This is a genomic window from Arthrobacter humicola, assembly GCF_022803015.1.
Taxonomy (GTDB): Bacteria; Actinomycetota; Actinomycetes; order Actinomycetales; family Micrococcaceae; genus Arthrobacter; species Arthrobacter humicola_A.
In genome coordinates, this window is record NZ_JAFKON010000004.1 from 227899 (window position 1) to 343241 (window position 115343).

Sequence of the window (115343 nt, forward strand, 5' to 3'; positions counted from 1 at the left end):
CCGGCGACACATTCCGCGCCAACTACGCCCGTTGGGAGTCCGGCGCCGGCAGCGGCGTCCCCGCCTGGGAAGTCGGCTACCTGACGCCCAAGGAATCCTTCATCGCCCTCGTGCAGACCCGCACGGCCAACCCCACCTGGCTCCTGCAGCAGACCAAGAACGCTCCCGTGACCGGCACCCGCAACGCCGGCGGCCGCGACTGGGAACTGCGCGACACCGGCAAGGGCGAGAAATCCATGGTGCTGACTGATCGCGGCACCACCGTCATCCTCTCCGGATCCGCGACGCTGGAGGAGTTCTCCGCCCTGGCCACCGCCGTGGTGAAGTCACTCGAAAGCAATCCGCCCGCCGGGGCATCGTCCAGCACGCCGGGCGCAACAGTTTCACCTTCAGCCAGCCCTTCACCGTAAAGTGGCCACGTGGCTACTTATCTGACTCCCGCACTCGCCTGGCAGCGTCTCCGTGAAGGCAACAAGCGTTTTGTCGCCGGCACGTCATCACACCCCAACCAGGACGCGTCGCGACGCTCGTCGCTGGTTGAAAACCAGCACCCCTTCGCGGTGATCTTCGGTTGCGCCGACTCCAGGCTTGCCGCCGAAATCATCTTCGACCTCGGCCTCGGGGACGCCTTTGTGGTCCGCACCGCCGGCCAGGTGATCGACGACGCCGTGCTTGGCTCGCTGGAATACAGCGTCAGCGAACTGGACGTCCCTCTGATCGTCGTCCTGGGGCACGACAGTTGTGGTGCTGTCACCGCAACCAAGAACGCCGTGGAAACCGGCCAGATGCCGGTCGGTTTCATCCGCAGCCTGGTGGAGCGGATCACCCCGTCCGTGTTGACCTCGCTGCGTAACAATCAGACCGACGTCAACGACATGGTGGTTGAGAACGTCAAGCAGACCTCGCAGCGGCTGGTGGACAGTTCCCGGGTGATTTCGGGCGCAGTCGACAGCGGCCGCACCGCCGTGATCGGCCTCGCCTACAGCTTGGCTGACGGCCGGGCCGATCTCGTTTCCAGCATCGGCAGGCTGTAAACCCCGGCGCCCGGCCGTCGCAGCCTGCTCACGGTTTTCGGTGGGACTCCTACTCCCAATAAGCTAGCCCCATGACTTCCACAGATGAGTTGAACACCGAAGAGTTCCGCATTGAACACGACACGATGGGCGAAGTCCGCGTTCCCGTGAACGCCCTGTACCGCGCACAGACGCAGCGGGCAGTCGAGAACTTCCCGATCTCCGGCAAGACGCTGGAGCGCGCCCACATCGAAGCCCTGGCACGGGTGAAGAAGGCCGCCGCCCAGGCAAACGCAGAACTGGGGGTGCTCGACGGCGAGCTCGCCCAGGCGATTGCCGACGCAGCCGACCAGGTTGCGGCCGGCAAGTACGACGGCGACTTCCCGATTGACGTCTTCCAGACCGGGTCCGGGACGTCCTCGAACATGAACACCAACGAGGTCCTCGCCGAGCTCGCCTCGCGGGCCCTGAAGTCCGCCGGTAGCGAGAAGGTTGTCCACCCGAACGACCACGTCAACGCCTCGCAGTCCTCCAATGACGTCTTCCCCACGTCCGTCCACGTCGCCGCCACGTCCGCCCTGATCAATGACCTGATCCCGGCCCTCGGCTACCTGGCGGAGTCGCTGGAACGCAAGGCCACCGAATTCAAGGACGTCGTGAAGTCCGGCCGCACGCACCTCATGGACGCCACCCCCGTCACGCTGGGCCAGGAGTTCGGCGGCTACGCCGCTCAGGTCCGCTACGGCATCGAGCGCATCAACGCCGCCCTCCCCCGCGTCGCCGAGGTCCCACTCGGCGGAACCGCCGTGGGCACCGGCATCAATACGCCGGCCGGATTCCCGGAGCGAGTGATCGAACTGCTGGCGGCCGACACCGGACTGCCCCTGACCGAGGCCCGCGACCACTTCGAGGCCCAGGCCAACCGCGACGGCCTCATCGAAGCGTCCAGCCAGCTGCGCAACATCGCGATTTCCTTCATGAAGATCAACAACGACCTGCGCTGGATGGGCTCCGGCCCCAACACCGGCCTCGGCGAAATCGCCATCCCGGACCTGCAGCCGGGCTCGTCGATCATGCCGGGCAAGGTCAACCCCGTCATCTGCGAAGCCTCCATCATGGTCTGCGCCCAGGTGATCGGCAATGACACCGCCATCGCGTGGTCCGGCACCAACGGCGCCTTCGAACTCAACGTCGGCATCCCGGTCATGGCCGCCAACCTCCTTGAATCCGTGCGCCTGCTGGCCAACACCAGCCGCGTCATGGCCGACAAGATGATCGACGGCATCACCGCCAACGTCGAGCGCGCCCGCTTCCTCGCCGAGGCCTCGCCGTCGATTGTGACCCCGCTGAACAAGTTCATCGGCTACGAGAACGCCGCCAAGATCGCCAAAAAGGCCGTGGCCGAGGGCCTGACCATCCGTGAGACCGTCGTCTCCATGGGCTTCCTCGAACGCGGCGAACTGACCGAAGAGCAGCTGGACACCGCCCTGGACGTCATGTCCATGACGCGCCCGCCGCACAAGGCCTAACGGCTCCGGGCGGCGCCGCCCCCGAAGAGTAGAACCGCCGACGGCCGGCATCCTTTCTGGAAGGGTGCCGGCCGTCTGCATGTCTGCACCGCAAGTCAGAACTTAGACCCTGGGCGGTTCCCCGCCGGCGGCCTCCCGCTCCTGCGCCGTGTACGCCGCCGCGGCCGCGGCATCCGCCATGCTGGCACCGCCGATCCGCGCCTCCCGCAACCGCCGCGTCTTGGCGGACTGGACGGAGAAGGCAGCATCGACGTTCCCGGCGGCATAGGTCAGGGCGTCTTCGGCGCGGATGCCGAGGCCGCCGGCGGTCAATACGGCGTCCTGGTTGGCGCCCAAATACGTGAACTGCCAACCCCACTGGCTCTGCTGCCGCTGGACCAGGGCCTTGACCAGCTCGCTTGCGGCCTCGCGCGAGGAGTTCTCGTGGCCGTCCGTCAGCACGGCCACCAGCACAGTGCCGGGGCGCTCGTCCTCCGGAAGGGCCGCCAGTTCCTCACCCGCTTCGCCGATCATCCGGACCATGGCGTCGTGCAGGGCGGTGCTGCCCCGCGGCTGCAGGTCCAGGGCCGGCACGTCCTGGATGTCCACCGAGGCGTAGACGCGCTCATAGGTGTCATCGAACTGCGCCAGCGACAGCCGGCACCGGCCCGCCACTGCCCGCTGTTCGCGGATGAACGCCGCAAACCCGCCCACAGTGTCATCGGCGATGGCGCTCATCGACCCGGAACGGTCCAGGAGGACGTAAACGTGCGTCAGGGCTGAATCTGTCATGCTTCCCCATTTCCGGCCCCGACGGCGCTTCTGCCTCGTCGCGGGCCATCTGTTGCCAGCGGTATGGCTGGACAGGAGCAGGCTACGGCCGGGCAGCGACATTATTGCCGGCCACAGCCCAAACAACCCAAACAGTTCAAAGTATTTTTTGCACTATTTATGATTAAGTGCAAAAATACACTCCATGGGAAACAGTGCAATTACTTCGGGGGGCCTCCGCGAGCGCAAGCGGGCCGCAACACGGGCGGCGATCACCGCCGTCGCGCGTTCCCTGACCGCCGAACGCGGCCTCAGCGGCTACACCGTGGAGGAAGTCTGCGAGCGCGCGGGCATCTCCCGCCGGACCTTCTTCAACTACTTCCCTGCCAAGGAAGACGCGATCCTGGGCCACGTCGACGACGACCTTCCCGAAGAGGTGGTGGCCCGGTTCATGGCGGGCGGCGCGGGTTCGCCCGCTGGGGAAATCTCGGCCTCACTCCTCGCCGACCTCGTACGCCTGTCCCTTGATCTGTCGGAGCGGATGAGCGGCTCCGAGGAAGAGACCCGCCAGCTGATCGGGGTGATCAAGAAGGAGCCCCAGCTGATGCTGAAGATCATCGGCGCCACCGAGGAACGCGAGGCCGACTTCGCCCGGCTGCTCGCGGCCAGGGAAGGCGTACCTGCCGATCATCCCGTAGTCCGCATGGCCGTGGTCCTCCTGGGAAACATCGCCAGGAAAACCAGCGCCGACTACTTCTCCGAGGGCAACGCCCGCCCCTACAAGGACTTGCTGCTGGAAAACATTGCAGCAGCCCGCATGCTCTTCTCCCTGCCGTTCACCATGTCCCAGTTCGACACAGTCCACTTCGACGGAGTCGAGTCAAATACTGTCCAGCCCAACCCTTCCGAAGGAGCGCAATGAGCGCCGCCGTCAGCACCAAGCCAGCAGCCGAGCCGCTGCTGCTGACCCAGAAACGCATCTGGATCATCTTCTCCGCCCTCATCGCGGGCATGCTGCTCTCCAGCCTTGACCAGACCATCGTCTCCACCGCCATGCCCACGATCGTCGGCAAGCTCGGCGGCGTGGAACACCAGGCCTGGATCACCACGGCCTACCTGCTCGCCACCACCATCGTCATGCCCATCTATGGAAAGTTCGGCGACATCCTGGGCCGCCGGAACCTGTTTCTCATCGCCATCGGCCTCTTCACCCTCGCCTCCGTCGGATGCGCCCTCGCCACGGACTTCTGGGGCTTCGTGGTCTTCCGCGCCATCCAGGGCCTCGGCGGCGGCGGCCTGATGATCCTGTCCCAGGCCATCATCGCCGACATCGTTCCGGCCAAGGAGCGCGGCAAGTACATGGGCCCGCTGGGCGCAATCTTCGGCCTCTCCGCCGTCGCCGGCCCGCTGCTGGGTGGTTTCTTCGTGGACCACCTGACCTGGGAATGGGCCTTCTACATCAACATCCCGATCGGCATCGCCGCGTTCACCATCGCCTGGTTCACCCTGACGCTGCCGAACAAGAAGGCAGAGAAGCGGATCGACGTCCTGGGCGTGCTGCTGCTCTCCGCAGCCACCACGTGCCTGATTTTCTTCACCGACTTCGGCGGCAAGAAGGACGAGGGCTGGGATTCGCCGCTGACGTGGGCGTTCGGCGCCGGGCTGGTGCTCGCCGCTACGGCCTTCATCCTGGTGGAGCGCCGGGCCGAGGACCCCATCATTCCGTTGAGCCTGTTCAAGAACCGCATCTTCGTGAACTCCACTGCCATCGGCTTCACCCTCGGGCTGGGCATGTTCGCGGCGATCGCTTTCGTCCCGACCTTCCTGCAGATGTCCTCCGGGACCTCCGCCGCCGAATCCGGCCTGCTGATGCTGCCCATGATGGTGGGACTCATGGGCATGGCCATCGTCTCCGGCATCCGCATTTCCAAGACCGGCAAGTACAAGATGTTCCCGATCCTCGGGGCCATCCTGACCATCGCGGCAATGCTGTGGTTGACCACGCTCACGGCCGCCACGCCCATCTGGGTCATCTGCGTGCAGCTGTTCGTCTTCGGCGCCGGCCTGGGCTCGATCATGCAGGTGATTGTCCTGGTGGTCCAGAACTCGGTGCCGGCGGACCAGATCGGCACGGCCACGAGCACCAACAACTACTTCCGCGAGGTGGGCGCGTCCCTGGGCGTCGCGGTGTTCGGTTCCATCTTCACCACCCGGCTCTCCGAGTCCCTGACCAATGCCTTTACCGGCGCCGGGGCCTCAGCTGAGCAGGCGTCGCAGTCCACCCGGACGATGGACCCCCAGGTCCTCAGCCAGCTCCCGGCGCAGCTCAAGGACGCGATTGTCAACGCCTACGCTGATTCGCTCGCCCCCGTCTTCTGGTACCTGCTGCCGTTCCTGGTCATCGCCCTGATCCTGGCTCTGACCCTCAAGCAGATCCCCCTGTCGGACACCGCCGGCATGGTGGCCCGCGGCGAAGCAGTCGGCGGCGAGGAAGCCGAGCGGCTCGAGGCGGAACGGGCGGCAGCCCGCCACGCCGCCGACGCCGCGGAGCCCACGGGACCGGAAGGGCTTTCAGCCCACGGCAACACCGGTGGGTCCGGCCACGACGACGAGCTCACCCGCCTGCGCGGCTGACGGTCCGGAAACGGCCCGGCAGCAGCCGGTGAGTGCCGGCAGGGGCGCCGCAACCTTTGGGGGTGCGGCGCCCCTGCCGCGTGCCGGGCCGGTCAGCGCCGGCAGGCCGGGATGGCCGTGCCGTCAGCCTATCCGGCCGTGGGCAGCATCATGGCGGCGGTCGTGCCGGCCAGCATGAAGGGCCCGAAGGGAATGGCCGACTGCAGCGTCCCGCGCCGCGCGGCGAGCAATCCGAGACTCCACAGCCCGCCGAGGACGAACGCCGCAAAGGTCCCCGCCATGACGTGCCCCCAGCCCAGGAATCCCAGGTACATTCCCAGGACGCCCGCGAGCTTCACGTCGCCGAATCCCATTCCCGGCGGATAGACCGCGTGCAGGAGAAAGTAGAAGAGCCAGAGGGCTGCCCCGCCGGCCAGGACACGGAGACCCGGAATGCCGAATGCCCCGGCGTCCGCTGTGCCGGCCACGTCCTGCCCGCCGGGAAGCAACTGGCTGGCCGCCGCCCCCAGCAGAAGGACTCCGGCGATCCCATAGGAGGGAAAGACGATCCTGTCCGGGAGCAGGTGGTGCCGGACGTCAATGACCGTGAGCCGAACGGCCATCACGAAGAAATACGCACACGCAGCCAGGGCAAGCCAGAAAGCCAGCGGGTTGGCGGCGCCCAGGATGCCGAGTCGTTCGATCACCCTCGGATGCTACTTGATATTCGTCCGGCCCGGCGGTCCCCGCGCGTAAACTGTGGATATGGCCGCATGGGACAGCACGAACCGGCGCGGGCCGGACGCGCCCCGCGGCCCGGCGGAGAAGGCCGCGGCCTTCCGGAACCTGTGCCGGTCATCGCCCTGGAAGTGGCAGTCGCTGAGGTTCGAGTACCTGGACCGGCCGCTCACGGGTTCCTCGGGGTCCCCGGCGGCCCCCTCCCCCGGCGACCTCGTCAGGGGGTGGCTGCGCCGGCCCGGTGCCTTGCGGCTGGAGACTGCCGACGGCCTGGTCATCGGCAGCACCACCGGCATCAATGATTCCCGCGGCGGCTTCTATATCAGCTCCACGAGGAAGACCTGGCTCCTGCCCCCGCACTTGGTTACGCCGGTGTACGACGACGACGGGCTGGTGCGCCGCCGCCCGGAGGCAGCTTATGGCGAGCCGTCGTTCGGCAACGGCAGGTTCGCCGCCGTCCTGGACCCGGTCGAGCTTGCGGGGAACGCCCCCGTCCCGTTGGAGTTCCCCAACTCCAACGCAGTGGAGCTTGGCCCCATCACGGAGGTAGACCACGAGGGCCGGCCGGCCCTGGAATCGACGGTCAGCCCGAACCCCTCCTACCGTCCCGCCGATCCCGGAGCCCCGCTGTGCCGTCCGGGACGCACGCTGCTGAGGATTGACGCCGGCACGGGCGTCTGCGTTGCGAGCCGCTGGCTGGACGCGCCCGGGACCGGCTCGGAGCAGGACGGCTACGGGCACTGGCTCCGCATCCTGGGCGTCGACGAATACATGCTCGATGACCTGTTCCTGGCCGAATCGATGAACCTCACGGACGTCCGGCGCCACATCAGCTGGGACGTCCCCGCGGAGTAGCCCGGCCGTGACTCGCATCCGCCCGCCGGCCCCGCTAAGCTTCCTGCGATGACTGAACCCGCCGACTACTGGCCCCCTTTCGGCCTGAGCCTGACCACGCCGCGCCTTCAGCTGCGCCCCATCCGCGACGCGGACATTCCGGCCGCGGTCTCAGCCGCCCTGAGCGGCGTGCACGAGCCTGGCCGCAGCCCCTTCAGCAGGCCCTGGGCCGAATCCCCCGCTGAGGAGCTCGGCCCGAACATGGCGCAGTGGTACTGGCGGTGCCGCGGGAACATGACACCGCAGGACTGGACACTCCTGCTCGGCATCTGGCACGAGGGCGAGTTCATCGGATGCCAGGACATCGCGGCCAAAGACTTCGCCACGCTGAAGACGGTCACCACGGGCTCCTGGCTGCGGCAAAGCGTGCACGGCCAGGGCTTCGGCAAGGAGATGCGGGCCGCCGTCGCCCTCTATGCCTTCGACTGGCTCGGCGCCGAAGTGGCGGAATCCGAGGCCGCCGCCTGGAACCAGCAGTCCCTGGGCGTCTCACGCTCCCTCGGCTACGAGCTCAACGGCGTCACCCGCGCTGCCTGGGGCGGCAAGGCCCAGGAGGTCCAAAACGTCCGCCTCACCCCCGCCACCTTCAAACGCCCCGACTGGGATCTCGGCGTCGAAGGCCACGAAGCCTTCGCGAAGTACCTGGGCATCCACCCGTAGCAGCCCCCAAGCGGGGCCGCGGCGCCCGCCGTCGCTGAGACGCCTCCTGTCGCTTCCGTCGCTGGGTTGCCGTGGTTGTGGGTGCCGTGGTTGTGGGTGCCGTGGTTGGGTTCGCCGGACCGCCACCTTTCGCCGTCGCTTAGACACGACGCATGGGACCCGCTGCGGTCGCTGGGCGACCTCCGGGGATCCGATGCGCCGCGATGCGCTCCTCTACGAAAGACGGCGACCCGGCTGGTGGGCGTCTCAGCATCGCGGGGCAGCGGTGTCCCGCTAAGGAGCGCATCGCCGACCAAAGCGAAGCGAAGGTCGCCCAGCGACCGCAGCGCAGCGACGGGAGGTGTCTAAGCGACGGCGGGACGCCGCTGCCCGGCGAACCCAACCACGGCAAACCCAACCACGGCGAAGAGCCGTGGCCCGGCGAACCGGACCACGGCCCTTCGGCAGGAGGGTGATGGCCTAAATCTCCGCCCCCTCCAGCAGTTCCGTCACGAGGGCTGCGATCGGCGAGCGCTCCGAGCGGGTGAGGGTGATGTGGCCGAACAGCGGGTGTCCCTTCAGGGTCTCGACGACGGCCGCCACGCCGTCGTGCCGTCCGACCCGCAGGTTGTCCCGCTGGGCGACGTCGTGCGTCAGGACGATCTTGGAGTTCTGGCCGATCCGGCTCATCACTGTCAGCAGCACATTCTTCTCCAGGGACTGCGCCTCGTCGACGATCACGAATGCGTCGTGCAGGGAGCGTCCGCGGATGTGCGTCAGCGGCATGACCTCAAGCATGCCCCGGTCCATCACTTCCTCCACCACTTCCTGGCTGACCAGCGCGCCCAGGGTGTCAAAGACCGCCTGCGCCCACGGGTTCATCTTTTCCGCTTCGGACCCGGGCAGGTAGCCGAGTTCCTGGCCGCCCACCGCGTACAGGGGCCGGAAGACGATCACCTTGCGGTGCTCCCGGCGCTCCAGGACGGCTTCGAGCCCGGCGCACAGGGCCAGTGCGGACTTGCCGGTGCCGGCCCGGCCGCCGAGGGACACGATGCCGACCGACGGGTCCATCAGGAGGTCGATCGCCAACCGTTGCTCGGCCGAGCGGCCGTGGAGTCCGAAGACGTCGCGGTCGCCCTTCACGAGCCGGACCTGTTTGTCCGCCCCTACCCGTCCGAGGGCCGAGCCGCGGCTGGACAGCAGGACCAGCCCGGTGTTGGTCGGCATCTCGGCCGCCGCCGGGATGAATACCGGCTCGTGCCCGTACAAGGTGGCAACCTCGTCCTCGCCCGCGTCGAGCTCGGCGACGCCGGTCCAGCCGGAGTCCTTGACGAGTTCATTGCGGTACTCGTCGGCCAGCAGCCCCATGGCCGAGGCCTTGACGCGCATCGGCAGGTCCTTGGACACCACCGTCACGTCGCGGCCCTCGTTGGCCATGTTCTTGGCCACCGCGAGGATGCGGCTGTCGTTGTCCACCCCGCGGAACCCGGCGGGCAGCACCTCGGCGGAGATATGGTTCAGCTCCACCATGAGCGTGCCGCCGTCGCCCAGCGGGATGGGACGGTCCAGGCCGCCGTGCTCGAGCCGCAGGTCATCGAGCAGCCGGAGGGCTTTGCGCGCAAAGTATCCCAGCTCCGGGTCGTGGCGCTTTCCTTCGAGCTCGGTGATGACAACGATCGGCAGGATGACCTCGTGCTCGGCGAAGCGCAGGAGGGCCCGCGGATCGGAGAGCAGGACGGAGGTATCGATCACGAAACTGCGGGCCGTGCCCCGGCTCCCTGTTCCTTCCCCGGAAACAGCAAGACCGGCCGCCGCGGAATCCGCTGCACCGGTCTTTGAGGTGGCTCGCTTGGCGCGAGAGGTAGCTTTCTGTCCCTGATCGGAAATGACGTCGGGCAGTTGCTCAGAAATAGCCACATCGACTCCAGCCCCGGGGCAATGCCCGGAATTGTTATTGGTGAGGCGGCTCGGCCTGGAGGCCGGACGCGGCCTCCCATACACCCGGTGCGAAAATCCGCTCCATGTACTGGCCTCCCCGATCGGCCGGCGAATTGCCTGCCGATGGGATTAACGTACGTCTCCGGGGGCCGGTTTGTCCGATAATTTTTCGGCGATTCTTGTTGCCGTCTTGTGAATTCCGCGTGAACCGCTCAGGCGCCGAAGCGGCGCTGCCTGCCGGCGTAGTCGCGCAGGGCGCGCAGGAAATCCACCTTGCGGAACGCCGGCCACAGGGCCTCGCAGAAGTAGAACTCACTGTACGCGCTCTGCCACATGAGGAATCCGGACAGCCGCTGCTCCCCGGAGGTCCGGATCACCAGGTCCGGATCCGGCTGGCCCCGGGTGTAGAGGAAGCGCGAGATGTCATCCACGGTGAGTTCATCGGCCAGTTGTCCGATGTCCGCTCCCCGGGCGACGGCGTCGTGCAGCAGTTCCCGGACGGCGTCGACAATCTCCCGCCGTCCGCCGTAGCCGACGGCGACATTGACATGCAGCCTCTCCTGCGCGGGCGTCCGGGCCGTCAGGTTGTTCAGCCGCTCGGCGAGGTAGTCCGGCAGCAGTTCGGGGGCGCCCATGGCGTGCACCGAGATGTTGGCGTCCTCGTCCAGCCGGTCCAGGGTGTTGGCGATGATGCCCATCAGGAGGTCGAGTTCCTCGCCGGAGCGGTTCATGTTGTCCGTAGAGAGCATGTACAAGGTGACCACCTTGATGCCCAGCTCCTGGCACCAGCCGAGGAATTCGTGGATCTTGTCCGCACCGGCCTGATGGCCCTGGCTCGTGGGGGCGTTGAACTGGCGGGCCCAGCGCCGGTTGCCGTCGACCATGACGCCGACGTGGCGCGGGATCCGTTCAGGATCGAGGGAGCGTTGGAGCTTGCGCTCGTAAAAGCCGTAGAGGAATCCGGGCATTTCCATCCGGAGATTCACCTGGCTTCCTTGAGGTACTTGTTCAGTGCACATCCTAGGCTACCTGCCGGAGGGCCGTGCCGGGTGCAGCTCCGTCACAGGACAACCCCGGATGGCTTGTTACTCACCGGTAACTTACTATGGCGTAGGTTATTATTACGGCATGGAAAGCAACAGTTCGGAGCCCCGGCCGGAGCCTCCGGCGAAGCGGGCAACCCCGGTGGACGACGCCGCGGTGCGCCTGGCTGAACTGCTGATGATCAAGCCCAAATGGCGGGGCTGGATCCACACCGTCACCGCCCCGCTGGCGCTGGCCGCCGGGCTGGTGCTGGTGATCCTGGCGCCGCCGGACCTCAAGGTGGCCTGCGCCGTATATGCCGTTACCGGGGTCCTGCTGTTCGGCGTCAGTGCCGTCTATCACCGCGGGAACTGGTCACCGCGCGTGAAGATCGTCCTGAAGCGGCTGGATCATACGAACATCATGCTGGTGATCGCCGGCAGCTACACGCCGCTCGCCTGGGCCCTACTGGACCGGCAGCAAGCCGAAGTGCTGCTCTGGGTGATCTGGTCCGGGGCCATCCTCGGCGTGCTGTTCCGCCTGCTGTGGACCAATGCCCCGCGGTGGCTCTACGTGCCGATCTATATCGCCCTCGGCTGCGGCTCGCTGTTCTATCTGCCGGACTTTTTCGCCGCCAACGCTGCCTCGGCGGTGCTGATCTGCGTCGGCGGGGTGCTGTACATCACGGGAGCCGTGTTCTATGCGCTGAAGAAGCCGAACTTCAGCTACGAACACTTCGGCTTCCATGAACTGTTCCATGCGCTGACGGTCTTTGCCTTCGCCGCGCACTACATCGCCATTGCCATCGCGGTCCTGGGCTGACGCCGGCTGCGCTGATTCTCCCCACCTTTGAAACTGCGACGCCGGGACTCGCCGGCAGTCCGGCCCGACACGCCGGGCGCCGGCTTCAATGGTGGGGAATTCCGGCGTCAGGGGTTGGCCCCCTGCTCAGCCGGGATGCCCTGCCGCAATGAGCTCGGGCAGCAGCCGCATGTCGGAAAAGACGGTGGTTCCGGGACCGGCCAATCGGGAAGCCGGGGTGACACCGCCGGCATACGCGAAGACGTGTATTCCCGCCGCCCGGGCGGCCCGGACGCCGTAGGCGCTGTCCTCGACGACGGCGCACCGCCCGGGAGCGGCGCCCTGGTCCGCCGCGGTGTGGAGGAACAGGTCCGGCGCGGGTTTGCCGTTGGCCACCTCTGTGGCGCTGTAGATGCGGCCCTGAAAACGGCTTAGCAGCCCGGTCTTGCCCAGGGTCCGGTGCATCTTTTCGTGGCTGCCGCTGGAGGCGACGCAGTGCGGCAGAGACAGCCGGTCCAGGGCGTCCTCGATCCCGTCAACGGCCTCGAGATCACGTTCAAACGCCTCCTGGTACCAGCGACCGTAGTCGCGGTCCCAGCCGTCGGCCAGCCGGATCCCGAGCTGCTGTTCGACGGCGGCCACAAAGTGCGCCTCGGACTTTCCGACGAACCGTTCCACGATGTCATCGAGTTCCAGCTCCCAGCCGAGATCGGCCAGCACGCGCTGGTCCACCCGGATGGCGATCACCTCGGAATCCACCAGCACACCGTCACAATCGAACACCACCAGCTCGAAGCCGTCCTGACCAGTCATGAGGACATCCTAGCCAGCTGCCCGCGCATTTCTTCGACGGAAGTCGCAGGGAGGCCGCAGACCATGCCGCGGCACAGGAACACCTGCGGGGCGCCGTCCGGGCCCGCGCCGCGGCCCTGCAGCAGGGGTACTGGCCGGGCGGCGCCGTCGTCCTGGACCGCGACCACCAGCCCGGGGCTGGCCGAGAGCAGCAGCTCCCGGTGCAGCACGGCCCGTTCCGGGGTGTCCGGTCCGGCGACGGCGGCCTCGATGGGACCGGCGAGGGCGGCCTGGGCGGTCGCGAGCAGCCAGCCGGCGGCGCGGGGTGCCTGGCCCGCAAGCGGAGGAAGCAGCAGGGCGAGGATGCTGGCCGCCAGGGTGCGGTGTTCGGACGAGCCGGAGAGGGCCGAGTGGGTCAGCAGGGCACCGGCCAGCGCGGCGGCGCCGCTGGGGGTGGCGCCGTCGAACGGTTCCAGGCCGTCGCGGCCGCCCTGGGCGGCCGTGACCTGCGCGGACTCCCCCGCAGCGTCCCTCAGGCCGCCGTCGGCCGCGAACCGCCTGCAGGCGGCGTCCAGAATGGCCTCGGCCAGCCCGTACCAGCGGGTGTGCCCGGTAACCGCATGGAGCGCGAACAGCCCTTCGGCGCACAAGGCGTAGTCCTCCAGTAAACCGCCGATTCCCCGCGCCACTCCGTCGTGGGAGACGCGCATGAGCCTGCCGGGGCCATCCGCCGCGGGCCGCCAGTGCACGCGCTCAAGATAGTCCGCGATCCGCTCCGCCGCGGCCACCAGCTCCGGGCGTGCCAGGACGGCGCCGGCGTCGGCGAGGGCGGCGACGGCCAGTCCGTTCCAGCCCGCCACCACTTTGTCATCCCGGCCGGGCTGGGGCCGGTTGCTGCGTGCCTGCGCCAGCAGCGGGCGCACCCGCTGCCACAGCGCGGCGTCCCCGCCGGACATCTCCCGGCCCGGATGCAGCGGCGAACCGCCGGCGCTCACGCTTCCGGGCATTCGGACGTTCATGAGGGCAGCCACGGCGGCGCCGTCGGCCGGGCCCAGGAGCGACTCAAGGCCGCCGGGAGTCCACAGGTAGCTGGCCCCTTCGGCGTGCACGCCGTCGACGACCGTGTCGGCGTCCAGCGACGATGCCAGGGCCACGACCCCGGTGTCCGGTTCCGCCGCAGGGCCCGCCACAGGGGCTGGAGCCGGTCCTGGCGCCGGGCGCGTCGCAGGTGCCAGCCCGAGGCGGGCCAGGAGCCAGTCGGCGGTAAGTCCGGCAATTCCGGCGGCCTCGGCCGCCGGGTACTCCGGCGTGCCGCCCAGCCGGACCCAGTGGACATAGACGCGCAGCAACTGGGCGTTGTCGTAGAGCATTTTCTCGAAGTGCGGAACGGACCAGTCCGCCGTCACCGAATAGCGGGCGAAGCCGCCGTCGAGCTGGTCGAACAACGCCGAGCGGGACATTGCTGCCAGGCACCGACCGGCCATGTCCCGGGCCGCCGTGGCGGTCTCCAGGCCCGCGGAGTCCTGGCCCCCTGCGTCCAGGTCCGCGGAGTCCTGGCCCCCTGCGTCCAGGTCCGCGGTCTCCTGGCCCGCGGTGTCCGGAGCGGCTGCCGGAGCGGCTGCCGGCGGCATGCTGTCCGAGGGCACTGCGGCGTGACGGACCAGGAATTCGAGCACGGCCGCGGGCGGGAACTTCGGCGCGCCGCCGAAGCCGCCGTGAGCCCGGTCCTCGGCGCCGGAGAGGGCGGTGACGGCTTCGGCAAGGAGCGCCGCGTCCAGGGCCCCGGGCGGCCCGTGCAGATGCAGGGCGGCTGCCGGCTGGGACGCCGCGATGCCGCGCGCCAGGGTGTCGGCGTTGGCCTCGACGGCGCCGCGGCGTTCCGTCCAGGCCTCGTTCACGGCTTCAAGGACCTGCCGGAAGGACGGCCGGCCCGGCATGGGCCGGGGCGGGTAGTACGTGCCGGCATGGAAGGCCCGGCCATCGGGCAGGAGGAAGACGGACATCGGCCAGCCGCCCTCGCCGCTGATCGCCTGCGTCGCTGTCATGTAGACGGCATCGACGTCAGGGCGCTCTTCGCGGTCCACTTTGATGGAGACAAAGTGGGCGTTCAGGTAGTCGGCGGTGTCCCGGTCCTCAAAGGATTCATGGGCCATGACGTGGCACCAGTGGCAGGCCGCGTAGCCGATTGAGAGGAACACCGGCACGTCCCGGGCGGCAGCTGCGGCGAAGGCCGCGTCACCGAACGGCTGCCAGTGCACGGGGTTGCCGGCGTGCTGGCGCAGGTACGCAGAGGGTTCCGCCGCCAGGGCATTCGAGGCCCCGGACGGCGGGTTGGGGAATCCGCGGTCAGCGGGTTCCGGGTCCCGCATCGCCGTTGACTTCCGGCCGGTTAACCGCGCCGTCGGACCGGGAAACCCCGCCGTCGGCGGGGAAGGCGGTGCCGTCGGCAGGGAATCCGGCGTCCCCGGCGGCCTCACGTTCGGCCTCCACCTGGGCACGGTAGCGGACCCGGCGGATGCGCCGCACCATGTCCACGATCAGCAGCGCGGTCAACACCACGATGAAGGCTGTCAGCAGGAAGCCCAGCAGACCCGGGGTGACCTGGTCCTCGGACAGGCCCGGGCGCAGCGACGGCGTAGGGGTCGGCGCCGGGGCTGTTGCGAGGGCGATGAGCAAGGAATGCACGGTGGGGAACCTTCTGTGGAACTGGGTGTCTTTACTGCGGTGACTCTTCTACAGTGCTTTGTCTACAGCATCTTTTCTACACTGGATAGAAGAGCCCTTTCGTCTCTATCTTAGCCCGGCGAAGAGGTCCGTTTCGGGCAGATCTACGGGGATCCGGGATTCGATCAGGGAGTAGTCCTCCCACGGCCAGACCTTGCGCTGCATGGCCGAGGAGACCGCGAAGAAGAATCCTTCCGGGTCCACCTGGGTCCGGTGTGAGCGGAGTGCGTCGTCGCGGGCTTCGAAGAAATCGCCGCACTCGACCTGGGTTGTGGTGGCGTGTGTCGGCGGCGGCGGGGTATGCCCCTCGGCGTCCGCTTCCAGCCACGCAGCGAGCCGCTCGGCATACGGGGACTGCAGGCCGGCCTCCTCCAGCGCGGAGTGGAGGGCACGGAAACGGTCCGGGCTGAAAGCGCGGTCGTAGTAGAGCTTGCTGGGCTCCCAGGGCTCCCCGGCGTCCGGATACCGGGCAGGATCGCCGGCCGCCGCGAAGGCCTCGACGGCCACCCGGTGCGCCATGATGTGGTCCGGGTGCGGGTAGCCGCCGTTCTCGTCATAGCTGAGGATCACGTGGGGCTTGAAGTCCCGGACCAGCCGGACCAGCGGCGCGGCCGCCCGCTCCAGCGGCTGCAGGGCGAAGCACCCGGGCGGCAGGGCCGGCAGGGGGTCGCCCTCCGGCAGCCCGGAATCGACGAAGCCGAGCCAGCGCTGCCGGATGCCGAGGACGTTCGCGGCGGCGTCCATCTCCAGCCGGCGTGCCCCGGCCATGTCGCGTTTGGGGTGCGGTTGCCCCTCCATCGCGGGGTTCTGGATGTCGCCGCGGGAGCCGTCGGTGCACGTGGCCACCAGGACTTCCACGCCTGCGGCGGCATACATCGCCATCGTGGCGGCACCCTTGCTGGATTCGTCGTCGGGATGAGCATGGACCGCCAGCAGACGAAGCGGTGCTGACGGGCGGGGGGATGCTGTCATCGTGGGACGGCTCCTCTTTCTGCTGTGCTGCCCTGTTGGGTGCGTCTGTTGGTGTGCGGCTTGGTCTGTGCGGCCAGCCGGAAATATCCCGGTCCGATCCACACTAAACTGGACTGGTGACTTCCGAGGACCAGCCTGCCGCGCCGGCACCTAACAGCCTATCCAATCGTTACGGCGGCCAAAAGCGCGCGCTGTCCCGCAAGGTCAAACGCAACATCCTGATCGCCGCCCTCGCCGTGGGCATTGCCTTTCTGGCCTGGGTCTCGACGTCGGCGGCCATCGGCGGCGTCAGCTACAAGGATGTCGGCTACAGCACCCCCGACGCCACGGTCACGGAAATCGACTTCCAGGTCACGAAGGACCCGGCAGCGGAGGCGAAATGCGCTGTGAAGGCCATGGACTCGAAGTTCGCGATTGTCGGCTGGAAGGTTGTGGACATCGGGCCGAACGCGGCCGATGCCGGCACGGACGGCGGACGCACCACAGCCCACCGCGCCCAGCTGCGCACGGAATCCCAGGCGGTCTCCGCCGTCGTGGACAGCTGCTGGATTACCGACGCCGGACAATAACGGGACCACAGGCCGCGGCAAGTGCCGGGCGGGCACACAGTGAAGCCGTCCGAGGCCGCCTGGGACACCGCCTGTAACACCGTGTGATCCACGCCGCAGTCCTCTTTGGTTTATCCACAGGATTGACTACAATGGATCAATACCTTTCCCCGCTGAGCTGGTTACTGCGTCATAAAAGTGGCCACCGTGGCGGGGTCTTTGCTTGTATGACCACCCAAAGGAGAAGTCCGTGTCTACCACCAACAGCGCAACTGCGGCTTGGCTTACCCAGGAAGCTTTTGACCGCCTGAAGGCAGAGCTGGACAACCTTTCCGGCCCCGGCCGGGCAGAAATCGTCCAGAAGATCGAAGCGGCGCGCCAGGAGGGCGACCTCAAGGAGAACGGTGGCTACCACGCTGCCAAGGAGGAGCAGGGCAAGATCGAGGCCCGCATCCGCCAGCTCACGGCGCTCCTCCGGGACGCCCACGTCGGGGAGGCCCCGGCCGACGACGGCATCGTGGAGCCCGGCATGATCGTCGTGGCCAGGATTGCCGGCGACGAGGAGAGCTTCCTGCTCGGCTCCCGCGAAATTGCCGGCGACTCGGACCTGGATGTCTTCAGCGAGAAGTCCCCCCTCGGCGCGGCCATCGTCGGCCACAAGGAGGGCGACAAGCTCAGCTACACCGCCCCGAACGGCAAGGACATCACGGTGGAGATCATCTCCGCCAAGCCGTACGCCGGCTGACACCAGCGACATAACAGCGACGCCGGTCTCCCCTCGCGGGGAGGCCGGCGTCGTGTTTTCCGCCCGTTGGCGGGGGCTGCTGGGGCCGGCCGGTTTGGCCGGAGTCCCCGGAGGTGTCCTCTACCCGGGTAGTCAGCGTCCCGCGGGCAGCGCCCCGGGACGCCTGGTGCTCAGCAGCAGCGCGGCTGTGATGCCGCCGATAGCCCCACCCAGGTGGGCCTGCCACGAGACGAAACTGGCCACGGTGGGCAGGATTCCGAACAGGATGCCGCCGTAGGCCATGAACAACACCACGGACAGGGCGATCTGCCACCAGTTCCGGTTGATGAAGCCGCGGACCAGGAGGAACGCGAAGAGCCCGAACACCAGCCCGGAGGCGCCCACGGTGACGCTGGCGCCGCCGATGAGCCACACCACGAGCCCGGATGCCAGCCAGCTGGCGGCCAGTGCGGTGATGAACACCCGGTGCCCGGAGAGGAACACGAGGAAGCCGAAGATGATCAACGGAAGCGTGTTGGACATCAGGTGGGCCAGGCTGGAGTGCAGCAGCGGAAAGGTCAGGATGTCCAGGATCCCGTCCAGGCTGCGCGGCCGCAGCCCGAAAGTGCGGTTCAGGGAGTGGAACAGTGCGGTGTTGAGGATCTCGATCAGGTAGAGCAGCACCACGAAGGAGCCGACCACCAGCAGTCCCCGGCGGGCCCGCACCGCGGTGGTCTCCCCCTCCTGCGGCTCCCCGCCCCCAAACGAGTCCATCACCATGGCCCCTAGTGCACCACGATCGGCTGGAAACCCTCGGCGCGCAGCGCCGCCAGGACCTGGCTGCAGTGCTCGTGGCCCTTGGTTTCCAGGTTGACGGTGATGGAGACGTCGCCCATGCTGATGGAGCCGCCCACCCGGGTGTGGTCCAGGCCCGTGACGTTGGCGTCGTTCTCGGCGATGATGCGGGCGATCGTGGCCAGCGAGCCCGGACGGTCGTCCAGCATCATCCGCACGGTCATGTATCGGCCGGCGGCGGAGAGGCCGCGCTGGATGACCTTGAGCATCAGCATGGGGTCGATGTTGCCGCCGGAGAGGACCACGGCAACGGTTCCGGGATTTTCGATCTTGCCTTCCATGAGCGCCGCGACGCCGACGGCACCGGCAGGTTCCACCACCATCTTGGCGCGCTCCAGCAGGAAGATCAGCGCCCGGGCCAGGGCGTCCTCGCTGACGGTGACGACGTCGTCGACGAGCTCGCGGATGATGCTGAACGGCAGCTGGCCCGGCCGGCCGACGGCGATGCCGTCGGCCATGGTGGAGACCTTTTTGAGCGGGACGAGGGCGTCGGCTGCGAGCGAGGGTGGATAGGCGGCGGCGTTTTCAGCCTGGACGCCGATGATGCGGATCTCGCGGCCGAGTTCCTTGGCGCGCGCCTTCACCGCGACGGCAACGCCCGCGAGGAGTCCGCCGCCACCGACACCCATCAGGATGGTGTCGACGTCGGGGACCTGTTCAAGGATCTCCAGCCCGACCGTCCCCTGGCCGGCGACGACGTCGACGTCATCGAAGGGGTGGACAAAGACGGCACCGCTTTCATCGGCATAGCGCTTGGCTTCCGCCAGCGCCTCGTCCACGTTGTGGCCGTGCAGCACCACCTCGGCGCCGTGGCTGCGGGTGGCGGCGAGCTTGGGCAATGCGACGCCGAGCGGCATGTAGATCCGGGCCTTGATGCCCAGGCTCTTGGCTGCGACAGCCACGCCCTGGGCGTGGTTTCCGGCAGAGGCCGCCACGACGCCGCGCTTCTTTTCGGCGTCGGAGAGCTTGGCCATTCGCACGTAGGCGCCGCGGACCTTGAAGGAGCCGGCGCGCTGCAGGTTTTCGCACTTGAGGAAGACCTCGCCGCCGACCGTGCTGCCGAGGGCCCGCGATGATTCCACGGGCGTCCGCGTAATAATCCCGTCGAGCAGCTTCTGCGCCTCCAGGACATCGTCCAGCGTGACGGGCAGGCTCTCAAGGGTATTCACGAACTGTTCTCCTTCTTTGGATCAGGCGTCGGTGCCCCGTCCGGCATCGCTGCCCGGAGCACCGCTGTTGGGTGCGGCGCCCTCGCCGCCGGGGTTTGCGCCCGGCAGGTGGACGTCTGTGAAGGTGGTGTCTGCGCCGGGTTCGGGGGCAGAACCGCCCCCGGCTCCCGCGGTTGCCAACACTTCATCATGTTCCCACGTTCTGCCCGCAATGTAGCGAATCGACGAGTTTGCTACGGCAAGGATCGGAACGGAGAACAAGGCGCCGGGGATCCCGGCGAGGTAGGAGCCGGCCGCGACGGACAGGATCACGGCGACGGGGTGGAGGGAGACGGCCTTGCCCATGACGAGGGGCTGCAGGATGTGGCTTTCGAGCTGCTGGACGCCGAGCACGATCGCCAGCATGATGAGGGCGTTGACGGGACCGTTGGCGACCAGCGCCAGCAACACGGCGATCGCGCCGGTGAACAGCGCGCCGACCACCGGGATGAACGAGCCGAGGAAGACCAGCACGCCCAGCGGCAGCGCGAGCGGCACGCCGATGATGGCGGCGCCGACGCCGATTCCCACGGCGTCCACGAAGGCGACGAACATTTGGATGCGTGCGTAGCTGACCATGGATGTCCAGCCGCGGCGGCCCGCGCCGTCCGTGGCCCGGCGCGCCTTCCGGGGCATGAGCCTGACGAGGAAGGCCCAGATCCTGTCGCCTTCGAGCAGGAAGAAGATCAGGATGAACAGCGCCAGGACCAGGCCGGCGGCGAAGTGCCCGGCGGTGCTCCCGAACGTCAGAGCCCCGCTGAGGATGCTGCTGCTGTTGTTCTGCAGGGCAGCGGTGGCGTCCTCGATGTACTTATCGATCTGGGCGGCCGTCAGGTGCAGCGGGCCTTCCGACAGCCAGGTCTGTACCTGCTGCACGCCCGTGAGCGCCTGGGACCACAGTTCGCCGAAGCCCTGCATGAGCTGGCGCCCGACCAGGGTCAGGGCACCGACGATGAGGCCGATGAAGCCGAGCACCGTGATGGCGACGGCGAGCCCCTTGGGCACGCGCCGGTTGGCCATCCAGCGCACTGCGGGGCTGAGGAGCCCCGAGAGGAGGGCGGCCACCATCACGGGGATGATGAGGAAGCTGACGTGGCTGAGCAGCCAGACCAGCAGCCCGATTACGAGCAGGATCAGCCCGCCGCGCCACGCCCAGGCGGCGGCGATCCGCACGCCGTAGGGAATGTCCTGGTCGATCTCCCGGTCGGTCCGTGCCCGGGCCCCGGCGCGTGACCCGGTCCCGGCCGCGGAATAGGAGGGGCTTGTGGCAGGTGCGGCGTCCTCAGCTGGCGTCATAGCCCCATGATTCCGTAGGCGACGCCCAATAGGAAACCAGAAACCAGCAACCGGCAACCAGCACCGGGCTACGGTCCAGGCACGGGCGACGGCCGAGGCACCGGCCCGGGGGCCGTTCATGGGGTCAGGCCGCCCGGTCAGCCCACAGCGTCAGCCGGCAGCGGCCGTCAGCGAGGCGGAGATGCCCCAGGTCATGGAGAACTGCTCCCCCGGCGCAAGCCAGCGCAGGCCCTCGCCGCTGTTGAACGCGTTGGCGGGACCGGTCATCGGCTCGATCGCGACCGCCTTCGACCGGCCCGGAAATTCCGTCGTCACGAAGACATGGACATACCCGCAGCTCGCGTCCTGCCACAGGCTCACCGTCCGCCCGTCGGGTGAGCGCAGCGTGTGCCGGGCGACGCCGCCGTCGAACTCCAGGTCCGTGTAGGCCGAATCGAGGTCCAGGGTCCCCACCGGCCGCCCGCCGCGCAGATCGAAGTCGCCGCTGACCGGTTCACTGCTGCGCGGGATGAGGCGGTCGTCGGCGACCAGCCTGGTCCGGGCGTCCACACTCACGGTGAGGTCCTCGCTGGGCACATCGCCCAGCCGCAGGTACGGGTGCGCGCCGAGCACGAACGGCGCACGGTCCTGGGAGTCGTTGATCAGGGTTTGGCGCACCACCAGCCCCAGGTCCTCGGCCAGTTCGTAGCGGACCCGGTGCCGCAGAAGAAACGGGTAGCCGTGCTGCGGAAAAACCGCCGCCTCCAGGGTTACGGAGAACTCGTCCTCGTCCACGAGATCGTAGGAGGAGTTCCGCAGCAAACCGTGGCTGGCGTTATTGCGGGAGACCTCGGTGATGTCCAGCTGCAGCTTCTTGCCGTTGAGGTGCCAGACGCCGTCCTCCACCCGGTTGGCCCAGGGTGCCAGCGTGATTCCGGTGGCGCCGGGCGCGATGTCGGCATCCCCGTAGGTTTCCGTCAGGGCGGTGTCTCCACGGCTGTAGAGCCGCAGGCCGGCGGCGAGTTCGGTGACGACTGCCAGGGCGTCGCCGCGCCGGAGCTCGTACTGCCGGCCGGACGCGTACCTGCGCATCGTGTCATTGGCGGCGGATACAGTGCCGGATGCCGGGGGTGTCGCTGAGAGATCCATGGTGACCACCGTACAGCCCGCACCACACAAACAACCCCGCGAACCCGTATACCTTGGACCCATGACTTCCAGCAGCGCAGGAGCCAGGCCATGAATCAACCCCTGGACGGCCGCGGGCTCGCCGCCCGGTTTGAGACGGTCTTCGGCGCCCGGCCCGACGGCGTGTGGCAGGCACCGGGGCGGGTCAACCTCATCGGCGAGCACACCGATTACAACGAGGGCTTCGTCCTGCCGTTCGCCATCGACCGGGCGGCCCGGGTTGCCGTCCGGGTCCGGCCGGATTCCACGGTGCGGATGCTCTCCACGTTCGGCAACCAGGGGCTGACCACCGCGGAGACCGGCTCGCTGGCCCGCGCCAGTGCCAGGGGCTGGACAAAGTACCCGCTCGGGGTCATCTGGGCGCTGCAGCAGCGGGGCCTTCAGGTTCCCGGCGTGGACCTGCTCCTGGATTCCGAGGTTCCGCGAGGGGCCGGCCTGTCGTCCTCCCACGCCATCGAATGCGCCGTGATTTCGGCGCTGAACGGGCTCATGGACGCCGGCCTCTCCGTGCAGGACATGGTCCTGGCCACCCAGCGGGCGGAGAATGACTTCGTCGGCGCGCCGACCGGCATCATGGACCAATCCGCCTCGCTCCGGGCCACGGCCGGCCACGCCGTCTTCCTCGACTGCCGGGACCAGAGTGTCCGGCTGGTGCCGTTCGACGCCGATGCCGCGGGACTGGTGCTGCTGGTTGTCGACACCCGGGTTTCCCATTCCCACGCCGACGGCGGGTATGCGGCCCGCCGGGAATCGTGCGAACTCGCCGCCGAGGTCCTTGGCGTGCGGGCGCTGCGCGACGTCGGGCTCGAGGACCTCGAGGAGGCCAGCGGGCTTCTGGACCGGGAGACCTTCCGCCGGCTCCGGCATGTTGTCACCGAGAACCAGCGCGTGCTGCAGACGGTGGAGCTGCTGGACACCCGGGGCCCGGCCGCCATCGGCCCCTTGCTCGACGCGTCCCATGCCTCGATGCGCGATGACTTCGAGATCTCCTGCGCGGAGCTGGATCTTGCCGTGGACACGGCGCGGTCGGCCGGCGCGGTCGGCGCCCGCATGACCGGCGGCGGCTTCGGCGGCTCCGCGATCGCCCTGACCCCGGCGGGATCGGCGCAGCAGGTGCGCTCCGCCGTCGAACGTGCCTTCGCCCGGGCCGGGTATGCCGCGCCGGAGATCTTCAGCGTCAGCCCCGCGGCCGGAGCCATGCGGCTGGCCTAGGCGGGGCGTAGTCTGGGCGCATGCCAGAAGCTGTCATCGTTTCTACTGCCCGGAGCCCGATCGGCCGTGCGTTCAAGGGGTCCCTGAAAGACGAACGGCCGGACGATCTCGCCGCGGCCATGATCACGGCGGCCCTCGCCGGGATTCCGGAGTTCGACGCCGCCGCCGGGGCCGGCCACGGCCTGGACGACATCTATCTGGGGTGCGCCGAGCCAAGCGGCGAGGCCGGCTCCAACATGGCCCGTGTGGTCAGCATCCTGGCCGGGCTGGACAACGTTCCGGCCGCCACGATCAACCGTTTTTGTGCCTCCAGCCTGCAGACGCTCCGGATGGCCTTCCACGCCATCAAGGCCGGCGAAGGCCAGGCGTTCGTGGCCGCCGGGGTTGAGGCCGTGTCGCGCTACCGGGACTGGGCCGGTGCCGGCGAGACCGACGCCAGCACGCACAATCCGCGCTTTGAGGCGGCCCGGAAACGCACCGAGGCCCGCGCGGCCGCCAACACGCCGTGGACCGACCCGCGGCTGGGCGGCCGGATGCCGGACGTGTACATCGCCATGGGCCAGACGGCGGAGAACGTCGCCACAAGCTACGGCATCACCCGTCAGGAGCAGGACGCCTGGGCGGTGCTCAGCCAGAACCGGGCCGAGGCGGCCATCGCTTCCGGGTTCTACGCCCGCGAAATCACCCCCTATACCCGCGCCGACGGCTCGGTGGTGGACCGCGACGATTCACCGCGGCCCGGGGTGACAGCAGAGGCGGTCGGTGCCCTGCAGCCGGTTTTCCGCAGCGGCGGCACCGTGACGGCCGGGAACGCGTGCCCCCTCAACGACGGGGCCGCCGCCGTCGTGGTTATGAGTGATTCTCGCGCCCGCGAACTGGGCCTCGAGCCGCTTGCGCGGATCGTCTCCACCGGTGTCAGCGCCCTGTCCGCGGAGTTGATGGGCATGGGGCCGGTGGCAGCGACCCGCCGGGCGCTCACGATCGCCGGGCTGACCATCGGGGACATCGACCTCGTGGAGCTCAACGAGGCCTTCGCGGTCCAGGTGGTGGCCAGCGCCCGGGAGCTCGGCATCGATCCGGAGATACTCAATGTCCATGGCGGCGCCATTGCCCTTGGCCATCCCTTCGGGATGACCGGCGCACGCATGACCACCACGCTGATCAATGGGCTCCGCGCCCGCGACGCCTCTTTGGGACTGGCCACGCTGTGCGTCGGCGGCGGCCAGGGCATGGCGGTTGTGTTCGAGCGGCTCAGCTGACGGCTTCCTGCTGAGCCGCATACGAGAGGAGCCCCGCCATTGGGCGGGGCTCCTCTCGGGAAATCAGGGTCGTTCAGGAACGACGCCGGTCAGTCGTCGCCGCGCAGGATGGCCAGGAGTCGGATGATTTCGACGTAGAGCCAGACCAGCGTGACCGTGAGGCCGAAGGCTGCGGTCCAGGAGAAGCGCTGCGGGGCGCCGGCGTTGATGGCCGCCTCGATCGACGTGAAGTCCATGATCAGGGAGAAGGCGGCCAGGCCGATCGCCAGGAAGCCGATGAAGACGCCGAGCGGGATGCCCATGATCTCCACGCTGGTGCTCAGGCCAAACGGCGTGGTCACGGCCCCGGTCATCATCATGACGACGTTGACGAGGGCAAACACCGCATAGCCGATCAGGGCGATCATGAAGAACCGCATGAGCTTGGGCGTCGCCCGGACCTTGCCGCTCTTGAACAGCACGAGCGTCACGGCGAAGACGGACAGCGTCCCGACGACGGCCTGGATGCCGACTCCCGGGAACAGGTTGTCAAGGATGCGGGTCAGGCCGCCGAGGAAGAACCCTTCGAGCAGGGCGTAGGCCAGGATAAGTCCGGGCGACGGCTGCTTCTTGAAGGTGTTGACCATTGCCAGGGCGAAGCCGCCGAGGGCTCCGAGGATCATCAGCATGGATCCGGTGCCCTGCGGGACGGCGAGCGCCACTGCCGCGCCGACTACCAGGATGCCGAGGCACCCCGCGGTCTTGACGATGACGTCGTCGTACGTCATCCGTCCAATGTCAGCCGGCCCGGCCGCCGGGCGGTTGTACAGGTCCTGGAGCTGTTCCTGGGTCATGCCCTGCTGGGCCGCATTCCACCCGCCCTGGACCGGGGCCTGACCGTAAGCGGTCTGGCCATACGGGTTCTGACCGTACGGGGCCTGACCGTACGGGGCCTGCGGGGCAGGCGGTGCCTGGGTGGCTTCGCGGAAATTCTTTCCGCTGAAGATCGGGTTTCCGCCATGTGCCATTGCGGGTGTCCTCCAAAATAAGGGGGTGGGTGATGTTCCGGTGCGATGCGGACTAGACGAAATGGGGATTTTATATAGTCACGCTACCAATTCCCACGGCTGACCGGGAGGGATAGTTCCCCACGGGGACCGCCGCAACCGAACCGTGATCTAGGTCAGCGGGTTTTTCAGGCCTAGCATGCCCGCGGAGGCCAGCCTCCCGGTGCGGCTCGCGAGTGTGCGGCTCGTGAGAGTGCGGCTCGTGACTGTGCCGGCCGCCAGCAGGCCGGACTGTCCGTCACCGTGGAAATCGTCGAACCGCTGCGACGGGTCACCCTTCGGCTCGGGGAGCGGGCCGGGAACCGGCGCCGGCGTTCCCGTGCCGCTGTTGATAATGACGTCGTCGATGTAGATGTCGGCCATTTGCTGATCGTGTTCGGAGCCAAGCTGGAGCGTGTCGAGCGTCGTCGCGGAAATACTGACAGTACCGGCGTAGACCGAACGCCCGTCCCACCAGATTTGGACGTTGGTCCCGGGGCCGTTGGGGACCACATGCATGACGAGCCGGTGCCAGGAGTCAGTCGGGACGTCCCGCCGCAAGGTGGTGTAGGCGAACCCTGCTGGCGACGAGGTACGGAGCACGAGCTCATGGGAGATGTTCTGCCGGAAAACATCCAGGACGCGGACTCCGCCGGCAAAGAACCGGAAGTAGGGAACATTGTTTCCCGCCATTCCTTCGGCGGCGATGTTGAACCAGCCATCCGCATATGCCTCCGTGGTCCCGGGGGTCAGGCCCACCGTCAGCCTGGCGATGGAGCCCGGCACCGCGGTGGTGTGCAGGAGGGCGGCACAGTTCCCGGAGTGCGAGAGCCCGGTGGACACAGAGGCGTTCCCCGTCCCGGCCGCGGAAATGCCGAACCCGTCCAGGGTGCCTGCCTCGAAGCTGGACGCCGCGGCCTGGATCCCCGGATAGGGGTCCCTGAGTGCCTCGGTGGAGGCAACGCAGGCCTGCGCCCCGGCGGTTTCGGGGCCCAGGCTGAGCGCCGGGAGGCCCAGGATCGCCAGTACAAGCGAACCCGCGAGGCACAGCTTGACCACCCGGTTCATCAGTCGGCCCTCCACGATCGGCCCCTGCCTTCGGCGCCGGCCGGATTCCGGAACGAACGGAATCGGGTTCTGGCGCTCTCCGCACCATAACGCCGGCGGGCTTGGAAAAAGCTTGGGGGTGGCGGTTCCGCGGGCCGGAGCGTACGTGCCCAGCCGCCCGCGCCAGCCCTGGGTGGCCCGGCGAATTGCGGACCGGGCAGGCCACTGTTTAGGCATACTCGGAATCAACAAAAGTTTTCTTTAGCTGGGCTACAGCAAGGTGTCGGCGGCGCTACACGGTTGTTACCCGATCGCGACGTTCTCCCTGCTCGCAGCGGCATTCTTTGGGTCGCCCGGGCTGTAGCATAGGCCACACAGGGTGACGGACATCACAACACATGATCGTATTGCCAGACGCTCGTCCCCTGACCGTTCGCAACGGTTGCAAAGGCGCAACCCACAGCACCCCCATGTGGAGGTTTTCAATTTGAGAAGCACAACGAGCGGCCTGTCGCAGAGACGGCGCGGCAGACTATTGAGGGCTGTGGGGTCAGTATTCGCCGCCACGGCTGCGCTACTGCTCATCGTGGCCCCGGCGTCCAGCGCCACGACCCCCTCGCCGACACCATCCCCGTCGGCCACCCAGTTCACGAACAGCATCAGCGGCTTCCTGCGCGGCGACGACCGCGCACCGATCCCCGGGGTGACCATCACCGCCACGAGCGGCGATTTCACGGGAACCACGAAATCGGGAGCCAACGGCGCCTGGACCATCGGCGTCCCCACCCAGGGAACCTACGAGGTCAAACTCGATGAGTCCACGCTTCCGCAGGGCATCAAACTGGCCGAGGGCCAGGAGAACCCCCGCAACGTCACCTTCAGCCAGACCTCAAACCTCTCGGTGATCTTCACGTTTGGCAAGGGCATTGTCGTGGAGCAGCAGAACTTCATGCAAAACCTGCTCAACCGGCTGGTGGCAGGACTAAGCTTCGGCCTGTTGCTCGCCCTCGCGTCCGTGGGCCTGTCCCTGATCTTCGGCACCACCGGCCTGACCAACTTCGCCCACGGAGAAATGGTCACCCTCGGCGCGGTACTGGTGTTCGCCTTCAACCAGATGCACCTGCCGTTCTGGCTGGCCGTCATCCTGGCCGTCATCGGCGGCGGATTGTTCGGCTACGTCCAGGACGCGGGCCTGTGGAAACCCCTGCGGCGCCGCGGAACGGGGCTTGTTCCGATGATGATCGTCAGCATCGGCCTGGCCCTGTCCGTGCGCTACATCATCCAGTTCTACTTCGGCGGCGCCACCCAGCAACTGCCGTTCGCCCAGAGCGTGGAAATCCTGATCGGCCCGATCTCCATCTCCCCCAACAACCTCTTGTCCCTCCTCGTCAGCGCCGTCGTGATCGCCGCCCTCGGCGTCGTCCTGCTGAAGACCCGTCTCGGCAAGGCCACCCGCGCGGTGGCCGACAACCCGGCGCTGGCCGCGGCCTCCGGCATCGACGTCGACTCCGTCATCCGGATCGTCTGGGTGGTCGGCGGCATGCTCGCCGCCCTCGGCGGCATCCTCTGGGCCTACTACCGTCCCGGCGTCACCTTCGACATGGGCTCGCAGATCCTGCTGCTCATCTTCGCCAGCGTCACCCTCGGCGGCCTCGGCACAGTCTGGGGCGCCCTGGTCGGTTCCATCATCGTCGGCATCTTCGTTGAGCTGACCACCGTGTTCGGCCTCGCCGCCGACCTCAAATACGTGGGAGCGTTGTTCATCATGATTGTTGTCCTCTTGTTCCGCCCTCAGGGCATTCTGGGCCGCAAAGAGCGCGTGGGTTAGGAGACAGCCATGGACTTCGGATTCATATTTTCCAGCGCCGCCGGTGAACTTTTCAGCCCGACGACAGCTGCCTACGCCCTGGCCACCCTCGGCCTCGCGGTTCACTTCGGCTACACCGGCCTGCTCAACTTCGGCCAGGCAGGCTTCATGGCGGTGGGAGCCTACGGCTTCGCCATCTCCACCCTGACGTTCCATGTGCCGTTCTTCGTCGGACTGCTCATCGCCGTCGTCGCGTCCGCCATCTTCGCCCTGCTGCTGGGCATCCCGACGCTGCGGCTGCGGGCGGACTACCTGGCCATCGTGACCATCGCGGCGGCCGAAATCGTGCGCTACATCGTCACGACCAACCAGCTGACCGCCATCACCGGCTCGGCCAACGGCCTGGCCGCCTTCGAGGGCGATTTCTACGCCATGAATCCCTTCCCGCCGGGGACCTACGTTGGCATGAACAACCGCGACTTCTTCATCCGGGTGGTCGCCTGGGCAGTCGTGGCCGTCTTCTGCACCCTGGTCTGGCTGCTGATGCGAAGCCCCTGGGGCCGGGTACTCAAGGGCATCCGCGAGGACGAGAACGCCGTCCGCTCGCTCGGCAAGAACGTGTACGCCTACAAGATGCAGTCCCTGATCATCGGCGGCGCGCTCGGAGCCCTGGCAGGCATGATCTTCACGATTCCCCGCGGCGCGGTGCAGCCTGCCAACTACGGCACGGAACTGACGTTCTTCCTCTACACCTGCCTGCTGCTCGGCGGGCTCGGCACTGTGCTCGGCCCGGTGGTCGGCGCGATGATCTTCTGGGTGGTGCTCTCGCTCACCCAGGGCATCCTCTACGGCCTGATCGAGTCCGGCACCATCACGTGGCTGAATACGGTCCAGGCCGGGCAGCTGCGTTACATCCTGGTCGGCGTGGCGCTCATGCTGCTAATGATCTTCAGGCCCCAGGGCGTTCTCGGCAATAAGAAGGAGCTGGCATTCGCATGAGCATTCCAAGCGAAGAGTCACGGGACGAACCCCGCACGTCGGAAGAGATCGACTACATGACGGACAACCGTCCGATCGCAGCCGGCGAGATCGCGCCCGGTTGCAAGAAGCGTGATCCGATCGTGGTGGCAGAAAACGTCACCCGCACCTTCGGCGGCATCAACGCCGTCGACGTCCAGTACCTCGAGATCCCGCGGCACAAGATCACCGCACTGATCGGCCCCAACGGCGCCGGCAAGACCACCTTGTTCAACCTGCTGACGGGATTCGATACCCCGAACTCGGGTACATGGCAGTTCGAAGGCAACAACATCGCCGGCGTCTCCTCGTACAAGGTTGCCCGGATGGGGATGGTGCGCACGTTCCAGCTCACCAAGGTCATGGGCAAGCTCACCGTCATGGAGAACATGCGCCTCGGCGCCTCCAGCCAGTCCGGCGAACGGCTGTCCAAGGCTTTGTTCAAGGGCATCTGGGGCGGCCAGGAAAAGAAGATCACCCAGGAAGCCAACGTGCTGCTGGAGAAGTTCAAACTGGACGCCAAGAGGGACGACTACGCGGCGTCGCTGTCCGGCGGGCAGCGGAAGCTGCTGGAAATGGCCCGCTCCCTCATGGTGCGGCCCAAGCTGGTCATGCTCGACGAGCCGATGGCCGGCGTCAACCCGGCGCTGACGCAGTCGCTGCTGGACCACATCAAGAACCTCAAGGCCGAGGGCATGACCGTCTTGTTCGTCGAGCACGACATGAACATGGTCCGCCACATCGCCGACTGGGTGGTGGTGATGGCAGAGGGCAAGATCGTGGCCGAAGGGCCTCCCGCCGAAGTCATGAAGAACCCCGCCGTGATCGACGCCTACCTCGGCGCCCACCACGACGTGGATCTCGGCGACGCCGAGGGCATCAAGGAACTGGCCGCGGAGCTGGTCGCCGACGAGGAATCGATTGTCGGCACTGAAAACGCCGGCATCATCTCCGCCGACGTCCTCACCATCGAGGCGGAGGAGGCGGCGAACGGGACGACGCGCGGCCGCCGCAGCGCCGGAGAGCCGAACCGCGCCGAAGAGCCAAACCGCACAGAGAAGGACGAAGAATGAGCGCCACCAGCGCGGCACCGGCCGCCCAGCCCGCCTTCGATGGCGACTCGGTCGTGAAGGTCACCGATCTGGTGGCTGGTTACATCCCCGGCGTCAATATCCTCAACGGCTGCAGCATCGAGGCCCGCAAGGGTGAGCTGATCGGCATCATCGGCCCCAACGGCGCCGGCAAGTCCACGCTGCTGAAGGCCATGTTTGGCCTGGTCAAGGTCCACTCCGGCTCGGTGGTGGTCCGCGGGCAGGACATCACCGGGCTCAAGGCCAACAAGCTGGTCAGCAAGGGCGTCGGCTTCGTTCCGCAGAACAACAACGTGTTCGCCGCCCTGACCATCGAGGAAAACATGCAGATGGGCATGTTCCAGCGGCCCAAGGACTTCGCCCAACGGTTCGAATTTGTCTCCGAACTGTTCCCGGAGCTCGCCAAACGGCGCGCACAGCGGGCCGGCTCGCTCTCCGGCGGCGAACGCCAGATGGTCGCCATGGGACGGGCCCTCATGATGGACCCCGCCGTTCTGCTGCTCGATGAGCCCTCCGCGGGCCTCTCCCCTGTCAAGCAGGATGAGACCTTCCTCCGGGTCCACGAGATCAACCGGGCCGGCGTCTCCGTCATCATGGTGGAACAAAACGCGCGCCGCTGCCTGCAGATCTGCGACCGCGCCTACGTGCTGGACCAGGGCAAGGACGCGTACACAGGGACGGGCCGGGAGCTCATGAAGGATCCCAAGGTCATCCAGCTCTATCTGGGGACGCTCGCAGACACTGTCGAATAGCGCTCCGGGCAGTATCCCCGCAGGGGCCGTCACCAGCCGATGGCGGCCCTTGTGCGTGCCCGGCGGCGCCAGGCTGCGCCCCAGGCCTCTGGCCACGCCTCCGGGCGCCTCCGCAGCCTGCGACGGCGTCACGCGTTGCAGAGTTATGGACGGGGACCTTGGGGGCGTAGCTGGCATTCCGGCGTCAGCTGTCCGATGCCGGCCTACTTGCTGCCGTGCTTGACGCCTGGCCCACTCCCCCGCACACAAAAGACCCCCGTCCGGACTGGACGGGGGTCTTCTGTTAGTCGGGGGGAAGCGGCTTACAGCTTGCCGAATTCTTCCTTGACCGGCTTGTAGGTGTTGTCATCCTGGTACTCGTAGATGCCGATGTAGGCTTCCGTCGGGTCGCCGGCGTCGGAGAACGTTACGGGGCCGGACTGGCCGTCGTAGTCGATGTCCTTACCGTTGCGGAGCAGGGTGACGCAGGAGGGGAAGGTGTTGCACTTCTCGCCACCTTCAGAGACTGCCTTGAGCTGGGCTGCGATGTCGGTGCCCTTGGTGCTCTTGGCGGCCTCGGCCGCCAGTGCGATCAGGTTCACTGCGTCGTAGGACTCGCCGGAGTAGCTGTAGTCCTTCAGCGCCGGGTCAATCCCCAGGAGCTTCTTCTTGAAGTCCTCCTTGGCGAAGGTTCCCGGGATGGTGCCCTGGGCGCCCTTCAGGGTTCCTGCCTGGAAGTCCTTGCTGTAATCGGACATGTTGCCGTCCACCATGAAGATCTGGGTCGGCTTGACGCCCTTGCCCGTCATCAGCGGAACGATGCTCTTGGCCTGGTCGAAGGTGATCAGGGCAATGGCATCCGGCTTGGCGGCGAGAACCTTGTCCACCTGGCTGCTGAACTGGGAATCGCCTTCATTGAACAGCTCCTGGGCAACAACCTTGCCGCCGGCCGCCTCGAAAGCTGCCTGGACGTTCTTCGCAAGGCCGGTTCCGTAGGCGTCGTTCAGGACGATCATGCCGACCGTCTGGGCGCCACAGGTGGCCATGTAGTTGCCGAGGACCTTGCCCTGGAGCACGTCCGAGGGTGCGGTGCGCCAGTAGAGGCCCTTGTCATCCCACGCCGTGAAGTCCGGGGAGGTGTTGGCCGGGGAGAACTGGACGACGCCGGCACCGGTGATCTGGTTGATCACGGTCTTGGAGACACCCGAGGAGGCGGCGCCGACGATTGCACTGACGCCCTGTCCGAGCAGTGCCGTGGTGGACTGGGTGGCGATGTCGGTCTTGGTGTCGCCGGAGTCACGGTGGATGACCTCTACCGGCTTGCCCAGGACGCCGCCGGCATCGTTGACCTCCTTGATGCCGAGGTTGACACCTGCAATTTCGGGCGGGCCGAGGAAGGCCAGCGAACCCGTCGTCGGCAGGAGCGAGCCGATCTTCAGGGGCGTGGGGGTGGTGGTGGCCGAGGCGGGCACAGTGCCCGCTTCGCCGGCGGCGCTGGTACCGCCACCGGTGGCGCTGGGAGCCGGGCACGCGATTCCCGCGGCCGCGGCTGAGCTGGATCCCGACGAACTCGGGGCGGGTGAACCGCCACAAGCCGTAGCCAAAAGGGCGACGCCGAGGCTAAGCACGGTGAGCTTAGCGACGCGGGGCGCAACCCGGGGGAGTGAAGTCATGTACAAGCTCCTCGATCTAAAGGTGCGAACGGCCTTTGACGCGAAAGATCAGGTGTTCCTGATTCCACTTCAAGCTAGTGCAATTTCGACGTGAAAATAAGTGACTACGGTCACATCCTTATAACACTCGTTGCATAGAGGAAATCTGGACGGTTTGCGGCGGCTGTTTTGTCGCGGGCGACGGCCCGGAACGGCTGCCCGGAACGGCGATCCTGAAGGCCAGCACGTGCGGGGGGCAAGACCGTGCGAGGGGCCAGGGAACGCCGGGGGGGGGCAGGGCCGCCCGGCTGCCGGGCGCCGCAGCGCGGCGCGCAGCTCAGTGCCCCAGGTGGGACTCGAACCCACAACACGCGGATTTTAAGTCCGCTGCCTCTGCCAATTGGGCTACTGGGGCGCCCGGTCAATGGTATCCCGCCGCCGGGGGGATCAGTCCGCGAAAGGCTCCGCGTAGCGGAAGGTGCCGCTCACGCCGCCGGGCCAGACGGCGAGCGGCAGCAACTGGAAGTGCGCGGCCCAGCCTGCCTCCGGCGGCGCCACCCCGAGCGAGGTGGACGGAACAAAGCCGAAGCGGGAGTAGTACTCGGGGCTGCCCAGCAGCGCTATCCCCCGCTCCCCTGCGGTGTTGGCCCGCGCCACGGTCTCGTTCATGAGCGCGGTGCCGATGCCGTGGCGCTGCAGCCGCGGCACCACCCCGATCGGCCCGAGGCCGAGCAGCTCCAGCCCGTCCACCCATCCGCGGGTGCTGATCACATGCCCCACGATTTCGCCGTCGAGTTCGGCCACGATACTGAACGCCGGCAGGTATTCCTGGCACTCGAACAACCGCGCCAGCAGCTTCACTTCCTCGGGTTCGCCGTCGATGTGCTCTCCGGTGGCGGGCGAGATGGCAAACGCGGCGGCGGTGAGGGCGAGGATGGCGGGACGGTCCGCCGGTTCCTCGCTGCGCAGCACGAGTTCCGGTGCCGGTTTGTGCACACCGTTGGCCGCGACGAGCTCGTGCAGTACCTCCAGCGCCCGTTCGGTGTCCGCCACCGGCACCAGCAGATGGTCATGGTGGAAGCCGGCCAGGACGTTGCAGCTGATCTTCGCCTCGGTCAGGGCCGCGCTGACGGCTGCCGTGAGGCCGATCGCCTCCAGCGAAGAGTGCACCTGGAGCGTGATCCAGGCCGCGACGAAGTCGTAGGAGAGCCCCAGGCTGTCCGCTTCGTTCCGCGGCAGCACGACGGTCAGCCCTTCCGCCTCACGGACGGCGGCCGCAATGGCCCCGGCCAGGGGCTTGCCGTGCGGCCACAGGGCGTAGACGTATTCGCCCTCGCGCAGTTCGGGGTGCATAGTGGCCAGGAGGGCGTGCAGGTCCTTTTCAGCTGTCATGGAGCCAGTCTAGGCGCGGGCCCCGCGCTCCGGTCCGCTCCCGGCGTCCTGGGGCGGCTGCCCGCCACGAAAACGGCGGCCGCTCCCCCTGAGGGGAACGGCCGCCGTCGAAGGCTCGGATCAGGCTACTTGGAGTCGGCCGGAACAGCTTCCTTGGTGTCGTTCTTGGCAGTGCCGTTCTTCGCGGCGTCGTTCTTGGCAGCATCCGCAGGCGTGCCGGCAACGGGAGCAGCGGCAGGCTTCGGGGCCGGCGTCGCTGCGGCCACGAAGGCGCCGCGCGGGTTGTCCAGATCCATCAGCTGCGTGGTGTCGCGGCCCAGGAAGAAGGCCCAGATCCAGCCGGAGATCACGCGGATCTTGCGCTCCACGGTGGGGATGGCCATGCCGTGGTAGCCACGGTGTGCCAGCCAGGCCAGCGGGCCCTTGAGGCCGATGCGGCCAAGCAGGTTGATGTTCGCCACGCCCTTCCATTCGCCGAAGCCGGCGACGGCGCCCAGGTTCTTGTGCTTGTAATCCTTGAGCGGCTTGTCCCAGCGGGAGGCCCACAGGTTCTTGGCGAGGCGCTTGGCCTGGCGCAGCGCGTGCTGCGCGTTCGGCACGCACGTGCCGTCCGGCAGGCCGCTGCCCGTGAGGTCGGGGACGGCAGCGACGTCGCCGGCCGCCCAGGCGTTCTCGATGATGCCCTCGTCGCCTGCGATGCGCAGATCGGCCAGGACGCGGACGCGGCCGCGCGGCTCGAGCGGGAAGTCGGTGGAGCGGACCATCGGGTTGGCCTGCACACCGGCAGTCCAGACCAGGGTGTCGGTCTCGAATTCCTGGGCCGGGCTCTTGTCCGGGAGGTTGATGAGCTTCAGGGAACCCTCGGCGTTGTCGAGGGAGGTGTTCAGCAGGACCTCGATGCCGCGGCTGCGGAGGTGCTCGACGACCCATTCGGCCTGCGATGCCGTGACCTCGGGCATGATGCGGCCCATCGCCTCGACCAGGACGAAGCGGACTTCCTCCTGCTTGATGCGCGGGTTGTTCTTGACCGCGGCGCGGGCCAGGTCTTCCATTTCGGTGATGCACTCGATGCCGGCGAAGCCACCGCCGACGACGACGAACGTCAGGGCGCGGGCGCGCTCAACGGGGTCCGTCATGAGGGAACCGGTCTCGATCCGCTCGAGAACCTTGTTGCGCAGGGCGACGGCCTCTTCGATGGTCTTCAGGCCGATGCCCTTGTCCGCGAGGCCCTTGATCGGGAACGTGCGGGTGATGGCGCCGGCGGCAAGCACGACGTCGAAGTAGGGAATCTCGAAGGTGCCGCCGCCGTCGGAGGGTGCGACCACTGCCGTGCGGTTGGCGTGGTCGATCGAGGTCACGCGGCCCTGAATGAGTTCCGTCTGCTTCAGGTGCTGGCGGTGCGAGACGACTGCGTGGCGCGCCTCGATGTTGCCGCCGGCAACTTCCGGCAGGAAGGGCTGGTAAGTCATGTAGGGCAGCGGATCCACGAGGGTGACGATGCCACCGGCATTCGCGATCTTTTTCTGAAGTTTGAGGGCTACATACAGGCCGACGTACCCGCCGCCGACGACGAGTACCCGGGGACGGTCCTGGAGCTGAAGGGAGGATGCCATATCTCAAGAATACAGTAGTTTGTGAAAACCTTCACTAACTATGACGGCTTGCTGGAGTCCACCGGATTGACGGCCTCGGGTTCGGCCCTGCCGGTCCCGTCCGGCCCGTCCGGGCCGTCCTTCGGCGGCGTGCGCATGGCGGCCCGCAGCTGGAACGCGGCGGCCACAACGATTCCGACGAGCAGGGCTCCGAAGCCCAGGACCACCGCGGCCGGCACGGCACTGTCCAGCTGGGACGGCTTCTCCGCGACGGGCACGGTCGCTTCGGGCAGGGTGGGGGCAGCGCTGGAGGGTGCGGGCTCCGCGGCAGGGTCAGTCGTGGCGAGGTTTCCGCGCCGGTGGACCCGGATCCAGTCCGAAATGGACCCCAGCGGATTGACTTTGGTTTCCGGGACATCGGCCTTGAGGGCGGCCTCGGCGTTCAGCACGCCGAAGCCATAGAGCGGATCCTTCCCTGGCGCCCCGGCGTCCTTGGCCGTGGTGACGATCCGGTTGATGACCTGGCTGGCGGACATTTCGGGCCATTTGGAGCGAATCAGGGCCGCGACGCCGGACACGATGGGCGTGGCTCCGGAGGTGCCGGCCCAGTCGGCGTAGCCGCCGCCGGGCAGGCCGCCAACCAGGTCCTCGGCGGGAGCTGCGACGCCGATGCTGATGCCCTGGGAGGAGGAGTCGATGCTGGCCGCGCCGGTGCGGTCCAGGCCTGCAACCGTCAGGACGCCGGGGATGGTGGCCGGTGCGCCGACCTGGACGTTGCCGCCCACCCGGTTGCCCGCGGCGGCGACAATCACGACGTCCTTCTGTTCGGCGTAGAGGAATGCCGCGTCCCAGCTCTGCGGCCATTCCGGCGACGTGCTGCCGAGGGAGATGTTGATGACGCGGGCGCCGTTGTCCACGGCCCAGCGCACTGCCTCCGGGATCTGGTCCTGGTCGCTCTTGCCGCCCGGGTTGGCCGAACCGAGCCAAGTGGACACGGACAGCAGCTGCGCTTCCGGGGCGACGCCGACAACCCCGTCAGGTCCAGCGGCCGGGCCAGCGGCAGGGCCAGTTGCGCTGGCGCTCGGTTTGGCAGTTGCTTCGGGCGCCTGGTGCCCCCGTCCGGCGAGCATGGTGGCCACGAGGGTGCCGTGTTCGGGTTTGGCGCCGATACTTTCCTGGCCGTTGGCCTTGCCGGCGCCGGAAATGTCCGCGCCGCCAGCGAGCACGCCGCCCAAATCCGGATGCCGGCCGTCCACTCCGCTGTCAATCACGGCGACCTTGACCCCGGCCCCCTTGGAAACGTCCCAGGCTTTGGTGATGCCGGACTCGGCGAGCCAGTATTCCTTGTCCCGCCAGGAGTCGGCGTGGGCGGGCGCGGCCAGGGTCAGCGCCGCCGTGGACGCCCCGCCGGCGAGGGCCAAGGCCATCAACGCGGAGGCGGTCCGGCGGCGCCGGGCTGTTGCTCTGGTCATTCAGGTCCTATCGGCGGATGTACCAGCGGCACGGGCGCGCGCTGGGGCACGGCTGCTGGGGCGGGATCATCGGATGCTGAGGGCAATTCCGTCAAGAATATCGTGTTCGCTGCTCACGGCCGTGGTGATGCGCCCGCCGGTGACCTCGGCCAGGCGCTGCAGGACCCGCCGCCAGACCAGGCCACCGGCGCCGATCACGTCCACCCGCCCGGGGTGCATGTAGGGCAGCGCGGCCCGCTCTTCCCGGGTCATTTCGAGCAGCTCGGTGCAGGCTTTCCGGATCGCGTCCAGGTCCAGTTCGGTGCCGTGGATCGCGGCCGGCGAGTACTCCGGCAGGCGCAGCGCGTGCGCGGTGATGGTGGTGACGGAGCCGGCCACGCCGACGACGGCGGTGGTGCGTTCCAGTGGAACGGTTTGTGCCGCCTCGCTGATGGCGGCGTCGACGTCGGCCTCCGCGGCCGCGATCTGATCCGCGGTGGGCGGGTCGCTGCGCAGGTGCCGTTCGGTCATCCGGACGCAGCCGACGTCGACCGAGCGGGCCGCGATGACGCCGCCGGCGTTGCCCAGCACGAACTCCGTGCTGCCGCCGCCGAGGTCCACCACCAGCACGGGGTCCTGCCCGCGGGAGGGCAGCACACTGCTGGCGCCGGCGAAGGACAGCGCGGCTTCCTCGTCGCCGGTGATCACCTCGGGTTCGACGCCGAGGATGTCGCGGATGCCGTCGACGAAAACCTGGCGGTTACGGGCATCGCGGGTGGCGGAGGTGGCCACGAAGCGCACCTTTTCGGCGCCGTGCTCGCGGATGAGGGCAGCGTAGTCCCGGGTCGCGGCGAAGGTGCGCTCGAGCGCTTCCTGGGCCAGTTCGCCCGTGGAGTCCACACCCTGGCCCAGCCGGACCACGCGCATTTCCCGCACGATGTCGGTCAGCCGCGGTGTGGCCGGCCCTGTTGCGTCGCCTGCGCTCACATCGGCGATCAGCAGGCGGATGGAGTTGGTGCCGCAGTCTACGGCCGCGACCCGGGTCACTTGGACTCCCCCGTGCCGGTGGTACCGGCCGTCTCAGCAGCGCCGGCGGTAGCGGCGGTGTCAGCGACGCCGGCGCCGGCGGCGTCGACGCGGGACTTGCGGACCGGTGCGGGCCGGCCCACGATCTCCGGCAGGCCTTGGGGGCCATGGCGGCTGAGGTCCCGCGACGGGGCCTCCCCGCCGGTGTCCCAGGCGCCGTCGCAGTAACAGCGCTCCACGGTCCACCACTCGGCGATGGCCGCGATCGATTCATCCCCCAGCGGGTTCACGCCCGGGCCGGCCGCCAGCGAATGCCCCACGAGGACGTGCAGGCATTTGACGCGGGTCGGCATTCCCCCGGCGGAGACGCCGTCGATTTCGGGAACGGCCCCGATGCCGGAGCGCGCGCCGATCTCGGCACGGGAGGCCAGATATGCCTCGTGGGCGGACCGGTACCGGGCCGCGAGGCCGGCGTCGGCAGCGAGCCGGTCGTTCATTTCGTTCATCAGCCCGGCGGCCTCCAGCCGCGATACCGCCGAGGTGATCACCGGGTGGGTGAGGTAAAACGTGGTGGGGAACGGCGTACCGTTGCTGAGCCGCGGCGAAGTGGCGGCGACGAGCGGGTTTCCGCAGACGCAGCGGGCCGGGATTTCGACGACGTCGCGCACGGGCCGGCCCAACTGGCGGCTGAGGACCTCGAGATCGTGCGGTGACGGCTGGCGGGAGCCCTCCGGGGCGTCTGCCCTGTGCCGTGGTGCCGGGGTCTTGGCCCCGTCGTTGTCCTCGGCTGCTCGGTTCTGGTCCACTCGGTTCTCGTCCACGGGAGTGGCACCTTCCTGCCCTGTTCCGGATTGTCCGCGGGACAATCCCGGCGGCGGGCGCCGCTTCTAGTCTGTTGCCGATCGCCTGATGGACTCCCAGAGGGCGTCCACCCAGGGCAGGTTGGCCGGGTCTTGTGCTGATGCTGCACCCGCCGCGCCACCGGATTGCGCGGCAGGAAGATCGCTGCCGAATACCCAGTAGCCCGTCTCTCCGGGCATAACCATGTTAATGCGGTCGCGGGCCTGCTGTTTCACATAGTTGGGATCCTGCCACCGCGACACCTGGCGTTTGAGGTCCTCCTGCTTCGTCTGTTTGGCCGCAATGTCGGCCTGCAGCGCCGCGATTTCGGCGCGTTTGTCCAGGAAGATCTTGACCGTAGGGGCCAGCAGGATGGTGATGGCAATCATGACGACACCCAGGGCCAGCAGCCGGCCCGAGAACGCTTTGGCGGGCACGGGGTCCAGGGATTCGTCCGGCCCCCCTGCGGCGGTCCGGCCCTGGTTCTTGCCGCCGGTCCTGGCGTCGGTCCTGCTGCCGGACTTGGCGCCGTCCTTCCCGGCCGCCGGGCGGCTCTCGGGCTTTGCCGGAGCTCCTGCCGGGGCTGTTACGGGACGGGGTTTGGCCGCAGATGCGGCGCCGGAGCTGCCCGGGGCCGGCTTGCCTGTGGAGGCTGATACCCGTGGCGGGGCAGGCGCAGCGCCGGCCGGCGCCGCCGTGCCGCTGCGGGCGCCGCCAAAGTCTGCCTGGATGACCTCGCCGCCGTCGGCTGCTGCCCCCAGGCCCGTGGCCGCAGGCTTGGCAGCAGCAGCCTTGGCGGCAGGCGTAGCCCGGGGAACATTGGGGCGTCGGGTTGCCATGTCACTCCTTCAAAAGCGGACCAAAAAAGAACCGGTGGCCATGGTCTTTCAACCATAGCCACCGGTTACCGGTTTTCGCGGCTAACTAGCCCTTGAAACGCGGGAACGCGCTGCGGCCGGCGTACCGTGCGGCGTCGTCGAGTTCCTCTTCGATGCGCAGCAGCTGGTTGTACTTGGCCACGCGCTCGGAGCGTGCCGGGGCACCGGTCTTGATCTGTCCCGCGTTGGTGGCAACGGAGATGTCAGCAATGGTGGTGTCCTCGGTTTCGCCGGAGCGGTGTGAGGTGATGGTGGTGTAGCCGGCACGCTGGGCCAGGGACACGGCGTCCAGGGTCTCGGTCAGGGAACCGATCTGGTTGACCTTGACGAGCAGCGAGTTCGCGGTCTTGGTGTCGATGCCGCGCTGCAGGATGGCCGGGTTCGTGACGAAGAGGTCATCGCCCACGAGCTGGACCTTGTCGCCGATGGTGTCGGTGAGGGTCTTCCAGCCTTCCCAGTCGTTCTCATCCAGCGGGTCCTCGATGGACACGAGCGGGTAGTCGGCCACGAGCTCGGCGTAGTAGGCGCTCATCTCGGTGGCGGAAAGTGCCTTGCCTTCGAACTGGTAGGCGCCGTCCTTGAAGAACTCGGAGGAGGCGACGTCGAGGGCCAGGGCGATGTCCTTGCCCGGGGTGTAGCCGGCGTTCTTGATGGCTTCCTGGATCAGGTCCAGGGCGGCACGGTTGGACGGCAGGTTCGGCGCGAAGCCGCCCTCGTCACCCAGACCGGTGGACAGGCCCTTGGCCTGCAGGACGGACTTGAGGTTGTGGTAGACCTCGACGCCCCAGCGCAGGCCTTCGGAGAAGGTCTCGGCGCCGATCGGGACGATCATGAATTCCTGGATGTCCACGTCGGAGTCGGCGTGCGAGCCGCCGTTGAGGATGTTCATCAGCGGCACGGGCAGGACGTGCGCGTTGGGCCCGCCCAGGTACTTGTACAGCGGCAGGTCAGCGGAGGCGGCGGCGGCGTTGGCCACGGCCAGGGACACGCCCAGGATGGCGTTGGCGCCGAGCTTGCCCTTGTTGGGGGTGCCGTCCAGGTCGATCATGGCCTGGTCGATGCTGCGCTGGTCGGTCGCGTCGAAGCCGGTCAGGGCCGGGGCGATCTGGTCGATGACCGCGTCGACGGCCTTCTGGACGCCCTTGCCGAGGTAGCGGCCCTTGTCGCCGTCGCGAAGTTCAACGGCCTCGTGCTCGCCGGTGGAAGCGCCGGAGGGAACTGCTGCGCGGCCGATCTGGCCGTCCGAGAGCAGGACTTCAACTTCTACGGTCGGGTTGCCACGGGAATCGAGGATTTCGCGGGCGTGGATGGCATCGATAAGCGCCATGGATATGCTCCTTTGGGTGAAGCGATCTGCAGGGAATCTGACTGCTTGGACTCTGGCTGAACATCAAGCGGAAAGCCGACGTCGTCGTCGCTACTAGCGTAGTCGAGAGCGGGATAAGTTACGGAAACCTATCCAATCCCCGGACGTCATGATGGTGCCGCTACCGTGCCGACTCTAGTCTGCCAGCACTATTGTGCCGAGGGCCCGGGGCCGGTGCTGTCCTGGAACCGGCGCAGGGCGCCGCGGAGGGCGCGTTCGGCGTCGAGCCCGCCGGCCCGGGCAGCGGCCACGATCCCGAACAGCAGGTCGCCGAGTTCCTCCTCGGCGGCCGGGAGGTCGACGGCGGTTCCGGCGGCGGTTTGGCCGGCGGCCGCTGCCATGCCCGCGCGTTCGGCGCGGTCCAGGAGCTTTTGGGCCCGCGCGAGGGCCGGCAGCGCGGCGGGAACCCCGTCGAAGACGTGGCCGCGTTCGGGCATCTCGGCCTTCTTGACGGCGTCCCATTTCAGGACGATCTCCTCCACCGTTGCCGGGAAGGAATCCTGCAGCGAGCCGTCGGGCCGGAACACGTGCGGGTTGCGCCGGATCATCTTGGCCTTCAGAACCCGGGCGACATCGTCCAGGTCAAAGGCGCCGCGTTCCTCGGCGAGCCGGGCGTGGAGCACCACCTGCAACAGGACGTCCCCCAGTTCAGACTGCAGTTCCGCGTCGCCGGCGCCGGTCTCGATGGTCTCGGCCACCTCATAGGCCTCCTCCAGGAGGTACTCCACGAGGGACTCGTGGGTGAGGGCACCCATCCAGGGGCAATGCTCGCGCAGGGCCGCGATCGTCCCCAGCAGCTCCCCGACCTCGCAAGCTCGGCCGGGGACCCCTGCCGCTGTGGGCCCAGCGAGCCTCTGGACGGGTGATGTGTCCTCGTTAGCCAAGATCGGAGTAGGCCTCGTTGATGTATTCGACCAGGGCTTCCTTCTCCTCGAGCGGCAGGAAGGCGGCCTCGGCCGCGTTCAGCGTCAGCTCCAGCAGGTCATCGAGGTCGTAGTCGAACGTCTCAACCAGGAGTTCGAACTCGTCGGTCAGCGTCACGCCGCTCATGAGCCGGTTGTCGGTGTTGATGGTGACGTTGAAGCCGAGCTGGTAGAGCATGTCCAGCGGGTGGCTTTCGATGCCCTCACCGAAACCGGCAATGGCACCGGTCTGCAGGTTGGAGGAGGGGCAGATCTCCAAGGCGATGCCACGGTCCCGCACCCAGCTGGCGAGCTCGCCCAGGGTCACCATGCCGATGGTGTCGTTGACGGAGTCGTCGAAGCCTTCGGCGTCGGCGGCCTCTTCGTCCTCTTCGAATTCGATCGTGACGTCCTCGGCGATCCGGACGCCGTGGCCCAGGCGCAGGGCCCGGCCGTCGACGAGGGCCGACTGGATGCTTTCCAGACCGGCGGCTTCGCCGGCGTGGACGGTGGCCGGGAAGTTGTGCTGGGCCAGGTAGGTGAAGGCGTCCTTGAAGCGGGACGGCAGGAAGCCGTCCTCGGCGCCGGCGATGTCGAAGCCGACGGCGCCGTTGTTGCGGTGGCGGACGGCCAGTTCGGCGATCTCCTGGCCGCGGTCGGCGTGGCGCATGGCGGTGATGAGCTGACCCACCTGGATATCGCGGCCGGTCTCTGCCACCGCGTCCACTCCAGCTTCGAGGCCGGCCTGCACGGCTTCGACCACGTCGTCCAGGCTCAGGCCCTTCTGCAGGTGCTGTTCGGGTGCCCAGCGCACCTCGCCGTACACGACGCCGTCGTCGGCCAGGTCTTCGACGAATTCCTTCGCGACGCGGAACAGGCCCTCCTTGGTCTGCATCACGGCGATGGTGTGGTCGAAAGTCTCCAGGTAGCGGACCAGGGAACCGGAGTCGGCGGATTCGCGGAACCACTCCCCCAGGGCGACGGGGTCCGTGGACGGCAGCGTGTGGCCGACGGCCTCAGCAAGTTCAATGATGGTGGCCGGGCGGAGTCCGCCGTCCAGGTGGTCGTGAAGGGAAACCTTGGGAAGGCCCTTCAGGTCGAAGTCGAGGTCAGGGGCAGCGTCAGGAATAGTCTCAGTCACGTTCCAACCATAGGGTCGCCGGGCGCCGGAAGCTACTTTCCGGACGCTCCGGACTCAGCGGACGGACCGGCCAGCATCGTGCCGTGCAGCTCGGAAGCACGCTCACCGGAGGCGGGTTCGGCGACGTATTCGGTCTCAGACGGGACCGGACGGGTGTCGTGGCGGCCCAGGCGCTTGTGCCACCAGCGCAGGAGATGGTCGATGAGGACACCGAGCACAATGGCGAATACCACCGCGATGCCCGCGCTGAGCAACGGGTTGTGGTGCAGCCACGGGAAGGAACTGGCCAGGACGCCGATGCCGATGGAGTAGGCGACCCACGTCAGGCAGGCGAAGCCGTCCAGGAAGAAGAACCGGCGGTGCGGAAACGCCGTCGTGCCTGCCACGTAGTTGACCGCGACACGGCCCCACGGAATGTACCGGGCGGTGAAGATCAGGACGGCGCCGCGCTTCTCGAGTTCGTAGTGGGCCCAACCGAACACCTTTTGGACCTTTGGCTTGCGCATCCAGCGGAACCGCTCGAGGCCAATCTTGCGGCCGAGCATGTAGGCCATGTTGTCGCCGGCCATGGCTCCCACGAGCGCCGTGAGGCCCAGGATCCACAGGTTGGGCTGGCCGCTGTGCACGGAGTACGCCGCCAGGGCAACGATCAGGGTCTCACTCGGGACCACCATCGCGAAGCCGTCCACGAAGAAAAAAACCAGCAGGAGGGGGTAGATCCACCACTGGCCAGCGGCATGGAGCACGGCCTCGTTAATGAACTCCATGCAGGTGGTGCTCCTTGATGACTGGGAACGGACAACTAAGCCGTAACGTACTCGCGATGACAGTGGGTGGAACTATGGACGAAACTTTGCACGACGTGCGGCCAACAAACGTGACCCAAATCGCTCCTAAGTGTCCCATGGGCGGGCCCAATCCGCCTAGGACTCGGCGGGCGGCACGGAATGCGTCTGTTCCTCCGGTGCGCGGCCGCGCACCCTGCTGATCACGCGGTCCAGGACGACGCCCAGGACGATCGCGCAGACGATGGCAATGGCCGCTCCCAGCACGTGGTTTTTCTCAAACCACGGACCAACGGTCAGGCCGATCCCCACCGAGTAGCTGGCCCACAGCAGCGCCGAGAGCACCGTCAGGCTGACGAATCTGCGCCACGGGTAGTGTGTGGCACCGGCGGTCAGGTTAACGGCCACCCGCCCGATCGGGACGAAGCGCGCCACAAGGATCAGTGAGGCAGGCCGTTTCCGCAGTTCCCGGCCGGCCCAGCGGAAGGCCGCCTGCATGCGCGGGCCGCGCTGCCACGCCCAGCGCCGGGTTCCGGTCCCGCGGCCGATCAGGTAGGCCATGTTGTCGCCCACCAGTGCCCCTGCGGCAGCCGTTGCGATCAGGAGCAGAGGGTTGGGGACGCCCGCCGTGGCGGCGACTGCAGCCAGGCCCACCACCACCGATTCGCTCGGAATCGGGGGGAAGAAGCCGTCGATCACGCAGCAGGCGAAAACCAGGACGAGGACCCAGGGTTGCCCTGCGGCGGCGAGGATGAAGTCGTTGATTGCCTGCACAGCTTCCTAACGCGCGGCGGGGCCAGATCGATCCAAGCGCAGGCTCGGCCGGAGCCGGGCCTGCGCCAAGGGTACTGCTGTGGAGTCAGTCTTGTGGAGTTAGTGTACCGCCGGCTCCGGCCGCCGTTGCCCCATCACGTACGGCTGTTATCCCCAGGGTTTGGGCGCCATAAGGGATAGGGCAACGGGGTTAGGCGATGCGGTCGATGATGAGCTTCTGGGCGGGCCGGGAGCCCTCGGGGGCGATCACGGCGGCGTGTTCGAGCGCTTCCTTGGCACGCTCGAACTTCTCCGGTGTGTCCGTCAGCAGGGTCATGAGCGGTTCGCCCGCCTTGACCGTGGCGCCGGGCTTGGCGTGCATCCGCACCCCGGCACCGGCCTGGACCTGGTCCTCCTTGCGGGCGCGTCCGGCGCCGAGCCGCCAGGCAGCGACGCCGACGGCCATCGCGTCGAGCTCCACCAGGACGCCGTCGGCCGGGGCGTAGATGACCTCGGATTCCTTGGCGACCGGGAGCTTGGCGCGCGGGTCTCCGCCCTGGGCCTCAATCATCCGGTTCCAGACGTCCATAGCCCGGCCGTCCCGGAGTGCTGCCCGGGGATCGGCGTCGCGGATGCCGGCACACGCCAGCATTTCCTCCGCGAGCCGGACGGTGAGTTCGACGACGTCGTCCGGGCCTCCGCCGGCGAGGACCTCCACGGATTCCTCGACCTCGATCGCGTTGCCCGCGGTCAGGCCCAGCGGCGTGTTCATGTTGGTAAGCAGTGCCACCGTGTTGACGCCGGCGTCCTTGCCCAGGGCCACCATGGTTTCGGCCAGTTCGCGGGCGCGCGCCTCGTCCTTCATGAACGCGCCGCTGCCCACCTTGACGTCGAGCACCAGCGAGCCGGTGCCTTCGGCGATCTTCTTGCTCATGATCGAGGAGGCGATCAGCGGGATGGCCTCCACGGTTCCGGTGACATCGCGGAGCGCGTAGAGCTTCTTGTCCGCCGGGGCCAGCCCGGCCCCGGCCGCGCAAATGACCGCGCCGACGTCCTGGAGCTGGGCCATCATTTCGTCATTGCTCAGGGCCGCACGCCAGCCCGGGATGGCCTCGAGCTTGTCCAGGGTGCCGCCGGTGTGGCCGAGGCCGCGGCCCGAGAGCTGCGGCACTGCCACGCCAAACACCGCCACCAGCGGAGCCAGCGGCAGGGTGATCTTATCCCCGACGCCGCCGGTGGAGTGCTTGTCCGACGTCGCCTTCACGCGGCCGTCGGGCCGCCGCAGGCTGGAGAAGTCCATCCGCTCGCCGGAGGCGATCATGGCCGCCGTCCAGCGGGAGATCTCGGCCCGGTCCATGCCGTTGAGCAGGATGGCCATGTTCAGGGCGGCCATCTGTTCGTCGGCGATGGCGCCGCGGGTGTACGCGTCGATTGTCCAGTCGATCTGGGCCGGGCTGAGCACACCCTTGTCCCGCTTGATGCGGATGATGTCGACGGCGTCGAACGCTTCACTGTTGTTGGGGCTCTGTGTCGTTTGTGTCACCGGGGTTCCTCCAGGTGTTGGGGGCCAAAGGCATCGGGAAGGACCTGGTCCATGGTCTTGATTCCCTGCGTGGTCATGAGCTCCATGTCCGGAGCCCGGAATTCGTAGAGCAGCTGGCGGCAGCGCCCGCACGGCATGAGGACATTCCCGCCGGCGTCGACGCAGTAGAAGGCGCGCAGCCGTCCCCCGCCGGTCATCTGCAGGTTGCCCACCAGGGCGCACTCGGCGCACAGGGTCAGCCCGTAGCTGGCGTTTTCGACATTGCAGCCGCTGACGATCCGCCCGTCTCCGGTGAGGGCCGCGGCCCCCACCGGAAACTTCGAATACGGCGCATAGGCGTTCTTCATGGCGGAGACTGCCGCGGCTTCGAGTGCAGCCCAGTCGACGTCGGTGCTGTCCATTCTCAGCCCTTGATGTACGGTATGCCGTCAGCGGCCGGCGGCCGGGAGCGGCCGACGAGCCCGGCCACGGCAAACACGGTCACCACGTACGGCAGCATGGCCATGAACTGGCTCGGCACCGGGGTGCCGATGATCGTCACGATGCTCTGCAGGTTGTCGGCGAAGCCGAACAGCAGCGCCGCGAAGAACGCCCCGATCGGGTTCCAGCGGCCCAGGATCATGGCGGCGAGGGCAATGAAGCCGCGGCCGCCGGAGATTTCCTTGGTGAAGCTGTCGATCGCCACGAGGGTGAAGAACGATCCGCCGATCCCGGCGACGGCGCCGCCAAGAGTGACGTTCCAGAAGCGGGTCGCGTTGACCTTGATGCCCAGGGTGTCGGCCGCCTGCGGGTGCTCGCCCACGGCACGGACGCGCAGGCCCCACTTCGTCTTGAACAGTGCGACCCAGATCACGATGACTGCCACGTACATCAGGTAGCCCACCACGGACTGTTTGAAGAGGATGGGCCCGATCACGGGGATGCTGGACAGGACCGGGATATCAATGATGGGCAGCTCGGCGGGCGAGTTGTATTTCTCGGGGTCCGACTGCATCACCGTGGTGAACAGGAAGCCGGTGAGCCCGGAGACCAGGACGTTGAGCACGACGCCGACGATGATCTGGTTGACCACGTACTTGATGCTGAACACTGCCAGCACCACCGACACAAGGGCGCCCGCCACGGCCGCCGCAAGCAGGCCCAGGTAGGGGTTGTGCGTCAGGCTGGCGACGAGCGCGGCCGTGAAGGCACCACCCAGGAGCTGGCCTTCGATGGCGATGTTAACGACGCCGGCGCGTTCGCACAGCACACCTGAGAGGGAGCCGAAGACGATCGGCACGGCGAGGGTCACGGATCCGGCGATGAGGCCTGCCAGCGAAATACTGGGGGTCCGGGCGCCGCCCACCACCCAGATCAGGAAGGCGACCACGAAAACGACGGTGAACACGGCCGGCACCCAGCGCGGGGGCCGCCGGTTCGCTCTCGCCTTCAGGACCAGGGCGTAGCCCGCGAGGACCAGCAGGATCAGGGAGAGCACCATGCCGGACAGGAACGCGGGTACTTCGATCGCCGGGAGCTGGAAGAAGTCTCCGCTGGATGAAACCCCGAACTTGGCGTTCGCCTGCGGGCCCAGCAGTCCGAAGAAGATGAAGGCGATGGTGGCCAGAACCGCAAGCGTGACCGGCAACTTCCAAGTCACGGGCTTGGCGGACACCGTCGGCCTGTGGTTCTTCTCCGGCTGTGGTTTTCCTTCAACGGGCGAGGTTGCTGTTGTGCTCATGCGGCACCTCCGGTGGTTGCGGCCTGCTTGGTTTTGCCGGCGGTCGCGGCCTTCTTCTTGCGCGGGTTGAGTCCGAAGATCGCCCGGACCAGCGGCGGCGCCGCGATGAACAGCACGATGAGCGACTGGACCACGAGCACGATGTCGATCGGAGTTCCGGTCTGGATCTGCATCTGGACGGCGCCTGCGCGGAAGGCCCCGAACAGCAGGCCGGCGGCGAAGGTGCCCCATGGCGAGGACCGTCCCAGCAGCGCGACCGTGATGGCGTCAAAGCCGTAGGTTGCCGCGACACCGTCGGTCAGGACCTTTTCGGTGCCCGCCACCTGTGCCACGCCGGCCAGGCCGGCCAGGCCACCGGCAATGGTCATCACCAGGATGGTGGCCCGGGAGACGTTGATGCCGGCGGTCAGGGCTGCCTTGGGGTTGGCCCCGACGGCACGGAATTCGAAACCGAGCGTGGAGCGGTTCAGCAGCCACGAAACAAACACGGTGGCCGCGATGGCCAGCAGGAATCCCAGATGCAGCCGGTACTGGCTGCCGAAGATCAGCGGGTACGCGGCGCTGGGGTCCACGATGGGCGATATCGGTGTGTCCGCCCCCGGACGCTGGAACAAGTCCGTGTCGAGCAGGTAGCGCAGGAAATAGAGTGCGATGTAGTTGAACATGATGGTCACGATGACCTCGTGGGCGCCGGTCCGGGCTTTGAGCACGCCGACGATGCCGCCCCAGACGGCGCCGCCGATGACGCCGGCCACCAGGACCAGCAGCAGGTGTATCCCCAGCGGCAGGTGCAGCGCGAAGCCGACCCACGAGGCGAGGATGCCGGCCATGATGATCTGGCCCTGCGCACCGATGTTGAACAGGCCCGCGCGGAAGGCCAGGGCGACGCCGAGGCCGGCGGTGATCAGCGGGGTGGCGATGGTCAGCGTCTCCATGAGGGGGGCGAACTGTCCGGCCACGCCGTTCCCGCGGGGGTTGAAGACCGCGCCCTGGAAGAGGGCGACGTAGGAATCGGTGGCGGCGGACCAGACGGCGATGAGGAAGTCACTGGGCCGGGCAAAGAGATAGCCCGCCGTGGTGCCGACAACCTTGTCCGTCATGGCGATGAGCAGACCGCCCAGGATCAGCGCGAGCAGCACCGCCAGGATGGTCACGATGCCGTTGCCGGTGAAGATCTTGCGCAGCAGCGACTCCTCTTCCGGGGCACCCGGAAGAGCTCCGCTCTGGGTCGAGACCGGAACGGCCGATGGCTGGTGGGCGCCTCCCGCGGTGTCCAGCGAGGTGACGAAGTCTGCATCATCCTCGAGCGGTTCAGGCTCCACGTCGGTGGCCTGCGATGCCGGAAGTTGGTCCGGGTCCGGTGCGGCCGCGGACCGCGGCTCGGTGTTCTCACTCATGGGGGTCTCCTACGGCGCCGGAGCCGGGCTCCTGCACGGACGGGGCGGCGGGGGCCGGGTTCATGGCCGGCTTCGTTGCGGGTTTTTCGGCCGGGGTGCCGGCCGGGTTTTCTGCTGCGTTCGCGGCCGGGTTTTCAGAAAGGGATCGGGCCGAGTGCCTGCCTGCGGCGTCGGCCTGGGCCTCGTCCGGGGAAACGCCGGCCATCATCAGGCCCAGGACGTCACGCCCGGTGCCGGCCGGGACGATCCCGACCAGCCGGCCCTTGTACAGCACGGCGATCCGGTCGGCGAGTTCAATCACCTCGTCCAGTTCGGTGGAGACGATCATGACGGGCGTGCCGTGGTCCCGCTCCGCGACGATCCGCTTGTGCAGGAACTCGATGGAGCCCACGTCCACGCCGCGGGTGGGCTGGGAGGCGATGAAGAGCCGCAGCGGCCGGGAGAGCTCCCGGGCCATGACGACCTTCTGCTGGTTGCCGCCGGACAGGGTGCCGGCTGCCAGTGAGCCGGACGGGGTGCGGACGTCGAATTCCGCGATCCGGGTCTTGGCGTTCTCCAGGACCTTGGCCGGGCTCATGCTGATGCCCTTGGCGAACGGCGCCTGGTCGTAGCGGTCCAGGATCAGGTTCTCGGCGATGGAGAACGTGCCGATCAGCCCGTCGAGGGACCGGTCTTCCGGCACGAATCCGACGCCGGCGTTGAGGACCTCCTTGACGCTGCGGCCCACGAGTTCTTCGCCGTCGAGGGTGATCGAGCCGTGGACCCGCTCGTGCAGGCCCAAAATGGCTTCGGTCAGTTCCGTCTGGCCGTTGCCCTGGACGCCGGCGACGGCGAGGATCTCGCCGCGGGCGATTCCGAAGCTGATCCCGTCCACCACGTGCTGGCCGTTGGGGGCGATGACGGTGAGGTTCTTGACCTCGAAGGTGGTCTCCTGCGGATTCGCGGGAGCCTTGTCCAAGGTCAGGCTCACGGCCCGGCCCACCATCATGGAGGCCAGCTCGGTGGTCGAGGCGCCGGGATCGGCCGAGCCCACTACCTTGCCGCGCCGGATGACGGTGATGGTGTCCGAAACGGCCTTCACCTCACGCAGCTTGTGGGAAATGAAGACGATCGAGGTGCCGTGGCTCTTGAGCTGGCGCATGATGTCCAGCAGTTCATCGGTGTCCTGCGGGGTCAGCACGGCCGTGGGCTCATCGAGGATGAGCACCTTGGCGTCGCGGACCAGTGCCTTGATGATCTCCACGCGCTGCTGCACGCCCACGGGGAGGTCTTCGATCAGCGCGTCGGGGTCGACGTCGAAACCGTACCGGTCGGAGATCTCCCGGATTTTCCGGCGGGTGTCATCCAGGTCCAGGAATCCGCCGGTCTTGGTGGTCTCCGCTCCCAGGGCAACGTTCTCCGCGACGGTGAAGACGGGGACCAGCATGAAGTGCTGGTGCACCATGCCGATGCCGGCCGCCATGGCGTCGCCGGGACCGCGGAACGTGACCGGTTTGTCGTCGATGAGGATTTCGCCCTCTGTGGGCTCGTACAGTCCGTAGAGGACGTTCATCAGCGTGGACTTGCCCGCGCCGTTCTCACCGAGCAGACAGTGGATCTGCCCGGGTTCAACAACCACATCGATGTGATCGTTTGCTACCAGGGAGCCGAAGCGTTTGGTAATGCCCTTGAGTTCAAGTTTCAAAACTCTGACCAATCTCGAGGTGTCCGGAAGGCTTGGTCCGGACGCGTAGGGGCGCTGCAGCACCAGCTTAGTGCCTGGGATCTGAGGCACTAAGGGCCGCAACGAAAAGCGCCACAGCCCGTGCGGTGGTGACCGGACGGGCCGTGGCGCTTAGCGGAGGAAGTTAGGCTTTCGGGCTTGCTGCGGATTCAACCTTCAGCTTGCCGTCGGCGATGTCCTTCTTGATCTGGTCCAGCTCGGACTTCAGTTCGGCCGGAACCTGGGAATCCATGTCGTGGAACGGGGCAAGCTGAACGCCGTCGTTCGCGAGCGTGCCGACGTACGGCTTGTTGGTGAACTGGCCGTCCTTGTCCTGCTTGACGACCGCCTCGACGGCCTGGCCCATCTGCTTCATGACGGAGGAGAGCATGATGTCCTTGTAGTCCGGTGCCGTGAGGAAGCCGTCGGAGTCAACCCAGATGAGCTTGACGTCCTTGCCGGCTGCCTTGGCTTCCTGCAGGGCCGCGCCCGCACCCTTGCCGACCGGACCGGCGACGGGCATGACGATGTCGGCGCCCTGGTCCAGGAAGTTCTGGGTGAACTGCTTGCCCTTGTCCTGCTTTTCGAAGTCGCCGGTGAAGGAGCCGTCCTGCTTGGCCTTGTCCCAGCCGAGAAGCTTGACGTCCTTGCCCTTCTTCTCGTTGTAGTACTTCACGCCGTCGGCAAAACCGTCCATGAAGATGGTGACCGTGGGGATCTTGATGCCGCCGAACGTGGCGACCGTCCCGGTCTTGGTGGTGCCGGCTGCGAGGTAGCCGGCCAGGAATGCTGCCTGGGCGGTGTCGTAGATGATCGGCTTGACGTTGGCGACCGGGGTGTCGTAGCCGAAGTCGATGATGGCGAAGTGCTTGTCCGGGTTCGCGGTGGCCTGGGACTTGGTGGCGTCGCCGAGCAGGAAGCCGACCGTGATGGTCAGGTTGCAGCCGGCGGAGACCATGGCGCGCAGGTTGGGCTCGAAGTCGTTGTTGGTCTTGGACTCGGCCTGGTTCATCTTAAGGCCCAGCTCCGACGTGACCTTCTTCAAGCCCTCGTAGGAAGACTGGTTGAACGACTGGTCATCGAACCCGCCCGAGTCGGACACGATGCAGCCCTGGTAGTTGCTGGCGGTGTTGGTGGCGGTGCTGGCCTCCGGGGCAGCTCCGCAGCCGGTCAGCAGGAGTGCAGCCGCGCCCGCGGTGGCGACGCCGGCCATTGATCCGCGCTTAAAGGTGGCACGCAGAGAGTTCTTCAATTTTCCTCCAGGAAGAAAGAGTAGGCGCTACGACGGAAGTTCAATGAGTGTCTGTCTGCGGTGTTCCGCTGATCTCTGTTGTCACTGATGGATTTCGCAGCACTGCGCCGAGGCGCACTGATGCAAGCTACTGTAGTGGCCTGCGCCACGTCCCGATAACACACGTCCCGGCGAATGCCCAGATTGTTGAGAACTTGTTACCTAGAGGTAGCCGGTGCCCGCCGCGACCACATAAGCTCCGGCGCCGGTCCCCGCAGGAACCGGCGCCGGAGCCGTATGTGGCGGCACGGCGATTGCCGGGTGTCAGGCTACAGCCGCACGAGCATCTTGCCGGTGTTGGCGCCGTCGAGCAGGTCCATGAAGGCCTGCGGGGCATTCTCCAGCCCGTCCACCACCGTCTCGTCGTAGCGGACCGTTCCGTCGGCCAGCCAGCCGGACATGGTCTCGACGAACTCGGCCATGTGCTGCCAGTAGCCGCCCACCAGGAAGCCCTTGAGCGTCAGCTGCTTGCCGATCGCCAGCATGAGGTTCCGCGGCGCCGGCGTGGGCTCGGTCGCGTTGTACTGGGCGATGGCCCCGCACATGGCCACCCGGCCACCGACCGTGAGGGCGGACAGCGCGGCATCGAGGTGCTCGCCGCCGACGTTGTCGAAGTAGACGTCGATCCCGCGCTCACCCGCGGCCGCGGCGAGCTGTTCCGCCACGGGGCCGTCGTGGTAGTTGAACGCGGCGTCGAAGCCGAGTTCGAGCAGGCGTGCCACCTTTTCCGGCGAGCCGGCGCTGCCGATCACCCTGGACGCGCCCATGGCCTTCGCGATCTGCCCGACAAGCGAGCCGACCGCGCCGGCGGCGCCCGAGACGAACACGGCGTCGCCGGGCTTGAATTCCGCGACCTTCAGCAGTCCCGCGTAGGCGGTCAGCCCGGTCATGCCGAGGGCGCCGAGGAATGCTGACGCGGGGGCAAGATCGGTGCGCGCCACCGTGGTGGCCGCTGCATCGACGACGGCGTATTCGCGCCAGCCGAGGCCGTGCACCACCGTGTCGCCCACAGCGCGCCCTTCGGCCCGGGACGCGATGACTTCGCCGACGGCGCCGCCGTCGAGGGCGCTATCCAGCGCAAACGGCGCGGAGTAGGACTTGACGTCGTTCATGCGTCCGCGCATGTACGGGTCCACCGAGATGAACAGGTTGCGGACCAGGACCTGGCCGTCCTGCAGTTCTGGCAGCGCCGACTCGGCGAGGCGGAAGTTCGCCGGGACGGGGCGGCCGTGGGGGCGGGACGCCAGCTGGATCTCGCGGGTGGTGGCGGGAAGGGTGAGAGTTTCGGTGTTGTTGCTCATGCGGCTACCTCCAGGATGGTGATGTCGACAGTGATGTTGCCGCGGGTGGCGTTGGAGTACGGGCAGATCTGGTGGGCCTTGGCCACGAGGGCCTCGGCCGTGTCCCGGTCCACGGCGGGCAGGGCGATCTCAAGTTCGGCGGCCAGACCGTAGCCGGCACCGTCTTCGAGGGCGCCGAAGTGGATCTTGGCGGCGACGGCGGAGTCCGTCAGGTCGGCGCGTTCCTTGCGTCCCACCAGGCGCAGGGCGGAGTGGAAGCACGCGGCGTAGCCGGCGGCAAAGAGCTGTTCGGGGTTGGTGCCCGCGCCGTCACCGCCGAGTTCGACCGGGCTGGCAAGGGTGACGCTCAGCTTGCCGTCCTTGCTGATGGCGGTGCCGTCGCGGCCTTCGCCGGAGGCCAGGGCCTCTGCTGTGTAAAGGGTCTTCATGGGGTTTCCGTTCTGTCGGAGGGAAGAAGGGGTTCAGTGGGAACTCGCCGGAAGCCTGCGGAGTCGCCGTAAATTTCCGGCGAGTTGGCACGCCTCCCGCGGTTTCGACGTCGGCCGTGTGGGCCTGGGAAGGGTGGTGGAGGGGGAAGGGCTTAAGGGAAGGGCTTAGTGGGAGGCGTGAAGCGCGTTCGTCAGCCGGCCCAGGGTGTCGCGGAGCTGGTCCAGTTCCGCGGCGGTGAGCCCGGCGGCGTCTGCCAGTCGCTGCGGGATGCCGCTGGCCTTGGCGCTCAGGGCGGCGCCGGCGTCGGTCAGGAAGATCTCCACGCGGCGCTCGTCCTCGGCGGAGCGGCGGCGCTGGACGAGGCCGAGCGCTTCGAGCCGCTTGAGCAGCGGCGAGAGCGTGCCGGAGTCCAGGCCCAGCTCCTCCCCCAGTTCACGCACGCTGCGCGGCGCCGCTTCCCAGAGCACCAGCATGGCGAGGTACTGCGGGTAGGTCAGGCCGAGCTCCTCGAGCATGGGCCGGTAGGCGGCCGTGGCGGCACGTGAGGCAGAGTACATCGCAAAGCACACCTGCCGGTTCAGGCGGAGCGCTTCCGGGCCGCCAGTGCGGGCCTCTTCTGACGTGGTCATGCCTCCACCATACTGCACAATCCAGTTGCGTGCAATTCAGTTGTACACAACTGAATTGCACAGCGGGAACCGGTAACAGGTGTGCAGGGGGCCAGCCGCGGCACCGTTCCCAGCCGCGGCCGCCGAGATTCCCCATGTTTGACGGGTGCCGCCGGCGTGTCGGCCCGCAACCGCCGGCGTGTCCCGGCGTCGTGCCGGCAAAGGTGGGGAAACTCCGCGCGGCGGTCCTGGCCGGGTGTAGCGGGGCAGGCCCGGCGTAGGGGCCCGGGCGGAACGGCTTACAGGTCGCGGATGGTGCGCAGGGCCGCCGCCGTGAGCACCTGGATGCCCAGGCCCAGCGCCCGCTCATCGACGATGTAGTCACCGCGGTGGAGGTCATACTCTTCCCCGCCGGGCATCTTCGTGCCGAGGCGCATCATGGCGCCGGGGGTGTCGGCCAGGAACCAGGCAAAGTCTTCCCCGCCCATGGACTGCGGGGTCAGGACCACGGCGCCCTCGCCGATTTCGGCGCGGGCCGCGGCCTCGATCAGCGCGGTCTCGTGCTCGGAGTTGACCACCGGCGGCACGCCGCGGGTGTGTTCCAGGTGGACATCGACGCCGTACGGCTCGGCGACCTGCCGGATGATGTCGTCGAGCAGCTCGCCGGCGTCGTGCCAGGCGTCACGGTCCAGGCAGCGCATGGTGCCGGCCATGTAGCCGCTGCCCGGGATGGCGTTCGGGGCCGAGCCCGCGGAGATCTGCCCCCAGACCACGGACACGCCGCTGCGGACATCGACGCGGCGCGAGAGCACTGCGGGAACGTTGACCGCGATCTGCGCCAGGGCGAAGACCAGCTCCTCGGTCAGGTGCGGGCGCGAGGTGTGGCCGCCGCGGCCGGAAAGTTCAATCTTGATGGTGTCCGAGGCGGAGGTGATCGCCCCGATCCGGGTGCCGATCTTGCCGATCTCGATCCGGGGGTCGCAGTGCAGCGCCAGGATGCGCGGCACGCCTTCCAGGACGCCCTGTTCGATGCACGAGGTGGCGCCGCCGGGCATGGTCTCCTCGGCCGGCTGGAAGATGATCCGGACGGTCCCGCGCAGAGGGGAGGCCTCGTGCATGCGCTGCAGGACCAGCGCGATCCCGAGCATGGTGGCAGTGTGGACGTCGTGGCCGCAGGCATGGGTCACGCCGTGGTTCTTCGAGGCGAACTCAAGGCCCGTTTCCTCGATGATGGGCAGGGCGTCGATATCCCCGCGCAGTGCGGTGGCGATGGGACCCTGTCCGACGTCGACCGTCAGGCCTGTGCCCTCGAGGCGGCGCGGCTTGAGCCCGGCTTCCTCGAGCCGTTTCGCCAGCTTGTCGGTGGTGCGGAACTCCTTGAACGAAAGTTCCGGATGCGCATGGAGGTCGCGGCGGAAAGCGATCAGCTCCGGCAGGAGGGGCTCCAGCCACGGCCCCACGAGAGTCGTGGGCTCAGCTTCAGTCGAATAGTTGCGCACGGAATAACTCTATCGAGCGGCCAAAGAATAGCGGCATCGGGTACGGCGCGTTACGGATTGCTGAACATTGCACAGGCCGTGATCCGCTCTCCTCCGGCTACAGGACGTCGGTGTCGCCCTTGGCCTTGATGGCATCCACGGCCTGCTTGACCCGCTGCGAGTGTTCCTTGGTGGTGACCAGCAGGGCGTCCGGGGTGTCAACGATCACGACGTCCTTGATGCCGATCAGGGCGATCACCCGCTTGGTATCGGAGACCACCACGCCGCTCGCGTTCTCGGTGAAGACGCGTGCGCCCTCGCCCAGGACCGTGACCTCGTCGACTTCCTTGGCGCTGTTGAGCCGGCCCACGGAGGCGAAGTCCCCGACGTCGTCCCAGAGGAACGTTCCGGGCACCACGGCGACGTCGCCGGCGGCGGCGGCGGGCTCGGCGACGGCGTAGTCAATAGCGATCTTGGGCAGCGTGGGCCACACCCGCGCCGTGACAGCGTCGCGCTCCGGAGTGTCCCAGGCCTTGGCGATCTCCTGGAGGCCGGCGAAGAGCTCGGGCTGGTTGGCTTCGAGGTGCTTAAGCATCAGCGAGACCGGGGCCACGAACATGCCCGCGTTCCAGACATATTCGCCGCTGTCGACGTACTCCTGGGCCACTTCCTCGCTGGGCTTCTCCACGAACTCCACCACGGACTGCGCACTGGGCGCGTCCGGGATGTGGAGGTTCGCGCCGGAACGGATGTAGCCGAATCCGGTGGAGGGATGGGTCGGCTTGATGCCGATGGTGACGATCTTCCCCGCGGCCGCGGTGTAGACGGCTTCACGGACGGCGTCCTGGAAGAGGTCGTCCGGGCTGATGACCTGGTCCGCGGCAAACGAGCCCATGATGATGTCCGGGTCCCGCTCGTGGAGGATGGCCGCGGCGAGTCCGATCGCAGCACCGGAGTCTTTGGGCTCGCTCTCCAGGACGAGGTCGGCTTCCAGGACCTCAGGCAGCTGGCGGCAGACGGCTGCCCTGTGGGCGGAGCCGGTCACCACCAGCACGTGCTTGCCGGCGACGGGCTGGAGGCGGTCATAGGTCGCGCGCAGCAGAGTACTGCCCGAACCGGTGAGGTCGTGAAGGAATTTCGGGGCTGCTGCCCGTGACAGGGGCCAGAGGCGGGTCCCCACTCCGCCCGCCGGAATGACCGCAATAAAACGGTCCAGCGGTGAATCCTGGCTTGTCACTTTGTCTGTAGTCATCACGGCTACTTTAGCCGACGGCGGCCAATTCGGTCCGAATTGAGCCGCGATCCGGCCCTACCGGCGCCTGCGACCACAGCCAAATGTGGCGTTCGTCTCAAAACAAACGCAAAACCGCGCCGGGGCCGGTCAACAAGGAGTTCCCAAATTGAATAAGCTGTTAGCGAAGCCTAGATTTAGGCTTGAGCTTACGAGTGCTCTCGCAGCAGGCGTTCCCCCCGCGTGGATCCCATGCCAGCGCCGCTGTGTTGCAGGGAGGTTTATTCAGTGCCGACAAAACCAGCTGGCACCTTGTACCGCGGCCGTGAAGGCATGTGGTCCTGGGTTGGACACCGCATTACCGGTGTAGTGATTTTCTTCTTCTTGTTGGTCCACGTGCTGGACACCTCATTGGTGCGTGTGTCCCCCGAGGCCTACACCGCAGTGATTGGTGCCTACAAGAACCCCCTCATGGCCCTGGGTGAAACGGGCCTTGTCGCGGCGATCGTGTTCCACGCCTTCAACGGCCTGCGGATCATCGCCGTCGACTTCTGGAAGAAGGGTGCCAAGTACCAGCGTCAGATGCTCTGGACGGTCCTGGGCCTCTGGGTCGTCGTCATGGTCGGCTTCTCCATCCGCCACCTGTCCCTCGCCCTTGGAGGTCACTAAGCCATGACTGCAACCATTCAAAGCCCACGTAGTGGAAAACCCAGTAGTGGAAAACCCAGTAGTGGAAAGATCCAGCCAAAGTACCGCCGCACTGGCGGTTCCAAGGGCAACTTCGAGATGCTCGCCTGGCTCTTCATGCGCCTCTCCGGCGTCGTGCTGGTGGTGCTGATCTTCGGCCACCTGACCGTGAACCTGCTGGTCGGCGAGGGCATCCACGCGATCGACTTCGGCTTTGTGGCCGGCAAGTGGGCCGACCCGTTCTGGCAGTTCTGGGACCTGGCCATGCTGTGGCTCGCCATGCTGCACGGCACCAACGGCGTCCGCACGATCATCAATGACTACGCCGAGAAGGACGCAACGCGCCTTTGGCTGAAGATTGTGCTCTACGCGGCCACCACGGTCATCATCATCCTGGGCACCCTGGTCATCTTCACGTTCAATCCGTGCCCCGTGGCCAACGGCGTCCAGCTTCCCGGCGGTTTCTGCCCCGCGCCTTAGCGGCGCAGCCGTAATGGTTCAGCCGTAGCGGCGGAACCGCAGCGGACAGGAGCCCGTAAGGGCAGGAATCCGCGGTCCGTCACGGCAACTGATCTTGCCTGCCGAGCGCAGGCGCAGATTGCACGAGACTTCACCGGGCAGGCGCGGCCTGCCGGTGGTTTATAGCGAATTTTGAGAGAAAGAGCGTCTGGTATGCAGGTCCATAAGTACGACGTCGTGATCGTCGGTGCCGGTGGCGCCGGGATGCGCGCGGCGATCGAATCAGGTCAGCGCGCCCGAACAGCAGTACTGACCAAGCTCTACCCCACGCGGTCCCACACCGGCGCGGCGCAGGGCGGCATGTGTGCAGCTCTGGCCAACGTCGAGGAAGACAACTGGGAGTGGCACACCTTCGACACCATCAAGGGCGGCGACTACCTGGTTGACCAGGACGCCGCCGAGGTCATGGCGAAGGAAGCGATCGACGCCGTCCTGGACCTGGAAAAGATGGGCCTGCCGTTCAACCGCACGCCCGAGGGCCGCATTGACCAGCGCCGCTTCGGTGGCCACACCCGCGACCATGGCAAGGCACCGGTCCGCCGCGCCTGCTACGCCGCCGACCGCACCGGCCACATGATCCTGCAGACCCTGTACCAGAACTGCGTCAAGCACAACGTCGAGTTCTACAACGAGTACTACGTCCTGGACCTGCTGACCGTCGAAGAGGACGCTGTCCGCGAGGACGGCACGCCGTACAAGCAGAAGCGCGTCGCCGGCGTCGTGTCCTACGACCTCGCCTCCGGCGAGCTGCACGTCTTCCAGGCCAAGTCCGTGGTGTTCGCCTCCGGCGGCGCCGGCAAGGTCTTCAAGACCACCTCCAACGCCCACACCCTGACCGGTGACGGCATGGGCATCGCGTTCCGCCGGGGCATCCCCCTGGAGGACATGGAATTCTTCCAGTTCCACCCGACCGGCCTGGCCGGCCTGGGCATCCTGCTCTCCGAGGCCGCCCGCGGCGAAGGCGCGATCCTGCGCAACTCCGAGGGTGAACGCTTCATGGAGCGCTACGCGCCCACCATCAAGGACCTCGCCCCGCGCGACATCGTGGCCCGCTCCATGGCCAACGAAGTCCGTGAGGGACGCGGCTGCGGCCCGAACAAGGACTACGTCCTCCTGGACCTGACGCACCTTGAGCCTGCGCACATCGATGCCAAGCTGCCGGACATCACCGAGTTCGCCCGCACCTACCTGGGTGTGGAGCCGTACACGGAGCCGGTTCCGGTGTTCCCGACGGCGCACTACGCCATGGGCGGCATCCCCACGAACATCAGCGCCGAGGTCCTCCAGGACAACGACACGGTGGTCCCGGGCCTCTACGCCGCCGGCGAGGTCGCCTGCGTCTCCGTCCACGGCTCCAACCGCCTGGGCACCAACTCGCTGCTGGACATCAACGTGTTCGGCAAGCGCGCCGGCATCGCCGCCGCCGAGTACGCCAAGACCGCCGACTTCGTGGAGCTCCCCGTTGACCCGGAGGCCTACACGCTGAACCTGCTGGACCACGTCCGCACCTCTGACGGCACCGAGAAGGTCGCTGCGATCCGCAAGGAACTGCAGGACACCATGGACGCCAACATGCAGGTGTTCCGCACCGCCGACACGCTGAACCAGGTCCTGAAGGACATTGCCTCCTTCGAGGAGCGGTACCAGCGCATCAGCGTCCAGGACAAGGGCAAGCGCTTCAACCTGGACCTGCTCGAGGCGGTGGAGCTGGGCTTCCTGCTCGAGCTCGCCAAGGTCATGACCGTGGCGGCCCTGCACCGCGAGGAATCCCGCGGCGGCCACTTCCGCGAGGACTTCCCCGAGCGCGACGACGAAAAATTCATGAAGCACTCCATGGCGTACAAGGATGACCACGCCCCGGCGGACGGTTCCGCCGAGTCGATTGCCGGCATCCGGCTTGCCACCAAACCGGTGGTCTTTACGCGCTACGAGCCGATGGTGAGGAAGTACTAAGATGAGCGCTGAACTCGCTGAGCCAGCATCCAAGATCGAACTGCCCGCCGGCGTCGGCGGGGGCGGGGAAATCCCGTCCTTCGACGTCACCCTGCGCGTGCGCCGCTACAACCCCGAGGTCTCCGAGGACGCCACGTGGGATGACTTCAAGGTCACCATGTACGGCACCGACCGTGTCCTGGACGCCCTGCACAAGATCAAGTGGGAGATGGACGGCAGCGTCTCCTTCCGCCGTTCCTGCGCCCACGGCGTCTGCGGCTCCGATGCCATGCGCATCAACGGCCGCAACCGCCTCGCCTGCAAGACCCTGCTGAAGGACCTGGACACGTCCAAGCCCATCACGGTCGAGCCCATCAAGGGCCTGCCCGTGGAGAAGGACCTGATCGTGGACATGGAGCCTTTCTTCCAGTCCTTCCGCGAAGTCATGCCCTTCCTGATCAACCGTGGCCACGAGCCCACCAAGGAACGCCTGCAGTCCGCCGAGGACCGCGAACGGTTCGATGACACCACCAAGTGCATCCTGTGCGCCGCGTGCACCTCGTCCTGCCCGGTGTTCTGGACCGACGGGCAGTACTTCGGCCCGGCGGCGATCGTCAACGCGCACCGCTTCATCTTCGATTCCCGTGATGACGCCGGCGACATGCGCCTGGAGATCCTCAACGACAAGGAAGGCGTGTGGCGCTGCCGCACCACCTTTAACTGCACCGAAGCATGCCCCCGCGGCATCCAGGTCACGCAGGCAATCGCTGAGGTCAAGCAGGCCATCCTGTCCCGCAAGGTCTAAGGATCGGTTCCACCGGCCCGCATTAACGGCTTCACCTTCAGTAGTTACCGACGACGGCGCCTCTCACCTTCCGGGTGGGGGCGCCGCCGTCGTTTCCGCCCTCACTGATTCGCCCTCACACGAAAGGGGACACTTTGTCCCACTCAGAAAAAGTCTCGTTCCTGGGTTCCACCGGCGAGCGGCTCTCCGGCGTGCTGGATCTGCCGGAGGGCCCGGTCAAGGGCTGGGGTGTGTTCTCGCACGGCTTCACCCTGGGCAAGGACAGCCCCTCGGCGTCGCGGATGTGCAAGGCCCTGGCGGACAATGGCGTGGGCATGCTCCGGTTCGACAACGTGGGGCTCGGAGAGTCGGCGGGAATGTGGTCGGAGGGGTCCTTCAGCCACAAGGTGGCCGACACCGTCAAGGCCGCCGAATTCATGCGGGACTCAGACCGGCGGGTTTCCCTGCTGGTGGGCCATTCGTTTGGCGGCGCGGCCGTCCTGTCCGCCGCGCGGCAGATCCCGGAGCTGAGGGCCGTGGCCACCGTGGGTGCCCCCTTCTCCCCCAAGCACGTGGCGCACGTCTTTGACGCGGCCCTGGACCGCATCCTGAGCGAGGGAAGCGCCGAAGTGGACCTCGGCGGCAAGCGGGTGGAGATCCGCCGGCACTTCGTCGAGGATCTCGAGAAGGCGGACCTGACGGACTGCATCCGGCAGCTGCACAAGCCGCTCATGGTGCTGCACTCCCCCACCGACAATACGGTCGGGATCGAAAACGCCAGCACCATCTTCCAGACGGCACGCCACCCGCGCAGCTTCGTCTCGCTGGAGGGCAGCGACCACCTCCTGACCGGCAAAGGCCAGGCGGCCCGTGCGGCCAAGATTATTTCGGCGTGGGCCGACCAGTACCTCGACGCCTGAACGCGGCGGCCAGCGGCCTGCGGCGGGCCCGCTGCTCTACCGGGGTTTTACCCGGCTGGACGCGCCGGGCACCCCAGCCGGTGGTCGCGGCGGCGGGCCCGGCCTTGAGGTCCTCTTCCCGGATCGCCACCCACGCGGCGCAGATCACGTAGACCTGGCTGACCAGGTTGAACCAGATCAGCAGGCCGATGATGATGGCGAAGGGCGCCAGAATGGGGTTCTTGCCCGCGCTGGCCAGCAGCTGGGTGCTGAAGATCTGCAGGATGGTGGTGCCCACCGCGGCGAGAATGGTCCCTTCCAGCAGGGAGCGCCGGGCCGGCTTCAGCCCGGCGGCCACCCGGTACATGATCAGGGCGGTGCCCCAGCCGAGCAGCAGCGGGACGAGGATCGTGACGGAGGTCGTCAGCGGCCCGGCAATTATCGGCTCGAGGCCCAGCTGCCCGGTAACCCATCCGGCGGCCGTCCCGAAGATCAGCGAGGCCGCGGAGCTGACTACCAGGGCCAGCCCCATCAGCAGCAGCGTGCCGACGTCCTTGAGTATCTGCAGGATCGGATTCATCACCAAGGGGCCGAGTTGCATCATGCTCCGCATACCGTCGCGGATGCCGCTGATCCAGCCCAGGGACGTGAACACCGTCACCACGGCGGCGATCCCGGCGGCCCAACCCAGGCTGGTGGGGTTCAGCAGCGCATAGGGGTCAACCAGCCCCTCGCTGCCGTCGACCTGCAACAGGCCGGGCGCGGCGGCGGCCACACTCCTGATGACCTGGTCCAGCAGGGCCGGGTGGTCGCTGAGCACGAGGCCGGCCAAGGACAAGCCAGTGGCCAACAGGCCCGTGATGGAGAAAAACATCCGGAAGCCGATGCCGGCACTCAACAGCGGGCCACGCTGACGCAGGTAGTGCGAGTATGCGCGCAGGGGCAGCAGCATGTTCAGCCGGGCCAGGAGCCAGTTCATCATCGCGATCAGGGACGCGACCATGCCGCCGCCGGAGCGCCGGGCCCGGCCCCATTCGACCCTCTTGCGGATGACTTCCAGTTTCAGCCCGGCCAGATCGGTGGGGAGCGGCGGCTTATCGGGCGCCTGCGGTGCCGTCCGGGCCTCTGTCGTGATCAGGTTTGGTCCCAAAATCGAGCTCTTCCCGTAGCTGCCAGATGCCGTTGTCATCGTGCTCGTAAAGTCCCATGCTAGCCACAGGAAACGTGGCCCTGTAATCCCTCAGGACCGTTTCGGCCTCGTCGAGGCTTTCCGGGGCGACATCGTGGGCCACGGTGACGTGCGGGTGGTAGCCGAACGGCAGTTCCCGCTCCAGCGGGCCGGACTGCAGCTGGCGGTGCAGGTTAACGCAGTCCCCGAAGCCGTCCTCTACGTTCAGGAAGACCACCGGGGACACCGGCCGGAAAGACCCGGTCCCTGCGATGGTCACAGTGAAAGGCTCCTGCCGTCGTGCCACGTCCCGGACATGGCGTTGGGTCGCGGCCCAGTCCTTGGTCATGGTGGTGGTGACCAGCGTGATGTGGGCCGGGACGACGGCGGCCATGGGATCCCCGAAGGATGCCCGCCAGCGCTGGAGCTCCTCGGCGATGTCCGCCGGGAACCTCAGGATCACACCGATGCTGATGCCTTCGCTGCGCTGTCCGTTCGACGTGGCGGCTTTCGCGGTGACTTTGCTGACGGAGGACATTGACCTAGCGGGCTCCCTGGGCGCCGGCGTAGGGCAGGAAACCCACCTTGGCGTAGACGTCGCGCAGGGTCAGCGAGGCAATCTCCCGGGCCTTGTCCGCGCCGAGGCCCAGCAGCCGGTCCAGCTCCGCGGGATCGTCCAGCAGTTCCTTGGCCCGGTTCCGGATCGGGGTCAGGTGCTCCGTGACCACCTCGGCGAGGTCCGCCTTCAGGTGGCCGTACATCTTTCCCTCATAGGCGGTGACGAGGGCGTCGACGCTTTGCCCGGTGATCGAGGAGTAGATGGTCAGCAGGTTGGACACGCCAGGCTTCGCCTCCCGGTCGAACCGGATTTCGGTCTCCGTGTCCGTCACGGCGGACTTGATCCGCTTGGCCGTGACCTTGGGCTCGTCCAGCAGGTTGATCAGCCCCGCCGGCGACTCCGCAGACTTGGACATCTTGGCGGTGGGGTGCTGCAGATCGTAGATCTTCGCGGATTCCTTCTGGATGAAGGGCTGCGGCACCGTGAACGTGTCGCCGAAGCGGGAGTTGAACCGCTGGGCCAGGTCACGGCTGAGTTCCACGTGCTGGCGCTGGTCCTCGCCGACGGGGACACCGTGCGGCTGGTACAGCAGGATGTCCGCTGCCTGCAGGATGGGGTAGGTGAACAGCCCGACGCTGGCGTGCTCTGATCCCTGTTTGTGCGCCTTGTCCTTGAACTGGGTCATCCGGGACGCCTCGCCGAAGCCAGTGATGCAGTTCAGGACCCACGCCAGCTGGGCGTGCTCGGGCACCTGGGACTGGACGAAGAGCGTGCACTTGTCGACGTCGACGCCGCCGGCAATGTACTGCGCGGCCGTGACCCGGGTGCGGTGCGCCAGCTCGGCAGGATCCTGCGGAACGGTGATCGCGTGCAGGTCAGGGATGAAGAAGACGGCGTCGTACTCGTCCTGCATCCGGACCCAGTTCACGAGGGCGCCGAGGTAGTTGCCCAGGTGCAGGGAGTCGGCGGAGGGCTGCATGCCGGAGAGGATGCGGTGCCGGGCCGCGGTGGCCGCAGAGGCGTCCTTGGCGGTGGCTGTCTGAGCGTCGGGGGCGACGCCGGCCTGGGCCACAGTGGTCGCAGTTGAAGTGGTGGTCATTCGTGGAAGCCTTAAGACTAGAGCCGGTAGTCCACTACCAGCGGGGCGTGGTCGGAGAAGCGTGTGTCCCAGGACGCTGCCCGGTCAACAACGGCTGACACTGCGGCAGCAGCGAGAGCGGGCGTGGCCATGTGGTAATCGATGCGCCAGCCGGTGTCGTTGTCGAAGGCCTGGCCCCGTTGCGACCACCAAGTGTAGGGGCCGTCGACGTTACCCGCCAGGCCCCTGTGAACATCCTTCCAGCCGATTTCTTCGCCGAAGAAGCGGTCAAAATAGGCCCGCTCTTCCGGCAGGAAGCCGGCACGTTTGACGTTGCCCTTCCAGTTCCTGATGTCCAGCTCCGTGTGGCCGACGTTGAGGTCGCCCACCACCAGCGCGTGGTCACTGTGCTTGGCGAGTTCGGGCAGCCGCTGGACCATGACGTCGAGGAAACGGAATTTGTCGTCCTGCTTGGGAGTGCCGGCTTCGCCCGAGTGCACGTAGGCGCTCACGACGGTCATCTGTGATGCCTGCCCGTCCGCGTCCCGCACGATGTAGTCCGCCTCGACCCAGCGTCCGGCCGTGGCGAAGAAGTCATCGCCGATCCCCACCCGGGTGGCCAGGGGCTCTTCCCGGGAGGCAATGGCAACGCCGGCCCGGCCCTTGGCCTCGGCCTCGGCATGGAGAATGTACCAGCCCTCGCCGAGCAGTTCCTCGACGATCGCGTCCGGCGCGCGGACCTCCTGGAGGCACAGGATGTCCACCTCGCGCGGCTCAAGCCACTCCGCCATGCCCTTCTTGTAGGCGGCACGGAGGCCGTTGACGTTGACTGACGCGATGCGAAGGTGGTCCTTCTTCAATGCCGAGCTCACCCGATCCACTCTAGTCGATGATGGTTCCGCTGACGGGAGCGTCATCGCCGCCCGAGGATTTGATCATGTCCCGCGCGTTGGTGGCGGTGATCTCGATGGTCTCCAGGGCGCGGCTGATCGTGTCGCGGTCCGCCGCCTCGCCCTTCGCCCGCTCCTGCTCGACCACCCGGACCTGGACCTGGACAATCTTGAAGGAGTGGTCCAGCTTCATGTCGCGGACGCTGTCCGCTGCGCGGCTTTCGCTCACCACGCGGGTGCCGCCGTGGTCCGCGCTGCCCGCCGCCGGGGGCCGCCCGGCTGCGGCGTTGAACGCGTTCTGGGCCTCGTTCAGCCTGGCCCCGGCCTTCTTGGCGGCTTTCTGGATGCTGAACACGACGAAGGAGGCCAGCGCCAGCCAGAAGCCGGCGATGATCGCCACGATCCAGCCCACGACGTCGTTCTGGTTGGCCGCGAAGATCACGGCCACCACGAACGCGATGATGAAGACCAGCAGCCCCGGCCCGCTGATGCGGAACATGGAAAACCGGCCGCGGGCCGTGGTGTCGTTGGACGTGGACGAGGAGCTACCCAGAGATTGCATGAGCCCATTATCGCAAACGGGGCCGGCCGCCCGTTGCGCTTCCACCCCGGGCGAACGCCGCCCCGGCGCCCGGCCTAGGTCAGGACCAGCGTTTAGGTCAGGACCAGGCAGAACGGGTGGCCGCTGGGGTCCGTGTAGACCCGGAAGGTTTCCGTCCCGGCGCCGAGGCTGGTGGCGCCGAGCCGGAGCACCTCGGCTTCGGCGGCGTCGAGGTCCCCGACGAGCACGTCCACGTGCATCTGCTGCGGGTGCTCGGCGTCGGGCCACTGCGGGCGGACCAGCCGTTCCACCCGCTGGAAGGCGACGGCGGGACGGTCGGCGGCGTCGCCGATCGAAATCCATTCCTCGTCCTCCTGCACCCGGATCATCCCCAGCAGCTCCTGGTAAAAACCGGCGAGCTTGTCCGGGTCCTCACAGTCGATGACGAGGGCCTGCCATTTTCCGATCATGGGTTCTCCTTTTTGGAAGGACGGCTACTTGAGGAAAAGTTTGCGCAGGCGGCTCGTGGTGAGCAGGACGCCGAGGGCAATCATGACGAGGTAGTAACCGATGTGAACGGCGGTGGCCGGCGTAAACACCCCCACGCTGATCTGGCGCAGCAGTTCCACGCCGTGCCACAGCGGCATGGCCTGGATCAGCCACTGGATGGACTGCGGGTAGACGCTGAGCGGGTAGAACGTGGCACTGAAGAGGAACATGGGCAGCATGACGAAGTTGATCCAGTCCATTTGCTGGAATGTCTTCATGTAGCTCGTGATCCCCATGCCGAAGCTCGCGAAGCCGAAGGCGATCAGCACCGAGGCCGGGATCATCAGGATGGCCCACGGCGTGGTGATGAGGCCCATCAGCCCCATGACGGCCGTGAAGCCGGTCGCGTACATGGCCCCGCGCAGCAGGGCGAGGAAGATTTCGCCCATGGCGACATCCAGCGGCCCCAGCGACGTGTAGAGCATGCCCTGGTACAGCTTGGCGAAGTTCATCTTGAAGAAGACGTTCCACGTGGAGTCGTAGACGGCGCCGTTCATGGCGGACACGGCCAGCAGTGCCGGCGCGATGTACGCGGCGTAGCTGATTTCCTGCCCGCCCGGGCCCTGGACCGACCCGACAATGGCGCCCAGGCCCACTCCCATGGAGATCAGGTACAGCACGGGTTCGAAGAACCCGGAGACCATGACCATCCAGTTGCTGCTCTTGGTGGCCATGAGCCCGCGGGCGACGACGGCGCGGACGTTGCGGGAGTAGATGGGCCCGAAGCGGCGGCGGCGCGCGGCTTCGGTGACGCTGTGGTCCCCTGTGTTGAAACTTCCGGTCAGGACGCTCATGAGGCCATCCTTTTAGCGAACTGGCGTTTGGTCAGGATCCAGCCGGCAGCCGCCAGGCCCAGCAGGAAGAGGACATGGACGACGGTGAGCCACGGCTCTTCCTCGTACCCGTAGCTGACCACGCGGCCAAGCTCGGTTCCGTGCCAGATCGGTGAGATCCAGCCGATCCAGCGGACTGCAAGCGGGAGCGTGTCCAGCGGGAAGAACGTGCCGGAGAACAGGAACAACGGCATGACGATGAACCGCATGACCATGGCGAACTGGCCCTTGTCGTGCTGGATGGTGGCCGCGTAGGCCATGAGCGGCAGGCCGAAGGACAGGCCGGCGAGGGTGGCGATGAGGATCGACACCCAGCCCCAGGCGCCGGGCGAGGCGCCGAAAAGCGCGACGACGGCGAAGTAGATGGCCGACTGCAGCAGGAAGCGCACCGTCACGGCGATGATCTGGCCGCCGGCGATCTGCTCGGGAGTCAGCGGTGAGGCGTGCGGGCCGTAGTAGACGCGCCGCCACTTGAAGCCGTCCATGACGGGGAAGGTGAACTCGTTGGCGGCCGTCATGACGGCGGCCGAGATCAGCAGGGCGGGCGCGATGAACGTCAGGTAGCTGACCCCGCCGAAGACGCCGGCGCCGTTGGACTCGACCAGGGTGGCCAGGCCAACGCCCATCGCGAACAGGTAGGCCACCGGCTGTCCTACGCCGTACATCACGATGGTCCAGCCGTAGCCCTTCATGACCCGCAGGACCTGTTCGGCGTAGTAGAACGCGCCCCAGCGGCGGGCACGGGCGGCCGAGACTTCCGGCGAGTGCGCGCGCAGGGCCGTCCCCGCCGCCGCGGCGCCCGCCGTCGTGCCCGCTGCCTGAATTGGCTTAGCCAGCTGCTCTTTCTTAGTCAACGAGGCTCCTGCCGGTCAGGCGCAGGAAGACGTCTTCGAGTGAGGAGCGGCGGACCAGTGAGGTGACCGGACGCAGGCCGCGGGCGGTGACCTGCTCCAGGGCGGCCTCGCCGTCGTGGGCGTAGATAAGCACCCGGTCCGGCAGGGTTTCCACCCGTTCGCCGATGCCGCCGAGCTCCGCGCCGACGCTCGCGTTGCGCTCCGAGCCGAAGCGCAGCTCCAGGACCTCGCGGGTGGAGTATTCGCGGATCAGGCTGGCCGGCGATCCCTCGGCCATGATCCTGCCCTTGTCCACCACAATCAGCCGGTCGCACAGCTGCTCGGCCTCGTCCATGTAGTGCGTGGTGAGGATCAGGGTGACGCCCTGTTCCTTGAGCCGGAACAGCCGGTCCCAGAGGATGTGCCGGGCCTGCGGGTCAAGGCCGGTCGTCGGCTCGTCCAGCAGCAGGATCCGGGGCTCGTTGATGAGCGAACGGGCGATTGTCAGGCGCCGCTTCATGCCGCCGGAGAGGGCATCGACCTTGGAGTTGGCCTTGTCGGTGAGCTGGGCGAATTCCAGCAGCTCGTCGGCCTTGGGCTTGAGGTAGCTCATGGGCAGGCCGAAATAGCGGCCGTAGACCAGCAGGTTGTCCCGGACTTTCAGTTCCTCGTCCAGGTTGTCCTGCTGCGGCACGACGCCGAGGTGGGCGCGGACCTCCGGCCCGTGCTGTTCGGGGTCCAGGCCCATGATGTTCAAGCTGCCGGAGGTGCGCTGCGAGACCCCGCCGATCATCTTCATCGTGGTGGACTTGCCGGCGCCGTTGGGGCCCAGCAGGCCGAACGCTTCCCCTGCGGGAACGCGGAAGGAGATGCCGTCGACGGCGGTGACGTCGCCGTAACGTTTGGTCAGGTTCTCGGCGGTGATGACGTATGGGAGAGCGGCGTCGGAGGGGCTGCTCGCGCGTGATTCTTTAGAGGCAAGTTCGGACACCCGCACTACGGTAGTGGATCCCCGCAAACTATGAAAGAGTCTTTTCGTAAAAACTCCTGACGTATCCGTTCCGTTATGCCGGCCGGCGGTAGAACGTGCGGAATCCTGCGGTGGTTGGGCCCGCCGAAAGCCGGCCCAACCACCGCGGGAGCCTTAGGCGGGCCCCGGGCGGCGTTCCTCTGCCCAGCGGTTTTTCTCTGCCCATTGGCGTTCCGCGGTTTCCACCACGTTGGCGAGCAGCATGGCGCGGGTCATGGGCCCCACTCCCCCGGGGTTCGGCGAGAGCCAGGCGGCGACGTCGGCCGCAGCGGGGTCCACGTCTCCGGTGACCACTGCCTTGCCGCTGCCGTCATCGACCCGGCTGACACCGACGTCGAGCACGATCGCCCCGGGCTTGAGGTCCCCGGCCTTGATCATGTGCGGCTGCCCGGCGGCGGCAATTACGACGTCGGCCTGCCGCAGTTCTGCCGGCAGGTCCACCGTTCCGGTGTGCGCCAGGATGACCGTGGCATTGACGTCCTTGCGGGTCAGCAGCAGACCCACGGGACGGCCGATGGTGACGCCGCGGCCCACCACGAGGACGCGTTTGCCGTTCAGGTCGATCCCATGCCGGGTCAGCAGCTCCACGCAGCCCTTGGGCGTGCACGGCAGCGGGGATTTCATGGGTCCGCTGACGTTGGCCACGAGCCGGCCCAGGTTCATCGGGTGCAGGCCGTCGGCGTCCTTCTCGGGATCCATGGCCTCCAGGATGACGTCCTGGTCGATGTGTTTGGGCAGGGGCAGCTGCACGATGTAGCCGGTGCATTCCGGGTTCTCGTTGAGCTCGCGGACCACGGCCAGGAGTTCGTCCTGGCTGGTCTCTTCCGGCAGGTCGCGGCGGATGGAGGTAATGCCCACCTCGGCGCAGTCCTTGTGTTTGCCGCCGACGTACCAGGTGCTGCCGGGATCGGAGCCCACCAGGATGGTGCCCAGCCCGGGCGTGATGCCCTGGGCCTTGAGCACGGCCACGCGCTCGGTCAGCTCGGCCTTGATGGCGGCGGCGGTAGCCTTGCCGTCAAGGATCCGTGCAGTTTCAGCCGTTTCTGCGGTGTGCGAAGAAGTCATGGCCTACCACTGCTCGTGCTGCGGGTACAGCGGGAAATCGGCGGCGAGCTTGTCCACGCGGGCCTGCAGGGGTTCGATCTCCGTGGCAGCTCCGGACTTCAGCGCCGTGGCGATGATGTCCGCCACCTCGGTGAATTCCTCGGCGCCGAAGCCGCGGGTGGCCAGGGCCGGTGTGCCGATGCGCAGGCCGGAGGTGACCATCGGCGGGCGGGGGTCGAACGGCACGGCGTTGCGGTTGACGGTGATGCCGATCGAGTGCAGGAGGTCCTCGGCCTGCTGGCCGTCCAGCTGGGAGTTGCGCAGGTCCACCAGGACCAGGTGCACGTCGGTGCCGCCGGTCAGGACCGAGACGCCCGCACCGGCGACGTCGGCCTGGCCGAGGCGCTCGGCGATGATCTTGGCGCCTTCGAGCACACGTTCCTGGCGCTCCTTGAATTCCTCGGTGCCGGCGATCTTGAAGGCCACGGCCTTCGCCGCGATCACGTGCATGAGCGGGCCGCCCTGCTGGCCGGGGAACACGGCGGAGTTAAGCTTCTTGGCCCACTCCTGCTTGGCCAGGATCACGCCGGAGCGGGGACCGGACAGCGTCTTGTGCACGGTGGAGGTCACGACGTCGGAGTACGGGACCGGGCTCGGGTGCAGTCCGGCGGCGACCAGGCCGGCGAAGTGCGCCATGTCGGTCCAGAGCAGGGCACCGACCTCGTCGGCGATCGAACGGAAGGCCGCGAAATCGAGGTGCCGCGGGTAGGCGGACCAGCCGGCGATGATCACCTGGGGCTTTTCGGCGATGGCCTGCTCGCGCAGCTTGTCCATGTCGATCCGGAAGTCATCTTCCTCGACCTGGTAGGCGGCGACGTTGTAGAGCTTCCCGGAGAAGTTCAGCTTCATGCCGTGGGTGAGGTGCCCGCCGTGGGCCAGGGACAGGCCCAGGATCTTATCGCCCGGGGTGATCATGGCGGCGAGCGCGGCGGCGTTGGCCTGCGCACCGGAGTGCGGCTGCACGTTGGCGTATTCGGCGCCGAACAGGTCCTTGACGCGGTCGATCGCGAGCTGCTCGGCGACGTCGACGTATTCACACCCGCCGTAGTAGCGGCGACCCGGGTAGCCCTCGGCGTACTTGTTGGTCAGGACGGAGCCCTGGGCTTCCATCACGGCGCGCGGGGCGAAGTTCTCGGAAGCGATCATTTCCAGGGTGCCGCGCTGGCGGCCAAGTTCCTGGGCCAGGACGGCGGCGATTTCAGGGTCGAGTTCGGCCAGCGGCTGGTTGCTCACGGCGGCTGAGGTGGCGGTGGTAGTAGTCACGAGGAACTCCTGGTTGGCAACGGGTACGGCTATTGGTCAGGCTACCGGCTGGCCCGTTGCGCCGCCCCTTGATTACGGGCCCCTTAACAGCGGGCCGCGACAGCGGCGGCCGGCACCCCGTGCGGGCACCAGCAACGGTGCGGCAGCGGTGATGCTGCCGACCGGTAAGACATGACCCTCGGCCCAGGCGTACGATCCGTGGTCTTCGTGAGTGCCGCTCCCTGATGGTTAGCCATCCAACGCCAGTTGCGACGGGTTAACACTACCAAAACCCTTTCAAAACTGCCCTTGAAGCGCAGGTAGGCTGTTCCTCGTGACTGATGAGAACCTGACTGCCTCCTACATCCTGACTCTTTCCTGCCCTGACCGGCCTGGCATCGTGCACGCCGTCGCCGGGGCCCTCCTGGTGGCGGGCTGCAATATTACAGATTCCCAGCAGTACGGCAGCCAGGGAACGGGCACCTTCTTCATGCGGGTGGAGGCGACGACGGCGGCGGCCCAGGCGGAGCTGCAGGCGGCGCTGGAACCCGTGGCGCAGGCCTTCGGGATGCAGTGGAGCCTCAACCCGGCCGGCCGGAAGGTCCGCACCCTGCTGATGGCCAGCACGTCCGCCCACTGCCTGAACGACCTGCTGTTCCTGCAGCGCTCCGGAACCCTGCCGATCGACATTCCGGCCATCGTGTCCAACCACCGCGACCTCGAGGGTTTGGCGGAGTTCTACGGCATCCCGTTCCACCACATCCCGGTCACCCCGGACACCAAGGTCCAGGCGGAGGACGCCCTCCGGGTCCTGATGAAGGAACACGACATCGAGCTCACAGTCCTGGCCCGGTACATGCAGATCATCTCCGACGAGCTCTGCACCGAACTGACGGGCAAGGCCATCAACATCCACCACTCGTTCCTGCCCTCCTTCAAGGGTGCCAAGCCCTACCACCAGGCGCATGCCCGCGGCGTGAAGCTCATCGGCGCCACAGCGCACTACGTCACGGCGGCCCTGGATGAGGGGCCCATCATCGAGCAGGAAGTCATCCGGGTGGACCACCGGCGCACCGCGGAGCAGTTCGTCCAGATGGGCCGCGACGTGGAGGGCCGGACCCTCGCCCAGGCCGTGCAGTGGCATGCCGAGCACCGCGTCCTGCTCGACGGCAACCGGACGGTTGTCTTTAACTAGAAGCAGTCATTAACTGGAGCTATGGAATCCTCCCGCAGGGACCGGCTCGAATCGTTTGTGGCGCTGTTGAAGAACGAGGGCCGGCACGGCGTGCTGGGCCTGGATTGCGGCCCGGGCGCCGACGGGCTGCACTTTGTGCAGTCCGGCATCCATTTCACCGGTGTCGACCAGTCCGAGGAGAACATCCACATCGCCCGATCCCACGGGCTGGAAGCCTCCGTGGCGGGACCGGTTTCCCTGCCGTTCGCCGATGCCGCGTTTGACTCGGTGTGGGCGGTGGACGCCCTGGCGGGCCTGCCCCCGGAACAGTGGTACGACGTCGTCCGCGAACTCGGGCGGGTGGCCGGACCGGGCGCGCCGATCGCCGTCGTACTCCCCGCACCCGACCCGCGTACCTCGGGCGACTGGGGCGGCGAGGGCGACTGGGGCGGCGAGGGCTTCACGGTGCTCCGCTCCCCCGCCTGACGGGGGGGCGGCGGTGTGTCCTAGGCTGGAGGCATGGCTCCCCTCTACGCATTCGCCGGTACCACTCCGGCCGTCCATGACTCCGCCTTCGTCGCGCCCACGGCGTCCGTGATCGGCAACGCCACCCTGGCCGAGAACTCGAGCGCCTTCTACGGTGTCAGTGTCCGCGCCGATACCGCCGCCATCACCGTCGGTGCCGGCAGCAACCTGCAGGACAACGTGGTGCTGCACGCCGACCCCGGCTTCCCCTGCACCGTCGGTGCGCGGGTCAGCGTCGGCCACAGCGCCGTGGTCCACGGCTGCACCGTTGAGGACGACTGCCTGATCGGCATGAGCGCCACCATCCTCAACGGGGCCGTGATCGGCGCCGGGTCCCTCATCGCCGCCGGTGCCGTGGTGCTGGAGGGCACCGTCATCCCGCCCCGCTCGCTGGTGGCCGGCGTTCCGGCCAAGGTCCGGCGCGAGCTCAGCGACGAGGAGTTCGCCGGTGTCCAGCACAACGCCGCCCACTATCAGGAACTGGCGCGCGCGCACCGCGAACTTCACAGCGCCTGAGGAGCACAGCGCCGGGGCCGGCGCCGCTCAGTCCAGGGCGATCGGCCCGAGCTCGGAGAGCAGCTCGCCCGGTCCGGGATTCCCGGCGGGGGTGGAGCCACCGAGGTGGTTGACCACGCCCCAGACTGCGTTGAGCCCGGTGGTGACGGCTCCCTCGGCCCAGCCGGCGGTAAAGGAGACGTCGTCGCCGGCGAGGAAGATCCCGCGCTGTTCGGCCGGCAGCCCGTCCTGCTTGAAGTGCGTGAAGAGCCGCTGCTGGTAGCGGTAGTGTCCCGGCAGGTTGGCCTTGAAGGCGCCCATGAAGTTGGGGTCGGCCTCCCACGAGACGGTGATCGGCTGGCCCACGATGTGGCTGGCGATGTCCACCCCGGGGTAGATCTGCTCCAGCGAGTGCAACATGAGCTCCGCCCGTTCCTCCGCGGTGAGCGAGAGCCACTTCAGCGCGTCGTCGTTCCAGGTGTAGGACAGCAGGATCACGGCCGGCTGGTCCGGACCGTTGTCCAGCAGGTAGGTGGCACGGTTCAGCCGGTCGGTCAGCGTCATGGACAGGACCTCGCGGCCCGTGGCCGGGTCGATGTCCTTCCAGAACGGCCGGTCCACCATGACGAAGGTCTTGGAGGACTGCATGTAGTGGGAGCGTTCGATCGCCGTCCACAGTTCGGCAGGGAACAGGGCCTCGTCCGTGTGGATCCGGGTCGAGAGCAGCCATGACTGGCAGGTTGTCACCACCGCCGGGTAGGCGGATTCGCGTCCCCAGCGTTCCCGGATCCGGAAGTCGCCGCCGCCGTCGCGGGCGATGCGGTCCACGGCGCCGCGCGGCGCGCCTGCGTGCAGCGAGGCCAGCGAGGTGCCGTCCGGCCAGTGGGCCATGCCCGACGGCGCGTGCTCCCACAGTGCCTCGGGGAGCCGCTGCGCGCCGCCGTCGATGAGCCGGTGCCGGTCATCGGCGTCGGTGTAGACCACCCGAAGGATTTCGAGGATCGAGTTGGGGAAGTCGGTGTCCCAGCCGCCGGTGCCGAATCCCACCTGCCCGAAGGCCTCGCGGTGGGCGAATCCGGCTTCCTTGAAGGAGTCGCTGCCGGCGATGAAGCCATAGAACGTCTGCTCGTCCAGCTGGGGGAGCAGCGCGTTCCAGAGATCCTTGATCCGGGCTGTGTCCCGGGCGCGGATGGCGTCCTGCATCTCGGCGAACCCGGCGCCGTCGTTCACGGCGGCCTTCCACGCGTCCGCCACCTCACGGAAGAACGGCGGCAGGTCTGCCGCGGTCTCGGCATAGTATTTCTGGCCCGCGAGCTCGATCACCGTGCTGGAGGTCGCCGGCGCCAGCGGATTGGGGAAGGCCCTGGTCTGCAGCCCGAGCAGGTCCACATAGTGGTAGAAGGCCTTGCCGGATTCCGGGAAACGCATTCCGCCGAGGTCCGCCACGATGCCCGGCGCGGACGGGAAACTGGCGGTCCGCAGCCGGCCCCCGATCCTGTCGGCCTCGTAGACCACCGGCCGCAGGCCCAGCTTCATGAGCTCATACGCGGTCACCAGTCCGGACAGTCCGGCACCGACGACGGCGACTTCGGTCCCGTAAAGCTCGGGCGGCACCGATCCCAGGCCCTCCGGGTGGGCGAGGTAGTGGTCGTAGCTGAACGGGAAGTCCGGATTCAGCATGGTGACGGGCGCCGCGCCCGCATCAGCAGCGGGTTCGGGAGCCGGAAGTTCGGTGGCGATGGTCATGAGATCTCTGCCTTCAGTTCCTCGTGTGTGGTGGTGTTGTCAGGGTGGCGGCTTGATAGGTCAAGGTAGTCCTCGTGGCTCAGCGCAGCCACCCTGGAGTTCTTCCGGCCGTAGCCGAAGTAGGCGGCACAGCCAACAAGCATCCAGGCACCGAACACCGCCCAGGTCTCGGCGCCGAGGTTGGCCATGAGGTAAACGCACATGAGGGCGCCGAGAATCGGTGTCAGCGGAAAGAGCGGGACGCGGAAGCTGCGCGTGAGTTCGGGCCGGGTCCGCCGCAGGTAAATGACTGCCACGTTGACCAGGGCGAAGGCGAACAGGGTACCGATGCTGGTCGCGTCCGCGAGGGCACCGAGCGGCACCAGGCCGGCGGTCAGTGCGACGGCGGTGCCCACGATCAGGGTTCCGGCAGCCGGCGTGCCGGTCCGGGCCGAGATCCGGCCGAAGACCTTGGGCACCAGGCCGTCGCGCGACATCGAAAGCAGGATCCGGGTCTGCCCGTACAGCACGGTCAGCACGATGCTGGCGATGGCGAGCACGGCGCCGACGGCGAACACCACGCCAACCCAGGGCTGGCCGGTGATTTCCTCAAGGATCTTCACGAGGGCCGCCTCGGTGCCGTCGAACCAGCCCCAGGGGCGCGCGCCGATGGCGGCGACGGCCACAAGCACATAGATGCTGGTGACGATCAGCATGGAGAGCAGGATGGCCCGCGGGAGATCGCGCTTGGGATTCCGGGCCTCCTCGCCGGCCGTGGAGGCTGCATCGAAGCCGATGTAGGAGAAGAAGACCCGGGAGGCTGCGGCCGAGACGCCGGCGGCGCCCATCGGCATGAGGGGTTCGAAGTGTCCGCCGTTGAAAGCGGTGAAGGCCACGGCGCAGAAGAACAGCAGGATGCCGACTTTGACCAGGACGATCGCCGTGTTGATCCAGGCGCTCTCCTTGGCGCCGCGGACCAACAGCACGGTGGCCAGGGCGACAATCACGATTGCGGGCACGTTCAGCACGCCGCCGGCTCCCGGCGGTTGCGAGATGGCGTCCGGGAGTTCCAGGCCGAAGACCGCCAGGGCCTCGTTGACATACTGGCCCGCACCGACCGCGACGGCGGCCACGGAGACGGCGTATTCGAGCACCAGGCACCAGCCGCAGATCCAGGCCATGCCCTCGCCCATGGTGGCATAGGTGTAGGAGTAGCTGGAACCGGCGGCAGGGACCAGGCCGGCCATTTCCGCGTAGGACACGGCGGAGAGCAGGGCGGCGAAGCCGGCGATGGCGAAGGAGATCCAGATGGCCGGGCCGGCGAGCGGCACCGACTGGCCCAGGATGACCAGGATGCCGGTGCCCAGGGTGGCGCCGACGCTGATCATGGTCAGCTGCAGGACACCGAAGCTGCGGACCAGCCGCGTGCCGCCGTGTCCGGTCTCGGCCTCGCGGACCAGCTGTCCGATCGGCTTGCGGCGCAGGAGCTGGGCGGTGAGCCCGGGACGGGCGGCTTCCGCCGGCGGGCGTTCGCCGATCAGAGTTGGCACAGTCATCGTTGACGTCCTTATCTTCAGTAGTGGTCGGTTTCCCGAACCAACCCTAGGCGTGTGAGCCACCTCTCAAGGTTGTGCAAAAAGACCTGTAGTCTTCACTCATGAGACTTAATGCACTTGGGCTCCGCCGGCCGGGCGGCCGGCACGGAGGCCGCGGCCGTGGCTGCTGAGGACCCGGAGCGGCTCGGCTTCGTCACGCTGGCGCAGTTCCTGGGCCAGCTGCCTGCACTGGCCGTCGTGCACGACGGCGGCAACGGCCAGGAGCGCCTGCGCTGGGTGGAGCCCAGCGAACTGGAGGATCCCACCCCCTACCTGCTCGACGGCGAGTTCCTGCTCACGGCCGGCCTGCCGTTCGTGGGCGGAGGCGGCAGCGAGGAGGCGGTGGACGCTTACGTGCGGCGCCTGGTCCAGGCCCGCGTGGGCGCCTTGGGCTTTGGCCTGGAGCCGTATTTCGACTCCGTGCCCGATGCCGTGGTGCGGGCCTGCCGGCAGCACAACCTGACCCTGGTCGCCATCCCGGAGAGCCTCCCGTTCGCCGCGCTGGGACTGGAATTCTCCCGGCTCCTCGAGTCGGACAACGCCAAGACCTTCCGCCAGCTGGCCGACACCAGCCGACAGCTCATGCGCGCGGTCTTGTCCGCGCGCCCCGAGCACGAACTCCTCGCGGCCCTGGTCCAGCGCGTCCCGGTTTGGGCCGTGCTGGTCGGCGCCGACGGGCGGGTGCGCGCCCGCGGTTCGGGCCCCTCCCCCGGCCCGCAGGGCGCCGGCGCCGCTGCCGCTGCCGGCACCGTGCCGGGAGTTGACTCCGCCGACCTGCAGCCGCTGCTGGCCAGGCTGCTCGCCGGCAGCGGTCCGCGGGTGGAGATGGATTCGTTCGACGCCGTGGGCTCGTCCCTGGTCTTCGGGTATCCGCTGCGCAGCACCCGGGACGCCAACCTCGGTGCGCTCATCCTCGGCACGGACGCCCCGCTGACCCCGGCCCAGAACAGCGTTGTCTCCACCGCGGTCGGGCTGCTGGAACTGCTGGTCCGCCAGCGCATCAGCGGCTCCCTGGCCCCGAGCCAGCTGGCCACGGCGCTGCTGCTGCACCCGGAGAGCGTGGCCTCAGGATCCGCACGGCATGTCAACGGGTTCAAGGACCTGCTGGCCCAAAGCATCTCCTCCACCCGGTCCGGCCAGCTGCGGGTCGTACAGGGTCTCCGGATTGACGCCGCCCCGGACAGCTCCCGGACCCCGGGCGGACCGGGCGAGGCTCCGGTGCGGGCACTGCTGGAGTGGCGGCGGCTGTTCGACACCAAGCTGGTGGAGCTCACCGAGTACGGCTTTGCCGCCATCACCAGGCTCAAGGTCGACGACGCCCTGCTCGCCGAAGTGGAGCGGCTCGGCTGGCGCCTTGTGATCGGCAGCGGCACCGATTTCGCGAACCTGCCGGAGGCCTACCGGAACGCCGCTTCACTGCGCAACCGCGTTCTCACGAGCCGCCGGAGCGTCCGGGCGGACGACGTGACGTGGTCGGTGGCCGGCCTGCTGGGACCGGCTGCCGGCACCCTGCTGGCGGGCCATCTGCTGGCACCCCTGCTCGCCCTCGAGCCGGAGCGCCGCGACAACCTGCTCGGCATCCTGCGGGCCTGGCTGGGCGAAAACGGAAGCTGGGACGCCACAGCAAAGGCCACGGGACTGCATCGAAACAGCGTCCGCCGGCAGATCGGCATCATCGCTGAGCTGCTGGGCCTTGACCTCAACCAGGCCCAGGCGCGCGCGGAACTCTGGATCGCCCTGCAGTACCAGGCCGAGCCTGATCCGCCCACCCCGGCCACCGCAGGTCAGGCGTCCAGCGCACCGGCCAGCGCAGGTCAGGCGTCCGCCGCCGGTCAGACTCCCCAGGAGCGGTAGATCTCCGGGCGGCGGTCCCGCAGGTAGTCCACGGCGTCCTCGACGCCGTCTGCCGCGGCGCGGCCGGGCTCACCCAGTTCGGCAAACAACAGTTCCGGCCCCGCTCCGGCCGCGGCCAGGACCGAGCCGTCCGGGCCCGCGACGATGCTGCCGCCGCGGAAGTTGCAATCATCCTCCGAACCGGTGTGATTGGCGTAGGCGACCGTCAGCTGGTTCTCCAAGGCGCGGGCCCGGATCAGCACCTGCGGCACGACGTCGAATCCGCCGGCGAGTGCCGTAGGCACCAGCAGCAGGTCCGCGCCGCGCAGGGCGGCCGCCCGCGCCGACTCGGGAAACTCGATGTCGTAGCAGATGACCAGCGCCGTTTTATGCCCGTGGAAATCCACGACGCCGGGGGCAGCCGCGGCGGGCGTAAACGCCGCCCGCTCGTCCGGGCCGAACAGGTGCACCTTGTCGTAACTGAGCAGCTCCTCGCCCGCCTCGTCGACCAGGGCGGCGGAAATGTGCCACCCGCCGGCCGGCGTCACCGCGGGCAGGCTGTAGACCAGGGCGATGGTGTTGCGCCGCGCGATGCCGGCCAGGACTTCCCGAAGCGCGGGCAACCTGCCGGGATCGAACGCCTCCCGCAGCCGCCGCGGCGCATAGCCCACGGGGAAGAGTTCCGGTGTCACCAGCAACTGCGCACCCGCGGCGGACGCATTGCGCGCCGCGACCTCCACCGCGGCGCAGTTCGCCTCGATGTCCAGCACGGCGGAGTTCGCCTGCATCAGGGCCAGCAGCACCATTACCACCTCACGTTTCCGGACGCCTCCGCGGGGCGCGGCGGGCTCTCCCGACCAGAGTAGCCGCGGCCCGGAACGCGGGGTGTGGTGCAATTCCACCCGGACAGCGTGCCAGCGGGGCAGAACGTCCTTGCCGCGGAGACGGCGGGTGCTGACCGCCCTCTCCCCGGCATTCGACCGGCGCGGCCGTTATCGTTGCGTTAACTTCTTGACTACAAGGCGCGAATGCGTCACGCTTCATAGCATGCCCTCACCAACGCGCTCAACGAGGAGCCGAACCAAGAACCCCGGATCGCAGTCCGCCCTCCGGCATTTGAACCAGCAGCGGATCATCGAATGCCTCCTCGCGGGCCCATCCACGCAGGCGGAACTGGCCCGCCAGACCGGGCTTTCGACAGCCACGGTCTCGAACATCGTCAAAATCATGCAGGACGCCGGGCTGGCCTCGACTGAACCGATCACCAGTTCCGGGCGGCGCGCCCTGAACGTCCGGCTCAACAGCAACGGGGCCGTCGCCGTCGGAATCGACTTCGGCCGGCGCCACCTGCGCGTCGTGCTGGCCTCGCTGAGTTACCACGTGATCGCCGAAGAGTCGGTCCTGCTGCCCCTGGGCCATCACGCCGAGGAAGGCATCCAGGCCGCCGTCGGCGTGCTGGACCGGCTGCTCACGGACAGCGGTGTGGAACGCAGCGCCCTCGTGGGTGCCGGCGTCGGAATTCCCGGCCCGATCGACCGCCGCACCGGCACCGTGGCGCAAGGCGCGATCCTGCCCGAATGGGTGGGCATCAACATCCTCAAACGCCTAGAAGAAGCGCTGGAACTCCCCGTCTTTGTGGACAACGACGCCAACCTGGGCGCCCTCTCCGAGGTCACCTGGGGGCCGCACAGCGGCATCAGCAACCTGATGTTCCTCAAGATCGGCTCGGGCATCGGCGCGGGGCTGATCCTCAACGGCGCCCCGTACTACGGCAACGTGGGCATCACCGGCGAAATCGGCCATGCCACCATCCACGAGCACGGACTGATCTGCCGCTGCGGGAACCGCGGCTGCCTGGAAACCATCGCCTCCACCACCACCATGATCGAGCTCCTGAGCCGCGGCGAGGACCGGCCGCTCTCGCCCGGGGACATCGTTCGCAAGGCCCTGGAGAAGGACTCCGCCACGCTCCGTGTCGTGGACGACGCCGGGCTCGCCGTCGGGCGCGCCCTGGGCAACGTGGCGAACCTGATCAACCCCGAAGTCATCGTGGTCGGCGGCCCGCTGGCGGGCCTTGGCCAGCTGCTGCTGGACCCGATCCGGCGCGGCCTGATCCGCCACGCGGTGCCGGTCATTGGCGAGACAACCACCCTCACGATGTCATCCCTGGGCGACCGGGCCGAGGCCCTCGGGGCCACGGCTTTGGTCTTCCAGCACGCCGGAATCCGGCGAAACTAACCATTTCGTTATGCGGCTGTTGCGTTAAAGACTTGACGACAAGGGCTGTGATCCAGTTTACTTTTCCATCAGACGGCCCTGCGGTTTGCAGGGGCGGACAACGAAGTCATGCATTGGAGGCGTAAGGGCAGATGACGTCCCTCAACACGCACAGTGATCCGCTAATCCTCGAGATGCGTTCCATCACCAAGGAATTCCCCGGCGTTAAAGCTTTGGCCGATGTGAGCCTGCGGGTGAAGGCCGGCGAGATCCACGCCATCTGTGGTGAGAACGGCGCCGGGAAATCGACCCTGATGAAGGTGCTCTCGGGTGTATATCCCTACGGCACCTACACCGGCGACATCGTGTACCAGAACGAGGTCCAGGAATTCAAGGACATCCGGGCCAGCGAGCACGCCGGGATCGTGATCATCCACCAGGAACTCGCGCTCATCCCCGAACTCTCCATCATGGAGAACATCTTCCTCGGCAACGAACCAACCAAGCGCGGCGTGATCAACTGGGCCGAGGCCCGGACCCGGTCCACCGAACTGCTGGCCCGGGTGGGGCTGCGCGAGGACCCCGACACCCCCATCAAGGAGATCGGCGTCGGCAAGCAGCAGCTGGTCGAGATCGCCAAGGCGCTGAACAAGTCGGTCAAGCTCCTAATCCTGGACGAGCCCACGGCGGCGCTGAACGAGTCCGACTCCCAGCACCTGCTGGACCTCATGCTGGGTCTCAAGGGCCGCGGAATCACCTCGATCATCATTTCGCACAAGCTCAACGAGATCGAACAGATCGCGGATGAGATCACGATCATCCGCGACGGCAAGTCGATCGAGACCCTGAACGTCAAGGCCGACGGCGTCGACGAGGACCGGATCATCAAGGGCATGGTGGGCCGGACCCTGGAATCACGGTTCCCGGACCACGAGCCGAAGATCGGCGAGGTCCTCTTCGAGGTGAAGAACTGGAACGTCGGGCATCCGCAGATCCAGGACCGCCTGGTCTGCAAGAACTCCAACTTCTTTGTCCGCCGGGGCGAGATCGTCGGGTTCGCGGGCCTGATGGGCGCCGGACGCACCGAACTGGCCCGGTCCGTGTTCGGCCGCTCCTACGGCCGCTTCATCTCGGGCCATGTCTACAAAGACGGCAAGGAACTGCAGCTCAGGAGCGTCCGCCAGGCGATCGACGCCGGGCTGGGTTACGTCACCGAGGACCGCAAGTCCCTGGGCCTGAACCTGCTGGACGACATCAAGGCCACCACCGTCTCGGCAAACCTGCGCAAGATCAGCAAGAACTTCGTGGTGGACGCCAACAAGGAATACGCCGTCGCGGAGGAATACCGGAAGTCGCTGCGGACCAAGACGCCCTCCGTGGAGGAAGGCGTCGCGAAGCTCTCGGGCGGCAACCAGCAGAAGGTCGTGCTGGCGAAATGGATGTTCACCGACCCGGACGTGCTGATCCTGGACGAGCCCACCCGCGGGATCGATGTCGGGGCCAAGTACGAGATCTACGGCATCATCCAGAAGCTGGCCAACGAGGGCAAGGCCGTGATCGTCATTTCCTCGGAACTGCCCGAACTGCTGGGCCTCTCGGACCGGATCTACACGATTTTCGAAGGCGCCATCACCGGCGTGCTGAACAAGGACGAAGCCAGCCAGGAAAGCCTCATGAAACTCATGACGTCCGCCCGCAAAACCGCTTGACCCTTTGGGACAAACCAGAACAATCCGAACACCCCGGACACAAGGACTGAAACAATGAACGCGCTCAAGAAGCTCTTTGGCGGCAACACCCGCCAATTCGGCATGATCTTCGCCCTGGTTGCGCTGATCGTGTTCTTCGAGATTTTCACGGAGGGCCGCACGCTCACATCGGGCAACGTCATCAACCTCTTCAACGGCAACTCCTACATCCTGATCCTCGCCATCGGCATGGTGCTGGTCATCATCGCCGGGCACATCGACCTCTCGGTCGGTTCCGTCGCGGCTTTCGTGGGTGTCTGCGTGTCACTCTTCATCCGCGACTGGGGCCTGCCCTGGTACATCGGCGTCCTGATGGGGCTCGGGCTCGGCGTCCTGATCGGGGCCTGGCAGGGATTCTGGGTGGCCTACGTCGGCATTCCCGCGTTCATCGTGACGCTGTCCGGCATGCTGATCTTCCGCGGCGCCAACCAGTTCGTCGGCAAGTCGAACACCATCCCGGTCCCGGCGGATTTCCAGTACATCGGCTCCGGCTACCTGGCCGAGTTCGGCCCGAAGACCGGCTACAACAACCCCACCATGCTGATCGGCCTGCTCGCCGTCGCGTTCGTAATCTTCAGCGAGATCCGGTCCCGCCGCAACGCCAAGAAGCTCGGCGCCGAGGTCCCCGAAGCCTGGGTCATGGTCCTCAAACTCGTGCTGGTCTGCGGCGCCATCCTCTACGCGACGTACCTCTTCGCCACCGGCCGTCCGGGCACGTCCTTCCCGGTGCCGGGCCTGATCCTCGCGGTCCTCATCATCGTCTACGGCTTCATCTCCTCCAAGACCGTCATCGGCCGCCACATCTACGCGGTCGGCGGCAACCGGCACGCTGCGGAGCTCTCCGGCGTCCAGTCCAAGAAGGTCAACTTCCTGGTCATGATGAACATGTCCTTCCTGGCCGGCCTCGCCGGCATGATCTTCGTCGGCCGCTCCACCGCCTCGGGACCGTTCGACGGCGTCGGCTGGGAACTGGACGCCATCGCGGCCGTCTTCATCGGCGGCGCCGCCGTCACCGGCGGCGTGGGCACCGTGATCGGCTCGATCATCGGCGGCCTGGTCATGGCCGTCCTGAACAACGGCCTGCAGCTGCTCGGCGTCGGCGCCGACCTCACCCAGATCATCAAGGGCCTCGTGCTCCTGATCGCCGTCGCCTTCGACGTCTACAACAAGACCCAGGGCAAGAAATCGATCGTCGGCATGCTGATGAAGAACTTCGGCCGCAGCAGCGAGATCAAGGCCGACGAGACCACGCAGACCAAAGAGGTCATCTCGAGGGGAATCTAATCCCCTCCCCCCAGTTCCCCAACCCCACAATTCTCCGCACACCACCGAAAGAAAGTGAACCAAGCAATGCGAATGATTGGTAAAGCAGGAAAGGCAGCAGCAATCGCTGCTATTGCGGCACTGGCGCTGACAGCCTGCGGCCGTTCCGACACCGGAACCACCAGCGGTTCCTCCACCGGAGGCGAAGCATTCCCGAAGGGCTCCGCGATCGGCGTCGCACTCCCCCAGAAGACCTCCGAAAACTGGGTCCTGGCCGAGCAGCTGTTCAACGACGGCCTGACGGCGGCCGGCTACAAGCCGGACGTGCAGTTCGCCAACGGCGGCGTCTCGGAGCAGCAGAACCAGATCAGCGCCATGATCACCAAGGGCGACAAGGTCATCATCGTCGGCGCCATCGACGGTGCACAGCTGGGCACCCAGCTCCAGCAGGCCAAGGACGCCGGCGCAACGATCATCGCGTACGACCGTCTGCTGCTGAACACCCCGAACGTGGACTACTACGTGGCCTACGACAACTTCAAGGTCGGTGAACTCCAGGGCAAGGCGCTGCTGGACGGCATGAAGGGCAAGAAGCCGGAAGGCCCGTACAACATCGAGCTCTTCGCTGGTTCCCCTGATGACGCCAACGCGAAGGTCTTCTTCGACGGCGCCATGAGCGTCCTGAAGCCGAAGATCGTCGACGGCACCCTCAAGGTCCTCTCCGGCCAGACGAGCTTCGAGCAGGCTGTGACCCAGGGCTGGAAGGCAGAAAACGCCCAGAAGCGCATGGACACCCTCCTCGCCGGAACCTACGGCACCGCAGCCCTCGATGGCGTGCTGTCCCCGAACGACACCATTGCCCGCGCGATCCTGACCTCCGTCAAGGCCGCCGGCAAGCCGCTTCCAATTGTCACGGGCCAGGACTCCGAGGTTGAGTCGGTCAAGTCCATCATGGCGGGCGAGCAGTACTCCACCATCAACAAGGACACCCGCGCGCTCGTTGAGCACTCGATCGTCATGGTCAACGACATTCAGGCAGGCAAGACGCCCGAGATCAACGACGACAAGTCCTACAACAACACGGTCAAGGTTGTTCCCGCCTACCTGCTGGAACCGGTCATCGTCACCAAGGACAACGTCCACACGGCGTACGAGAACGATCCGGTCCTCGGCCCGATCACCAAGCAGTAGTTCCTTATCTGGGCGACCGCTTCACCGGCCGCGCCAGAGTACAGAGCCCCGGCTCTCCCGCAAGGGAGGGCCGGGGCTCTTGCGTTGGCCGTGGTGCGCGGCCGTGGTGTCCCGGCTGGGACCTTGGCAGTGACCTCGCCTGCGGCAATCGGCTTCACAGCAGATCCATAGCTCCCCGGGGAGGTTCGCACAGCGGCCCGTACCACTGTGGGACCAGCGCCGGGCATCGGGTCCGGCAAGAGATCCCCCATAGACACCCAAGAAAAATTAGGAGCACCGTGAGCGTTCTTGCCCGGAGTGTAGGCAACGCCTTTCGAAACAAGGTCAGGACCGCCGCTGTGGTGGCGGTGCTGGCCGTAGCCATTGGACTTGCCCTGGCCATGCTCGTGGCCAACCAGGCCGTCACCGGCAAGGTTGCCGAGCTGAACGCCTCGGTGGGCACGGTCCTGACCGTGAACCCCGCCGGCGGCCAGGGCTTCGAGGGCGGCGGCGAGCCGCTGACGTCCGCCCAGGCAGCCACGGCGGCGGCCGTCCCCAACGTCAGCAGCGTGGTCGGCACCAAGGCGCTGCGCCTGCGCAACGCCGCTGACATGGCCGCCGAGGCCGCGTCAGGACGGACAGGCCAAGGCGGCCCCGGCGGCCAGTCGGCCACCTCCGTCACCACGAGCCTCACGGCCGCCGTCGACGCCGGCACCCTCGGCAACCGTAACCAAGCCAGTACCGGCGCCTCCGGAAGCAGCACCGCGGGCACTACCGGCAGCACCGCGCAGGCCGCGCCGGCGTTCTCGCTGCCCATCACTGCAACGGGCATCGGCGCCGAGATGGACTCCACCGGCAAGGCCCTGCAGCTGACGCAGGGCACCGGCCTGGGCAACTACACCGCCGCGTCCACCGGCGCCCTGCTGGGCACCACCCTGGCCACCAAGAACGGCCTCAGCGTGGGCTCGACGTTCACCATCGGTGATAAAACCTTCACCGTCCAGGGGCTGTTCGACGCCGGGACCGCGTTCGGCAACAATGCGCTCTACGTGACGCTGCCGACCGCCCAGACCCTCGCCGCGCTCCCGGACGAACTCTCCACCATGATCGTCACGGTCAACAGCATGGAAAACGTCGACGCCGCCAAGACCGCCCTGCAGACGGCGCTGGGCTCCGACAAGGCCGACGTCACCCAGGGCCAGCGGAACCTTGAGACCGCCGTCAGCTCGCTGGACAGCGTCAAGAACATTTCCTTCATCGCCTTCGTCGCGGCCCTTGGCACCGCCGGCCTGATCATCCTCCTGATCATGGTCATGCTGGTCCGCGAACGACGCCGCGAGATCGGTGTCCTGAAGGCCATCGGCGCCCCGAACCGCACCATCGGCCTGCAGTTTGTGCTGGAGGCCCTCGTGCTGGTGGCCATGGGCAGCGTGGTGGGCGCCGCCGTCGCCTCCCTTGCCAGCGGCGGCATCGCCAGCGCCCTCATCAGTTCAAGCAGCAGCACGAGCGCGGCGGCCACCGGCCAGCGCGGCGGCGCTGGCGGCTTTCCCGGGGGCGGGTTCCCGGGCGGGGCGGGCGGACCGCTGGGCGGGGCAAGCCAGCTGCTGACCTCCGTGACGGCGAGCGCCTCCCCCGGCGTGATCGCCGCGGGCATCGCCGCAGTTTTCGGCGTCGCCATCATCGGCGCGCTCGTCCCGGCCCTGCTCACCGCCCGGATCCGTCCCATCGAAGTCCTCCGAGGAGAATAGCCATGATCGAAGTCAAGAACCTGGTCCGCACGTTCAAGTCCGGCGACCGGACCATCAAGCCGGTCAACGATGTCAGCTTCGAGCTCGAGCAGGGCACGCTGGCCTCGATCGTGGGCAAGAGCGGCAGCGGCAAGAGCACCCTGCTCTCCTTGCTCGGAGCGCTGGACAAGCCCACCAGCGGCGACGTGGTGGTCAACGGCGTGAGCCTGGCCAGCATGCCCGACGGGAAACTGACCAACTACCGGCGCCGGGACATCGGCTTCGTGTTCCAGCAGTTCAACCTGATCCCGAACCTCTCGGCCGTGGACAACGTGATGCTGCCGATGGAATTCGCCGGCGTGCGAAAGGCCGCGCGGGCCGAGCGGGCCCGGCAGCTGCTCGAACAGGTCCAGCTCGATCCGGACAAGCACGGGCGGCGCATCAACCGGCTCTCCGGCGGCGAGCAGCAGCGGGTGGCGATCGCCCGGGCGCTGGCGAACGAACCCAAACTGATCCTGGCCGATGAACCCACCGGCAACCTGGACGAACAGACAGGCGAGCACATCATCGAGCTGCTCAGCACGCTCAGCCGGGACCACAACACCACCATCCTGGTGGTCACCCACGACCGTGCCCTGGCCAACAAGACGGACCGGCGCTTCCGGCTCCAGCAGGGCCGGCTCACGGAGGAAACGGCCCGGACCCGTGCGACGGCGGCCCTGACCGGCTGAGGACCGGCCGGCTGAGTACCGGCTGCTGAACTCCAGCCGCGGCCGACCCCCTGTGGTCCGCCCGGCTGCGGGGGCTTCGGCGTCGGAGCTGCGGGGGCTTAGGAGTCGGAGCTGCGGGCAGGCCTTGGGGGCCCGCCCGCGGCTCCGGCGTCGAGCCGCCGGGGCTGAACTTCGTGAGACTGGATCTCCGCGTCGAACCTCCGCCATGCCAGGGCCGTCAACACTGCGGCCCGCCCGCCCCTGGGTGAGAAGATGGCACCATGTCTGCCCTCATCGCAAAGCCGTGGCTGTTCAGCCAGCCGGACCAGGATCCCCGCACAGCCACCGGCGCCAGGCTGCGCTGGGGCGTCATCGCCACCGGCGGGATCGCCGCTTCGGTCACACGCGACCTTGGGCTGCTGGCGGATGCGGAACTGTACGCCGTCAGCTCCCGCACACAGGCGGCCGCGGACGCGTTCGCGGCCGACTACGGCTTTGTCCACGCCTACGGTGACCAGAACGGCGCGAGTGGCTACGCCCGCCTGCTCGCCAATGACGCCGTCGACGTCGTCTACGTCGCCACCCCGCACGCCCACCATCACAAGATAGCCCTCGCCGCCCTCAACGCCGGCAAGCACGTGCTGTGCGAGAAGGCCCTCACGATCAATGCCCGGGAAGCAGCCGAGTTGATCGCGGCGGCCCGGACCAACGGAGTCTTCCTGATGGAGGCGGTGTGGAGCCGGTTCCTGCCCAGCATGCAGCGGGCGTTCGAGATCGCTGCCTCGGGCGAGATCGGCGAGGTGAAATGGGTCGGCGCCGACCTCGGCTTTCCGGCGCCGTACTCGCCCGGTTCCCGGCTTTGGGCACCCAAGGACGGTGGCGGCGCCCTGCTGGACATGACGGTCTATCCCCTGCTCTGGGCGCTCGGCACCCTGGGGTTCCCGCAAACGGTCAGCGCCACGGGCTGGCTGAACGACGACGGCGTCGACGCCCAGAATGCGTTGACGCTCGGTTACCACCACGGCGCCCAGGCCCAACTGACCTCGTCATTGATGGCCTACGGCCCCCGCACGGCCACCGTCGCCGGCACCAAGGGCTACCTCCAGAGCCCGGGCTCCATCAACAACCCGAAGGAACTGCTGGTCCGGATCGGCTTCGAGGGGCCACGGACGGAGCAGTTCACGGTGGTGGGACGTGGCTACACTTACGAGCTCCGCGAGGTCACGCGGTGCATCCAGCAGGGCCTCACCGAGAGCCCGGTCATGCCGCTGGAGGACTCCCTGAACACCATGCGGCTTTTCGACGGCGTACGCGCGCAGCTCGGCGTGAGCTACCCCAACGACGCCCACTAACCGCCTCCCACTTTCCACGCCCCAGACAACGGACCCGGCGCATTCCAAGTGTCTCGGTATGCCTACAGTTTCGGCCCCGCTCTGGACTCTCCTGTTGAGGCCGACTTACCCTGTAGGCAATTGTCCAGTCTTCCGGGAGCGGGGGTGCGCGCATGGATCCTGCAGCAGCGTCCTCCCGCGCGGGCCGCACCCTGCGCCCCCTGCGCCCCTTGCGCCGCGTGCTTTTGGCCGCCGTCGCCGGCGCCGCGTGGCTGACACTGACCTGCACGGCCGCGCAGGCGGACGACGCCTGCGCGTTCTACGGGACAGCCGACGGCGCCGGCGAGAGCGCGGCCGCCGCCTCGTGTACGGACGCCGACGACCTCCCTGTTCCCTCCCTCGACGGCGTGGTTTCCGTGGACCTCCCCGCGGTCCCGGCGGGCACCTGGGCGGCGGGCACTGTTCCGGGGCCGGTTGTAGCTTCCGCCGACGTCGTTCCTGCCGACCCGAACGGGCCCACGGACACCGCCCCTGACCCGGCGGTTCCCGACGCGCCACCGCCCGCCGCCCCTGGGCAGGCGGCACCGGACCCGGCGCTCCCCTCCCCGGCGCTCCCTGACCCTTCGCTCCCTGCGCCGGCAGTCACCCCGCCGGCAACCGGGCCCGTGCTGGACCCTGCAATTCCGGTTCCCGGTGTTGTTCCGCCGGTGGTGGACCCTGCGGTACCGGTTCCCGGCGTCGATCCGCCGGTCGGCGACCCTGCGGTACCGGCTCCGGCTCCGGCTCCAGCAGCTCCGCTCCCCGGCGACCCCGCGGCCCCGGTTCCAGAGCCAGCAGCTCCGCTCCCCGGCGACCCGGCGGCCGGGCCACCAGACAGCGTCGTTCCAGGCGGCACCGTTCCAGGCGGCACCGTTCCAGACGGCGACGTCGCGGCGGGATCGCCGGCGGGGACGCCGGCCGCCGTCGATGGCGAATCGGCACCGGCGGCCGCCGCCAAAGCAACCGCCGCCAACGCAGCACCAGCTCAACTGCCGGCGCCTGCTCCCACCGGCACCGTGGCGGCCCGTCCCTTCCCGGCATCTCCTTCCCCCGGTGCCACGGTTGCCTACCCCGCCTTGCTGATCCCTGAACCCCGGGGCGCGGCAGCTGTCCAGTCCGGCGCTGCCCCGCCGGCCAAGGCCCCCGCCGGGACCGGTGAACCGCCGGCTCCCTCCGGCAACCCGGATCCGGGCCCATGGCATGGCGGAACGGGACTGCCTGCGCCTGACGCACTCCCACCGGCTCCGGGCTCGGGGTCCGGCAGCGGGCACTCCGGCGGCGGGCCTGCCGGAACGGCCGCGTGGATGCCCAGCCTGGTCTTCTACCTGCCCACCATCGGGGCCGACGCCATCGGCGGACCGCTCCAGCACGAGTACGCAGCCGTTAGCGCTGATCCCGGTTCTTCCCCTGACTAGTCGGGCCGTCTCTGCCTCCACAGAGCACGGCCCGTCGGGCTGCCTTCGCCGCCCGCCAACAGTCACCCAGGAGAATCCCCCATGGACACGACCGTCCACCGCCGGGCTTCCGGCACCCCAATTCCCGCCAGCCTGACCCCCGCAGCGCCTGCCCACCCGGAGCGCTCCGGTCCGCAGCCGAGACCCGGCTGCAAGCCCCGCCCGCCCTAGCGCATGCCACCGCTCCCATCAAGGTCCTGTACCGCCGGAGCGAGGTCGTTGGGTCCGCTGGGGGACCCAACGGCATGCTCCGGCGGAGGGGCGTCCGCGGGGCGTCCGGTGAGGGAATACGCTTCGGCGCCGGGACCGGAGGTCCCCTCTGAACAGAAGCGGATACTAATTACCCTTATCATTCTTTAGGTGCGCCGTCGGTGCGCACACGGAAGATACGGGGACATCGTGAACAGTTCGCCCAACAGCATCACGGCGGAGCCCTTGGGCGGCCGCTACCAGCTGGGGGAGGTGATTGGCCGGGGCGGCATGGCGTCGGTCTACACGGCCAAGGACCTGAACCTTGGCCGGGACGTTGCCCTGAAACTCTTTGCACCGCAATCGGCCGATCCCGACGAGCTTCGCCGCCAGGAAGCGGAGATCGAGTTGCTGGCCACCCTGAATCATCCAAGCCTGGTGACGCTGTTCGACGCCGGGACGGACACCCGGATTCCCGAGGAGCCGCGGCCCTTCCTGACCATGGAGCTCGTGGACGGCCAGGATCTGCGGACCCGGATCCGCCACAGTCCCCTGCCGCTGGCCGAGTTGGCCGTCGTCGGCGCCGGGATCGCCGATGCCCTCGCCTACGTCCACGGCCTCGGCATCGTCCACCGGGACATCAAGCCCGCCAACATCCTCCTGGTGCCGGTCCGGCCGGGAGAGCCGCTTCGGCCCAAGCTCACAGACTTCGGCATCGCCCGGATCATCGACGGGACCCGGCTGACGGCCACGGGAACCATGGTGGGAACCGCCGCCTACCTCAGTCCCGAACAGGCCCGCGGTGCCGACCTCGGTCCCGCGAGCGATATCTACTCGCTGGGCCTGGTCCTGCTCGAATGCCTCAAGGGCGACGTGGAGTACCCGGGCAGCGCCGTCGAATCCGCCGTGGCCCGCCTGCACCGCGCCCCCGTCATTCCGGACGCCGTGCCCGAGGAGTGGGCCCGGCTCATCCAGGCCATGACCGTCCTGGACCCGTTGGACCGCCCCGCGGCCGCCGATCTCGAGGCAGCCTTCCGTGTGGCCCTCGTTTCCCCCGGATCGCTGCCGGGACCGGTCACAGCGGAACCCACCCGGGTCCTCCCGGCCCCGCCGGCAAGGCGGCCCCGCCCACCCAGGCCCGGAGTCGCACCGGCTGCGGCGTCGAGAACACGCCCCCTGAACTCGCTGGACCCGGATGCCCTGCCGCTGCGGCCCCGCCGCCGCCGCTCCTTGTCGCGCGGGGCCGCATGGTTCCTCCGGGCCCGGCCCCGCACCCGCGTGGCCGTGCTGCTCGCCGCGCTGGCAGTCCTTGCCGTCGTGGCGACGATCGCGGTCGCCCTGTCCGCCCCCGCGGCGCCCGACGTCGTCCCCTACCCCACCGTCACCGGACCGCTCGGCGATCACCTGAAGGAACTGCAGAAGGGCGTGGAACCATGAGCGATTCGCGAACCGCCGGGCAAGACCGCGGCGGGGTGAGGTATCGGGTGTCCGCAAGCCTCCTCGCCGGACTGCTGGCCGCCGGGACTTTGGCCGGCTGCGGCTCCCCCGCCCCCGAACTGGGCAGCGCCGCGGCCCGTCAACTTCAATCCGAAGTCTTGGCTGTCAGCGAGGCTGCAGCCGCCAACGACCCGGAGGGTTCCCTGAAGCACCTTGACGAGCTGCTGACCCGGCTGGATGCCGTCGCCGCGAGCGGCGAGGTGTCCTTCAGACGCCACCAGAGCATCAAGTCATCGATTGACGCCGTCCGGGCGGACCTTACCGCGCAGCAGGCGGCCGAGGCGGCCCGGAAGGCTGCAGAAAAAGCAGCGGCTGACAAGGCGGCAGCCGACAAAGCAGCGGCTGAACAGGCTGCCGCGGCCCAGGCAGCAGCCCAGGTCGCTGCCGCGCGGACGGCCCCGGCCGCCGTCGCCCCGGCCCCGGCCCCGGCCGGAAAGGGGAAGTCGAAGGACAAAGGGAAGGGTAAGGGCTAAGGCGCGCCGGTTACCCTGCTGCCGGACGGGCTTCCACGACACCTGAGGCCGCGACCGGCATCGACCTGGCCGCAGACCGAACGCGGCGCCTCCGCCGCCACTATCGTCAGCCTGCTTACCATTTCAGCGGAAGCCCGCTAGCGTGGAGGAACGGCTTTATGCCGGTCAACGACAAGAATCGCGGACCGCGGTCCGCCAATCGAAGGAGTGACGCCTGCATGGCAACAGTTCAGGAATCCATCGAAGTCAATGTTCCGCTAAGCCAGGCCTACAACCAGTGGACGCAATTCGAGGAATTTCCGCACTTCATGAGCGGCGTGGAATCGGTTAATCAGCTGGACGACACCACTGTGCATTTCAAGACCAGCATCGGTGGAGTCCGGCGTGAGTACGATGCGCGGATCACCGCGCAGGAACCGGACCATCGCGTGTCGTGGGAGAGCCTTGATGAACCACGGAACGCCGGCACCGTCTGGTTCGATGATCTCGGCGAGGCCGCAACGAAGGTGAACGTCGAGCTGACCTGGGAGCCGGACTCGGCGGCGGAAAAGATCGGCGCGGCCATCGGCCTTGATTCCCGTCAGGTTGCCGCCGACCTGAAGAAATTCAAGCAGTTCATCGAAGAACGCGGGGCCGAGACGGGCGGATGGCGCGGACGCGTGGACGGAGTCGCCCCGGGCGCCACCACCGCCGTGCCGCTCCAAGAAGAAGTGGGATATGGCGCGGAACCTGCCTTCGAGCGCGTGGACGCCGATCCCGACCTCGCCCCCGAGCCGCCTTTCGGCCACGACCAGCCGCGCTGACCGGCCGTTCGCACTGATCTGGCTGGTTTGATTACTCCGCCGGACTGACAGCGGAACGCCCCGCCTCCCTTTCGGGAGGCGGGGCGTTCTGCGTGGCGACCTACCGCGCTGCCGGAGCGTTGAGGCTGGGACTACTTGGTCAGCGTCGCAAGCACTTCACTGAACTTCGCCGAGGGGCGCATGACCGCTGCGACCTTGGCCGCATCCGGCCGGTAGTACCCGCCAAGGTCCACCGGGGAACCCTGGACGGCCAGGAGTTCGCCGGTGATGGTGTCCTCATTGGAGTTCAGCGCCTCAGAAACGGCGGCGAAGGCCGCGGCGAGCTCGGCGTCGTCGTTCTGGCTGGCCAGTTCCTGGGCCCAGAACTTGGCCAGGTAGAAGTGGCTGCCGCGGTTGTCCAACTCACCGGCCTTGCGCTTCGGGGACTTGTCCTCCAGCAGGAACGTGCCGGTGGCGCGGTCCAGGGTGTCGGCCAGGACCTGGGCGCGGGCGTTGCCGGTGCTGGTGGCGAGGTGCTCGAAGCTGACGGCCAGTGCGAGGAATTCACCCAGGCTGTCCCAGCGCAGGTGGTTTTCCTTAAGCAACTGCTGGACGTGCTTCGGGGCGGATCCGCCGGCGCCGGTCTCGAACAGGCCGCCACCGTTGATCAGCGGCACCACGGAAAGCATCTTGGCGCTGGTGCCCAGTTCCAGGATCGGGAAGAGGTCGGTGAGGTAGTCGCGGAGCACGTTACCGGTCACCGAGATGGTGTCCTCGCCCTTGCGGAGGCGTTCCACCGTGAAGGCCGTGGCCTCATCCGGGGACATGATGGCGATTTCCAGGCCCTCGGTGTCGTGGTCCTTAAGGTAGTCCTCCACCTTGGCGATCATCCGGGCGTCGTGCGCGCGGCCCTTGTCCAGCCAGAAGACGGCGGGCGTGGCGGAGGCGCGGGCGCGGGTGACGGCCAGCTTCACCCAGTCGCGGATCGGCACGTCCTTCGTCTGGCAGGCGCGCCAGATGTCGCCCGGGGCAACCTTGTGCTCGATCAGCACGGTCCCGGCGTCGTCAACGATCTGGACGGTGCCGGCGGACTGGATCTCGAACGTCTTGTCGTGGCTGCCGTATTCCTCGGCGGCCTGGGCCATGAGGCCGACGTTCGGGACCGTGCCCATGGTGGTGGGATCAAAGGCCCCGTGGGCGCGGCAGTCATCAACCACGACCTGGTAGATGCCGGCGTAGCTGCTGTCCGGGAGGACGGCGAGCGTATCGGCTTCCTGGCCGTCGCGGCCCCACATGTGGCCCGAGCTGCGGATCATGGCCGGCATTGAGGCGTCGACAATGACGTCGGAGGGCACGTGCAGGTTGGTGATGCCCTTGTCGGAATCGACCATCGCGAGTTCGGGGCCCTCGTTGAGGCCCTTTTCGATGGCTGCCTGGACCTCGCCGCGGATCTCCTCCGGCAGGTCCTCGAGGCCGTTGAGGATGGAGGCGAGGCCGTTGTTGGGGCTCAGACCGGCGGCGGCGATCTGCTCACCGTAGGTGGCGAAGAGGTCCGCGAAGTAGGCCTTGACGACGTGGCCGAAGATGATGGGGTCCGAGACCTTCATCATGGTGGCCTTGAGGTGGGCTGAGAACAGCACGCCCTCGTTCTTGGCCCGGACAACCTGGGCTGCGAGGAACTCATCCAGGGCCGCGGCACGCATCACGGTGCCGTCGATGACCTCGCCGGCCAGGACCGGGAAGGCACGCTTGAGGACCTTGACCGTGCCGTCTTCCTTGACGAGCTGGATCTTGATGTTGGTGTCGGCCTCGATCACCACGGACAGCTCGTTCGAGCGGAAGTCGTCGGCGTCCATGTGGGCCACGTTGGTCTTGGACTCCGGCGTCCAGGCACCCATGCTGTGCGGGTTCTGGCGGGCGTAGTTCTTGACCGAGAGCGGGGCGCGGCGGTCCGAGTTGCCTTCGCGCAGGACCGGGTTCACAGCGGAGCCCTTGATCTTGTCGTAGCGGGACCGGATGTCCGTTTCCTCGTCCGAGGAGGGGTTGTCCGGGTAGTCCGGCAGCGCGTAGCCGTGGCCCTGGAGTTCGGCGATGGCGGCCTTCAGCTGGGGCACGGAGGCGCTGATGTTGGGCAGCTTGATGATGTTGGCTTCGGGCGTCTTGGCGAGGGCACCAAGCTCGGCCAGGGCGTCGCTGACGCGCTGCTCTTCGGTGAGGTAGTCGCCGAACACGGCGATGATGCGGCCGGCCAGCGAGATGTCGCGGGTCTCCACTTCCACACCGGCCGTCGAGGCGAACGCCTCAATGATCGGCAAGAACGAATAGGTGGCCAGCATCGGCGCTTCGTCGGTGTGGGTATAGATAATCTTTGCCATTGCGCGGGCGTCTCCCTGAAGGTCTGGGTATTTCCGGAATCTTGTGTTATCTCAACACCCCTAACTTACCCGAGGTGCCCCCGTTGACGCCTACCGGCGTCGTGCGCGGACGGATGAGTGACGTCCCGACACGGCATAACAAAAATTGACAAGCTACTTTACAGATTAGTCAAATTGCCGTAGTTTCAGTCCATCCAGCGGCCGCCAACAGCGGCCGCCCCGCTTTCCACCGGTTAGGACACCCATGAGAACACCCAAGACTCTGGCCACCAGCCTGCTGACTCTTTCGGCCGCCGCGCTGCTGGCCCTGAGTGCCGCGGGGGCGGCCACGGCCTCCCCCGCACCGGCCAAGGCACCGGTTTCCACCTCCGATGTCGCCAGCCACACCGTCACCGAGACGGGCGCGGCCGAGTACTGGACCGCGGAACGCATGCGCAGCGCCGTCCCCGGCGACGTCCTGGCCGACAGGGCCATGAAGCGCAACGGCAAGGCCACTGCGGCCAGGGGCCCGGCGGAAACGGGCGCGCCGAGCAAGGTCGAGGCCGCGGCTCCCAAGCTGCAATCCCAGACGCTCCAGACCAAGACCAATGCGAGCGAAACCCCCGTCCCGCACATCGGCAAGGTCTTCTTCACCCTCGGCGGGACGAACTACGTCTGCTCCGGCAACTCGGTCTCCTCCGGCAACAAGAGCACGGTCTCCACGGCCGGACACTGCGTGAATGAGGGCCCGGGCGCCTTCGCCACCAAGTTCACGTTCGTCCCGGCGTACCTGAACGGCGCGGCCCCCTACGGCAAGTGGACGGCCAAGGCCCTCTACGCCCCCACCCAGTGGAGCTCCTCGGGTGACATGACCTACGACACTGGCTTCGCCGTCATGTCCACGCTCAACGGCCAGTACCTGAGCGACGTCGTCGGCGGCTCGGGGCTGCAGTTCAACGCCGCCCGCGGCCTGAGCTACAAGTCATTCGGCTACCCCGCCGCAGCGCCCTTCAACGGTGAATCCCTCAAGAGCTGCTCCGGCACCGCCACGAACGATCCCTACAACCCGCAGTTCAACACCCAGGGGATCCCCTGCAACATGACCGGCGGTTCCTCAGGCGGTCCGTGGTTCATCGGCACCAGCGCCGCCGGCTACCAGAACTCCATCAACAGCTACGGCTACGGCAGCAAGTCCACCACGATGTACGGCCCGTACTGGGGCAGCGTGATCCAGCAGGCCTACACCACGGCGGCCGCTTCCTGACCTGAGGGCACGGGCACCGTTCGCGCGGGGCCGGGCTCCGTTCGCGGGGGCCGTTCGCGGGGCCGGGCTCCGTTCGCGGGGGCCCGCGCGGGCAGCGCGGCCTGGGTTCCGTTCGCGGGGGCCGCGCGGCCGGGCTTGTTTCCCCTGTCTACCCTGTTTACCCCAGCGCGGGGTCATTGCGTCCCATCTTCAGCAGTGGGGAGGACGCAGTGGCCCCGCGCTGGCTTTATCTGCGACGGCGGATCGCCCCCCGCCCGCTGGACATGCCCTCCGCTAACACGAAGGCCCGGACATATACCCCATATGTCCGGGCCTAGCCATGAGGAGTGGACATGTCCTCCCGGGTGGCTTCTCGGCGCTTGGGAACGAATGAGCATGTCCCCCGGCTGGCCCGCTGCGCTCCAGAAAGAACGGGCATGTCCCGCGGCTGGCCCAGGCAGCCCCGGGTCGCACGGGACATGCCCTCCCCACACGCCGAAGCCTGGACATATCCCTCATATGCCCACTCCTTGCCACGAAAAATGAGCATGCCCCGCGGAAAGAATGGACATGTCCCCCGGACTGGCCGCCAGCCCACCCAGTGGCACAAAAAATGGACATGTCCCGCGGAAAGGGAGGCATGTCCCGGAAAGAATAGGCGTGTCCGCCCGGGCCGGTCTCGAGCTCCTGAAGCCGTGAGCATGTCCTTTTGGGCTGGCCCGGTACGCACCGAAAGACTGAGCATGTCCCGCGGTTGGCCCAGGCAGCCCCAGGTCGCACGGGACATGCCCTCCCCACACGCCGAAGCCTGGACATATCCCCCATATGCCCATTCTTAGCCGCGAAAAATGAGCATGTCCCGCGGAAAGAATGAGCATGTCGCCCGGACCGGCCATATGCCCACTCCTTGCCGCGAAAAATGAGCAAGTCCCGCGGAAAGAATGAGCATGTCCCCGGCACTGGCCACCAGCCCACTCGGTGGCACAGAAAATGGACATGTCCCCCGGATAGGGAGGGCATGTCCATTTTTTGTGCGGGGGTCTCTAGGGGTCTCTAGGGGGTCTCTTGCGCTGGTCCCTTGTGCGCGAACCGCAGCCCGAGTGGGCGAGCCCTAGTGGAAGAAGTGGCGAGCTCCGGTGAAGTACATGGTGATGCCGGCGGCGTTGGCTGCGGCGATGACTTCCTCGTCCCGGACAGAGCCGCCCGGCTGGACGACGGCGCGCACGCCGGCGTCGACCAGGAGCTGCAGTCCGTCGGCGAACGGGAAGAACGCGTCCGAGGCCGCCACGGCGCCGCGGGCCCGTTCCGGTGCACCGGCGGCGCCTGGTTCTGCCTGAACGGCAGCCGCCCCGCCAGCACCCTCGACGTCGGACTCAACCGTGACGCCGAGGGTGTTGGCGCGCTCGACCGCCAGCTTGCAGGAATCGAGCCGGTTGACCTGGCCCATGCCGATGCCGACGGCGGCACCGTTGTCCGCGAGCAGGATGGCGTTGGACTTCGCCGCGCGGCACGCGGTCCAGGCGAACGCAAGGTCGGCCAGGGTGGCGGCGTCGGCGGCGTCGCCCGCGGCCAGGGTCCAGTTCGCGGGGGTGTCGCCGTCGGCGTCGACCTTGTCCGTGGCCTGCACCAGCATGCCGCCGGAGACCTGGCGGAACTCGGTCGGGTAGCGGCCGTATCCGTCCGGGAGGGCCAGCAGGCGGATGTTCTTCTTCTTGGACAGGATCTCCACTGCCTCGTCGTCGAAGCCCGGAGCGATGACGACCTCCGTGAAGATGCCGGCGACGGTCCGTGCCATCCCGGCGGTGACGGTGCGGTTCGCGGCGATGACGCCGCCGAACGCGGACACGGGATCGCAGGCGTGGGCCTTGGCGTGGGCGTCGGCGATCGGGTCGGCCGCCGACGCGGACCCCACAGCCACGCCGCACGGGTTGGCGTGCTTGATGATGGCGACGGCGGGCTCGGCGAAGTCGAAGGCGGCTCGCAGGGCGGCGTCGGCGTCGACGAAGTTGTTGTAGCTCATGGCCTTGCCGTGCAGCTGGTCGGCCTGGGCGATGCCGGCCGGGGCGGCCTTGTCCACGTACAGTGCGGCCTGCTGGTGCGGGTTTTCGCCGTAGCGGAGCACCTCGGAGCGTTCCAGGGCCAGGCCTGCGTAGGCGGGCCAGTCGATCACGCCGTCGCCGTCCTCGTCGCGGAACTGGCTGGCAGTCCAGGTGGCCACGGCGGTGTCGTAGGCCGCCGTGTGCGCGAACGCCTTGGCAGCGAGCCGGCGGCGGGTCTTCAGGTCAAAACCGCCCGAGGCGGCTGCCTCCACGACGGCACCGTAGGACGCCGGGTCCACCACGATGGCGACGGCGGCGTGGTTCTTCGCGGCAGAGCGCACCATCGCGGGGCCCCCGATGTCGATCTGTTCGACGACGTCGTCCGGCGCGGCACCGGACTTCACGGTCTCCACGAAAGGGTAGAGGTTGACGATGACGAGGTCGAACGGCTCGATCTCCATGTCCGCCAGGGTCTGCATGTGGGCCGGGACGCGGCGGTCCGCGAGGATGCCGCCGTGCACGCGCGGGTGCAGGGTCTTGACGCGGCCGTCCAGCATTTCCGGGGAGCCGGTGACTTCCTCGACTTCCTGCACGGGGATGCCCGCGGCGGCGATCTTCTTGGCCGTGGAGCCGGTGGAGACGATCTTGACGCCGGCGGCGTGCAGGCCTTGGGCGAGCTCCTCCAGACCGGTCTTGTCGTAGACCGAAATCAGTGCCCGGTGGATGGGAACTCGGTCGATGGATACACGGTCAAGCTGCGTGAAGCTCACAAAAGTCTCCGTCTTATATCGCGGCGGGGCCGCGGGTGGTGGGGATGCGGCAAGTTTATCGCGTCCCCACCACCGGGCCCTCCCGCGCGCCGGAGTGTGAAGCACGCGCGGGCCGCGGCCCGGCCACGTAGAGTTTTCACAGGAGGCCAAGATGAACACGTACACCACTGTGCCCAGCGGCGAACAGGTGGTCCAGGAACTGCCTTGGCGGTGGAAGGTCCAAGGCCGGATCTTCCTGATCGGCGGGCTGGGCTTCATGTTCGATGCCTGGGACGTCACCCTCAACGGCATCCTCATTCCGTTGCTGTCCAAGCACTGGTCACTGAGCCCGGGCGATGCCGCCTGGATCGGCACGGCGAACCTCATTGGCATGGCCCTGGGCGCGTTCGTCTGGGGCACCATCGCGGACACCATCGGCCGCAAGAAGGCCTTCACCGCGACCCTGCTGATTTTCTCCATCTTCACCGTGCTCGGCGCCTTCTCCCCCGACTTCATGTGGTTTGTCGTGTTCCGGTTCCTGGCCGGGTTCGGCCTGGGCGGCTGCATCCCTGTGGACTACGCGCTGGTGGGCGAGTTCACCCCGCGCAAACAGCGCGGCCGGGTGCTCACCGCGATGGACGGCTGGTGGCCGATCGGCGCGGCCCTCTGCGGTTTTGTCTCCGCCGGGCTGGTCGCGGCCTTCGCGGACTGGCGGCTGACCATGCTGGTCATGGTGCTCCCGGCGCTGCTGGTGTTCTGGATCCGACGCAGCGTGCCGGAATCCCCGCTGTTCCTGATCCGCAAGGGCCGCCGCGACGAGGCCGCCAAGGTGATCGACGCCCTGGTCCAGGCCACCGGCGCCGAGGCCCGCGTCTACAGCCTGCCCGCGCCGCAGGATGCACCACGCCTCTCGGCAGGGAGCGCGTGGACGCAGTTGCGCGCCCTCTGGCAGTTCAACTGGAAGATCACGACGGCGGCATGGGCCCTCTTCTTCAGCATCCTGCTCGTGTACTACCTGTCGCTGACGTGGATGCCGCGGATCCTGATCGGCGCCGGCTTCGAGGAGTACAAGGCCTTCCTGACCACGGCGTCGATGGCCGCCGTCGGACTCCTGGGCGTAGTGGTGGCCGCCCTGCTGGTGGAGCGGGTGGGCCGCAAGTGGATCCTGGCGATCACCGGCCCGCTGTCCGCGCTGACGCTGGTGATCGTGGCGATCGTGGTGGACATTCCCACCGCCGCCGTGTTCTGGCTCCTGGTGTTCGGCTTCGTGGTGCAGGTGGCCATCCCGGTGCTCTACACCTATGTCTCCGAGCTCTACCCCACGGAGCTGCGCGGCTCCGGCTTCGGCTGGGCCTCGACGTTCTCCCGGCTCGGCGCCGGGTTCGGTCCGCTGATTTTCGCGGCCTTCCTGTGGCCGGAGCTGGGGCTCGCGACATCGTTCGCCCTGGCCGGCGGCCTCGTGCTGCTCTCCGTGCTGTGGATGGCGTTCTTCGCCCCCGAGACGAAGCAGCGCCGGCTCGAGTAACGCACCCACCCCGCCCAACTGGCTCGCAGCAGGGGCCGTTCTGAGCGCTCAGAACGGCCCCTGCTGCGAGCTAGTTGGGCGGCCAACCACGGCTGGCGAGAACGGCGCGGACCTTGGTCACGGCGGCGCGCGCGTCGTTCTGCATGTGCCGTTTTGAGATCCTGACCAGGGTCCAGCCCGCGCCGCTGTAGTCCTCTTCCCTGGCGATGTCGCGGATGACCTGGGCCGCGTCGGAGTGCACGGCCCCCTCATACTCCACAGCAACCCGGTGTTCCGGATAGGCAAGATCAGGTTGACGCACGACGCCGGAGCGCAGGACCGTGCGCACGTTCAGTTCCGGTTCCGGTAGTCCTGAGCGGCAGAGGGCAAGCCGGAGTCTCGTCTCGGGGGCCGAATCCGCACCGATTCGGGCCTGCTCCAAGGCGAGCCGCGCCTTGCGGATACCGGGTGTTCCCTTGTGGCGGTCCAGCATCTCGGCCAGTTCCCCGGGACGGGCATAGGGCATGGTCCGGCTTTCAAACTCGGGCCGGGGATGGCGCAGCAGGTGGTCCGCCACCACGGTCAGTTCGTCAATGCTCATCTTCCGGGCGCAGTCCAACCACGTCCTGGTCCGTGAGGTTACCAGCACGCCGTCGATCGTGGTGATTTCGTCGGCGAAGAATTGCCCGACATGGCCAATCACGCCCTTGCGCCGCGGTATTGCCATGGAGTCCGGACGAGATATGTGGATGGCGGGGGCACCAGAGCCCGGGAGAAAGCCCGGGAAGTCCCAGATCAGGAAGGCGGTCGCGTGGGAGGCTGCCGAGAACTGCGTGACAAGAGTTAGGGGCCGGGCATTCAGCTTCACGTCAGCGGAGTGTTCTGCAGGCAGCCGGATCCCGCGGCTCGGAACCCGCAGTGAGGGATGCCTGAGCCGGCGACGGCTGACCCCGGCGTCGGCTGCCTCCCGGAATGTAAACGGCGCCGAACCGAGCGGCGCCGGGAGCGGCCGGGGTGTCTTCATCGACCCATCGTCGCAAAACCCAGGACTGCCTAGGAGAGTTATCCACAGCCCGCGGCCCGTCCTCCCAACTGACTCGCAGCAGGGGCCGTTCTGAGCGCTCAGAACGGCCCCTGCTGCGAGTCAGTTGGGTGGGGTTTGGGTGAGGCTAGTTGGGCCGGCAGCGGGGGAATCAGGCGGGGGTGTGGGCCGCGGCGAGGGAAGCGAGCGTGGAGACCAGGAGCCGGCGTTCCACCACCTTGATGCGCTCGTGCAGGGATTCCTCGCTCTCGCCGTCCCCGACCGCCACGGCTTCCTGCGCGATGATGGGGCCCGTGTCCACCCCGGCGTCGGCCCAGTGCACCGTGCAGCCGGTGACCTTCACGCCGTAGGCCAGCGCGTCGCGGACACCGTGGGCGCCGGGGAAGGACGGCAGCAGCGCCGGGTGCGTGTTGAGGTATTTGCCGCCAAACGCGTCGATGAAGTCGGCGCTGACAATCCGCATGAAGCCCGAGGACACCACCACATCCGGGGCGAAGCCGGCGACGGCCTCGGTCAGGGCCGCGTCCCAAGCCGCCCTGTCCGGGTAGGCCTTGAAGTCCACTACAAACGTGGGAATCCCGGCGGTGGCGGAGCGTTCCACCCCGAACGTCCCCGGCCGGTCGGCGCCGACGGCGGCGATCTCGACGTCGAGCGCGCCGGACTTCACGGCATCGATTACTGCCTGGAGGTTGGAGCCGGTGCCGGAAACGAGGACAACTATGCGCATGGTCCTAGCTTATGGGGCCGCTCGCGTAGGCTGGAAAACATGAATCCCCCCACGGAATCCGGCAGCGGCCAGTCGGACCGGCAACCGGTCGGCCAGGCAGCACAAGATTCCGCACGGCTGACGCACACCCTGTTCCGGCTGTTCGTCATCGCGGTCCTGGGCTCGTTCTTCGTCTTCCAGCTCGACGTGGGTTACGTGTGGCTGACGGCGCTGCTCACGGTGGCGGGGATCGTGCTGGGCATCGTGGTCCTGGTCCGGGCGGTGAAATACAAGGAATCGCGGCTGGTTCTGTACGGCGCGATATCCGGGCTGGTGGTGTCGGCGGTGATGCTGCTGGTGGTCCTGGCCTCGACGCTGTTCTTCAACCAGATCCGCGATTACCAGCAGTGCGTCCGCTACGCCCTGACGCAGCAGGCAACCTCGGAATGCAGGACGCAACTGGAGAAGTCCCTGCCGAGGCAGCTGCCCACGCAGCTGCGCTAGCAGCCGAACCCACACTCCGGGCTAGCGGCTGCTGACCGTCTCCAGGTCTGCCTCGCGCAGCTTCTGCTGGCGTTCCAGCCACGGTCCGGCCGCGTAGCCGATCATGACGCCGATCCCGACCTCCGCGGCCACGAACAGTGCCGTGCGCAGCGGGTCGGGCCCGATCTCCGTCAGCCGACCGATGCCGGCAGAACCGCGGGCCAGCCAGGCGAGCCCCGCCGCGAGCAGCCCGGCGACGGAGCCGATCACCGCGCCCAGCACCAGGGTGGAGGCGGCGGCGGTAAACCAGCGGGCCCGGATCTTGATGGACAGCCATTCATCGAAGTGGTTTTCGCCTTCGCGCAGGAACCACCAGCCGGCCAGCGCCCCGGCCAGCGCCGGCACCACCAGGGCCACGAAGCCGAAGTCGAGGGACCCGGCCGGCAGTGCGGCGAACACCGGAACGGACGGCAGCGGCCCGACGGCGGTCCCAAGCGGTCCGGCCAGCGACCCGACGCCCAGGGCGAACCCCGCGCCGGAGATCCAGGCCAAGGCAAAGACGACGAGGTTGGGCAGGAAGCCGAGCTGCACGATGGTGAGGACACCGCCGCCCATGGCGCCGGCGTCGAGCCCTTCGTAAACGGCGACCACAAGGTTCCAGTGGATGAAGAGGTCAACGGCCAGCAGCGCGGCGGACATCGCCAGGCTCGCCATCAGCGCCACCGAGCCTGCCTTGATGGCCGAGCCCAGGTAGGATCCGGCCCAACGGGAGTGCTGGCTGGTACGGGCCAGCCAGGCCACGGCGTCGACGCCGATCAGCCGGCTCCACGACCCGGCCTCGCGGCGCGCACCCACCACCATGCCGAGCCCGAACGGGACGAGAGGAATGAACGCGGCGGCCCACAGGCTGATGCCGACGTCGGCCGTGCGGCAGACGAAGCCCGTCGCAATCCCGAATCCGGCGTACGCCAGCCAGGAGCCGAGCAGCGCCTGCCAGAGCTGGTCCGTATATGAGGCGCGGGCAAGGCGCCGTCCGGCGCGCCAGGCGAGCAGGAACGGGATGAGGGCCAGGCCCAGCGGAATGAGCGAGAGCGTCCCGGATTCCGGCTGCGCGGCGGACCCGGCACCGGCGGTGTCCAGCAGCAGGGGCACGCCGTGGATCAGCAGCCAGGCCTGGCCGGCCAGGCGCGCCAGGACATCGAATCCGTCATGCTGGAATCCGGCCGTGGCCCAGACCATGACGATCGGGGCCACCACCACGAGGGCGGAAATGACGGCGGCCTGGGCGGACTCGAGGGCACCCTGCAGCCACAGGGGCATGGGAAGGCCACGTTGTCCGGTCTGATCAGCGCGCAGTTTCATCGAGATCCATGGTGCCACGGGCCCGGCACCCGGCCGGTTTCCGACAGGCACATTGGCCGGATCCGCCGGATTTGCCGTCGGGGGCCCCCGGCGCTTTTTGCACACCCCGGTCGTAAAATTGTAAATGTCCGCAATCAGTGGTTGGAGGCAGATAATGACTACCGCATCTCCTCATGCGCACGGCGTTCATTTTGGTCGGACAGATGTACAGAACGTCGGCATGGGTGCAGGTATCGTCCTGATCGTCGTGGGCATCTTGGGGTTCATCCCCGGCATCACTACGAATTACAGCGAACTGAGGTTCTTCGGGCCCGATTCCAAGGCCCTGTTCCTGGGCCTGTTCCAGGTGTCGATGTTGCTGAACATCGTTCAGCTCGCGATCGGCGCCACCGGCCTGACCATGTCCCGGACTGCCATGGGCGCCCGGAATTTCCTCATGGGCTCCGGTCTGCTGTACATCGTCCTTAGCATTTACGGTTTCATCGTCGGCGTGGATTCGGCGGCCAACTTCCTGTCGCTGAACACCATGGACACTTGGGCCTTTATGGTGATGGGCGTAGTAATGGCCGGCGCAGGCTGGCTGATGACAAGGCACCTGGAAGAAGACGTAAAGACCCGGTCATCAACCCCCGGGACATAGGGAGCCGCGAATGAGTAACGTTTCATAGTATTCAGAAAATTCGTACTACCTGCTGGTGCAGTGGTTTAGCGGAAACGCGGCCGCTGCACCAGCTTTCTGTGTGGCGTCTGGGGCTGCCCGACGGCGGAGCCTCCCGGCACGCCGGAAGGCCGGGACTTTGTGAGTCCCGGCCTTCCGTGATGCCCTGCCGCTGCCGTTGCCGCCGGTGATGATGCGGGTGCCGCGGCGGCTCGTTAGCTTGCGTGTTCCTGAACGCGGGGCGGAACTGTGTCCCACTCCGTTTCGGTGGCACGCATCCAGGGAAAGGGCAGCAGTTCCTTGATCCGGACCTTGCCCACCTCGCCCCCGGCATCGACCAGTACAGATGTCTCGGTTCCGTAAGAACGCAGCAGCTCCCGGCAGAGGCCGCACGGGTTGGTGACCTGGGGGTGTCCCTGCCCGTCCATGCTGACGGCTACCACGGAGTGGATTGCTGGCTCCTGGGCCATGCGGGCATTGGCGAGGGCGCTGGATTCGGCGCACACGTTGATGCGCTTGGCGCCAATGTGCAGTCCGAGATAGATGGCCCCCGATTCACCGCGCATGGCAGCAGCCACCCGGTGGTTCTCGCTGTGGTGGGCGGTGAGCAACAGCGCGCGCGCTGCCTCGTAAAGCTCCACGTCGGAGGCGTCGAGATCAAAGGAGATCACGTTTGCCTGCAAGCCGTTTGTGTCCGGGCGACTGGCGTCCATGAGGGTTCCCACTTTCCGTTCCTGCTTACCGCTGTTCTTGCGTGCCTGTATTCTGGCCTGGCTGTTTTGGTAACTGGCTGTTTTCGTAACCGGCCGTGGTCGTGGCCGGCTGCGTGCTCTACCGGCCGATGAAGATGCCGTTCTTCTTCCGGGCGAGCAGGTAGAAGACGATGCTGAGCGCCGACAGGACGGCCACGTAAACGGGGAAGATCCAAGAGGCGTTCATGGACTGGAGCCAGACCAGGAGGTAGGAGGCCGTGCCACCGAAGAGGGCGACGCCCAGGCCGTAGCCGAGCGCGGTGCCGGCGCCGCGGCAACCCTTCGGCATCAGGGAGCTGGTGACCACGTTGTACAGGGTCATGTTCAGGACCAGCACAACCGAGCCGCCGAGGAGGACGGCCGCGAAGCCGGCGATGCCGGGCTTGACGTACATCAGCATCAGGAACACGGACGGAATGGCCAGGGCACGGGTGATCAGGAACCACTTGGACATCGACTTGCCGTCAGCGACCTTGCTGATGATGAGGCTGCCGACAACCAGCACGACGCCGAGGATGGTGGTGAGCGCGAAGACGGCGGTTGCCTCCTCCTTGAAGCCGGTGCGGGCCGCCGTCGGGAGGCCGGTGTTCCAGGCGTAGTTGTAGGCCTGCGCCGCGCCGACGACGAAGGTGATGGCCAGGACGCTGAGCCAGTGCTTGCGCACTCCACCCCAGACGGTCTTGGCGGAGTTGTTCGCCAGTTCTTCCGGCCTCATGGTTTCCGGAAGCGTCCGGCGAAGGTAGACAACGACGAAGCCGAAGGCTGCGCCGACGATGAACGGCACACGCCATCCCCAGTCGGCCATGACGGCCCCACCGAGCATCAGGGACGAGAGGTAGCTGACCAGCGAGGCGAGCAGGATGCCTGCGTTGACGTAGAAGGAGATGATGCCGGCGACAAAGCCCTCGCGCCCCTCGGGGACGAGTTCGACGGCGTGGGCGGTGGACAGCGGAGCTTCGACACCGGTGGAGATGCCCTGAACGATGCGGCAGACCAGCAGGATGACGCCGGCCGCGGGGCCAATCTGGTCATAGGTCGGCGACACGGCAATGATCAGGGTGGTGATCGCCATCATCATGATGGACCAGAGCATTACCCGCCGTCGTCCGATCCTGTCGGCGAAGGTGCCGAGCAGGATGCCGCCCAGCGGACGGAACGCGAAGCCGACGGCAAAGACTGCCAGCGCGCTCAGCGTCGCGGCAACGGGGTCCTGCGACGGGAAGAACTTGGGTCCGATGAAGGCCGACAGCAGTCCGAAGACCATCCAGTCGTACCATTCCAGGGTGTTTCCAAGTCCAAGGCCGAGCAGTCCCCGGCGGACTTCCGGAGATAGCCGGGACTTGCGGCCGGTCTCCAGGTCAGTCTTGACGACAGTGTCAGTCATGATTCCTTTTTCCTTCCCCCGCACTTTCGGGGTGCGTGAGGGTACGGATTGCCGGCGGGCACCCCTGTTGGGGTCGCCGGCAATCGAAACTATCGTTTGGCTTGGTCCGCGGGGCGGGACCGGCTCGCCACGTGGGAGGCGAGTTAGCCCAGATAGCTACGCATGCCTCTTCGTAGCGCTTGAATGCAAACGGGCCATCCAGCTCGGCAACAAGGAACTGGTCCCTGGTGACCGGCCAGCATCGTGCTCTGCGGATGGCTTGGCAGATGTCACGGCAGCTTTGCTTAAGGAAAGGGACGGGTTCGCGGGCCGGATGCACCTTCCGCCAGAAGGCTGTGCGCCCTAACCTGTTTGAAGCGTTCCTGCCCAAAGTGTTGCGGCTCACACAACTATATTGAAGATCTTCACAGAGTCAATGGTTTTCGGAGAAGTCCCGTCCGCCCGCGGCAGGCCGGGCCCAGGCCGGGTCACAAAGCCCCACGTCAGGCGCAGATTCAGTCCGGAACCGTAAAAATATTCAGCAAAACCTTGATTCGCTAAAAGTTTTCACTATAGTTATGTGTGTTAGCTCACCAAGAGAGAGTCGGAGCATGACCAACGAAATCGTCACGGGACATTCCCCCGCCGGCACAAGCGTCCTTCTTGCCACCGTCGGCAACAAGGTCCGCAACATGCGCAAGGACAAAGGAATGACCCTCGCGAAGCTCTCGGAAGTCACTGGCCTCAGCCCGGCGATCGTCAGCCAGATCGAACGCGGCTTGGCCAATCCCTCTTTCACCACCTTGGCGCAGCTGGCACACGGCCTGGACATTCCGGTGGGGAAGTTCTTCCTCGGACAGGAGGAAACCAGGTCCCCCGTGGTCCGCAAGGCCGAGCGGCGGAACCTCAAGGGCGTCACCAAGAAGTCCGTAGGTGAAGCAGTCTACGAACTGCTCACCCCGGACCTCAACGGTGCGCTGGAGGCCCAATGGATCGTGAGTCCGCCAGGCCACGACACCAGCGCCACTCCTTTCCGGCACAGCGGCGAGGAATTCGGCATCGTGCTCTCCGGCCGGAAGGACATCTTCCTGGACGGCGAGAAGTACACCCTGGAAGAAGGCGATTCGATCACCTTCTCCTCGGATACGCCCCACTGGTACAAGAACAGCTACGAAGAGGTCTGCGTAGCAATCTGGGTTAACGCACCTCACGCGTGGTGATCCGCCGGCCCTAGCCGCCGTCACCCTTTCTCCGGTCCGGACGCCTCTTCTATACCGCGGTGTCCGCCGGAACCCCTCCAACAGCCCGCACCACGGCCCGCAACGGGGCGCGATGCGTCATACCCTCTGCCGGGTCGATTTCGCGGTCAGCGTTGCCGCGTTACTGCCGGGCACCGTCTTCTACGTCACCGGCACCGTTCCAACGGCACCCGTTCCCACGGCACGCCTCTAACGGCACTTCGGCCGAAACAGTAAGGATCCCCCATGAACCCGTCCACAGCCATGTCGTCGCTGGAACTCAGCACCACCACGGCGGACCTCACCGCCCCTGTCATCTCCCGCTCCGACGTCCTCGTCGTCGGCGGTGGCCCCGCAGGCGTGGCCGCAGCCGTCACCGCGGCCCGCTCGGGCGCCTCTGTCACGCTGCTGGAACGCTACTCCTCCCTGGGCGGCCTCGCCTCCGGCGGCATGGTCCTGGTGCTCGATGACATGATCAACGGCCAGGAAATCACGGTCACCGGCATCGTCTCCGAGTACGTCGAGCGGCTGCAGAAGCTGGGCCTGGCGATCGTCCCGCCGGCCGATGACCGCAAGACCTCCGAGGAACTGTGGAACAAGTGGGGCCGCTACGGCACCTTCGACTTCCACTCCCACACCACCCCCAAGCCCGTCTGCTACGCCGCCGCCTTCGACCCGGACGGCTGGAAGCGTGTCTCCAACGACCTCGTCCGCGAGGCCGGCGTCAACCTGCGCCTGCACTCCTGGTTCTCCCGCCCCATCGTGGACAACGGCGTCATGAAGGGCGTCATCTGCGAGACCAAATCCGGCCCGCAGGCCTTCATGGCCGACATCGTCATCGACACCACCGGCGACATCGACGTCGCCTCCCGGGCCGGCGCCAGCTACGTCAAGGACAGCTACCTCACCACGCTCGTCTTCCGCCTGGGCAACGTGGACACCAACGCCGCGGAGGCCTTCGAGCAGGCCAACCCGAAGGAAGCCCGCGCCATCAACCGCAAGATCAAGCGCCTCCTCGGCGGCGCCTGGGAACTGTGGTGGCTCAAGACCCCCATCGACGGCGTCGTCTGGTGCAACGCACCCCACATGACCGGGTTCGACGGCGTCGACCCGGCGGACATGACGGCCGCCGAGTTCGCCGCGCGGGACCGCATCACCGAGGCCGTGGACTACGTCCGCGCCAACCTGCCCGGCTTCGAGAACTGCTACATGCTCGACGTCGCGTCCCAGATGGGCGTGCGCCAGACACGACTGCTCGAAGGCGAGTACGTCATGACGAAGGACGATGTCACCTCCCGCCGCCACTTCGCCGACACCGTGGCCCGCGGCCGCGACTACTACTACCCGTTCCGCTCGCTGCTGCCCAAGGAAGTGGACCAACTGCTCGTCGCCGGCCGGCACTACTCCGCCACCCCCGAGGCCCAGAAGATGTCCCGCGAGATCCCGCCCTGCATGGCCATGGGCCAGGCAGTCGGCGTTGCCGCCGCGCTGGCGATCCAGAACGGCACCCTCGTCCGCGACGTCTCCGCCCGGGACATCCAGCAGGGCATGCGCCGTCACGGCGCGGACCCGGGCGACGTCCCGTCGTCGAACGCCACCTTTGACGTGGACGCGGTGGTGGGGGCATGAGCACCGTCATCGACGACCTGTTCTCAGGCACGACGGCGGCCGCCACGGAAGCTGCCGGCACCCCGCTCCCGCTTGATGGCATCAAGATCGTGGACTTCACCCAGGTGTTCATGGGCCCGTCCTGCACCCAGCTGCTGGGCGACTACGGCGCGGACATCATCAAGGTGGAACGCCCGGGCGCCGGGGACATCTCCCGGAACTCGTTTCCGGACAAGGACGGCCAGGACAACCCGATCTTCCTGTCCATCAACCGGAACAAGCGCAGCATCTCCGTGGACACCCGCACCGATGAGGGCAAAGCCGTCCTCCGCCGGCTGCTCGCCGACGCGGATGTCGTGGTCAGCAACTTCCGCTCCGGCGTGATGGAGCGGATGGGCTTCGGCTACGAGGACCTCAAGGAGCAGAACCCGGGCATCATCTGGGCCTCCGGCACCGGCTTCGGCCCCGAGGGACCCTACTCGCACAAGGGCGGCCAGGACGCGATCGCCCAGGCCTACTCCGGCGTCATGTGGCGGCGCGAGTCCGATGACATGAAGCCGGCCATCTACCCCACCACGCTGTGCGACTACATCACGGGCATGCACCTCATGCAGGGCATCCTGCTGGCACTGCGCACCCGCGAGTCCGCCGGCGTCGGGCAGAAGGTGGAGGTGACCATGTACGACTCCATGCTGCACCTGCAGATGCAGGAGGCCTGCATGCAGCTCAACCGCGGCTACGAGGTCAACTGGGGCGCCATGCCACTCAGCGGCGTCTTTGAAACCACCGACGGCGCCGTCTGCATGGTGGGCGGCTTCACCCCGGACCCGCTGCTGCGCATTTCCGAGGCCTTGGGCCTGGACGAGGACCTCACGCTGCGGCCCGAGTTCGCCAACCTCGAACAGCAGTTCAAGCACAAGCCGGCACTGCAGGCGATCTTCCGCGAGCGCATGGCCACCAACACCACCGAATACTGGACCACGCGGCTCGAAGACCAGGGGCTGCTCAACGCCCCGGTGCACACCCTGGAGCAGACCCTGGCCGATGCGCAGACACACGCCAACAACATGATCGTCGAGGCCGAACACCCCGGCGTCGGCACCGTGAAGATGCTCAACGCACCCATCCGGCTCTCCGCCACCCCGCCCACCATCCGCCGGGTGGCCCCGCGCCTCGGCGAACACAACGTCGAGGTGCTGCTGGAGAACGGCTTCGACGCCGAGACCATCGAGCGCCTGCAGCAGCTGGGGGTCCTTCGGTGACCGCCGTTTCAGAGGCCGGGACGACCGCGTCAGTTCCCACCGCCGTTGACCAGGTCACCCTGACCATCGAGAACCACGTCGCCACCGTGGTCATCGACCGCCAGCACGTGCTCAACGCCGTCGACGGCGGCGCGCAGGCCCGGCTCAACGAGATCTGGGACCAGCTCGAAGCCGATCCGGACGTCCGCGCCGTGGTCATCACCGGCGCCGGGACCCGGGCCTTCTGCGTCGGCGCAGACATGTCCGCCTCCGCCGTGGACAAGACCGGGCTCGAATACTGGGCGGGCCTGGACCCGAACGGCTTCGGCGGGCTCAGCCTGCGCACCACGCTGGACATCCCGGTGATCGCCCGGGTCAACGGTTATGCGCTCGGCGGCGGCATGGAGATCGTGCTCGGCGCGGACATCGTGATCGCCGCGGACACGGCCCGCTTCGGGCTGACGGAACCGCGCGTCGGGCGTCTGGCGCTCGACGGCGGCATCCACCAGCTGGTGCGCCGGATCCCGTACACCCAGGCAATGGGCATGCTCCTGACCGGGCGGAAGGCCGAGGCCACAGAGATGCAGTCCATGGGCCTGGTCAATGAGGTGGTCCCCGCGGACCAGCTCGACGCCGCGGTACAGCGCTGGGTGGACCAGATCCTCGCCTGCGCCCCCACCTCGGTCCGGGCGGTCAAGCAGATGGTCACGCAGACCGCGCACCTGACCGCCGCCGAGGCCCGTGGCCTCCGGCTCCCCGCCCTCATGGCGGCGCTGGACAGCGAAGACTCCGCCGAGGGCGTCCGCGCCTTCCAGGAGAAGCGCCCGCCGCACTGGCCGGGACGCTAGCCGTTCCACGGCCCGAAGATTCAGCCGCTCGAAGAACAACAAGAGCTTAGAAGGAGAAACCAATGCGGGAGTCACTGACACCCGGCGTGTGGGGCGTCGTCGCCACACCGTTCCAGGGCAGCACCCTGGATGTCGACACGGACAGCCTGGCCGGGCTCGTGAGCTACTACGAGTCGATCGGCGCCACGGGACTCACTGTCCTGGGCGTGTTCGGCGAGGCCGCGGCCCTGACGGCGGCCGAGCGCAGCCTGGTCCTGGAAGTGGTCGTGGAGGAAACGCGCCTGCCCCTCGTGGTGGGGGTGACTTCCCTCTTCACCGGCACGGCCGTCGATGAAATCCGTTCCATCCAGGCCGCCACCGGGGACCGGCTGTCGGCCGTCATGGTCCAGGCAAACTCCGCCAACCCCGGTGTGGTCATCGCGCACCTGAACGCCATCCACCAGTCCACCGGCGCCAACGTGGTGCTGCAGGACTACCCGCTGGCCAGCGGCGTCCACATCAGCACCGAGGCGCTCATTTCCGTGGTGCAGGCCTGCGGCTTCGTCACCGCGGTCAAGGCCGAGGCCCCGCCCACGTCCGTGGCGATCGGGCACCTCACCGCAGCCCTCGACGTCTCTGTCTTCGGCGGCCTCGGCGGCCAGGGGCTGCTGGACGAGCTCATGGCCGGCGCCGCGGGGGCGATGACCGGTTTCTCCTACCCGGAAGCGCTCATCGCCTGCGTGCAGGCCTGGCAGAAAGACGGCTACGAGGCCGCCCGCGATGCCCTGTTGCCCTACCTGCCGCTGATCAACTTCGAGCAGCAGGCGAAAATCGCGCTGGCGATCCGCAAGGAATGCCTGCACCAGCGCGGACTCATTGCCGACGCCGGCGTCCGGGCACCGGCCGCGGCGTTCCCGGAGGTTCTCCGGACCGGGCTGCGCACCCACCTGGCCGAGGCCGCCAAGGCCCTCGGCCCGAACCCGGCCGCCGTGCTGACCACGGCGGGGAGGAACTGATGGATTTCGGAATCAGCGGAAAGACCGCCTTTGTGGCCGCCTCGACCGGCGGCCTGGGCCTCGCCATCGCCCGGGCCCTCGCCGCCGAAGGCGTCCGGGTGGCCATCACCGGCCGGCGCGAAGTCCGCGCCAAGGAGATCGTGGCCGAACTGACGGACGCCTACGGACCGGGCGCCGTCGCCATCGAAGCGGACCTCAGCACCGCCGAGGGCGTGGCCGCCGCCGTCGAACAGACAGTCGCGGAACTCGGGCCCATCGACATCCTGGTCCTCAACGGTCCCGGGCCGAAGCCCGGCGCCGCCGCCACGCTCGGCGCGGACGACATCGCCGCGGCGTTCGAACAACTCGTCAAACCGCACCACGCCCTGGTCTCGCACATCCTGCCGGGCATGCGGGAACGGCGCTGGGGCCGGATCCTGGCCGTCGGGTCGAGCGGCGTCGTGGCACCACTGCCCAACCTGGCCGTGTCCAACACCGGCCGCGCGGCGCTGGCCGGCTACCTCAAGACCCTCGCCGCCGAGGTGGCGCTGGACGCCGTCACGGTCAACATGCTCCTTCCCGGACGCATCGCCACGGACCGGGTCGCGGAACTGGACCAGGCCGCCGCCAAACGGCGCGGCACCTCGCCCGAGGAGATCCAGCTCGAATCCCGCAAGACCATCCCCGCCCGCC

General features: G+C 67.5%; 104 protein-coding genes and 1 tRNA gene (2 of these 105 only partly in view). 46 read left to right on the forward strand and 59 right to left on the reverse strand.

Annotated elements, in window-relative coordinates; all coding sequences use genetic code 11:
• The 3 genes from ARTB_RS10710 to ARTB_RS10720 all read left to right on the forward strand — a co-directional run.
• Positions 1 to 410 carry the 3' portion of a DUF4245 domain-containing protein gene (locus ARTB_RS10710; RefSeq protein WP_439954115.1) on the forward strand. The gene continues 307 nt to the left of window position 1, outside the view, so 410 of the gene's 717 nt are visible here — the last part of the coding sequence; its start codon lies beyond the left edge, outside the window; the stop codon is at positions 408 to 410.
• A gap of 9 nt (positions 411 to 419) precedes the next feature.
• Entirely contained in the window at positions 420 to 1034 is a 615-nt protein-coding gene (locus ARTB_RS10715) for a carbonic anhydrase (RefSeq protein WP_028277382.1), read from the forward strand.
• A gap of 71 nt (positions 1035 to 1105) precedes the next feature.
• Positions 1106 to 2542, forward strand: a complete 1437-nt coding sequence (locus ARTB_RS10720) for a class II fumarate hydratase (RefSeq protein WP_028277381.1) — start codon at positions 1106 to 1108, stop codon at positions 2540 to 2542.
• A gap of 102 nt (positions 2543 to 2644) precedes the next feature.
• On the opposite strand, the gene ARTB_RS10725 is transcribed toward ARTB_RS10720, so the two are convergent.
• Positions 2645 to 3313, reverse strand: coding sequence for a vWA domain-containing protein (locus tag ARTB_RS10725; RefSeq protein ID WP_243179978.1), 669 nt, complete (start codon positions 3311 to 3313; stop codon positions 2645 to 2647).
• A gap of 184 nt (positions 3314 to 3497) precedes the next feature.
• Here ARTB_RS10725 and ARTB_RS10730 point away from each other — a divergent pair, with 184 nt between their 5' ends.
• A complete protein-coding gene (locus ARTB_RS10730; protein WP_243179984.1) occupies positions 3498 to 4214 on the forward strand; it encodes a TetR/AcrR family transcriptional regulator in 717 nt (238 codons plus the stop codon).
• On the forward strand, positions 4211 to 5926 hold the full coding sequence (locus ARTB_RS10735) for an MDR family MFS transporter (protein WP_243179993.1): 1716 nt from the start codon (positions 4211 to 4213) through the stop codon (positions 5924 to 5926). The genes ARTB_RS10730 and ARTB_RS10735 overlap by 4 nt, the downstream gene beginning before the upstream one ends.
• 128 nt (positions 5927 to 6054) lie before the next feature.
• On the opposite strand, the gene ARTB_RS10740 is transcribed toward ARTB_RS10735, so the two are convergent.
• Positions 6055 to 6612, reverse strand: a complete 558-nt coding sequence (locus ARTB_RS10740; protein WP_243179995.1) for a prepilin peptidase — start codon at positions 6610 to 6612, stop codon at positions 6055 to 6057.
• Between the two features lie 58 nt (positions 6613 to 6670).
• Here ARTB_RS10740 and ARTB_RS10745 point away from each other — a divergent pair, with 58 nt between their 5' ends.
• The gene (locus ARTB_RS10745; RefSeq protein ID WP_243179997.1) at positions 6671 to 7498 is read left to right on the forward strand and encodes a hypothetical protein; all 828 of its coding nucleotides are present in this window, start codon (positions 6671 to 6673) and stop codon (positions 7496 to 7498) included.
• Between the two features lie 48 nt (positions 7499 to 7546).
• Positions 7547 to 8197, forward strand: a complete 651-nt coding sequence (locus tag ARTB_RS10750) for a GNAT family N-acetyltransferase (RefSeq protein WP_243179999.1) — start codon at positions 7547 to 7549, stop codon at positions 8195 to 8197.
• A 459-nt stretch (positions 8198 to 8656) separates the two neighbouring features.
• On the opposite strand, the gene ARTB_RS10755 is transcribed toward ARTB_RS10750, so the two are convergent.
• On the reverse strand, positions 8657 to 10093 hold the full coding sequence (locus ARTB_RS10755) for a PhoH family protein (protein WP_243180001.1): 1437 nt from the start codon (positions 10091 to 10093) through the stop codon (positions 8657 to 8659).
• A gap of 233 nt (positions 10094 to 10326) precedes the next feature.
• Positions 10327 to 11088 carry an isoprenyl transferase gene (locus ARTB_RS10760; RefSeq protein WP_043436292.1) on the reverse strand — a complete coding sequence of 254 codons (762 nt, stop codon included), beginning with the start codon at positions 11086 to 11088 and terminating at the stop codon, positions 10327 to 10329.
• Positions 11089 to 11242: 154 nt separating this feature from the next.
• On the opposite strand from ARTB_RS10760, the gene trhA reads away from it, so the two are divergent.
• Complete coding sequence (gene trhA / locus ARTB_RS10765; protein WP_243180011.1) at positions 11243 to 11959, forward strand: PAQR family membrane homeostasis protein TrhA; 717 nt, start codon at positions 11243 to 11245, stop codon at positions 11957 to 11959.
• A gap of 126 nt (positions 11960 to 12085) precedes the next feature.
• Here the strand turns inward: trhA and ARTB_RS10770 are convergent, their stop codons facing one another.
• The 4 genes from ARTB_RS10770 to mca form a co-directional block, all read right to left on the reverse strand.
• Positions 12086 to 12751, reverse strand: a complete 666-nt coding sequence (locus tag ARTB_RS10770; protein ID WP_243180014.1) for an HAD family hydrolase — start codon at positions 12749 to 12751, stop codon at positions 12086 to 12088.
• Complete coding sequence (locus tag ARTB_RS10775; RefSeq protein ID WP_243180016.1) at positions 12748 to 15099, reverse strand: thioredoxin domain-containing protein; 2352 nt, start codon at positions 15097 to 15099, stop codon at positions 12748 to 12750. Before ARTB_RS10775 ends, ARTB_RS10770 begins: the two co-directional genes overlap by 4 nt.
• The gene (locus ARTB_RS10780; protein ID WP_243180018.1) at positions 15077 to 15415 is read right to left on the reverse strand and encodes a hypothetical protein; all 339 of its coding nucleotides are present in this window, start codon (positions 15413 to 15415) and stop codon (positions 15077 to 15079) included. The genes ARTB_RS10775 and ARTB_RS10780 overlap by 23 nt, the downstream gene beginning before the upstream one ends.
• Positions 15416 to 15520: 105 nt before the next feature.
• Positions 15521 to 16426 (reverse strand): mycothiol conjugate amidase Mca, encoded by a 906-nt coding sequence (gene mca, locus ARTB_RS10785; protein ID WP_028277371.1) that lies wholly within the window; start codon positions 16424 to 16426, stop codon positions 15521 to 15523.
• A 116-nt stretch (positions 16427 to 16542) separates the two neighbouring features.
• Here mca and ARTB_RS10790 point away from each other — a divergent pair, with 116 nt between their 5' ends.
• Together ARTB_RS10790 and greA are read left to right on the forward strand one after the other, a co-directional pair.
• The gene (locus tag ARTB_RS10790; protein ID WP_243180020.1) at positions 16543 to 16995 is read left to right on the forward strand and encodes a DUF4307 domain-containing protein; all 453 of its coding nucleotides are present in this window, start codon (positions 16543 to 16545) and stop codon (positions 16993 to 16995) included.
• A gap of 229 nt (positions 16996 to 17224) precedes the next feature.
• Positions 17225 to 17719 (forward strand): transcription elongation factor GreA, encoded by a 495-nt coding sequence (gene greA, locus ARTB_RS10795; RefSeq protein ID WP_028277369.1) that lies wholly within the window; start codon positions 17225 to 17227, stop codon positions 17717 to 17719.
• Between the two features lie 132 nt (positions 17720 to 17851).
• Here greA and ARTB_RS10800 read toward each other — a convergent pair whose 3' ends face one another.
• The 4 genes from ARTB_RS10800 to ARTB_RS10815 form a co-directional block, all read right to left on the reverse strand.
• Complete coding sequence (locus tag ARTB_RS10800) at positions 17852 to 18478, reverse strand: rhomboid family intramembrane serine protease (protein ID WP_243180029.1); 627 nt, start codon at positions 18476 to 18478, stop codon at positions 17852 to 17854.
• 5 nt (positions 18479 to 18483) lie between these two features.
• Positions 18484 to 19722 carry a threonine ammonia-lyase gene (gene ilvA / locus ARTB_RS10805; protein ID WP_028277367.1) on the reverse strand — a complete coding sequence of 413 codons (1239 nt, stop codon included), beginning with the start codon at positions 19720 to 19722 and terminating at the stop codon, positions 18484 to 18486.
• A 21-nt stretch (positions 19723 to 19743) separates the two neighbouring features.
• Positions 19744 to 21057: an AI-2E family transporter gene (locus ARTB_RS10810; protein WP_243180040.1), complete on the reverse strand. Its 1314-nt coding sequence runs from the start codon at positions 21055 to 21057 to the stop codon at positions 19744 to 19746.
• Positions 21058 to 21207: 150 nt separating this feature from the next.
• Positions 21208 to 22185, reverse strand: coding sequence for an aldose 1-epimerase family protein (locus ARTB_RS10815; RefSeq protein ID WP_243180042.1), 978 nt, complete (start codon positions 22183 to 22185; stop codon positions 21208 to 21210).
• A 90-nt stretch (positions 22186 to 22275) separates the two neighbouring features.
• Between ARTB_RS10815 and galK the strand changes: the two genes are divergently transcribed.
• Positions 22276 to 23436, forward strand: a complete 1161-nt coding sequence (gene galK / locus ARTB_RS10820) for a galactokinase (RefSeq protein ID WP_243180045.1) — start codon at positions 22276 to 22278, stop codon at positions 23434 to 23436.
• A gap of 20 nt (positions 23437 to 23456) precedes the next feature.
• Entirely contained in the window at positions 23457 to 24695 is a 1239-nt protein-coding gene (locus tag ARTB_RS10825) for an acetyl-CoA C-acetyltransferase (protein ID WP_243180047.1), read from the forward strand.
• Positions 24696 to 24784: 89 nt separating this feature from the next.
• On the opposite strand, the gene ARTB_RS10830 is transcribed toward ARTB_RS10825, so the two are convergent.
• Positions 24785 to 25702 (reverse strand): Bax inhibitor-1/YccA family protein, encoded by a 918-nt coding sequence (locus ARTB_RS10830; RefSeq protein ID WP_243180050.1) that lies wholly within the window; start codon positions 25700 to 25702, stop codon positions 24785 to 24787.
• 150 nt (positions 25703 to 25852) lie between these two features.
• Entirely contained in the window at positions 25853 to 26803 is a 951-nt protein-coding gene (locus ARTB_RS10835) for a hypothetical protein (protein ID WP_243180059.1), read from the reverse strand.
• A gap of 508 nt (positions 26804 to 27311) precedes the next feature.
• Here ARTB_RS10835 and ARTB_RS10840 point away from each other — a divergent pair.
• From ARTB_RS10840 to ARTB_RS10855, 4 genes are read left to right on the forward strand one after another with little or no spacing between them, the layout of a single operon-like run.
• The gene (locus ARTB_RS10840) at positions 27312 to 28595 is read left to right on the forward strand and encodes a branched-chain amino acid ABC transporter permease (protein WP_028277361.1); all 1284 of its coding nucleotides are present in this window, start codon (positions 27312 to 27314) and stop codon (positions 28593 to 28595) included.
• 9 nt (positions 28596 to 28604) lie between these two features.
• Positions 28605 to 29573, forward strand: a complete 969-nt coding sequence (locus ARTB_RS10845; RefSeq protein ID WP_028277360.1) for a branched-chain amino acid ABC transporter permease — start codon at positions 28605 to 28607, stop codon at positions 29571 to 29573.
• Entirely contained in the window at positions 29570 to 30664 is a 1095-nt protein-coding gene (locus ARTB_RS10850) for an ABC transporter ATP-binding protein (protein WP_243180061.1), read from the forward strand. Before ARTB_RS10845 ends, ARTB_RS10850 begins: the two co-directional genes overlap by 4 nt.
• Entirely contained in the window at positions 30661 to 31434 is a 774-nt protein-coding gene (locus ARTB_RS10855; protein ID WP_223914179.1) for an ABC transporter ATP-binding protein, read from the forward strand. The genes ARTB_RS10850 and ARTB_RS10855 overlap by 4 nt, the downstream gene beginning before the upstream one ends.
• 302 nt (positions 31435 to 31736) lie before the next feature.
• Here the strand turns inward: ARTB_RS10855 and ARTB_RS10860 are convergent, their stop codons facing one another.
• The 24 genes from ARTB_RS10860 to ARTB_RS10975 all read right to left on the reverse strand — a co-directional run bounded on the left by ARTB_RS10860 (position 31737) and on the right by ARTB_RS10975 (position 57912).
• Positions 31737 to 33086 (reverse strand): ABC transporter substrate-binding protein, encoded by a 1350-nt coding sequence (locus ARTB_RS10860; RefSeq protein WP_243180063.1) that lies wholly within the window; start codon positions 33084 to 33086, stop codon positions 31737 to 31739.
• A 320-nt stretch (positions 33087 to 33406) separates the two neighbouring features.
• Positions 33407 to 33480: transfer RNA gene (locus ARTB_RS10865), tRNA-Leu, on the reverse strand.
• Positions 33481 to 33512: 32 nt separating this feature from the next.
• Positions 33513 to 34457 (reverse strand): N-acetyltransferase, encoded by a 945-nt coding sequence (locus tag ARTB_RS10870; protein WP_243180065.1) that lies wholly within the window; start codon positions 34455 to 34457, stop codon positions 33513 to 33515.
• Positions 34458 to 34582: 125 nt separating this feature from the next.
• Positions 34583 to 36070 (reverse strand): NAD(P)/FAD-dependent oxidoreductase, encoded by a 1488-nt coding sequence (locus ARTB_RS10875; protein ID WP_028277356.1) that lies wholly within the window; start codon positions 36068 to 36070, stop codon positions 34583 to 34585.
• A gap of 38 nt (positions 36071 to 36108) precedes the next feature.
• Positions 36109 to 37521 (reverse strand): S8 family serine peptidase, encoded by a 1413-nt coding sequence (locus ARTB_RS10880; RefSeq protein ID WP_028277355.1) that lies wholly within the window; start codon positions 37519 to 37521, stop codon positions 36109 to 36111.
• Positions 37522 to 37587: 66 nt separating this feature from the next.
• Positions 37588 to 38547 carry a Ppx/GppA phosphatase family protein gene (locus ARTB_RS10885; RefSeq protein ID WP_243180067.1) on the reverse strand — a complete coding sequence of 320 codons (960 nt, stop codon included), beginning with the start codon at positions 38545 to 38547 and terminating at the stop codon, positions 37588 to 37590.
• Complete coding sequence (locus ARTB_RS10890; RefSeq protein ID WP_439954116.1) at positions 38544 to 39347, reverse strand: DUF501 domain-containing protein; 804 nt, start codon at positions 39345 to 39347, stop codon at positions 38544 to 38546. The genes ARTB_RS10885 and ARTB_RS10890 overlap by 4 nt, the downstream gene beginning before the upstream one ends.
• A gap of 66 nt (positions 39348 to 39413) precedes the next feature.
• The gene (locus tag ARTB_RS10895) at positions 39414 to 40205 is read right to left on the reverse strand and encodes an FtsB family cell division protein (protein WP_243180077.1); all 792 of its coding nucleotides are present in this window, start codon (positions 40203 to 40205) and stop codon (positions 39414 to 39416) included.
• Positions 40206 to 40290: 85 nt separating this feature from the next.
• Positions 40291 to 41571: a phosphopyruvate hydratase gene (gene eno / locus ARTB_RS10900; RefSeq protein ID WP_018774732.1), complete on the reverse strand. Its 1281-nt coding sequence runs from the start codon at positions 41569 to 41571 to the stop codon at positions 40291 to 40293.
• A gap of 188 nt (positions 41572 to 41759) precedes the next feature.
• Positions 41760 to 42365: a MazG nucleotide pyrophosphohydrolase domain-containing protein gene (locus tag ARTB_RS10905; protein ID WP_243180402.1), complete on the reverse strand. Its 606-nt coding sequence runs from the start codon at positions 42363 to 42365 to the stop codon at positions 41760 to 41762.
• 121 nt (positions 42366 to 42486) lie between these two features.
• Positions 42487 to 43653 (reverse strand): adenosine deaminase, encoded by a 1167-nt coding sequence (locus tag ARTB_RS10910; RefSeq protein ID WP_243180079.1) that lies wholly within the window; start codon positions 43651 to 43653, stop codon positions 42487 to 42489.
• 32 nt (positions 43654 to 43685) lie between these two features.
• On the reverse strand, positions 43686 to 44420 hold the full coding sequence (locus ARTB_RS10915) for a DedA family protein (RefSeq protein ID WP_028277350.1): 735 nt from the start codon (positions 44418 to 44420) through the stop codon (positions 43686 to 43688).
• A 156-nt stretch (positions 44421 to 44576) separates the two neighbouring features.
• The gene (locus ARTB_RS10920) at positions 44577 to 45212 is read right to left on the reverse strand and encodes a DedA family protein (protein WP_243180086.1); all 636 of its coding nucleotides are present in this window, start codon (positions 45210 to 45212) and stop codon (positions 44577 to 44579) included.
• Between the two features lie 190 nt (positions 45213 to 45402).
• A complete protein-coding gene (locus ARTB_RS10925) occupies positions 45403 to 46734 on the reverse strand; it encodes a thymidine phosphorylase (RefSeq protein WP_243180089.1) in 1332 nt (443 codons plus the stop codon).
• On the reverse strand, positions 46731 to 47135 hold the full coding sequence (locus ARTB_RS10930; protein ID WP_028277348.1) for a cytidine deaminase: 405 nt from the start codon (positions 47133 to 47135) through the stop codon (positions 46731 to 46733). The genes ARTB_RS10925 and ARTB_RS10930 overlap by 4 nt, the downstream gene beginning before the upstream one ends.
• 2 nt (positions 47136 to 47137) lie before the next feature.
• Entirely contained in the window at positions 47138 to 48454 is a 1317-nt protein-coding gene (locus tag ARTB_RS10935; protein ID WP_028277347.1) for an ABC transporter permease, read from the reverse strand.
• The gene (locus ARTB_RS10940) at positions 48451 to 49851 is read right to left on the reverse strand and encodes an ABC transporter permease (RefSeq protein ID WP_028277346.1); all 1401 of its coding nucleotides are present in this window, start codon (positions 49849 to 49851) and stop codon (positions 48451 to 48453) included. Before ARTB_RS10940 ends, ARTB_RS10935 begins: the two co-directional genes overlap by 4 nt.
• Positions 49844 to 51535 carry an ABC transporter ATP-binding protein gene (locus tag ARTB_RS10945; RefSeq protein ID WP_243180090.1) on the reverse strand — a complete coding sequence of 564 codons (1692 nt, stop codon included), beginning with the start codon at positions 51533 to 51535 and terminating at the stop codon, positions 49844 to 49846. Before ARTB_RS10945 ends, ARTB_RS10940 begins: the two co-directional genes overlap by 8 nt.
• 163 nt (positions 51536 to 51698) lie before the next feature.
• Positions 51699 to 52805, reverse strand: coding sequence for a BMP family lipoprotein (locus ARTB_RS10950; RefSeq protein WP_439954117.1), 1107 nt, complete (start codon positions 52803 to 52805; stop codon positions 51699 to 51701).
• A gap of 308 nt (positions 52806 to 53113) precedes the next feature.
• Complete coding sequence (locus ARTB_RS10955) at positions 53114 to 54145, reverse strand: NADP-dependent oxidoreductase (protein ID WP_243180092.1); 1032 nt, start codon at positions 54143 to 54145, stop codon at positions 53114 to 53116.
• The gene (locus ARTB_RS10960; RefSeq protein ID WP_028277343.1) at positions 54142 to 54573 is read right to left on the reverse strand and encodes an organic hydroperoxide resistance protein; all 432 of its coding nucleotides are present in this window, start codon (positions 54571 to 54573) and stop codon (positions 54142 to 54144) included. The genes ARTB_RS10955 and ARTB_RS10960 overlap by 4 nt, the downstream gene beginning before the upstream one ends.
• A 165-nt stretch (positions 54574 to 54738) precedes the next feature.
• Positions 54739 to 55203, reverse strand: a complete 465-nt coding sequence (locus ARTB_RS10965; protein ID WP_243180094.1) for a MarR family winged helix-turn-helix transcriptional regulator — start codon at positions 55201 to 55203, stop codon at positions 54739 to 54741.
• A 278-nt stretch (positions 55204 to 55481) separates the two neighbouring features.
• Entirely contained in the window at positions 55482 to 56681 is a 1200-nt protein-coding gene (locus ARTB_RS10970) for an amidohydrolase (RefSeq protein ID WP_243180097.1), read from the reverse strand.
• A gap of 97 nt (positions 56682 to 56778) precedes the next feature.
• The gene (locus ARTB_RS10975) at positions 56779 to 57912 is read right to left on the reverse strand and encodes a mannose-1-phosphate guanylyltransferase (protein ID WP_026537818.1); all 1134 of its coding nucleotides are present in this window, start codon (positions 57910 to 57912) and stop codon (positions 56779 to 56781) included.
• Positions 57913 to 58179: 267 nt separating this feature from the next.
• Between ARTB_RS10975 and sdhC the strand changes: the two genes are divergently transcribed.
• From sdhC to ARTB_RS11000, 5 genes are all read left to right on the forward strand, one after another.
• Positions 58180 to 58560 carry a succinate dehydrogenase, cytochrome b556 subunit gene (gene sdhC, locus ARTB_RS10980; RefSeq protein WP_079553238.1) on the forward strand — a complete coding sequence of 127 codons (381 nt, stop codon included), beginning with the start codon at positions 58180 to 58182 and terminating at the stop codon, positions 58558 to 58560.
• 3 nt (positions 58561 to 58563) lie between these two features.
• Positions 58564 to 59058, forward strand: a complete 495-nt coding sequence (locus ARTB_RS10985; RefSeq protein WP_243180103.1) for a succinate dehydrogenase hydrophobic membrane anchor subunit — start codon at positions 58564 to 58566, stop codon at positions 59056 to 59058.
• Between the two features lie 192 nt (positions 59059 to 59250).
• Entirely contained in the window at positions 59251 to 61050 is a 1800-nt protein-coding gene (gene sdhA / locus ARTB_RS10990; RefSeq protein ID WP_028277340.1) for a succinate dehydrogenase flavoprotein subunit, read from the forward strand.
• A 1-nt stretch (position 61051) separates the two neighbouring features.
• Entirely contained in the window at positions 61052 to 61834 is a 783-nt protein-coding gene (locus tag ARTB_RS10995) for a succinate dehydrogenase iron-sulfur subunit (protein ID WP_026537821.1), read from the forward strand.
• 134 nt (positions 61835 to 61968) lie between these two features.
• The gene (locus tag ARTB_RS11000; RefSeq protein ID WP_243180106.1) at positions 61969 to 62733 is read left to right on the forward strand and encodes an alpha/beta hydrolase family protein; all 765 of its coding nucleotides are present in this window, start codon (positions 61969 to 61971) and stop codon (positions 62731 to 62733) included.
• Here the strand turns inward: ARTB_RS11000 and ARTB_RS11005 are convergent.
• From ARTB_RS11005 to glyA, 11 genes are all read right to left on the reverse strand, one after another.
• Positions 62696 to 63862 carry a YihY/virulence factor BrkB family protein gene (locus ARTB_RS11005; protein ID WP_243180108.1) on the reverse strand — a complete coding sequence of 389 codons (1167 nt, stop codon included), beginning with the start codon at positions 63860 to 63862 and terminating at the stop codon, positions 62696 to 62698. The genes ARTB_RS11000 and ARTB_RS11005 overlap by 38 nt on opposite strands.
• Positions 63807 to 64418, reverse strand: a complete 612-nt coding sequence (locus ARTB_RS11010) for a 2'-5' RNA ligase family protein (protein ID WP_243180109.1) — start codon at positions 64416 to 64418, stop codon at positions 63807 to 63809. Before ARTB_RS11010 ends, ARTB_RS11005 begins: the two co-directional genes overlap by 56 nt.
• Before the next feature lie 4 nt (positions 64419 to 64422).
• A complete protein-coding gene (trpS, locus tag ARTB_RS11015; protein WP_243180112.1) occupies positions 64423 to 65538 on the reverse strand; it encodes a tryptophan--tRNA ligase in 1116 nt (371 codons plus the stop codon).
• A 17-nt stretch (positions 65539 to 65555) separates the two neighbouring features.
• The gene (locus ARTB_RS11020; RefSeq protein WP_243180129.1) at positions 65556 to 66389 is read right to left on the reverse strand and encodes an exodeoxyribonuclease III; all 834 of its coding nucleotides are present in this window, start codon (positions 66387 to 66389) and stop codon (positions 65556 to 65558) included.
• A 10-nt stretch (positions 66390 to 66399) separates the two neighbouring features.
• Positions 66400 to 66969, reverse strand: coding sequence for a hypothetical protein (locus tag ARTB_RS11025; protein ID WP_243180139.1), 570 nt, complete (start codon positions 66967 to 66969; stop codon positions 66400 to 66402).
• A 92-nt stretch (positions 66970 to 67061) separates the two neighbouring features.
• Positions 67062 to 67418: a VOC family protein gene (locus tag ARTB_RS11030; protein ID WP_243180146.1), complete on the reverse strand. Its 357-nt coding sequence runs from the start codon at positions 67416 to 67418 to the stop codon at positions 67062 to 67064.
• 24 nt (positions 67419 to 67442) lie between these two features.
• Positions 67443 to 68291, reverse strand: coding sequence for an ABC transporter permease (locus tag ARTB_RS11035; RefSeq protein ID WP_079553256.1), 849 nt, complete (start codon positions 68289 to 68291; stop codon positions 67443 to 67445).
• Positions 68288 to 69166: an ABC transporter permease gene (locus ARTB_RS11040; RefSeq protein WP_243180417.1), complete on the reverse strand. Its 879-nt coding sequence runs from the start codon at positions 69164 to 69166 to the stop codon at positions 68288 to 68290. Before ARTB_RS11040 ends, ARTB_RS11035 begins: the two co-directional genes overlap by 4 nt.
• A 10-nt stretch (positions 69167 to 69176) precedes the next feature.
• A complete protein-coding gene (locus ARTB_RS11045; RefSeq protein ID WP_043436284.1) occupies positions 69177 to 70154 on the reverse strand; it encodes an ABC transporter ATP-binding protein in 978 nt (325 codons plus the stop codon).
• Positions 70155 to 70307: 153 nt separating this feature from the next.
• Complete coding sequence (locus ARTB_RS11050; protein ID WP_243180152.1) at positions 70308 to 71258, reverse strand: bifunctional methylenetetrahydrofolate dehydrogenase/methenyltetrahydrofolate cyclohydrolase; 951 nt, start codon at positions 71256 to 71258, stop codon at positions 70308 to 70310.
• 3 nt (positions 71259 to 71261) lie between these two features.
• Positions 71262 to 72560, reverse strand: a complete 1299-nt coding sequence (gene glyA, locus ARTB_RS11055) for a serine hydroxymethyltransferase (RefSeq protein WP_028277328.1) — start codon at positions 72558 to 72560, stop codon at positions 71262 to 71264.
• Positions 72561 to 72873: 313 nt separating this feature from the next.
• Here glyA and purU point away from each other — a divergent pair, with 313 nt between their 5' ends.
• Genes purU through ARTB_RS11070 form a run of 3 tightly spaced genes read left to right on the forward strand, consistent with a single transcriptional unit; the run spans position 72874 to position 74754 of the window.
• Entirely contained in the window at positions 72874 to 73734 is an 861-nt protein-coding gene (purU, locus tag ARTB_RS11060; RefSeq protein WP_243180164.1) for a formyltetrahydrofolate deformylase, read from the forward strand.
• A gap of 21 nt (positions 73735 to 73755) precedes the next feature.
• Positions 73756 to 74199: a class I SAM-dependent methyltransferase gene (locus ARTB_RS11065; protein ID WP_243180173.1), complete on the forward strand. Its 444-nt coding sequence runs from the start codon at positions 73756 to 73758 to the stop codon at positions 74197 to 74199.
• Positions 74200 to 74232: 33 nt separating this feature from the next.
• On the forward strand, positions 74233 to 74754 hold the full coding sequence (locus ARTB_RS11070; RefSeq protein ID WP_223914204.1) for a gamma carbonic anhydrase family protein: 522 nt from the start codon (positions 74233 to 74235) through the stop codon (positions 74752 to 74754).
• Between the two features lie 27 nt (positions 74755 to 74781).
• Here ARTB_RS11070 and ARTB_RS11075 read toward each other — a convergent pair whose 3' ends face one another.
• Positions 74782 to 76479 (reverse strand): flavin monoamine oxidase family protein, encoded by a 1698-nt coding sequence (locus ARTB_RS11075; RefSeq protein WP_243180183.1) that lies wholly within the window; start codon positions 76477 to 76479, stop codon positions 74782 to 74784.
• The gene (locus tag ARTB_RS11080) at positions 76476 to 78014 is read right to left on the reverse strand and encodes an amino acid permease (RefSeq protein WP_243180192.1); all 1539 of its coding nucleotides are present in this window, start codon (positions 78012 to 78014) and stop codon (positions 76476 to 76478) included. The genes ARTB_RS11075 and ARTB_RS11080 overlap by 4 nt, the downstream gene beginning before the upstream one ends.
• Before the next feature lie 111 nt (positions 78015 to 78125).
• On the opposite strand from ARTB_RS11080, the gene ARTB_RS11085 reads away from it, so the two are divergent.
• On the forward strand, positions 78126 to 79907 hold the full coding sequence (locus ARTB_RS11085) for a PucR family transcriptional regulator (RefSeq protein ID WP_243180202.1): 1782 nt from the start codon (positions 78126 to 78128) through the stop codon (positions 79905 to 79907).
• Here ARTB_RS11085 and ARTB_RS11090 read toward each other — a convergent pair.
• Entirely contained in the window at positions 79886 to 80692 is an 807-nt protein-coding gene (locus tag ARTB_RS11090; protein ID WP_243180204.1) for a nitrilase-related carbon-nitrogen hydrolase, read from the reverse strand. The genes ARTB_RS11085 and ARTB_RS11090 overlap by 22 nt on opposite strands.
• Positions 80693 to 80933: 241 nt before the next feature.
• On the opposite strand from ARTB_RS11090, the gene ARTB_RS11095 reads away from it, so the two are divergent.
• From ARTB_RS11095 to ARTB_RS11145, 11 genes are all read left to right on the forward strand, one after another.
• Complete coding sequence (locus ARTB_RS11095) at positions 80934 to 82124, forward strand: ROK family transcriptional regulator (RefSeq protein WP_243180206.1); 1191 nt, start codon at positions 80934 to 80936, stop codon at positions 82122 to 82124.
• 131 nt (positions 82125 to 82255) lie between these two features.
• Positions 82256 to 83812, forward strand: a complete 1557-nt coding sequence (gene mmsA, locus ARTB_RS11100; protein WP_028277320.1) for a multiple monosaccharide ABC transporter ATP-binding protein — start codon at positions 82256 to 82258, stop codon at positions 83810 to 83812.
• Positions 83813 to 83866: 54 nt separating this feature from the next.
• Positions 83867 to 85135: a multiple monosaccharide ABC transporter permease gene (mmsB, locus tag ARTB_RS11105; RefSeq protein ID WP_243180208.1), complete on the forward strand. Its 1269-nt coding sequence runs from the start codon at positions 83867 to 83869 to the stop codon at positions 85133 to 85135.
• 66 nt (positions 85136 to 85201) lie between these two features.
• Positions 85202 to 86305 (forward strand): substrate-binding domain-containing protein, encoded by a 1104-nt coding sequence (locus tag ARTB_RS11110; RefSeq protein ID WP_243180210.1) that lies wholly within the window; start codon positions 85202 to 85204, stop codon positions 86303 to 86305.
• A gap of 278 nt (positions 86306 to 86583) precedes the next feature.
• Positions 86584 to 88032 carry an ABC transporter permease gene (locus ARTB_RS11115; protein ID WP_243180212.1) on the forward strand — a complete coding sequence of 483 codons (1449 nt, stop codon included), beginning with the start codon at positions 86584 to 86586 and terminating at the stop codon, positions 88030 to 88032.
• 2 nt (positions 88033 to 88034) lie between these two features.
• On the forward strand, positions 88035 to 88742 hold the full coding sequence (locus tag ARTB_RS11120; protein WP_243180213.1) for an ABC transporter ATP-binding protein: 708 nt from the start codon (positions 88035 to 88037) through the stop codon (positions 88740 to 88742).
• Positions 88743 to 89002: 260 nt separating this feature from the next.
• Entirely contained in the window at positions 89003 to 90073 is a 1071-nt protein-coding gene (locus ARTB_RS11125) for a Gfo/Idh/MocA family protein (RefSeq protein WP_028277315.1), read from the forward strand.
• Positions 90074 to 90225: 152 nt separating this feature from the next.
• Complete coding sequence (locus ARTB_RS11130) at positions 90226 to 91506, forward strand: hypothetical protein (protein ID WP_243180215.1); 1281 nt, start codon at positions 90226 to 90228, stop codon at positions 91504 to 91506.
• A gap of 435 nt (positions 91507 to 91941) precedes the next feature.
• A complete protein-coding gene (locus ARTB_RS11135; protein ID WP_243180426.1) occupies positions 91942 to 93171 on the forward strand; it encodes a serine/threonine-protein kinase in 1230 nt (409 codons plus the stop codon).
• Positions 93168 to 93704: a mucin-associated surface protein gene (locus ARTB_RS11140; RefSeq protein WP_243180225.1), complete on the forward strand. Its 537-nt coding sequence runs from the start codon at positions 93168 to 93170 to the stop codon at positions 93702 to 93704. The genes ARTB_RS11135 and ARTB_RS11140 overlap by 4 nt, the downstream gene beginning before the upstream one ends.
• Positions 93705 to 93862: 158 nt before the next feature.
• Positions 93863 to 94507, forward strand: coding sequence for an SRPBCC family protein (locus ARTB_RS11145; protein WP_243180227.1), 645 nt, complete (start codon positions 93863 to 93865; stop codon positions 94505 to 94507).
• A gap of 131 nt (positions 94508 to 94638) precedes the next feature.
• On the opposite strand, the gene ARTB_RS11150 is transcribed toward ARTB_RS11145, so the two are convergent.
• The gene (locus ARTB_RS11150; RefSeq protein ID WP_243180236.1) at positions 94639 to 96861 is read right to left on the reverse strand and encodes an NADP-dependent isocitrate dehydrogenase; all 2223 of its coding nucleotides are present in this window, start codon (positions 96859 to 96861) and stop codon (positions 94639 to 94641) included.
• A 244-nt stretch (positions 96862 to 97105) separates the two neighbouring features.
• Here ARTB_RS11150 and ARTB_RS11155 point away from each other — a divergent pair, with 244 nt between their 5' ends.
• On the forward strand, positions 97106 to 98104 hold the full coding sequence (locus ARTB_RS11155; protein ID WP_243180238.1) for a trypsin-like serine peptidase: 999 nt from the start codon (positions 97106 to 97108) through the stop codon (positions 98102 to 98104).
• A gap of 1090 nt (positions 98105 to 99194) precedes the next feature.
• On the opposite strand, the gene purH is transcribed toward ARTB_RS11155, so the two are convergent.
• Complete coding sequence (gene purH, locus ARTB_RS11160; protein WP_243180240.1) at positions 99195 to 100892, reverse strand: bifunctional phosphoribosylaminoimidazolecarboxamide formyltransferase/IMP cyclohydrolase; 1698 nt, start codon at positions 100890 to 100892, stop codon at positions 99195 to 99197.
• 151 nt (positions 100893 to 101043) lie between these two features.
• Here purH and ARTB_RS11165 point away from each other — a divergent pair, with 151 nt between their 5' ends.
• Positions 101044 to 102396, forward strand: a complete 1353-nt coding sequence (locus ARTB_RS11165) for an MFS transporter (RefSeq protein WP_243180242.1) — start codon at positions 101044 to 101046, stop codon at positions 102394 to 102396.
• A gap of 70 nt (positions 102397 to 102466) precedes the next feature.
• On the opposite strand, the gene ARTB_RS11170 is transcribed toward ARTB_RS11165, so the two are convergent.
• Together ARTB_RS11170 and purN are read right to left on the reverse strand one after the other, a co-directional pair.
• Positions 102467 to 103399, reverse strand: coding sequence for an endonuclease domain-containing protein (locus tag ARTB_RS11170; RefSeq protein ID WP_243180245.1), 933 nt, complete (start codon positions 103397 to 103399; stop codon positions 102467 to 102469).
• Between the two features lie 169 nt (positions 103400 to 103568).
• Complete coding sequence (gene purN / locus ARTB_RS11175; protein WP_243180254.1) at positions 103569 to 104144, reverse strand: phosphoribosylglycinamide formyltransferase; 576 nt, start codon at positions 104142 to 104144, stop codon at positions 103569 to 103571.
• A gap of 39 nt (positions 104145 to 104183) precedes the next feature.
• Here purN and ARTB_RS11180 point away from each other — a divergent pair, with 39 nt between their 5' ends.
• Positions 104184 to 104627 (forward strand): hypothetical protein, encoded by a 444-nt coding sequence (locus tag ARTB_RS11180; protein WP_243180256.1) that lies wholly within the window; start codon positions 104184 to 104186, stop codon positions 104625 to 104627.
• A gap of 21 nt (positions 104628 to 104648) precedes the next feature.
• Here ARTB_RS11180 and ARTB_RS11185 read toward each other — a convergent pair whose 3' ends face one another.
• Positions 104649 to 105968: a cell division protein PerM gene (locus ARTB_RS11185; RefSeq protein WP_243180265.1), complete on the reverse strand. Its 1320-nt coding sequence runs from the start codon at positions 105966 to 105968 to the stop codon at positions 104649 to 104651.
• Between the two features lie 220 nt (positions 105969 to 106188).
• On the opposite strand from ARTB_RS11185, the gene ARTB_RS11190 reads away from it, so the two are divergent.
• Entirely contained in the window at positions 106189 to 106608 is a 420-nt protein-coding gene (locus ARTB_RS11190; RefSeq protein ID WP_243180267.1) for a DUF4383 domain-containing protein, read from the forward strand.
• 233 nt (positions 106609 to 106841) lie between these two features.
• Here the strand turns inward: ARTB_RS11190 and ARTB_RS11195 are convergent, their stop codons facing one another.
• Together ARTB_RS11195 and ARTB_RS11200 are read right to left on the reverse strand one after the other, a co-directional pair.
• A complete protein-coding gene (locus tag ARTB_RS11195; RefSeq protein WP_243180269.1) occupies positions 106842 to 107351 on the reverse strand; it encodes a hypothetical protein in 510 nt (169 codons plus the stop codon).
• A 106-nt stretch (positions 107352 to 107457) separates the two neighbouring features.
• A complete protein-coding gene (locus tag ARTB_RS11200) occupies positions 107458 to 108762 on the reverse strand; it encodes an MFS transporter (protein WP_243180270.1) in 1305 nt (434 codons plus the stop codon).
• Positions 108763 to 109352: 590 nt separating this feature from the next.
• On the opposite strand from ARTB_RS11200, the gene ARTB_RS11205 reads away from it, so the two are divergent.
• The 6 genes from ARTB_RS11205 to ARTB_RS11230 all read left to right on the forward strand — a co-directional run.
• Complete coding sequence (locus ARTB_RS11205) at positions 109353 to 109961, forward strand: helix-turn-helix domain-containing protein (RefSeq protein ID WP_028277301.1); 609 nt, start codon at positions 109353 to 109355, stop codon at positions 109959 to 109961.
• 264 nt (positions 109962 to 110225) lie between these two features.
• On the forward strand, positions 110226 to 111608 hold the full coding sequence (locus ARTB_RS11210; protein ID WP_243180272.1) for an FAD-dependent oxidoreductase: 1383 nt from the start codon (positions 110226 to 110228) through the stop codon (positions 111606 to 111608).
• Positions 111605 to 112849 carry a CaiB/BaiF CoA transferase family protein gene (locus tag ARTB_RS11215; protein WP_243180274.1) on the forward strand — a complete coding sequence of 415 codons (1245 nt, stop codon included), beginning with the start codon at positions 111605 to 111607 and terminating at the stop codon, positions 112847 to 112849. The genes ARTB_RS11210 and ARTB_RS11215 overlap by 4 nt, the downstream gene beginning before the upstream one ends.
• Complete coding sequence (locus ARTB_RS11220; RefSeq protein ID WP_243180276.1) at positions 112846 to 113676, forward strand: enoyl-CoA hydratase-related protein; 831 nt, start codon at positions 112846 to 112848, stop codon at positions 113674 to 113676. The genes ARTB_RS11215 and ARTB_RS11220 overlap by 4 nt, the downstream gene beginning before the upstream one ends.
• Positions 113677 to 113738: 62 nt before the next feature.
• Positions 113739 to 114671 (forward strand): dihydrodipicolinate synthase family protein, encoded by a 933-nt coding sequence (locus tag ARTB_RS11225; protein WP_243180278.1) that lies wholly within the window; start codon positions 113739 to 113741, stop codon positions 114669 to 114671.
• A protein-coding gene (locus ARTB_RS11230) for an SDR family oxidoreductase (protein WP_243180280.1) crosses the window boundary here: on the forward strand, positions 114671 to 115343 show its 5' portion. 116 nt of this gene lie beyond the right edge of the window; only the first 673 of its 789 coding nucleotides appear in the window; the start codon lies at positions 114671 to 114673; its stop codon lies off the right edge, out of view. Before ARTB_RS11225 ends, ARTB_RS11230 begins: the two co-directional genes overlap by 1 nt.

Coding starts and splice junctions, on each gene's coding strand:
- ARTB_RS11205 (WP_028277301.1), top strand. CDS start 109,353: ATGACCAACGAAATCGTCACGGGACATTCCCCCGCCGGCACAAGCGTC.
- trpS (WP_243180112.1), bottom strand. CDS start 65,538: ATGACCACCACTTCAACTGCGACCACTGTGGCCCAGGCCGGCGTCGCC.
- ARTB_RS11050 (WP_243180152.1), bottom strand. CDS start 71,258: ATGACTTCTTCGCACACCGCAGAAACGGCTGAAACTGCACGGATCCTT.
- ARTB_RS11090 (WP_243180204.1), bottom strand. CDS start 80,692: ATGGTGCTGCTGGCCCTGATGCAGGCGAACTCCGCCGTGCTGGACATC.
- ARTB_RS10975 (WP_026537818.1), bottom strand. CDS start 57,912: ATGACTACAGACAAAGTGACAAGCCAGGATTCACCGCTGGACCGTTTT.
- ARTB_RS10930 (WP_028277348.1), bottom strand. CDS start 47,135: ATGGACAGCACCGACGTCGACTGGGCTGCACTCGAAGCCGCGGCAGTC.
- ARTB_RS10870 (WP_243180065.1), bottom strand. CDS start 34,457: ATGACAGCTGAAAAGGACCTGCACGCCCTCCTGGCCACTATGCACCCC.
- ARTB_RS11155 (WP_243180238.1), top strand. CDS start 97,106: ATGAGAACACCCAAGACTCTGGCCACCAGCCTGCTGACTCTTTCGGCC.
- ARTB_RS10965 (WP_243180094.1), bottom strand. CDS start 55,203: ATGACCACGTCAGAAGAGGCCCGCACTGGCGGCCCGGAAGCGCTCCGC.
- eno (WP_018774732.1), bottom strand. CDS start 41,571: ATGGCGCTTATCGATGCCATCCACGCCCGCGAAATCCTCGATTCCCGT.
- ARTB_RS11225 (WP_243180278.1), top strand. CDS start 113,739: ATGCGGGAGTCACTGACACCCGGCGTGTGGGGCGTCGTCGCCACACCG.
- ARTB_RS11075 (WP_243180183.1), bottom strand. CDS start 76,479: ATGACCATCGCCACCGAACTTCCGGCTCCCGAACCCGCTGCTGATGCG.
- ARTB_RS10750 (WP_243179999.1), top strand. CDS start 7,547: ATGACTGAACCCGCCGACTACTGGCCCCCTTTCGGCCTGAGCCTGACC.
- ARTB_RS11165 (WP_243180242.1), top strand. CDS start 101,044: ATGAACACGTACACCACTGTGCCCAGCGGCGAACAGGTGGTCCAGGAA.
- ARTB_RS11210 (WP_243180272.1), top strand. CDS start 110,226: ATGAACCCGTCCACAGCCATGTCGTCGCTGGAACTCAGCACCACCACG.
- ARTB_RS10815 (WP_243180042.1), bottom strand. CDS start 22,185: ATGGATCTCTCAGCGACACCCCCGGCATCCGGCACTGTATCCGCCGCC.
- trhA (WP_243180011.1), top strand. CDS start 11,243: ATGGAAAGCAACAGTTCGGAGCCCCGGCCGGAGCCTCCGGCGAAGCGG.
- ARTB_RS10800 (WP_243180029.1), bottom strand. CDS start 18,478: ATGGTGATGGACTCGTTTGGGGGCGGGGAGCCGCAGGAGGGGGAGACC.
- mmsA (WP_028277320.1), top strand. CDS start 82,256: ATGACGTCCCTCAACACGCACAGTGATCCGCTAATCCTCGAGATGCGT.
- ARTB_RS10770 (WP_243180014.1), bottom strand. CDS start 12,751: ATGACTGGTCAGGACGGCTTCGAGCTGGTGGTGTTCGATTGTGACGGT.
- ARTB_RS10730 (WP_243179984.1), top strand. CDS start 3,498: ATGGGAAACAGTGCAATTACTTCGGGGGGCCTCCGCGAGCGCAAGCGG.
- ARTB_RS10895 (WP_243180077.1), bottom strand. CDS start 40,205: ATGGCAACCCGACGCCCCAATGTTCCCCGGGCTACGCCTGCCGCCAAG.
- ARTB_RS10825 (WP_243180047.1), top strand. CDS start 23,457: ATGCCAGAAGCTGTCATCGTTTCTACTGCCCGGAGCCCGATCGGCCGT.
- ARTB_RS10875 (WP_028277356.1), bottom strand. CDS start 36,070: ATGGCATCCTCCCTTCAGCTCCAGGACCGTCCCCGGGTACTCGTCGTC.
- galK (WP_243180045.1), top strand. CDS start 22,276: ATGAATCAACCCCTGGACGGCCGCGGGCTCGCCGCCCGGTTTGAGACG.
- ARTB_RS10905 (WP_243180402.1), bottom strand. CDS start 42,365: ATGGGTGCCCTCACCCACGAGTCCCTCGTGGAGTACCTCCTGGAGGAG.
- ARTB_RS10735 (WP_243179993.1), top strand. CDS start 4,211: ATGAGCGCCGCCGTCAGCACCAAGCCAGCAGCCGAGCCGCTGCTGCTG.
- ARTB_RS11170 (WP_243180245.1), bottom strand. CDS start 103,399: ATGAAGACACCCCGGCCGCTCCCGGCGCCGCTCGGTTCGGCGCCGTTT.
- ARTB_RS10985 (WP_243180103.1), top strand. CDS start 58,564: ATGACTGCAACCATTCAAAGCCCACGTAGTGGAAAACCCAGTAGTGGA.
- ARTB_RS10960 (WP_028277343.1), bottom strand. CDS start 54,573: ATGAAGACCCTTTACACAGCAGAGGCCCTGGCCTCCGGCGAAGGCCGC.
- ARTB_RS11215 (WP_243180274.1), top strand. CDS start 111,605: ATGAGCACCGTCATCGACGACCTGTTCTCAGGCACGACGGCGGCCGCC.
- ARTB_RS10880 (WP_028277355.1), bottom strand. CDS start 37,521: ATGACCAGAGCAACAGCCCGGCGCCGCCGGACCGCCTCCGCGTTGATG.
- ARTB_RS10810 (WP_243180040.1), bottom strand. CDS start 21,057: ATGACGCCAGCTGAGGACGCCGCACCTGCCACAAGCCCCTCCTATTCC.
- ARTB_RS11085 (WP_243180202.1), top strand. CDS start 78,126: ATGCACTTGGGCTCCGCCGGCCGGGCGGCCGGCACGGAGGCCGCGGCC.
- mca (WP_028277371.1), bottom strand. CDS start 16,426: ATGACAGCATCCCCCCGCCCGTCAGCACCGCTTCGTCTGCTGGCGGTC.
- ARTB_RS11200 (WP_243180270.1), bottom strand. CDS start 108,762: ATGACTGACACTGTCGTCAAGACTGACCTGGAGACCGGCCGCAAGTCC.
- ARTB_RS11180 (WP_243180256.1), top strand. CDS start 104,184: ATGAATCCCCCCACGGAATCCGGCAGCGGCCAGTCGGACCGGCAACCG.
- purN (WP_243180254.1), bottom strand. CDS start 104,144: ATGCGCATAGTTGTCCTCGTTTCCGGCACCGGCTCCAACCTCCAGGCA.
- ARTB_RS11025 (WP_243180139.1), bottom strand. CDS start 66,969: ATGCAATCTCTGGGTAGCTCCTCGTCCACGTCCAACGACACCACGGCC.
- ARTB_RS11110 (WP_243180210.1), top strand. CDS start 85,202: ATGCGAATGATTGGTAAAGCAGGAAAGGCAGCAGCAATCGCTGCTATT.
- ARTB_RS11125 (WP_028277315.1), top strand. CDS start 89,003: ATGTCTGCCCTCATCGCAAAGCCGTGGCTGTTCAGCCAGCCGGACCAG.
- ARTB_RS11070 (WP_223914204.1), top strand. CDS start 74,233: ATGGCTCCCCTCTACGCATTCGCCGGTACCACTCCGGCCGTCCATGAC.
- ARTB_RS11185 (WP_243180265.1), bottom strand. CDS start 105,968: ATGAAACTGCGCGCTGATCAGACCGGACAACGTGGCCTTCCCATGCCC.
- ARTB_RS10775 (WP_243180016.1), bottom strand. CDS start 15,099: ATGCGGGACCCGGAACCCGCTGACCGCGGATTCCCCAACCCGCCGTCC.
- ARTB_RS11140 (WP_243180225.1), top strand. CDS start 93,168: ATGAGCGATTCGCGAACCGCCGGGCAAGACCGCGGCGGGGTGAGGTAT.
- ARTB_RS10995 (WP_026537821.1), top strand. CDS start 61,052: ATGAGCGCTGAACTCGCTGAGCCAGCATCCAAGATCGAACTGCCCGCC.
- ARTB_RS10850 (WP_243180061.1), top strand. CDS start 29,570: ATGAGCATTCCAAGCGAAGAGTCACGGGACGAACCCCGCACGTCGGAA.
- mmsB (WP_243180208.1), top strand. CDS start 83,867: ATGAACGCGCTCAAGAAGCTCTTTGGCGGCAACACCCGCCAATTCGGC.
- ARTB_RS10940 (WP_028277346.1), bottom strand. CDS start 49,851: ATGAGTGAGAACACCGAGCCGCGGTCCGCGGCCGCACCGGACCCGGAC.
- ARTB_RS11035 (WP_079553256.1), bottom strand. CDS start 68,291: ATGAGCGTCCTGACCGGAAGTTTCAACACAGGGGACCACAGCGTCACC.
- ARTB_RS11065 (WP_243180173.1), top strand. CDS start 73,756: ATGGAATCCTCCCGCAGGGACCGGCTCGAATCGTTTGTGGCGCTGTTG.
- ARTB_RS10760 (WP_043436292.1), bottom strand. CDS start 11,088: ATGGAAATGCCCGGATTCCTCTACGGCTTTTACGAGCGCAAGCTCCAA.
- ARTB_RS10720 (WP_028277381.1), top strand. CDS start 1,106: ATGACTTCCACAGATGAGTTGAACACCGAAGAGTTCCGCATTGAACAC.
- ARTB_RS10855 (WP_223914179.1), top strand. CDS start 30,661: ATGAGCGCCACCAGCGCGGCACCGGCCGCCCAGCCCGCCTTCGATGGC.
- ARTB_RS11190 (WP_243180267.1), top strand. CDS start 106,189: ATGGGTGCAGGTATCGTCCTGATCGTCGTGGGCATCTTGGGGTTCATC.
- ARTB_RS11030 (WP_243180146.1), bottom strand. CDS start 67,418: ATGATCGGAAAATGGCAGGCCCTCGTCATCGACTGTGAGGACCCGGAC.
- ARTB_RS10915 (WP_028277350.1), bottom strand. CDS start 44,420: ATGGAGTTCATTAACGAGGCCGTGCTCCATGCCGCTGGCCAGTGGTGG.
- ARTB_RS11120 (WP_243180213.1), top strand. CDS start 88,035: ATGATCGAAGTCAAGAACCTGGTCCGCACGTTCAAGTCCGGCGACCGG.
- ARTB_RS10955 (WP_243180092.1), bottom strand. CDS start 54,145: ATGAGCAACAACACCGAAACTCTCACCCTTCCCGCCACCACCCGCGAG.
- sdhA (WP_028277340.1), top strand. CDS start 59,251: ATGCAGGTCCATAAGTACGACGTCGTGATCGTCGGTGCCGGTGGCGCC.
- ARTB_RS10745 (WP_243179997.1), top strand. CDS start 6,671: ATGGCCGCATGGGACAGCACGAACCGGCGCGGGCCGGACGCGCCCCGC.
- ARTB_RS11095 (WP_243180206.1), top strand. CDS start 80,934: ATGCCCTCACCAACGCGCTCAACGAGGAGCCGAACCAAGAACCCCGGA.
- ARTB_RS11150 (WP_243180236.1), bottom strand. CDS start 96,861: ATGGCAAAGATTATCTATACCCACACCGACGAAGCGCCGATGCTGGCC.
- ARTB_RS11010 (WP_243180109.1), bottom strand. CDS start 64,418: ATGTCCTCCGTCAGCAAAGTCACCGCGAAAGCCGCCACGTCGAACGGA.
- ARTB_RS10830 (WP_243180050.1), bottom strand. CDS start 25,702: ATGGCACATGGCGGAAACCCGATCTTCAGCGGAAAGAATTTCCGCGAA.
- ARTB_RS10725 (WP_243179978.1), bottom strand. CDS start 3,313: ATGACAGATTCAGCCCTGACGCACGTTTACGTCCTCCTGGACCGTTCC.
- ARTB_RS10860 (WP_243180063.1), bottom strand. CDS start 33,086: ATGACTTCACTCCCCCGGGTTGCGCCCCGCGTCGCTAAGCTCACCGTG.
- ARTB_RS11130 (WP_243180215.1), top strand. CDS start 90,226: ATGGATCCTGCAGCAGCGTCCTCCCGCGCGGGCCGCACCCTGCGCCCC.
- ARTB_RS11080 (WP_243180192.1), bottom strand. CDS start 78,014: ATGACTGTGCCAACTCTGATCGGCGAACGCCCGCCGGCGGAAGCCGCC.
- ARTB_RS11145 (WP_243180227.1), top strand. CDS start 93,863: ATGCCGGTCAACGACAAGAATCGCGGACCGCGGTCCGCCAATCGAAGG.
- ARTB_RS10845 (WP_028277360.1), top strand. CDS start 28,605: ATGGACTTCGGATTCATATTTTCCAGCGCCGCCGGTGAACTTTTCAGC.
- ARTB_RS10935 (WP_028277347.1), bottom strand. CDS start 48,454: ATGAGCACAACAGCAACCTCGCCCGTTGAAGGAAAACCACAGCCGGAG.